This is a genomic window from Bacillus sp. THAF10, assembly GCF_009363695.1.
Taxonomy (GTDB): Bacteria; Bacillota; Bacilli; order Bacillales; family Bacillaceae_I; genus Sutcliffiella_A.
This window is the reverse complement of the sequence record NZ_CP045403.1, coordinates 2,624,399-2,739,741: the sequence shown is the minus strand read 5'-3', so window position 1 is coordinate 2,739,741 and position 115,343 is coordinate 2,624,399. Positions and strand designations below refer to the sequence as shown.

The window sequence follows — 115,343 nt, the reverse complement described above, 5'->3', positions numbered from 1 at the left end:
TCATAAACTATATGAACGAAAAAACAGTAATATGAATAGAAGGTGAGTAATATTGACGGAAATCTGGCTTCTTCATAAAAGTAAGATTATTGGAGTTATCATTGCATTAGGAGTAGCTGTATTTATCATCTGGTCACAAACAACCCCATCTAAGGAAGAGGAAGAAGTAGCACCTATGACATATTTGCTTGATGAGGCTCAACAAGAAGAGAAAGAAAGTGAAGAAAATTTAGATGAGACCAAACAGCCAACCACGGAAATTATGATTGATGTAAAAGGTGCCGTAAAAAACCCAGGTGTGTTTCAAATGAAACAAGGGGAACGGGTGGTGGATGCTGTTGAACGTGCAGGAGGTTTTCTCCTCGAGGCTGATACGGATCTCGTAAATTTAGCAGCAGTATTAACAGATGAAATGGTGTTGTATGTACCTAAGATTGGAGAAGAAAACCCCATTATCCATGAAAAGAAAAGTAGTGATACTAATAGTGGAAAAATAAACATTAATACCGCATCAGAAGGGGAACTGGTGACCTTAAGCGGGATTGGGCCAGCAAAAGCTAAAGCCATTATTGAATATCGGGAAAAGCATGGTTTCTTTAAAGATATTGAGGATCTTGTAAATGTAACAGGAATTGGTCAGAAATCCCTTGAAAGTATACAGGAAGAGATTACTGTTACGGATTGACCAATTACGAGTTTTGCCGCTACACTAGAATGGTGAAGAATGATTGGGGGAATAAGATTGAGCAGAATTTCTTGGGATCAATATTTCATGGCACAAAGTCATTTACTCGCACTAAGAAGTACGTGCACACGTCTAGCTGTTGGGGCAACCATTGTGAGGGACAAGCGTATCATTGCTGGCGGATATAACGGGTCCATTGCAGGTGGTGTGCATTGTATAGATGAAGGGTGTTATGTGATTGACAATCATTGTGTAAGAACCATACATGCAGAGATGAATGCGCTCTTGCAGTGCTCCAAATTCGGCGTTCCAACAGAGGGGTCGGAAATTTATGTCACTCATTTTCCTTGCTTGCATTGCTGTAAAGCCATCATTCAAGCTGGGATAAAGTCCGTTTATTATGCAGTAGACTATAAGAACCACCCTTATGCCATTGAAATGTTTGAAAAAGCAAATGTCCATGTGGAATCTGTTAAGCTAGACGAAGGAGTTATACAGGCAGCGCTTTTTAGTCATGAAGGAAGCAGAAGGTGAAAAAGCACAATGGTGTGTTTATCTATTTTGCCATAGCTGCCTGCTTAGGAATTGCAGTCTCCAGGTCAAATTTTCACTGGGGACTTTTGTCTATTTTAATTGTGTATGGTATATGGTTTTACCAGAAGAAACAAACTTATCGAAAGCTGTTTCCGTTTCTAATTCTTACTTGCGTTTTTTTTATAGGATATATGTTTATTCTAGACAAAAATAACGTAACAAAGCATTTAGAAGATGAGAACATGATTATGGGGAAGGTCATTTCCCCGTTACGGGTAGATGGTGATAAATGGTCTTTTCTCATGGAAAGCAGTCAAGAAGAAAAGCTTCAAGTAGAGTATTATCGACAAAATCCACAAGAATCATTTGCTGCTTTTGAAATTGGCTTAGAATGTCAATGGTTAGGCACCTTAAAAGAGCCATCTCCACCCACCAATCCTCATGCATTCCACTATCAAAATTACCTCTACGAACAAGGCATTCACTGGATTTTCACATTAAAAAACCAACCAGAATCCTGTAAAAGTCCACCAACGAAAAGTTTCCGTATGAAATTGCAAAGTATAAGGGAAAACGCCATCCAAACAATTTTAGCCAACGTAGAAAATCCTGTTGACGGTTTTCTTATTTCTTTGGTATTTGGGGAGCGATATTTTCTAGAAAAAGAAATATTAGACTCCTATCAGGACCTGGGTCTTGTTCACCTTCTTGCTATTTCAGGTCTGCATGTCGGTATCATCACTGTTGCTGCCTTTTACATTGGAGTAAGAGTAGGTTTTACTAGGCAGACTGTTCAAGTTTTTCTTCTTTTGCTACTTCCTGTCTACGTGTTGTTAACAGGTGCGGCTCCATCTGTCATGAGAGCGGCTACCATGACAGGTATTGTGCTATTACTTTTGTGTTTGAGGAAAAAAGTGTTGTCACTTGATACTATAGGAGTGACATGCATCGTTGTTTTAATCATAAGCCCCTATTACCTTTATCATGTCGGTTTTCAATTGTCATTTACAGTATGCTTAGCTTTATTGTTGTTCTCAAGAAAAATTGCCATCGTTCAAAACAGGGTAATACAACTTTTTTTGGTTAGCTTCGTTGCCCAAGTGGCATCTTTACCTCTCCTTCTTTTTCATTTTTACCAAATTTCGATCTGGAGTCCATTTTTAAACGTCCTATTTGTGCCTTTTTTTTCTGTTTTTGTCTTGCCTCTATCCTTCTTACTTTATATTGTGTTGCTAATTCAGCCAACACTCTTGCCATTCTTACTACCTTTACTTTCCTTTCCACTACAATTGATGAATCTTGTTGCCGCTTATTTTGATAATCTTGACTTTGGAACATTTGTATTTGGAAAGCCGCCTTTTTGGTTTTTATCCATTTATGTTGTTGCTATCCTCATGTTTTTTTATCAGTGGGAGGTGGGGAAAAAATACCTTGGGGCAATAGGGTTTGTTGTTGTCCTTTTGCTACACTTTCATATAGGGTTATTTCTACCAACAGGGAAAGTGATTGTGGTTGATATCGGACAAGGAGACGCCATTTACATTAGCCTCCCATATAATCAGGGGAAGTATTTAATTGATACTGGGGGAACGTTTCCTTTTCAGACGGAAGAGTGGAAGCAACGAAGAAAAGAATTTAACAGTGGCAGGGATGTGCTTCTTCCTTTTTTAAGGGCAGAAGGAGTGAGGAAGCTCGATAAGTTGATTTTGACTCACGGCGATTATGATCATATCGGAAACGTAGACAGTCTTTGGGGAGAAGTTGACATGGAGGCGTTGGTTGTTCCAAAAGGCTTTGGAGCAAGTGACTTGGAAGCGGAAATTCTTCAAGAGGCATCGAAAAGAAACGTTGCTATTCATGAAGCTATTCCTGATGAGGGATGGGAAAGAAAGGGTGGAAGTTTCCTTTTTTTACATCCTGAAAGGGAATACGAAAACAAAAATAATGCTTCCATTGTAATATTAGCTGAGCTTGGTGGGCTGACATGGTTGTTTACTGGAGATATCGAAGAAGAGGGAGAGACCGATTTATTACGTCATTACCCTTTGCTAAAAGCAGATGTTTTGAAAGCCGGTCATCATGGAAGCAAAACGTCTACCAATGAAAGCTTTGTAAATCACATTAAGCCCCAGGTGAACATCATCTCAGCTGGCAGAAACAATCGCTTTGGGCATCCTCATCAAGAAGTTCTTGAGCGATTACAACAAATAAATTCCAAGATATATCGAACAGATGTACACGGGGCGATTATCTTTGAATTTACCCAAGAGAATGGAACCTTTTCCACGGTGCGACCATAAGATACTGTATCAAAAGAGAAAAAGAGACTGCACAGATTGCCGCAGTCTCTTTTATAGCGAAGCTTTAGTTATCCTCATTCTTTTCACAACGCAGTGTTTGACGGTATGTATAGGTTATGCCGTCATTAAGATCCTATGAAATGAATAATTGTTGCCATTGCAAAGATGGTTGCGAAAAAACCGAAGGATACGATAAAACCGACACCAGAATCAACTGCATCGTTACGTTTACTTTGGACGCTTTTTTCAAATTCGTTCATAAGTATCCCTCCTATCAATCAATAGTATAAGCTATTCCAACAAAAAAATCCACCGCACATTTTTGCTTTTCCACCTTTGACAAGAGTTGTCACAAATAGTTCGTAAATATAAGGTAACCCTAATGGTACACCCAAAAGGGGGCAATCGTTAGCAGGTCAGTTACCTGGGGCTGACATTGTTAACGTTTATATAAAATGGAGGTTAGTTTTTTGTAGGTGAAAAACTAATCTCCTTTGATTTTACTTCTGAACTTGTCAAGCCGAGCCTCTCTCATGTACGATGAAGAGGACTAGATGTAGACAGGAGTTAAAAAATGGGATTTGAAGCGTTAAAAAAAATAAAAGCCAAACACTTTGCACCTATATATTTAGTATTGGGTAAAGAAACGTTTTTAATAAATGAAATAAAAGAAGCCATTATTGAAAATGCGCTTGAAGAAGCAGAATATGATTTTAATCTTTCCTTTTACGACATGGAAGAGCAGTCCGTTGATATAGCTATTGAGGATGCGGAAACACTGCCTTTTATGGGAGATCGTAGGGTGGTGGTGATCACCAATCCGTATTTTTTAACGGGAGAAAAAAACAAAGCGAAGGTAGAGCACAACTTAGATCGTTTCTTATCTTACATAAATGAAGCAGCCCCCTATACAATCCTTGTCATCCAAGCCCCTTATGAAAAGCTGGACGAACGAAAAAAAATAGTGAAGACCTTAAAGCAGCAGGCAGAGGTAATAGAAGCTCAACCATTAGGCGAACGTGAAATAAAGCAATGGATGAAAAATAAAGCAGAGCAACAAGGAGCCACTCTACATGAAGATGCCACGGAAGAACTTCTGAAAATTTCTGGTGTGAATCTTTCCGTACTATCCCAAGAGCTCTCCAAAATGGCGTTATATATCGGTCCTTCTGAACAGGAAATCACAAAGGAAATTGTACAAAAATTAGCGGCCAAGACAATGGAGCATTCTGTATTTGAAATGGTGGAAAAAATGGTGCATCGGAGAATAGATGAAGCACTAGAAATATTTTATGAACTCCTTAGGAATAATGAAGAGCCAATCAAGCTTCATGCCTTAATAGCTAATCAATTTAGGCTACTGTACCAAGTAAAGGATTTAAGTGAGCAAGGCTACTCGCAGCAAAAAATGGCTGGAATTCTCCGTGTTCATCCTTTTAGAGTGAAGCTTGCAGCTCAGCATGCTCGCTATTTTCAACGAGATGAATTGTTGAACATGATTAGGGAGTTAGCAGAAGCAGATTATTTGATGAAGAGCGGTCGAGTGGACAAACAGTTAGCTATGGAGATGGTTTTAATCAAGCTTGCACCTATGAAATAGAAAAAAGCCTTCCTAATTGCAGGAAGGCTTTTTTATAGGTTACACGTAGATGTAACGTCTAGCTCCATGCGCCTACTAGCAAAGCGGGCGAATGGAGCTTTTGAATTAAAAAAACGACCCAACAGGATCGTCCTTTTATTATGCAGTAGCAACGTTTACTTTTTTCGCTAGGCGAGACTTTTGACGGTTTGCTGCATTTTTGTGGATGATACCGTTTTGAGCAGCTTTGTCAAGACGTTTAGCAGCATCAGCGTAAGCAGTTTTTGCAGCTTCTACGTCGTTGTTAGCAACTAAAGCTTCTACTTTCTTCACAGCAGTACGCATAGAAGATTTGATTGTAGCGTTATGTGCACGACGCTTATCGTTAGTTTTTACACGTTTGATAGCAGATTTAATGTTTGGCATATCTTTCACCTCCATACAATTCGACGATCGAGAATATATAAACTCGACATTTGTTTAACTATGAGAACAAGAGATATTTTATCAAATACAAGTTCATTATGCAATAGGGAGTCAAGGTAATTTTCTTTAAACAGGCAAACGGATTTTTGAATGCATGAAAAATGGTTACTAGGTCAAAATAAAACTAAATTTTGGAAGTAATGGAGGAGTAACCATGAATCAAGCTCAACCCCTGGATTTAAGCAAATATCAAGTGAGAACGGACCTAGCAATTGAAGCTAATCAAATGGCCGTGGATAAACAAAATAAGGAGAACCCAAATACCGAACCAGTTTCAACAATTGAAGGTGTGGTAGTCAAAGAACGTGATGAAAACGGCTTGAAGGTTGTCACAGTAACGATTTCTGAAAAAGGAGCGGAAATGACCGGGAAAAAGCAAGGGAATTATTTAACGCTCGAAACAGTGGGAATTAGACAGAAGGATTCGGATTTACAAAAAAATGTGGAGGTAGTGTTTGCGAAGGAATTTAGCGCCTTTTTAAATTCCTTGAATATTTCTAAGGATGCATCATGTCTTGTTGTTGGATTAGGAAATTCCAATGTCACACCTGACGCACTTGGTCCATTGGTTTGTGAGAATCTGTTAATTACAAGTCATCTTTTTAAACTTCAACCAGAATCAGTTCAGGATGGCTTTCGACCAGTAAGTGCGATCATTCCGGGTGTGATGGGAATTACCGGAATAGAAACAAGTGACATTATCACAGGAGTGGTCGAGAAAACAAAGCCTGATTTTATCATTGCCATTGATTCGTTGGCAGCACGATCCATTGAGCGAGTGAATGCTACCATTCAAATCTCTGACACTGGCATTCATCCTGGCTCAGGTGTAGGTAACAAACGAAAAGAATTGAGCCTTGAAACAATTGGGATCCCTGTAATCGCAATTGGAATTCCGACCGTGGTAGATGCAGTGTCGATGGCAAGTGATACGATTGACTTTATTTTAAAGCATTTTGGCAAAGAGATGAGAGAAGGAGATAGCCCTTCAAGATCCCTTGCCCCGGCTGGAATGACCTTTGGAGAAAAAAGAACGCTAACTGAAGAAGACCTACCTGGGGAAGAACATCGTAAAAACTTCCTTGGTATTGTAGGAACGCTTGAAGAACAGGAGAAAAGGAAACTCATTCATGAAGTGCTCTCGCCACTTGGACATAATCTCATGGTTACGCCTAAAGAAGTGGACGATTTTATTGAGGACATGGCAAATGTTGTGGCAGAAGGCTTAAACTCGGCGCTGCATTATCATGTGCACCAAGGAAATGTAGACGCTTATACCCACTAAGCATCATAGTTCTATCTTTTTCCCCTTTCACATACATATAGTAGCAACAAGTATGTGAAAGGGTGAGAAAATGAAGGGCTACCGCTCCTCGCACGTCGTCGTAACAGTAAATGGGACAAGCATTAAAAAAGCAATCGTCGCAGCAATTATCGGATTTTTTCTCTTGTTCGCGGTATCCGGAGTCATGACCTCTCTAAAACCAGAGTACCGGGTCACATCAAGCTCCATCCATGAATTCTCCAAAAAAATAAAGGGTGACTCGTTGCTGTTTATTTTTGGCTATGCAAATGCATATTTCACGCAAGACTTTTCAGAGGAAGCAAAAACACCAGACTTTGCTACTGCTTTATTTGAACTAACTACTAGCTTAAATTTGGACGACCCTAGAAGCATGATTAGAAATGTTATTCCTGGCTTCTCACTCTTTGATGGAGAAATTTTAGTGGCAGGCTCAGGAGTTAACTATACCGACATCCCCATTGAATCCTCCCCGCCAATGGAAGTGTTGTTAGCGGAAAGAGAGGCTTCTGTTGTAGAAATTGAGGAAGAAGAGGATTCAAATACACCACCGCCTGCACAAACGACTGGTGACAAGCGGACAGTGTTCATTTATCATTCCCATTCGAGAGAATCGTTTCTTCCTTATTTGAAGGGAGTAACAAATCCGAACGCTGCTAGCCACAAGGAAGTCAATATAACACGGGTAGGAAAAAGGCTTCAAGAATCTCTAATTCAGCGGGGAATTGGAACGGATATCGACACAACTGATACCGCTCTTGAATTAAGTAACAAGGGCTGGGTGTATGGGCAATCCTATGATGTTACAAGACCAATTGTCAAAGAAGTTATGAATACTAATCAGGATCTTAACTACCTTATTGATGTGCACCGTGATTCTGCAAGAAGAGACCTTACAACTATAACGATAGATGGAAAATCCTATGCAAAGCTCTATTTTGTAATTGGCACAAAAAATCCTAACTTTGATAAAAATCAGAAATTGGCTAACGAAATTCATAAAAAATTGGAGGCAAAATATCCTGGGTTGAGTAAAGGGTTGATAGAACCTACCGGTGCTGGCAAAAACGGAAAATACAATCAGGATCTTTCTCCTAATGCATTGCTTATAGAAGTTGGCGGAGTGGACAATACTTTTGAAGAGATGTTCCGTACTATTGAAATTTTTGCCGATGTGTTTAGTGAAATTTACTGGCAGGCTGAAAAAGTGGATGGAGAACCTGAAGGTGAGGCGCAATAAAGAAAGGTGGGAAGTACGATGAAAAGATTTATGCTAAAGTGTCTGTTTATCTCGTTTGTGCTCTTTCTTGGAGTGCTTCTTGGGATGAAGCAAGCAAATGAAGGCATGCGCAAGATGAAGGGCTATGATGATCCTGCATTTAGTGGTGAGGTTTTTCATGTGGTGGAATCCTCTGAGAACATTTCCTTTTTAGGAACACAATCCAACAATCAGGACATGAAGGCGAAGCAGCAAAAGCTTGAAGATATTAAAGGTCATAATATCCTATCCTCCACTGGAAAAAAACTGGCCGATGGAATGACTGGAATGATGAATGGAATTTTTAACAAGGTGGAAGAGACGATGGAGGAAAAAATGAATGAATAAAGGAAAAGCTTCTACTTGCCCAACAATTGGCGAGTGGAAGCTTTTTTTATTTCATTGAATCTTGTCATTGGTATTGATATAATCAGAAATAGTGTACGTTTTCGAAAGTGTAGGAGTGAATATAGATAATGAACAGAGAAGAACGCTTAAAACGACAATCAAAAATTAGAAACTTTTCCATCATCGCTCATATTGATCATGGTAAATCAACCCTTGCAGACCGAATCCTTGAAAAAACGGCTGCTTTAACGCAAAGGGAAATGAAAAACCAACTATTGGATTCCATGGACCTAGAGCGCGAACGTGGAATTACGATTAAATTAAATGCTGTGCAATTACGCTATAAAGCAAACGATGGAGAAGAGTATATCTTCCATCTTATTGATACACCAGGTCATGTCGACTTTACATATGAGGTTTCAAGAAGCCTTGCAGCCTGTGAGGGGGCAGTCCTTGTAGTAGATGCGGCACAAGGAATTGAAGCACAAACCTTGGCAAATGTGTATTTGGCACTGGATAATGACCTTGAAATTATGCCAGTTATTAATAAAATTGATCTACCAAGTGCAGAACCAGAGCGCGTACGTCAGGAAATTGAAGATGTGATTGGCCTTGATGCATCGGACGCGGTCCTTGCAAGTGCAAAGGCAGGCATTGGTATCGGAGAAATCCTAGAGCAGGTAGTTCAAAAAATCCCTGCACCTCAAGGAGATCCTGATGCACCATTAAAAGCGCTGATTTTTGACAGTCTTTTTGACCCGTATCGCGGTGTTGTAGCTTACATCCGTGTGGTTGAAGGTACGGTTAAGGTTGGCGATAAAATCCGCATGATGGCTACTGGCAAAGAATTCGAAGTAAATGAAGTAGGGGTGTTCACTCCTAAAGCTGTCCAGCTGGACGAGCTAACGGTTGGGGATGTAGGATTTTTGACTGCTTCCATTAAGAATGTTGGAGATACACGTGTGGGTGATACGATTACCCATGCGAAAAATAGAGCAACGGAGCCGCTACCTGGGTATCGAAAATTAAACCCAATGGTATTCTGTGGACTGTATCCAATTGACTCTGCGAAATTTAACGATTTACGTGAAGCATTGGAGAAGCTAGAACTGAACGATTCTGCCCTTCAATATGAGCCAGAAACCTCTCAAGCCCTCGGGTTTGGTTTCCGTTGTGGATTCCTTGGACTTCTTCACATGGAAATTATCCAGGAGCGAATCGAGCGTGAATTTAATATTGATCTAATTACAACAGCACCTTCTGTTATCTATCATGTGCATTTAACAGACGGTGAGGAGCTGCGCGTGGACAACCCGTCTAACATGCCAGATCCACAAACGATAGATCGAGTAGAAGAGCCGTATGTAAAAGCCACGATCATGGTTCCAAACGATTACGTTGGAGCGGTGATGGAGCTTGCTCAGGAAAAACGCGGAAACTTTATCGACATGCAATACTTAGACGATATCCGTGTAAGTGTTATCTATGAAATTCCATTAGCAGAAATTGTGTATGATTTCTTTGATGCGCTAAAATCGAATACAAAAGGCTATGCTTCCTTTGATTATGAATTAATTGGCTATAAACCATCCAAGCTTGTGAAAATGGATATTCTATTAAACAGTGAGAAAGTGGATGCCTTATCCTTTATCGTACACAGAGATTCTGCGTATGATCGCGGGAAGATTATTGTGGAAAAGCTGAAAGAGCTTATTCCAAGACAACAATTCGAAGTGCCAATTCAAGCGACGATTGGTCAAAAAGTTGTGGCAAGATCCAACATTAAAGCGATGCGTAAAAACGTACTTGCAAAATGTTATGGTGGGGATATCTCCCGTAAACGTAAGCTTTTAGATAAGCAAAAAGAAGGGAAAAAGCGCATGAAGCAGGTAGGTTCTGTAGAAGTGCCACAAGAAGCATTCATGGCTGTCCTTAAGATGGATGACAATGGAAACAAAAAGTAAGGCTCTTTTCTATAAGATTGTTGCTATTAACTAGGAAAAAGTCGGCTCTAAGACTTTTTCCAGTCATGAAGTAAAGGGAAATTGCCACATAGTTAACTCTCCCTTCACGAAAAGAGCACGACAGTAACGGTGATGACGGGTGTCTTAACTATACGCAGTAGCAACAAAGTTTGCGAAAACAGCCAAAAGTAAAAAGGAGATACCGCAGGCAGACTGCGGTATTTTTCTATCTTAAATGAAAGAAAGTGTGATATACATGATCAAATCCGCATATTTCCATATCCCATTTTGCCACCATATTTGTCATTATTGTGATTTCAATAAAGTGTTTTTGAAAAATCAGCCTGTGGATGAATATTTGTCTTATATGGATATGGAAATGAAGCATACCGTTGCCAACCATTCACCTAAAGATCTAGAAACCATTTTTGTTGGGGGAGGAACACCAACGGCGCTAAATGAAAAGCAACTGGCTACGTTTCTGGAATCGATTCAGCGCTATTTTCCGGTTGCGCAACTATCTGAGTACACCTTCGAAGGTAATCCTGGAGAGCTGTCATTAGAGAAGCTCAAAATCTTAAAAGCTGGCGGCGTGAATCGGCTGAGCCTTGGGGTGCAGAGCTTTAATGATGATCTTTTAAAGAGAATCGGACGCTCGCATAGAAAAGAGGATGTTTTCACGTCCATCCATTCTGCGAGAAAAGCAGGGTTTGAAAATATCAGCATTGATTTAATCTACAGCCTTCCAGATCAAACTGTTTCTGATTTTAAAGATACATTAACGACCGCTCTTGCTTTAGAAATGGAGCACTATTCGGCCTATTCCTTAATCATTGAACCGAAAACCGTCTTCTACAATTTAATGAACAAAGGGAAACTCCCCCTTCCAACGCAGGAAGAAGAAGCGGAAATGTATGAGGTTTTGTTGGATGAAATGGCGGGTAACGGATATGAGCAATATGAAATCTCCAATTTTGCCAAAGTAGGACTGGAAAGTAAGCACAATATTACGTACTGGAATAATGAAGAGTACTTTGGCATTGGTGCGGGAGCACACGGATTCGTCGAAGGGCAGAGAATAGCCAATCATGGACCACTAAAAAAATACATGGATGCCATAGAGGATTCCGGATTTCCATATAAAGAAACCCATTCTGTGACAAAAGTAGAGAGTATGGAAGAAGAAATGTTCTTAGGACTAAGAAAAGTAAAAGGTGTCTCAGAGTCGCATTTTAAAGAAAAATTCCAAGAAAATGTAATGGATATCTTTAAGAATCCGATAGAGGACAACCTTAAAAAAGGCTTATTAGAACGAAAAGATGGCCATATCCGCCTAACTAGACAAGGGAAATTTTTAGGCAACGAAGTTTTTCAAGCGTTTCTTGATTGACATGTGAATAGGTATTTGGTAATTTATTTATAGAATTAGCACTCGTTTGATAGGAGTGCTAACAGAGGTGATGCTGAGTGCTTACAGAACGACAATTGTTAGTATTACAGGTTATCATTGACGACTTTATTCAATCTGCCCAGCCTGTTGGTTCTAGAACTCTCTCTAAAAAGGATGAGATTTCTTTTAGTTCAGCGACCATAAGAAATGAAATGGCAGATTTAGAAGAGCTAGGGTTTATTGAAAAAACCCATACTTCTTCAGGAAGGGTCCCGTCAGAAAAAGGTTATCGATATTATGTTGATCATATGTTGTCACCAGAAAGACTGACAAAACGAGATGTATTTGAAATCAAGTCTATTTTTAGAGAGCAGATTTATGAACTGGAGAAAACCGTTCAAAAGTCCGCCCAAATCCTATCTGACTTAACGAAGTATACATCCATTATTCTTGGTCCTGGTGCACGGGAACATCGCTTGAAAAACATTCAGATTGTTCCCATCAATACTGAACAGGCTGTGGCTATTATTGTTACAGACACTGGTCATGTGGAAAATCGTTTGTTTACCCTTCCTGCGAATATGGATTCCGCTGACATTCAAAAGATGGTCAACATACTGAATGAACGTTTAGTTGGAGTGCCGCTGTCAGAATTGATTAACCGCTTATATAAAGAAGTGGCAACTCTTTTACGATCTCATATAGGAAGCTATGAAAACATTTTAAAGTCCTTAAGCTCTACCCTTTACATGGAAGAGCAGGATAAGGTGTTTTTTGGTGGAAAAACCAATATGCTTTCACAGCCTGAATTTAATGATATTAATAAGATTCGTTCGCTTATGTTATTGATTGAGCAAGGCAAAGACCTTACGCAGCATATTAGAGCGAAAGAAGCTGGAATATCTGTGAAAATTGGCAGTGAAAACAATATTCCTGGGATGGAGGGCTGCAGTATTATCTCAGCTACCTATTCATTAGGTCCTGAACAGTTAGGAACCATTGCACTATTGGGACCTACTCGAATGGAATATTCTCGTGTTATTAGCTTGCTGCAATTAGTGAGCGCTGATCTTACACAAGCGGTCCATAAACTGTATCAAAAGGAATAACCATGGAGATATTGATTATTGTCAGATACACTTAGGACGGGGTGACCGCTCCGTCCTACGATAATGTCTAAACACCAAGAAAGAACACTTAAGGGAGGTGAAATCATTGGCAAACGACAAGAAAACAGCAACTGTAGAATCTGAAGAAGTAGTGAATGATCAAGAACAACCTGTGACTGAAACAGAAACAATGGAAGAAACAGAAACGGTAGAGGAAGTCGAGATTACTGCACAAGAACAGAAAATTGCAGAGCTTGAGGCAAAATTGGAAGATAAAGAAAACCGTCTTCTTCGCTTACAAGCAGACTTTGATAACTTCCGTCGTCGTGTGAAACTTGACCAAGAGGCTGCACAAAAATATCGTGCACAAAATCTTGTTACAGATATACTTCCTGCCCTTGATAACTTTGAGCGTGCGCTTAAAGTAAACTCTGAGGATGAAAAGATTTTATCCTTCCTTCAAGGAATGGAAATGGTACACCGTCAATTAGCAGAAGCGCTGAAAACGGAAGGCCTTGAAGCGATTGAGGCTGTTGGACAACAATTTGACCCACATCTTCACCAGGCAGTCATGCAGGTAGAAGAAGGGGAAGGGGAATCCAATACAGTTTTAGAAGAATTCCAAAAAGGCTACAAGCTGAAAGATCGCGTAATTAGACCATCTATGGTAAAAGTAAAGCAATAAAAAAATAGAGACTACATATTTTGCAATAGGAGGAAATCAAAATGAGTAAAATCATCGGTATTGACTTAGGTACTACAAACTCATGTGTGGCTGTCCTAGAAGGCGGCGAACCAAAAGTAATTCCAAATCCAGAAGGTAATAGAACAACTCCATCGGTTGTTGCTTTTAAAAACGGCGAGCGTCAAGTTGGAGAAGTAGCAAAACGCCAATCTATCACAAACCCTAACACGATTCAATCTGTAAAGCGTCACATGGGTACAGACTATAAAGTAGAAGTAGAAGGAAAAGAATATTCTCCACAAGAGGTTTCTGCTATCATCCTTCAACACTTAAAGAGCTATGCAGAAGAGTACCTTGGTGAAACTGTTTCGAAAGCAGTTATCACGGTTCCTGCATACTTCAACGATGCAGAGCGTCAAGCGACGAAAGATGCTGGTAAAATTGCAGGTCTTGAAGTAGAGCGTATCATCAACGAGCCAACAGCTGCTGCACTTGCATACGGCCTTGACAAAATGGATGAAGACCAAACGATCCTTGTATACGACCTTGGTGGCGGTACGTTTGACGTTTCCGTATTAGAGCTTGGAGACGGTGTGTTTGAAGTTCGTTCTACTGCTGGTGACAATCGCCTTGGTGGAGATGACTTTGACCAAGTAATCATCGACTACCTTGTAGCAGAATTCAAAAAAGAAAATGGCATCGACCTTTCAAAAGATAAAATGGCGTTACAACGCTTGAAAGATGCGGCTGAAAAAGCGAAAAAGGATCTTTCAGGTGTTACGAACACGCAAATTTCCTTACCTTTCATCACAGCAGGAGAAGCTGGACCACTTCACTTAGAAGTTAGTTTATCTCGTGCGAAATTTGATGACCTTACTTCTGGTCTAGTAGAACGTACAATGGGACCTGTTCGTCAAGCATTACAAGATGCAGGAATTTCTGCTTCAGAGCTTGATAAAGTTATCCTAGTTGGTGGATCAACTCGTATCCCAGCAGTACAGGATGCTATCAAGAAAGAAACTGGAAAAGATCCACACAAAGGGGTAAACCCTGATGAAGTTGTTGCCCTAGGTGCAGCAATTCAAGGTGGAGTATTAACTGGTGACGTGAAAGACGTTGTCCTACTTGATGTAACTCCACTATCGCTCGGAATTGAAACAATGGGTGGCGTATTTACAAAGCTTATTGAAAGAAACACGACAATTCCAACAAGTAAGTCCCAAGTGTTCTCTACAGCAGCAGACAACCAAACTGCAGTTGACATCCACGTACTACAAGGGGAGCGCCCAATGGCAAACGACAACAAAACACTAGGTCGTTTCCAATTAGCAGATATTCCTTCTGCACCACGTGGTGTACCACAGATTGAGGTATCTTTTGATATTGATAAAAATGGTATCGTAAACGTACGTGCGAAAGACCTTGGAACAAACAAAGAACAAACTATCACGATCAAATCTTCTTCAGGTCTTTCTGAGGACGAAATCAACCGCATGGTTCAAGAAGCAGAAGAAAATGCCGATGCAGATAAAAAGCGTAAGGAAGAAGTAGAGCTTCGCAATGAAGCAGATCAGCTAGTATTCACTACGGAAAAAACACTAAAAGACCTTGAAGGCAAAGTGGAAGAAGAAGAAGTGAAGAAAGCAGAAGCTGCAAAAGAAGAACTTAAAGCTGCGATTGAAAAAGGTGACCTAGAAGAAATCCGCACGAAAAAGGATGCGCTTCAAGAAATCGTTCAACAGCTTTCCATGAAGCTATATGAGCAAGCTGCACAAGCGCAACAAGCGGCTGAAGGTGCAGAAGGCGAATCTGCAAAAGACGACAACGTTGTAGATGCAGAGTACGAAGAAGTAAACGACGACAAGAAATAAAAAGAGTCCCCGGACTTTTGATAAGTGAACAAAAGAAAGTCAAAGCCGTGGCTTTGGCTTTCTTTTTATGTATGACCGTAAAGAAGAAAGTTGGGACATTAAGTTTTCAGCAGATGATTAGAGCAAAATGGCGAAGGCTCTTCTCGGGAAATAGCGTGTCTCGGGAGACCACGCAAGGCAAAAGCCTAAGGAGGCTCCCGGACGCGCAGCCATTTTGCGGAAATCATCGCACCGTTTAACAGATTGTTTAATGTAAGTTGCAAGTGAACTTTTATTGCTTTTTCTAGCTTTACAGTGATACAATAACCTTTATGTGAAATGAAACGGGAGTGGGTATTTATGAGTAAACGCGATTACTATGAAGTGCTTGGCGTCAGTAAAAGCGCGTCGAAAGAAGAAATAAAAAAAGCTTACCGCAAGCTATCCAAACAATACCATCCAGACATTAATAAAGAAGCGGATGCTGCTGACAAATTCAAAGAAATCAAAGAAGCGTATGAAGTCCTAAGTGACGAACGTAAAAAAGCACATTACGACCAATTCGGACACACAGATCCTAACCAAGGATTTGGTGGTGGTGCTGACTTTGGTGGTGGATTCGGCTTTGAGGATATTTTTGAAACATTTTTTGGTGGCCAAGGTGGCGGCAGAAGACGTCGTGACCCGAATGCACCTCGACAAGGTGCAGACCTTCAATACACTATGACACTTAGCTTTGAAGAAGCGGCTTTCGGTAAAGAAACAACGATTGAAATTCCAGTAGAAGAGTCCTGTGATACGTGTAACGGAAGTGGCGCGAAGCCTGGCACAAAGGTAGAAACGTGTTCAAATTGCCGCGGTACAGGACAGGAAAGTGTGGAGCAAAACACACCGTTTGGCCGTATCGTTAATAGAAGAACATGCTCCAAGTGTAATGGTACTGGAAAATCGATTCCAAATAAATGCGGAACTTGCCATGGTACTGGGCGGTTAAAGAAACGCAACAAAATCAAAGTAAATATCCCTGCTGGAGTAGATGAAGGACAACAGTTACGTGTTGCAGGTAAAGGGGAAGCGGGTGTGAACGGTGGACCTGCTGGAGACCTTTATGTGGTATTCCATGTTCGCAGGCATGAATTCTTTGAGCGTGATGGCGATGATGTTTATTGCGAAATGCCAGTCACATTTGCTCAAGCAGCACTTGGTGATGAAGTCGAGGTACCGACCCTTCATGGGAAAGTAAAATTAAAAGTACCTGCAGGAACCCAAACAGGAACAAATTTCCGTCTAAAAGGAAAAGGAATTGCCAACGTACGTGGCTATGGTCAAGGCGACCAACACATAAAAATTCGTGTGGTAACACCTGCAAAATTGACGGAGAAACAAAAACAGCTTATGCGTGAGTTTGCCGAAATTAGCGGTCAAACCCCTGACGAAAACGAAGACAGTTTCTTTGCAAAAGTTAAACGTGTTCTAAAAGGTGAATAATAGAAGCTACAATTATGGATTGGAGTTGGTATGAATGAAATGGTCAGAAATTAGTATCCATACAACAAATGAGGCAGTTGAACCTATTTCCAATATACTTCATGAAGCAGGTGCTTCTGGTGTTGTTATTGAAGATCCATTCGATCTCACTAAAGAAAGAGAAGATGTATTCGGTGAGATATACCAACTCAATCCAGATGATTATCCGGACGAAGGCGTCATTATGAAGGCGTATCTTCCCGTTAACAGCTTTTTAGGAGAAACGGTAGACGGTATTAAGGATGCCATCAACAACTTGCTGGTGTTTGACATCGATTTAGGACTAAATAAAATTTCCATCAGTGAAGTCAATGAGGAAGAATGGGCTACTGCATGGAAAAAATACTATAACCCAGTAAAAATCTCTGAAAAGTTTACCATCGTTCCAACCTGGGAAACATATGAACCTGTTAGTACGGATGAGAAAATTATCGAGCTCGATCCTGGTATGGCCTTTGGTACTGGAACACACCCGACAACGGTATTATGTATCCAGGCAATTGAACGAACGGTAAAATCACAGGATAAGGTTATTGACGTTGGGACTGGCTCTGGTGTACTTAGTATTGCAGCAGCCATGCTTGATGCAAAAGAGGTTTTAGCACTTGATTTAGATGAAGTTGCAGTTGAGTCTGCTAAGCTTAATATTAAGCTAAACAAAGTGCATCCGACTGTAACTGTAAAACAAAACAATCTATTGAAAAATGTCGATGGACCTGTAAATGTCGTTGTTGCCAATATCCTTGCAGAAGTGATAGTCAGGTTTACAGATGATGTGTATCGCGTCCTAGAAAATGGTGGAACGTTTATCTCATCAGGTATTATAAGTATGAAAAAGCAGGAAGTAAAAGATGCCCTTATTAAATCTGGCTTCAAAATTGAAGAAACCATGATGATGGAAGACTGGGTTGCCTTTATTGCAAAAAAAGAAGCGTAAGGAAGCGTGATTAATCTTGCAACGTTATTTTATCGATTCTAATCAAATAGAGGAAAGATCCATTACCATTACTGGGGAAGATGTGCATCATATTCTTCGGGTCATGCGGATGAACGTGGGTGATCAACTTCTTTGCAGCCTCTCAGAAACGAAACAAACAGCCCTTTGTAAAATTGCTGAAATTACCAATGATTTGGTAGTTGTCCATATTGTAGAATGGATAGAGGCTAACACGGAAATGCCAGTACGCATTACCATTGCGAACGGGCTGCCTAAAGGGGATAAATTCGAATTGGTTATCCAAAAGGGAACAGAACTCGGAGCAGAGTCGTTTATCCCTTTTAATGCTGCTCGTTCGATTGTAAAATTTGATGAGAAAAAAGGTAAAAAGAAAGTGGAACGCTGGAACAAAATCGCCAAAGAAGCAGCAGAGCAATCACACCGTTCCATGGTCCCAGCAGTAGAGGACCCAGCCACATTCAGCCAGCTTTTAGAGAAAAGCAACACATATACCCATAAAATTGTCGCCTATGAAGAAAGCGCAAAGCAGGGAGAGCGTTCGGCATTCGCCACCGCTCTCCAAAGCATGAAGCAGGGTGATTCCATTCTTATTGTGTTTGGTCCAGAAGGTGGCCTAACAGAAAAGGAAGTCACAACACTTGTAGATCATGGCTTTATTGCATGTGCTCTTGGGCCAAGAATTTTAAGAACGGAAACGGCTCCGCTTTATGCGTTAGCCGCCATTTCGTACCATTTTGAATTAATGTGAGGTGGAAAACATGCCAACAGTTGCCTTTCACACACTAGGATGTAAAGTTAACCATTATGAAACCGAAGCAATTTGGCAGCTTTTCAAAGAAAACAATTATGAGCGTACCGAATTTGAAGGCACCTCTGATGTGTATGTCATCAATACCTGTACGGTTACCAATACGGGAGATAAAAAAAGCAGGCAAGTAATCCGTCGTGCGATCCGTAAAAATCCCGATGCAGTTATCTGTGTGACAGGATGCTACGCCCAAACCTCTCCAGCGGAAATCATGGCTATTCCAGGGGTAGATATTGTCGTAGGTACACAAGATCGTGTGAAAATGCTTGAATATATTGAGCAGTACAAACAAGAACGCCAGCCAATTAATGGTGTTGGAAACATCATGAAAGCACGGGTTTACGAAGAGTTGGACGTACCTGCTTTTACAGACCGCACACGTGCATCGTTAAAAATACAAGAGGGCTGTAACAACTTCTGTACCTTCTGTATCATTCCTTGGGCACGCGGTCTTATGCGCTCTCGTGATCCAAAGGAAGTAATCACTCAAGCTCAACAGCTAGTCGATGCTGGCTACAAAGAGATTGTACTAACTGGTATCCATACAGGTGGTTACGGAGAAGACATGAAGGATTACAATTTCGCCATGCTTCTTCGAGAACTTGACGAAAAAGTTTCTGGTTTAAAGCGAATTCGTATTTCATCTATTGAAGCAAGTCAAATTACGGATGAAGTGATCGAAGTGCTAAACAACTCCGATAAAATTGTTCGTCATCTGCATATTCCAATTCAGTCCGCATCAAACACTGTTCTAAAAAGAATGCGTCGTAAGTATACGATGGAGTTTTTTGCAGAGCGCTTGGATCGTCTGAAAGAAGCACTACCGGGTCTTGCCATTACATCTGACGTTATCGTTGGCTTCCCTGGTGAAACACATGAAGAGTTTATGGAAACCTATAACTTCATTAAGGAGCATAAGTTTTCTGAACTCCACGTTTTCCCATACTCTAAACGTACGGGTACACCTGCTGCGAGAATGACAGATCAGGTAGATGAAGAAGTGAAAAACGAACGAGTACACCGTTTGATTGCCCTATCTGATCAGCTTGCAAAAGAGTATGCTTCCCTTTTTGAAAACGAAGTATTGGAAGTTATTCCTGAAGAAGTCTACAAAGAAGATCCTGAAGCAGGTCTTTATGTTGGATATACGGATAACTATTTGAAGGTAGTGTTCCCGGCGACAGAAGAAATGGTCGGCAAGCTAGTCAAAGTAAAAATCGTGGAAGCTGGATATCCTTATAACAAAGGAAAGTTTGTACGTGTATTAGAGGATGTGCCTCACTTTGATGAAGAAAAGGTTCGTTTGAGTTCTTAGGAAATTTGGTAAAGTGATTCCATTAATATGGAATCACTTTTTTGTCGTGTATAAATAATTTGACGGAAATACTAAGTTTGTACTCGCAAAATAAAAACAAACATGTTATGATGTTAGAGGTCAGACCTCTTAACTTGAAAGGAGTATTATTATGCACACAAACATTGGAGAAATGATTGATCATACATTATTAAAACAAGACGCTAAAAAAGAACAAATTGAAGTCCTTTGCCAAGAGGCTAGAGAATATAATTTCGCATCCGTATGCGTTAACCCAACTTGGGTGAAAAAATCAGCTGAGTTACTTGAAGGTAGCAACGTAAAAGTTTGTACAGTTATTGGTTTCCCTTTAGGAGCAAACACTCCAGAAGTAAAAGCATTTGAAACAACAAATGCAATTGATAACGGTGCAACAGAAGTAGATATGGTTATTAACATCAGCGCTTTAAAAGACGGAGATGACGAGCTTGTTGAGCGCGACATCCGTGCAGTAGTAGAAGCTGCAAAAGGCCGTGCTCTTACAAAAGTTATCATCGAAACTTGCTTGTTAACCAATGAAGAAAAAGAAAGAGCATGCCGTATTGCTGTAAAAGCGGGAGCGGACTATGTGAAAACTTCTACTGGTTTCTCTACAGGTGGAGCAACTGTTGCTGACATTGCCCTTATGAGAAAAACAGTAGGACCAGAAATTGGTGTGAAAGCATCTGGAGGCGTTCGTGACGCAAAAGGTGCAGAAGAAATGATCGAAGCTGGCGCAACACGTATCGGAGCAAGCTCTGGTATCGCAATCGTAAAAGGCTTAACTGCAGACAGCGACTATTAAGATGATGAAAAGCACTTTCCATGTTGGTGGAGAGTGCTTTTTTTGCATTAGTGGTGCTTAGGTGAAATATCAGCCGAAATGAAGATTTATCAGCCAAAATAGCTTGCTTATCAGACACTCGACAACTTTCAACGGAATTCTTTACGTTTCTTAGCGTATCTTACACTCATTTTTTTAGTAACGACAAGCCAGCACCTCAGTCGCTCACTCCAGAACTACCCATGCACCCGCTCCACAAACCGCGCAAACGGCCGTACAAACGGCAACGCGAGCAACGAACAAAGGATATTAAACAATAAACTTGAATGCGCTAACTGGACGTCCGCACTCGAAGATAAGAGTTCAACAAATCCACTCAAAAATGGAATGAACGGATAAAACAACGCGACCCCCAACACATTTAACCAAATGTGCGCATAAGCCGTTAATTTAGCCTCCCGAATAGAGCCAATGCTTGCTAAAAACGCTGTCACACATGTCCCGATATTTGCGCCAAGCATAATAGCAATGGCGGCGGGCAGTGTCAACAAATCATGATTTAGAAAGCTCATGCTTATGCCTGTAGTCGCAGAACTTGATTGGATAATGCCAGTCAGAACAGTTCCGATGCCTACGCCAAAAAGGTGATGAGAATTTGTTCGTGTCAGCCATTCCTGTACTTCAGGAAAAGCAGCAAGTGGCATCGCTAGGGATTCAAAGCCATCCATTGCAATAAATAAACAACCTAACCCAAACAAAGCTGAGCCAAAGCTAAAAGGAAGCTTCTTTTTAGAAAATAAAAAAAGAAAGCCGATAACAAGCATCGGAAGAATGAAATGAGAAATGTCTATAGTGATTAATTCTGTAATGAATGTAGAGCCAATGTTACTGCCAAGCATAATGCCAATGCTTTGATAAAAACTTAAGTAACCAGCTGCAACAAGCCCAACTGTAATGACCATTACTGCCGAACTGCTTTGCAATACTCCTGTAATCACGATACCAATCATTAAGCCCTTCCAGGGTGAATTCGTAAATTTGGTCAGTATTCCCTTTGTTCTGTCTTCCGATAACTGAAACAGACCAGATCTCATTACTGTCATTCCAATTAAAAATATCGCTAAATAAATGGCCATTAACGTTATAATAGAAAACAAGCCCCATCACCTCTATCCAAATATATGGCGTGAGGTGGACAAGAATGACTGAAAAAGGAGCAGTGTGATGAGAAAATGGACAGAAAAGACCGTTATGCACAGTTATCCTGGTATGGTAGCACTCGTAACGTCATACTGGAATGGCAAGCAAAATATTATGGCTGCTGGCTGGCACACATATATTTCCTACGATCCTCCAATCTATGGAGTGGCCATTGCAAAAGAACGTTATACCCATCACTTAGTGGAGAACTCCAAAGCGTTTGCCATTAACTTTGTTTCTGAGAGGTTTGCTCACTATATTCAACAGAGTGGCACATTGAGTGGTAAAAAAGACAACAAATTCGAAGAGTTAAATCTAGAGTATGAAAAGGGAAAGACAATAGAAGCACCGATTTTAAAGGAAGCTTACATAGCTTATGAGTGCAAGGTGGTTGATCAGCGGACCTATGGAGATCATGATTGGTTTGTTGGAGATATGACTGGTTTCTATAAAGATGTTAATTTATTTACTCCTGATGGCTTGCCGGATTGGGAAAAACTTTCGATTCCCTTGTACCTTGGGAGGTCTCAATACCTTATTGCAAGCAAAGCGGCTACCATCTTAAACTTATATCGAAATAACATATAATGCAGATTGTTTACGTGGTTTTCTTGATAATTGTTGACCGCAAATAGTGAATATATTATAATTGGTAAGTACATGTTCTATACATGCTTTTTTGCATTTATAGGTCATGTTTTCTGAAAATGTTAGTGGTTGTTCTGGAGGGAGGGAATTAGAATGTCAAAAACAGTTGTTCGTAAAAACGAATCGCTTGAAGATGCTCTTCGCCGTTTTAAACGTTCCGTTTCAAAGACTGGTACGTTGCAAGAAGCAAGAAAGCGTGAATTCTATGAAAAGCCAAGCGTAAGACGTAAGAAAAAGTCTGAAGCTGCTAGAAAGCGTAAATTTTAACAAAAACAAGAGGGTGTAAGAATGAGTCTTCTCGAGCGTTTAAATAACGATATTAAACAAGCCATGAAAGATAAAGACAAAGAGAAGCTTTCCGTACTCAGAATGGTGAAGTCTTCGATTCAAAACGAATCGATCAAACACGGCAGAGACTTAAACCCTGAGGAAGAACTTACCGTATTGTCTCGTGAATTAAAGCAACGTAAAGACTCCCTCCAAGAATTTGAAAAAGCCGGTCGTGAAGACTTGGTTCATAAATTACAGGGTGAAATCGCTATTGTTCAGCATTATATGCCAGAGCAGATGTCAGAAGAAGAACTCTCGGGCATTATCATTCAGACGATTGCCGATGTGAACGCTTCTTCTAAAGCTGATATGGGTAAAGTAATGGGAGCATTAATGCCTAAAGTAAAAGGCAAAGCGGACGGTAGCCTAGTTAATAAGCTTGTACAACAACATCTTTCATAAAATGAACATAGCACCTTACCCACGTAAGGTGCTATTTTTACACCTTTTGCACATTTCCTTTCAACTCACATGTTTCCTCATTTTTTTCTCAAAAAAAATTTAATACATATGAAACTTTAAGGTAATATAAGCGTATTACCTATTGCATACCGCGAAATGAAAGGAAAGTGTTTTCGGAGAGGAGGACATTATGAAAAGAGTTCTTCGTATTAGTTATGTTAGTGCGATATTACTTGCTTTAATTTTATCTGTACTACCGCTTTTTCCTACGTCTGCTAGTAGTTCTGATAAGCTGGTACATGTAATTCCCATTGAGGGAAATGTGGAAAAAGGCTTACTTGCGTTTATAAATAGGTCTATTTCCACTGCTGAGGAAGAAGGTGCAGACTTAATCGTGTTTGACATCCATACTCCGGGAGGAGCAGTGGATGCAGCTACAGAAATTGCCAATTCCTTTCAAGGAACAAAGGTCAGAACGGTAGCATTTGTTAATTCTCAAGCCTTGTCTGCTGGTGCCTACCTGGCATTGTATGCAGATGAAATTTACATGACGCCAAATGCTTCCATGGGAGCTGCTGCCGTTATTACGGGTGATGGCAACGCGGCAGATGACAAAGCGCAGTCATTTTGGCTAAGAGAAATGCGAAATGCTGCTGAATCAAATGATCGTGACCCCAAATATGCGCTAGGGATGGCGGATAAGGAATTAAATTTGCCAGAAGTGGATGCTCCCAAAGGCTCTTTGGTTACACTAGGAGCAGAAAGTGCCAAGGAAGTGGGATATTCAGAGGGCACCTTTTCAAGCCTGGACGAATTGCTTGCAAGTTTAGGGTTTGAAGATGCAAAAGTGGAAACTGCTGAGGTTAGCTTTGCAGAAAGTGTGGCAAGATTTATTACCAATCCCATCGTTGTGCCGATCCTTTTATCCATTGGATCATTAGGTCTTGTATTGGAATTGTACTCCCCAGGATTTGGTATTCCAGGAGCCATGGGTATTAGTGCACTTCTACTATTTTTCTACGGTCATTTAGTTGCTGGACTGGCTGGAATGGAAACGATTCTATTGTTTCTCGTAGGTGTTGTGTTGATTGTAATAGAAATATTCGTTCCAGGAGGAATACTAGGATTGCTTGGACTGGGAGCTATAATTACAAGTTTTTTCTTAGCAACTGATGATATCGCAGGAATGGGGATATCACTATTAATTGCGATGTTAGTTACGATTATTGCAATGGTACTCATGTTTACGATATTCAGGAAAAGAATTCGTTTTTTTGACCGAATAATACTGAGAGACTCTACCAATACAGAACAAGGATATGTTTCAAATGTATCCAGAATTGAGATGGTTGGGATGGAAGGGGTCACCCTAACTCCATTAAGACCAGCTGGTACGGCAGTTTTTAACGAAGAAAGATTTGATGTGGTAACAGAGGGCAGCTTTATAGGAGCGGAAAAGAAAATTAGAGTTGTAAAAGCAGAAGGATCACGAATTGTTGTGAGAGAAGTTCATTCTGTTGATTAAATTTTAGGAGGAATTTTTACATGGAACCAGGTACTTTAATTATTTTACTAGCAGTAGTTCTTGGTATTATCTTTTTATCTGTACTTCTTACATTTGTCCCAGTGATGCTGTGGATTTCCGCATTAGCGGCAGGGGTACGAGTAAGTATTTTCACACTTGTTGGGATGAGATTAAGACGTGTTATTCCTAGCCGTGTAATTAACCCATTGATTAAAGCACATAAAGCTGGTTTAAATGTTTCAACTAATCAGCTTGAGAGTCATTATCTTGCTGGTGGTAACGTAGACCGCGTGGTAAATGCGCTAATTGCTGCACAGCGTGCGAATATTGAACTTACGTTTGAGAGAGCGGCTGCAATTGATCTAGCTGGCCGTGATGTATTAGAAGCAGTACAAATGTCTGTAAATCCTAAGGTAATTGAAACACCATTTATCGCCGGTGTTGCGATGGACGGAATTGAAGTGAAAGCGAAAGCACGTATTACAGTACGTGCCAACATTGACCGCCTTGTCGGGGGTGCTGGTGAAGAAACAGTTATCGCGCGTGTTGGTGAAGGGATTGTAAGTACCATTGGTTCTGCTGATAACCACAAGAAAGTTTTAGAAAATCCAGATATGATTTCGCAAACCGTGTTGGCGAAAGGTCTAGATGCAGGTACTGCCTTTGAAATTCTCTCTATTGATATTGCTGATATTGATATCGGGAAAAACATTGGTGCTGAGCTACAAACAGACCAAGCGGAAGCAGATAAGAAAATTGCCCAAGCAAAAGCGGAAGAGCGCCGTGCAATGGCTGTTGCGCAGGAACAAGAAATGCGTGCTCGCGTAGAGGAAATGCGCGCGAAAGTGGTAGAAGCGGAGGCGGAAGTTCCTCTTGCGATGGCCGAAGCATTACGTTCTGGTAACATTGGTGTAATGGACTATATGAACATTAAAAACATTACAGCTGATACAGACATGAGAGACTCTATCGGAAAAATGACAGATCAGCCTGAAGAAGACGACAAAAAATAATAGGTCAATAAAGGAGGAGCAAGTATGCTTCCTCCACTCCTCTAGGAAGGGAGGATGAAGATTCTTTGGAAGTTATTTTCGATATACTATCACAATACCCATGGTTAATAATTATCCTTCTCGGTATTTTTTCTAGCGTTTTTAAGAAGGATCCCGAAGAACAAAAGCGAAAACAGCAAAAGCAACGGCAACAAGGACAAGAAAAGAAGCAGACTATGCAAAAAAGGCAGGAGGATTATGAGGACTATAGACGTCAAAGTTCCCCTGCGAATACACCGTATGAACAAGCTCCGCCTAAAAGAGAAGAAAAACCTAAGTTTGATTGGGATATAGACATCTTTGGGGAAAGTAAGCTAGAAGAGCTTGAAGAAAAACTTCGAGAAAAAGTCAATCCTTATCTAGAAAAACTAGAAAAGAAAAAAGAACCGGTGCAAACGGTAATAAAACCGGCTTTAAATGAAATAAAAGAGCTACCGATTAATGCTCAAGAAATTGCAAAGGATAGTCCCATACTCAACCAGGATTTGAAGCTTTCAGAGGGCAAGGTGGTAAACACAAGCCTGAAGCTGAACCAAAAACGTGTGGTTGAAGGTGTGATGTGGTCAGAAATTCTCGGTCAACCGCGAGCGAGAAATCCACATCGCCCAGTCTATACACAATTTTCACCAAAGAGAAGATAAGCTTAAAAACCCCTGCTAAATGTCAGGGGTTTTCTGTTGTTTACTCTAATATATCTGGATAAAAAAATTCTGTGTTAAACCCCCTTTTCCCTTCATACATATGAAAGGAAAGGGGGTTTTTCCATGCTGAAGAAGCTTCGTTCCCGTATGAACAATTGGATGACCAACACAATGGAATTACCCGCAGATGTGATGATGGATCTGCCGCGGATTACGATGATTGGCCAAATACATATTTATATAGAAAATCACCGAGGACTATTAACCTTCAGCGATACAGAGCTTCGTCTATTGCTGAAACAAGGACAGCTTCTAGTAAAAGGAGACTCCTTTGTTATAAAAACTATTCTCCCAGAAGAGATTTTGTTGGAAGGAAAAATAAATCAAGTGATGTACCTGGAAGAATAAATTAGGAGGATACACATGAAAAATCAGTGGATAAACTTTTTTTCTGGCAATGTAAAAATTATCATTCAAGGAAAAGGTGTAGAAAGATTTCTTAATGACTGCACGCGGAAGGGAATTCATGTGTGGAATGTGAAAAAAATGGGTGCAGAAGCCTACACCTGTTATGTAATGTTAAAAGATATCAAGCCTTTGCGGTCACTGATGAAACATCAAGACTGCAGGTTTCGTTTCTTAACAAGAAAAGGACTGCCGTTTCTCGCGATGTATTCAATAAAGAATAGTGGCATTGTCGTCGGTTTATTTTTAGCATTCCTTGCTGTTTTTCTTTTGTCGAATATGGTGTGGGATATAGAAGTGAAGGGTGCTGAGCCAGCAACGGAGCATAAGATTATGCAAGAATTAGACAAGCTTGGTGTGAAGAAAGGGAAATTTCAATTCTTTTTAAAAGATGTTGAAAGTATTCAAAGATATTTAACGGACACAATAAGTGAAATTACCTGGATTGGTGTTGTTTTAAATGGGACATCCTACCATTTTGAAGTGGTGGAAAAAAATGAGCCCGAAAAACCAGAGGCTTTATCGCCAAGAAGCTTGGTAGCAAGTAAAAAAGCCTTAATCTCAAAAATATACGTAGAAAAGGGACAACCTTTAGTGCAGGTAAACGACTATGTGAAAGAAGGGCAGGTTTTGGTCTCAGGCCTCATTGGGCGGGAGGATAACAAGAAGTCGATTGCAGCCGTTGGTGAGGTGTTAGGGGAAACCTGGTATTTGTCACAGGTGGATGTACCAATAAAGACGACCTTTACTGTTTTAACTGGAGAAGTATATCAAAAGCACTACTTGAAATTGGGGAGCTTTAAGCTTCCAATTTGGGGTTTCTTTGAACCAGAATATGCTGAAAAAGAAGAATTCGAAGCAGAACGACCTTTCTTCTTTTTGAAATGGAAGCTTCCTATTTCTTATGTGGGTAAAACTATTCATGAACAAGAGGTAACAGAACGTGTTTATGATGAAGAGGAAATTGTGGAAAAGGCCCTTGAAATTGGGAGACAAGATCTCTTCGCCAATAAGTTAGACGAAGATGCCATAATTAAAGGTGAAAAAGTTTTGCGCACAAATAAGGAGAATGGTAAAGTAAGGATAGATATACATTTTCAAGTTATTGAAAGTATCGTCAAAATCGAACCAATTATTCAAGGAGACTAATGAATGTCAGAAGAACTAGTGATGATGAATCAGCAACTGAATAATCCAAACGAAGCAATTGCTCTTTTTGGGAACCAGGATGTTCACTTGAAAAGAATGGAGCAAGAGCTAAATGTGTCCATTGTGACACGTGGTGAAACCGTGAATGTTTCAGGTGATGTAAAACAAGTGGAAATAGTGGATCTAGTTTTACAAAATCTGCTTGAAGTCATTCGTAAGGGTGTGAGCATAGGAGAGCGTGATGTTATCTATGCGATTAGCCTTGCAAAAGAAAATAAACTTGATTCCTTCCAAGAGTTATACGACGAAGAACTAACTAAAAATGTAAAAGGTAAATCAATTCGAGTAAAAACCTTAGGGCAACGACAATATGTAGCTGCTATCCGAAAAAATGACCTTGTGTTTGGAATTGGTCCAGCGGGAACAGGAAAAACATATCTAGCAGTGGTGATGGCGGTAACAGCTTTGAAAAATGGACAAGTAAAACGCATCATCCTCACAAGGCCAGCTGTCGAAGCGGGGGAAAGTCTTGGATTTTTACCAGGAGATTTAAAAGAAAAGGTGGATCCTTACTTACGTCCATTATACGATGCTTTACATGATGTTTTTGGTTCCGAGCATACACAACGATTAATAGAAAGAGGCACAATCGAGATTGCGCCTTTAGCATATATGAGAGGCAGAACATTGGATGATGCTTTCGTTATTTTGGATGAAGCCCAAAATACCACAGCTGCTCAAATGAAAATGTTCCTTACAAGGCTCGGTTTTGGGTCTAAAATGGTGATTACAGGCGATATTTCCCAGGTAGATCTACCAAAAGGAATGAAATCAGGTCTTGCTGTGGTAAGAAACATTTTAAATAACACATCTGGCATCCGCTTTATAGAACTTGAACAATCAGATGTTGTTCGTCACCCGTTAGTAGCGAAAATTATTTCAGCATACGAGAATTTAGACAAAAATTAAAGCCCCTTAATTGGGGCTCTTTCACTTGTATTGAGAAAGTTATTTGTGGAGGGGGAAGAGGAAACGTGAAAAAAAAGCCTAAGCTAAAGAGGTTTTCATTTGAAAATCTAAATAGCTTTAAATTTTATCATCTGATCATTTATTTTCTACTAGGGCTTATTATGTTTAGTCTAATATTTAGCAATGTGAAGCCAGAAGAAATAAATGTAGAGCTTTTTTCACAAGCAGAAAAAACCATTGTTGCCCCGCATAGCTTTGAGGATAAAGAGGCAACTGCCATTTTGAAACAAGAAGCAGAAGATCGAGTTCCTAATCAATTTGTTCGTGACAAAGATATAGCCAATCAACAAATCGCACAAATTGAAAATCTGTTTACCGTGTTTAGAGAAACTCAGGCAAAAGCACAAGAACTTGCTCAAAAAGCAGCAGAAAACGCTGCTCAAGAAGATAATGAAAGCTCTGAACCTGCTGCTGAACCAGTAAAAATATCAGACAAAGAACTACTCAAGTTGTTCAAAGATAACTTAGGTGATCAACTTCCTGTTAAATGGAAGGAAGCACTGACGGATGATAATATTTTATTTCTGCTAAACTTCAAGTCTGCAGAGCTTAGGCAGTTTGAAAATGCATCGATTACAGCAATTGCCAATGCCATGTCTAGAGATATTCAAATTGAAGAGCACCTTACAGAAGCCAGAAATAGCGTGAGAACGGAACTCTCTCAATCAGGTAACATACCTAGTGTTATTATCAATTTATCTAGTATTGCCGTAATCAATAATGTCATCTATGATCCAGCCTTGACTCAGGTGAAGAGACAGGAGGCAATGGATGCTGTTGAACCAGTGAGAATATCACAAGGAGATACAATCGTAAAAGCAGGGCAATACATTGACCGTGACACGATTAGATTATTAAATACAGCTGGTTTTGGAGATCAGTCTAGTGTTTCCCCATTTATAGGTCTAGGTATCATCATTTCTATAATGGTCGTTGCGATTGAATATCTCTTTAGAAAAGTAGATATCAGCATTCACAGTAAGAATACCTATCTGACGATGTACCTTCTAATTTTTAGCATTACCCTCATCCTCATGAAGGTATTCAGTCTTTTTCAATCATTAAATACAACAGAAATAGGCTATATTGCACCTGTTGCCATGGGAGCTATGCTTATTAAGATGCTGATTAATGATAGAATTGCGATTTTATCGAGCATTATATTCGGTATCTGTGGCAGCTTTATTTTTAACCTTGTACCTGGTGCGATGAATTATTCTGTTGGAACGTATTTAATTATCTCAGCAGTAGCATCTGTATTGTTTTTAAATCAACATAATCGCCGTTTGACGATTCTGCAAACAGGCTTATTCGTATCATTAATAAACGTAATAACAGTTGTTGCTATGGTTCTACTAACCAATAAAGACCTCTCAGGTATGACGGAACTTATGGAGCTTGGAGTCAATGGAACAATGGCTGTTGGTTCAGGGGTAGTTTCTGCCGTCCTTACCATAGGAATCCTGCCGTTTTTTGAAGTAGGGTTTGGCATGCTTTCAACGATGAAGCTTTTAGAGCTTTCTAACCCAAATCATCCGTTACTTAGAAAGATTTTGATGGAAACACCTGGTACATATCATCATAGTGTAATGGTTGCAAACCTATCAGAATCTGCTTGTGAAGCAGTAGGGGCAAATGGTCTACTAGCTCGTGTGGCTTCTTATTACCATGATATCGGGAAGACAAAGCGACCGAATTATTTTATTGAAAATCAAATGGGACAAGTAAACCCACATGATAAGCTCCCACCTCAAACAAGTAAAAATATTATCATTGCCCACGCAACAGATGGTGCGCAATTATTAAGAGATCACCATATGCCAAAGGAAATAGTCGATATTGCTGCACAACATCATGGAACGACTCTTTTGAAATACTTCTATCATAAGGCAAAGGAACAAAATGAGAATGTATCAGAAGAGGAATATCGCTATCCTGGACCAAAGGCATCATCAAAAGAGGCTGCCATTGTCGGTACAGCTGACAGCATTGAAGCAGCGGTAAGGTCATTAAATAACCCAACTCCCGATAAAATTGAAAGTATTGTAAAAGCTATTATTAAAGATCGTCTTCAGGATGGTCAATATAGTGATTGCTCTTTAACCTTCAAGGAATTAGAGGAAATTGGAAAGTCTTTCTGTGAAACTCTGCAAGGCATCTTCCACTCTAGAATAGAATACCCAAAAGGAGATGAAGAATGATGATCCAAATTGATATGCATGATGAAACGTCCACATTAGTTGAGGAACAAATGCAAGATGTGGAAAAGCTTCTCCTTTTTGCAGCGGAAAAAGAAGGAGTACAAAGTGGGGCAGAGGTTTCTGTTACCTTTGTGGACAATCATAGAATACAGGAAATAAATCGAGACTACAGAGATAAAGATAAACCAACAGATGTCATTTCCTTTGCGATGGAAGAATTAGGCGAAGGGGAGTTAGAGATCACTTATGAAAATGAGCAAGGTGCCCCGCGCATGCTAGGAGATATCATTATTTCTGTTCCAAAAGCAGAAGAGCAGGCATCGGAATATGGCCATTCTTTAAAAAGAGAATTAGGCTTCTTAGCCCTTCATGGACTCTTACATTTGTTAGGATATGACCATGAAAATGAAAGCGATGAAAAAGAAATGTTTGATAAACAAAAGGAAATTTTAAATGACTATGGACTCCAAAGATCCTAAACCGAAAAGTTTCCGTGGCTCTTTTGGTAAGAGTTTTCAATTTGCATTAGAAGGCCTTCAACATGTTATTAAAACGGAACGAAATATAAAAATTCATATATGCATTGCTTTTTTGGTTATCCTGTTATCTTTATTCTTTCAAATAACCACAACCGAATGGGCGATCGTTTTCCTCGTCATTGGAATGATGGTTGTCATAGAAATCTTTAATACTGCCATTGAAAATGTGGTGGATTTAGTAACAAAGGAATATCACCCGTTAGCAAAGATTGCCAAAGATGTAGCAGCATCAGCTGCCTTGGTTTTCGCTTGTATCTCTTTTATAATTGGTGTAATCTTATTTAGCCCGTACTTACTGAATATTTTTAAATAAATTGAAAATTTTAAATTTTTATTTAATTTTAACGTGATTTACTCTCGAAAATAAGGTAAAATATAAGTAACGCGCACCTGAAGCTTACAGAAGAAAGGAAGAAACAACATTGAACAACGAAGCTTTAATCAAAGAAGCCAAAACAGCAAGAGAACTAGCCTATGTACCCTACTCCAAATTCAAAGTAGGGGCAGCCTTACTCGGTAAAGACGGAAAGGTCTATCGCGGATGCAATATTGAAAACGCGGCATATAGTATGTGTAACTGTGCGGAAAGAACTGCATTATTTAAAGCGTATTCAGAGGGTATTACGGAATTTGATGCGATTGCAGTTGTAGCAGATACAAAACGACCTGTTCCACCTTGTGGGGCTTGCCGTCAAGTTATCTCAGAATTATGTGCACCTGAAATGAAAGTAATCCTGACAAATCTTCACGGGGATGTCCAGGAGCTAACCGTAGCTGAATTATTACCTGGAGCTTTTTCGCCGGAGGATTTAGATGCATAAACTAGACAACACAAATTTCAAATCTGGATTTGTCTCGATTATCGGCAGACCAAATGTTGGGAAATCTACATTTCTAAACAGAGTAATCGGTCAAAAGATTGCCATTATGAGTGACAAACCCCAAACAACACGTAATAAAATTCAAGGTGTATATACCGAAGATAACGCACAAATTGTATTTATTGACACACCAGGAATTCATAAACCTAAACACAAATTAGGCGATTTTATGATGAAGGTGGCGCAAAACACGTTAAAAGAGGTTGACCTTGTCCTATTTATGGTTAATGCAAAAGAAGGGTTAGGCAGGGGAGATGAGTTTATTATCGAGAAGTTAAAGGAGACATCTACTCCCGTTTACTTGGTGATAAACAAGATTGATGATATTCATCCAGATGAATTGCTGCCAATTATCGAAACGTATAAATCCTTGTTTCCTTTTAAGGAAATTGTTCCTATATCCGCTCTTCAAGGAAATAATGTTGAAACCCTTCTCGAGCAAATTAAAGGTTTTTTGCCTGTCGGGCCTCAGTACTACCCTGCCGATCAAGTGACAGACCATCCTGAGCGATTTATTGTAGCAGAACTAATTCGTGAAAAAGTACTTCACCTAACAAGAGAAGAGGTTCCGCATTCCATCGCTGTAGCTCTTGATTCCATGAAAAAACGCAATGATAAAGATATTGTCGATATCCAGGCGACCGTTGTTGTGGAAAGAGATTCTCAAAAAGGAATCGTCATTGGTAAGCAAGGCAAAGTATTAAAAGAAGTTGGACAAAAAGCGAGAGCGGATATCGAAGCCTTGCTGGGTTCGAAAGTATTTTTAGAGCTGTGGGTGAAAGTTCAAAAAGATTGGCGCAATAAACAATCACAACTCCGAGATTTCGGTTTTAATGAAGAGGAATATTAATACAAAAAAGACGAGCGTAAGCTAGCTGAGATGTAGTATAAATTTACAAAATTTATCTAACATGTTTTGGCCCATCAAAGGTCATCATAGTCATATAGGAATTGGAATAAGCATGCTGGTCTTTATAACAGAAAGGGTGGGATTTACAATGTTGGATTTTACCTGGAAAGTATTCAAAGAAACAGGTAATATTGATACCTATCTTCTTTTTAAAGAGCTTGAAAAGGATTTTGTGGAGTTACCCGAACAAACTGAAGAGCTAGCAACTCGTGACTTACCAATTTCATAATAAACGATGACTGATGGCTTCTAAGGCAATCTACGCAGACTGTAGATTGCCTTTTGATTTATATCACTTTAAAATAAATGGTATACCAACTTCTGCCCTTAGGAAGTTCGATTGATTGGAGTGGAAGAAAGTTGCTACACAAATGTGAAGGGATAGTCATTCGTACGAATGCATATGGAGAAAGTAATAAAATACTCACCATCTACTCAAAAGAACTCGGGAAGGTAGGAGTAATGGCTAGAGGTGCTACAAAACCGAGCAGTCGATTTACTGCGGTTTCACAGCTTTTTTCACATGCAACATTCGTTTTTCAAAAGGGTCGTGGGTTAGGAAGTCTTCAGCAAGGTGAAATTTTGGAATCGATGCGATCGATTCGAGAAGATATTTTTCTTACCGCTTATGCTTCTTATGTGGTGGAACTAATGGACAGAGTAACAGAGGAAGGCAATAAGAATAGCGCTTTGTATGAGCTTTTGTATCAAACCCTCCATTACATAGACGAAGGCTTTGATCCGGAAATTCTTTTGTTTATTTTTGAATTGAAGATGTGTGATCGACTTGGAATAACGCCTCAGCTTAATTGCTGTGCGTCCTGCGGGGCAACGGAGGGAAGCTTTGCATTTTCCATTAAAGAGGGTGGCTTCCTTTGCAATCAATGCTTTCATAAGGATCCACATCTTATAAAAATAAGTCCTGCAACGCTAAAGATCCTTCGAGCATTTTATTATTATGATTTAAGTCGTATCGGCAATATCTCTCTCAAAGAAGAAACAAGAAAAGAAATTCGTTTTGTTTTAGATGAATATTATGAGGCTTATTCAGGCATTATGTTAAAATCAAAACGTTTTCTAAATCAGATAGGAACCATGAAGGCAAATTTCGATAAAAAAAATTGACTTTGCTCAAAAAATCATATAATATCCAAATTACATTCATAAAGTTTGCGTTGAAGGAAAAGAGTACTTATCACAACCCGATTCAAGCGAACCTGGGATAGTGCGAGCCAGGAAATATGGGCGATAAGGAAGGCGTTCCTGAGCAAAACGGTCAAAGTGGTAGAAGTGGTTTCACTTCTACAAATAGGGTGGAACCGCGGGAGAATCTCTCGTCCCTATGCTAACAAAAAGAGTTGGCATAGAGACAAGGGATTCTTCTTTTTTGTTTCGGCCAACACAAAAATGAAAAGGAAGGTGTGCCAGAATGAATATTCAAAACATGATATTAACCCTACAACAACATTGGTCAGAGCAAGGCTGTATTCTCATGCAAGCCTATGATGTGGAAAAAGGTGCAGGGACCATGAGTCCTTACACATTTCTTAGAAGTATCGGTCCTGAGCCTTGGAATGTCGCATATGTAGAGCCATCCAGAAGACCAGTTGATGGTAGATATGGAGAGAATCCTAACAGACTTTTTCAGCACCATCAATTCCAAGTTATTATGAAACCTTCTCCTGATAATATCCAAGAGTTATACTTAGAATCTTTAGTGAAATTAGGAATTGACCCGTTAAAACATGATATTCGCTTTGTAGAAGACAACTGGGAAGCACCAACACTCGGGGCATCCGGCTTAGGATGGGAAGTGTGGCTTGATGGAATGGAAATCACTCAATTCACTTATTTCCAACAAGTGGGAGGACTGGAATGTAAACCGGTATCTGTTGAAATAACGTATGGAATGGAACGACTAGCTTCCTACATTCAAGACAAAGAAAATGTTTTTGACTTAGAGTGGACAGAGGGCTTCAAATACAGAGATATCTTCTATCAACCTGAAGTAGAGCATTCGAAATATACGTTTGAAACGTCCGATCCAGAAATGCTGTTTACCCTCTTTGATATCTATGAAAAAGAAGCACACCGTCAAATGGAACATGGACTTGTCCATCCTGCCTATGACTATGTATTAAAATGCTCACACACGTTCAACCAGCTAGACGCAAGAGGAGCAATATCTGTTACTGAAAGAACAGGCTATATTGGTCGTGTGCGTAATTTGGCGAGGAAGGTTGCAAGAACCTTCTATGAAGAAAGAGAAAAACTAGGATTCCCTATTTTGAAAAAGGAGGAGAATTCACATGAATAAGCGCGACTTTCTATTTGAAATAGGATTAGAAGAAATGCCAGCAAGATTTGTAACGAACTCCATGAATCAATTAAAAGAGAAGGTCAGTGCTTGGCTACAAGAAAATCAGCTGTCATATGACAATATCCACATGTACTCTACACCAAGAAGACTTGCCCTTTTAGTAGAAGGATTGGCAGAAAAACAAGAAGACGTGACCCTAGAAGCAAAAGGACCTGCAAAGAAAGTAGCAATCACAGAAGATGGATCATGGTCAAAGGCTGCTCAAGGATTTACAAGAGGCCAAGGGCTTACGGTAGAGGATGTTTATTTTAAAGAAATAAATGGTGTGGAGTATGCACATGTGAAAAAGCATGTAACAGGAAAAGAAACGAAAGAGCTACTAAGTGAAATCTCTACTGTCGCAACTAGCCTTCACTTTCCAAAAAATATGCGCTGGGCCGATGAAGAGTTAAAATATGTACGTCCTATTAAATGGCTTGTTGCTTTGTTTGGCGAAGAGATTATCTCAGTAGAAATCTCGAAAGTGAAAGCAGACCGTCTATCCATAGGTCATCGTTTCCTTGGTGGGAAAATAGAACTCGCGACAGCTACTGACTATGAGAAAGCTCTTCTTTCCGAATATGTTATCGTAAACCCAGTAGAACGAAAAGAGGCCATAGCTCAACAGCTTGCGAACTTGAGTGAGGAAAATGGTTGGCATATCCCCATTGACGAAGATCTCTTAGAGGAAGTTAACAACCTTGTGGAATATCCAACCGCATTGTTTGGAAAATATGAGGAAGAATTTTTATCCTTACCTGAAGAAGTGTTAATTACCTCTATGAAAGAACATCAACGATATTTTCCTGTGAAAGCAAAAGACGGAAAGCTTCTTCCTTACTTTGTCACTGTACGGAATGGTAATCACGAGAATTTAGATACAGTAGCAAAAGGAAACGAAAAAGTACTGCGAGCAAGACTATCAGATGCAGCGTTCTTCTCTAAAGAAGATGAGAAACTTGTTATTGATGAGGCAGTCAAGAAACTCGACAAAATTGTTTTCCATGAAGAGATTGGTACAACCGGTAATAAAGTAAAACGTGTTGGAGCTATCGCAGCTGACCTTGCTGAACAATTGCAATTAAATGAACAAAGTCGTGCGCATTTAGAGAGAGCTTCGGCTATTTATAAATTCGACCTTGTCTCTCACATGGTATACGAATTTCCAGAGCTTCAAGGGATAATGGGAGAAAAATATGCCCTTTCAAAAGGAGAAAAACCAGAAGTTGCAACAGCAATCAATGAGCATTATATGCCACGTTCTGCAGAGGATCAAACAGCATCAACAGACGTTGGAGCTGTCCTTAGTATCGCAGAAAAACTGGATACAATTGCAGGTTTCTTTGCGATAGGTGTAATACCTACAGGCTCACAAGATCCTTATGCATTAAGAAGACAGGCATCAGGAGTCATCCAAACCTTATTGAATAAAGGATGGACGATCTCAGTTGAGCAATGCTTAGAGCTAGTCGTGAATCGTTTTGTGGAAGAGGGTATCGCTAAAAAATCCACAGAAGAAATCCTTCAAGAATTACAGACATTCTTTAAGTTACGAGTAAAATATATCTTATCTGACAGACAGGTTAGATATGATATAATCGATGCAATCCTTGAGCTGCCAATAGACAACGTATGTGCAGCGGTCAAAAAAGCGGAAATGCTCCATGAGAAAAAGGATGAGCCTGGTTTCAAAGAGACCATCGAATCCTTTAGTAGGGTATGTAATATCGCGAAAAAAGCGGAGGATGCAATCGAGATAGACGAAGCGTTATTTCAACAAGAGGAAGAACGTGCATTGTTTAGTGGTTACCAAGCAAAGAAAGATTCGGTTAAGAATGCAGCTTCCTCAGGAGACTATCAAGAGGTTTATGAGCAGCTTGCGTCATTAAAGCCATCCATTGATGAATTTTTCGAGCATACAATGGTGATGGCGGAAGATGAGAAAATCAGAGCAAATCGCCTAGCGCTAATGCAAAAGCTATCCAACTTAATCCACATCTTTGGAAATGTAAATGGAATCCTAGTAAAATAACGCAAAGCCATTTGCGGACACCTTATAAATTTAAGTTCAACAGCAAGAGGCTGACTTGCGAAAGAAACAGGAGTCAGCCTCTTTTCAATTTTTCCGTTTAAAAGTATAATTAGTATATATTATTTATAAATAGTATGTCATAATTACAAACACAGACAGAAAAATGATCATACATACGTTGGACAATGGCATATCCGTTTAAGGTGGTGAACGACAATCGAACTGAATAACAGACAAGAAACAATCTTGCAAATTGTAAAAGAACAGGGACCGATTACCGGAGAATCCATAGCAGATCAACTAAATCTGACCCGAGCAACCCTACGACCAGATCTTGCTATTTTAACAATGGCTGGCTATTTAGATGCCAGACCACGTGTAGGCTATTTTTACACAGGAAAAACAGGGTCACAATTATTATCAGATAAAATTAATAAAATCCAGGTAAATGAGCACCAGTCTATTCCGGTCGTCGTACATGAAAGTGTATCCGTATATGATGCAATTTGCACCATGTTTTTAGAGGATGTCGGAACGCTTTTTGTAGTAGACAAATTTTCTATCATCGTTGGTGTGCTTTCCAGGAAGGATCTTTTGCGGGCTAGTATTGGAAAACAAGAATTGACTTCCATTCCCGTAAATATCATCATGACGAGAATGCCAAATGTCACGTATTGCTTCAAGGAAGATTTACTTATTGATGTGGCAAAGAAGTTAATTGAAAAACAAATAGATGCTCTTCCAGTCGTGAAAGAGACCGACAAAGGCTATGAAGTAATCGGTAGAATTACAAAAACCAACATTACTAAAGTGCTTGTCGCCTTAGCACATGATGAAATAATATAAAGATTGGAGGAGAACGATGGATAAAAGAACGGTATATATCGTATCAGATTCGGTAGGGGAAACTGCAGAATTAGCAGTGAAAGCTGCCATCAGCCAATTTAATGGCGCAAATATTCAGCTAAAAAGAATTCCTTATGTAGAGGATGTTGCTACTTTATCAGAGGTTGTCTCGATTGCGAAACTAAACCAAGCAATTATTGCTTTCACCTTAGTTGTTCCTGAAATGAGAAGCCACCTTAAGAAGGAAGCGAGTCGAGAAGGAGTTCCTGTTTATGATATCATTGGTCCTCTTGTCGATATGATGGAACAAGAGTACAAAGTGAAACCAAAATATCAACCAGGCCTTGTACGGAAGTTGGATGATGATTACTTCAAAAAAATAGAAGCAGTAGAATTTGCAGTGAAATATGATGATGGACGGGATCCAAGAGGAATTATTAAAGCAGATATTGTCCTTGTTGGTGTATCTAGAACATCGAAAACTCCTTTATCGCAATATCTTGCACACAAGCGCTTAAAGGTGGCAAATGTTCCAATTGTACCTGAGGTAGACCCACCTGAGGAACTATACAAGGTCAATCCAGAAAAGTGCTTTGGTTTAAAAATCAGTCCTGAGAAATTGAATGATATTCGAAAAGAACGATTAAAAGCACTTGGCTTGAATGACAAAGCATCCTATGCAAATCTAGAAAGAATTAAAGAAGAGTTGGACTTTTTTGAAACTGTTGTGAATAAAATAGGCTGTGAAGTCATCGATGTTACAAACAAAGCAGTAGAAGAAACGGCTAACTTGATTGCCAATATTTATAGTAACCGTTTAAAATAAGGGCGCTTTTAAAGTGCTCTTTTTATTGTCTGTAAATAAGCAAAAGGACGGGTTAAATTAGTAGTAAATTTATAAAGTTTATATTATAATAAAAAATTGTGAGAAAAAATTACTCTACAAGGTTTAGAGTAGTGTATTATCGAATAAACTAAAACTAGCAATAAGTCAAGGGCGTTCCTAATGTTTTTTTCGACAGTAGCAAAAAAGATAGCGAAAAAAGAAGGTTTTTGGGAAGGGATGTAGAAACCATTTAACATGCAAAATAATCGCAAGTCTATGGTTTGGGTAGATGCGGATGCTTGCCCAGTTAAAGAAGAAATTAAAGTAATCAGCCATACATATAATACCGGTGTATGCTATGTAGCTTCTTATTCTCATTACAAAAACGATATAACCGATGAAACGTGGGTATATGTAGACAATGCAAAAGAATCAGCAGATTTGTATATTTTAAATCACGCTGTGAAACATGATGTAGTGGTCACACAGGATATTGGTCTTGCCAGTATGCTCGTTTCCCGAAACGTTTACGTTCTTTCTCCTCGTGGAAAACAGTATGAAGAAAGGGACATGGAAAAAAGCCTCCATATGAGATATCTTTCCGCAAAAGAGCGGAGAAGAGGGAACTATTCCAAAGGCCCAAAGGCTTTCACCAATAACGACAGAGAAAAATTTATCACTGCTTTCGAAAAAACTTTGTCGAAACTTGCAGGGATTCTCGATTAGAGAGAGAAATAGTAGTCACGGAGTGTTGTTATGAGTCGAATTCCTGAGCAAACCATTAACCAAATTAGACAATCCAGTGACATAGTGGATGTAATAAGTGAGTATGTACAGCTAAAAAAACAAGGTCGTAACTATTTTGGTTTATGTCCCTTCCATGGCGAAAGCACTCCATCCTTTTCCGTTTCGCCAGACAAACAAATCTTTCACTGCTTTGGCTGCGGAGCTGGAGGAAATGCCTTTAACTTTATCATGGACATAGAGGGAATTAGCTTTGTTGAAGCGGCTCAAAAGTTGGCTAAGTCAGCAAATGTGGCTTTGGATATACCTGAGGAAACCAAATCAACTCATGACGGAAAACAAAGCGACATAAAATGGATGATGGATGCACATGCGCTATTGCATAAATTTTACCATCATTTGTTATTAAATACAAAAGAAGGCCAAGAAGCTTACGATTACGTAACAGGTAGAGGATTTACAGATGAGATTTTGAAAAGGTTTGGTGTAGGGTACGCCTTAAATAGCTGGGATTTTGCATTAAAGTTCCTTACAAAGCGGGGGTATAGCTCTCAACTAATGGAAAAAGCAGGGCTATTAATAGAAAAAGAGCATACAGCTGAATATTATGATCGATTTCGGAACAGAATTATGTTTCCCATTCATGATCATAAAGGAAATGTAATTGCCTTTTCCGGCCGGGTTTTGGGGGAAGGAGAACCAAAATACTTAAACTCTCCTGAAACTGCCCTTTTCAATAAAAGTCAAATTCTCTATAACTTTCATCAAGCAAGACCCCATATTAGAAAGCAGGAGCAAGTGCTTTTATTTGAAGGCTTTGCTGATGTCATTGCTGCAGACGGTGCAGGGTTCTCTAATTCTGTAGCAACGATGGGAACATCACTAACAGAAGAGCATGCTCGAATACTAAGAAGGCATGTAGAGAATGTTACGATTTGCTATGATGGCGATCAGGCAGGAATGGATGCGGCTTACAAGGCTGCTGCACTATTAATTCAGCAAGGCTGTTATGTCAGAATCGCCATGCTCCCCGATAAGATGGACCCTGATGACTATATCCGAAAAAAGGGTGCTGATGCATTTAAACAGGATATAATAGGGGCAAGTGTCACATTCATGTCGTATAAGCTGAAATATCTTCGAAAAGGCAGAAACATGAAAGATGAAGGAGAGCGGATGCGATACGTGGAAGATGTACTAAAAGAAATTAGTATGCTTTCCAAAGCAGTAGAACGAGACCATTATCTCAGGCAGCTTTCAGAGGAATTCTCCATTTCCTTAGACGCCTTGAAGGAGCAACAGTTTCAGGTATACAAATCTTTCAAGCAAAAAAAGGAATATGGCGAACAAAATCGAATTACTATACCTAGTAGGCCAAAAGTCTTTACGCAATCTCTCAAACCTGCATATTTAAATGCAGAACGCTATTTATTGGCACATATGCTTAAAAACCGAGATGTTTCGGAAAAAGTGCAGGCATCCATTGAAGGAGCCTTCATTGTGGAAGAGCATCGGGCAATTGCTGCATATTTATATGCTTTTTACGAGGAAGGATATGAGCCTGATATCAGCATGTTCATGGAGCGCATTCCTGAACAGAACTTGAAAAAAGTCATATCAGAGCTTGGAATGCTAATGCTTGAAGAAGAACTTAGCGAAGCTGTGCTACATGATTACATGAAACAGGTGTTTAATTATCCAAAATTGTTAACAATAAAAGAAAAAGAGCAAGAAAAGAAACAAGCAGAAGCACAAAGTGATTACTTGGGTGCTGCAAAAATCGCGATGGAAATTATCCAAATGAAAAAAGAGTTAAAACAATAAATATACCTCTTTATCGCGTTTAATGTTGGAAGGAGGGGACATTTGATGCCTGAAAAATCAGCGCAATCAAAAGAGATGGAAACAGAATTAACCATCGACCAAGTCAAAGAACAGTTAACAGAAGTAGGTAAAAAACGCGGTGTCCTTACCTATGAAGAAATAGCCGAAAAAATGGCTGGCTTTGAAATAGAGTCGGATCAAATGGATGAGTATTACGAGTACCTTGGAGAACAAGGCGTAGAAATCATCAGTGAAACAGAAACGGATGAAGATCCGAATACTCAGCAGCTTGAAAAGGAAGAAGAATTCGATTTGAACGACTTAACGGTACCACCTGGGGTGAAAATTAATGACCCAGTAAGAATGTACCTAAAAGAAATCGGAAGAGTAGACCTTCTTTCTGCAGAGGAAGAAATTAATCTTGCCAATCGTATTGAAGAAGGTGATGAAGAAGCAAAACGTCGTTTAGCAGAAGCAAACCTTCGACTGGTTGTCAGCATCGCGAAACGATACGTTGGTCGTGGGATGCTATTTCTTGACCTTATTCAAGAAGGGAATATGGGACTCATCAAAGCAGTAGAGAAGTTCGATTACCGTAAAGGCTTCAAATTCTCTACGTATGCTACTTGGTGGATTCGCCAGGCAATTACTCGTGCCATTGCAGACCAGGCTAGAACAATCCGTATCCCTGTTCATATGGTCGAAACAATCAACAAACTAATCCGCGTACAGCGCCAATTGCTGCAGGACTTAGGACGAGAGCCATCACCTGAAGAAATTGCAGAAGACATGGACCTTACACCTGACAAGGTTAGAGAAATCCTAAAAATAGCTCAGGAACCTGTTTCACTTGAAACTCCGATTGGTGAGGAGGATGATTCTCATTTAGGAGATTTCATTGAAGACCAAGATGCCACATCCCCTTCTGACCACGCTGCCTATGAGCTGTTAAAAGAGCAGTTAGAAGATGTTCTTGATACTCTAACAGATCGTGAAGAAAATGTTTTAAGACTTCGCTTTGGTTTAGACGATGGGCGTACTAGAACCTTAGAAGAGGTTGGAAAAGTATTTGGTGTAACAAGAGAGCGAATCCGTCAAATCGAAGCAAAAGCGCTACGCAAATTAAGACACCCAAGCCGTAGCAAGCGACTCAAGGATTTTCTCGAATAGAATTTCAAATAAGGAAATAGTTTGCTTTAAAAGTAGACTATTTCTCTTTTTTTGCCGTTTGTAGATTTTTTAATATTCAGTATTCTGTCCATACACGTACATTAGGAGTGTTTTTAAGTGAACAAACAAAGAAAAGAAATCATTATTCACGAAATAGATTACTGGAAGAAAAATCGTCTGCTTCCAGAACAATATTGTGAATATCTTTTAGCACTTTATACAGAAGGGGAAGGGATTAATAAACGAACAACGCGTAAAAAAAACATATTGTTAAATAGCTTTGCTCTCCTTATCACGATGCTGGTGCCAATAACATTTCTTGTCATTTATTTTACTGAAATGCCAATCTTTTTGCAAATGCTCCTCTTAACTTTTTTTCTTATTATTTCTAGCTTAGGCTACATTGTTTTTAGAAAAGAGCCTTATATCGTACATATACCTGTTATTGTTAGTGCATTGTTGCTGATGATATTTTCAATAATATTTTTAGAAAAAAATACATACAGTGTGGCGATTACCTTTGCTGTGATCACGTTGCAAGCTTTAGCATGGTTTGTAATTGGGTTTTGGAAAAAATGGTATTACTTAAATATTGCATCGATTATCGCCATTATTATTCTCATTATAAAAATTATTTTAAAGTAATTTACATATAATTTTGTTAGTTTAAAAAGTTGTGAAAATTCCCTTCTTTCTATTATAATACAAATGAAAGCGTATTCAAGTGTATTAAAGGAAAGAAAACTAGCTCTGGCTATTGTTTTCCTATAACAACAAGGGGGGAAAGATTTTGAACTTTGATTTAACGGCAGAACAAGCGATGATTAAGAAAACAATTCGAGAGTTTTCGGATGAGGTAGTAGCTCCAGGGGCACTGGATAGAGATCGAGATAAAAAATTCCCAGTAGAGATATTTAAGCAGTTATCTGATTTAGGAATGATGGGACTTCCTTTTCCTGAAGAGTATGAAGGTGCAGGAGCTGATACGGTAAGCTTTGCAATTGTGGTAGAAGAGCTGAGCAGGGCCTGTGGCTCCACAGGAATAACTTATTCAGCTCACGTGTCTTTAGGTGGAGCACCACTCAACCTTTTTGGAACAGAAGAGCAAAAGCAAAAGTACCTTGTTCCAATTTGTACCGGAGAATCCCTGGGAGCCTTTGGATTAACCGAGCCAAATGCGGGATCAGACGCTGGTGGAACGAAGACAACAGCGGTAGAGGATGGACAGGATTATATTATTAACGGTAATAAATGCTTTATCACGAATGCTTCTTACTCCAAGCATTTAGCATTAACAGCCATTACAGGGAAGAACGGAAATGAAAAAGAAATTTCCGCTATTATTGTTCCAACAGATGCAAAGGGCTTTCAGGTTATTGATAACTATGAAAAAATGGGCTTGAATGCATCCAACACAACGGAGCTCGTTTTGGAGGATGTCCGTGTACCGCAGGAAAATCTTTTAGGTAAACGTGGAGAAGGCTTTAGACAGTTTTTAATAACCCTTGATGGTGGAAGAATTGGAATAGGTGCGATGGCAGTTGGAATTGCTCAGGCAGCTTTTGAGCGAGCGCTCGCTTACTCTCAAGAAAGAAAACAATTTGGTCGTTCGCTTTCCAGCTTCCAGATTAACCAATTTAAACTTGCAGATATGGCCATGAAACTTGAGCTTGCAAGAACAATGGTTTATAAGGCTGCTTGGTTAAAGGATCAAGCTCGCCCATTTACAAAAGAAGCATCCATGGCTAAATTATATGCATCTGAAGTTTGTATGGAAATTGCCGATCAAGCGGTACAGCTTCACGGAGGCTATGGCTACATGAAGGAATACCATGTAGAACGTTTTATGCGTGATGGCAAACTATTAGAAATCGGCGAAGGGACCTCGGAAGTACAAAGAATGGTCATCGCCCGCTCACTAGGTATCTAATATCGTAAATTTTAGTGTTAGATAATGCATGATAGAATTTATTTACCAACCCAGCTGATGATTGGAGCAAATGGCGTAGACTCCAGCGGGAAAATAGCGGCAGGGTGGAGACCCCGCAGGCATGTAATGCCGAGGAGGCTCCACGCCGCCCCGCAGGACGCGGAGCCATTTTGCGGAAATTATTAGCGTCGTTTATAAGTGCTGAATTTTGCGGAAAACAACAGCGGCATTTTATTGTAAAAAAATATTTTACTATCAACACATCTTGTCCCATAACTTGAGGTACAATAACAAAAGGATACAACGAAGCCTTCATCAATCACGATGAAGGTTTTTGTCTAAACTGTGAATTTCAAAGAGAAGTTGCCATTTAAGTCTTTTCCTATAGTAAAATATAAAGTAAAATAGAGAGTGCTTGTATAGGAATAGACACATGTACATGTACATAAGGAGGTTTGAATAGCATGAATCGAAATCCACTTATTCCATTTGCATTTATTGCAGTATTAGGTCTTGGGCTTATGTTCTTATTATCTTTTGTAGGACTGGATCAAGCGGAAAAAATTGCATCTGGGGAAGATGAAGAGGTTGATATGTCAGCAGAAGAAATCTACTCTCAAGGATCTTGTATCGGCTGTCACGGGGCTGACCTTGAAGGAGCAGGTTCTGCACCAGCATTGAAAGATGTTGGAGAGCGCCTTTCTCAAGAAGAAATTAAAAACGTAATTGTCAATGGTCGAGGAACCATGCCAGCTAACCAAGCTACACCGAAAGAAGCAGAAGTCCTAGCTGAATGGCTAGCAGGTGGTGCCGAAAATGAAGAAGGCGGCGAAGGAAAAGAAGGCAAAGAAGACGGAGAAGACCATTAATAAATAATTTGTCTTTGTCTGGTGATTAGAGCAAAAAGTGATACCTTTTTAATCCAATCACCAGCGTCGTTTAAGAGAATCATGAAAAGATCCTTTGCATTTGTGAAGGGTTTTTTTTTATACTAGACTATGTAAAGATACATGTGGTTAACATGATTTTCTAGCAGTTGATTGAAGCAAATGGCGGAGACTCCAGCAAGATTGAAGCGATTGACGGGAGACCCAGCAGGGCATGCCCGAGGAGGCTTACAAATCGCCCCGTTGACGCGGAGCAAATTTGCGGAAATCAACTGAAAAAATTAACAAAGCCTTATACTAATACGAGAAGAATGAAAATACATAAGCAGTGAGGACCAAACAAATGAATGAACTTAAACTTTCAAAAAGACTTGAAGCCGTAGCATCGTATATACCTAAAGGAAGTATCCTAGCTGATATCGGCTCTGACCATGCCTATTTACCATGCTATGCTTATTTACAGGGTTATATCGAAAGAGGAGTTGCAGGAGAGGTAGTAGAAGGCCCATATCAATCTGCCGTTCAACAGGTGAAAAAAACAGAGTTAACACATGCCATTGAAGTCAGAAAAGGGGATGGACTAGATGTTATTTCACCTAATGAAGTTACTTGTGTCACCATAGCTGGTATGGGCGGAACATTAATAACATCCATTTTGGAAAAAGGAAAAGAAAAGCTCAAAGGTGTGAAAACCCTTGTGCTTCAGCCGAATATTGGAGCCATAAAAATTCGAGAGTGGTTGCTTCAAAATAGTTGGGAGCTTACAGCAGAACGTATACTTATCGAGGATAATAGGATTTATGAAATACTAGTTGCAGAGCGAGGAATAACACAGGAGCTTTATAAAGAAAATAAAGACGCATATTTACTGATGGGGCCGTTTTTAGCAAAAGAAAAAAATGAAGTTTTCATTCAAAAGTGGTCACATGAACATGCTCATTGGAAGAAGATTGTTTCTCAACTAGAAGCAGCAGCTCAAACGGAAGCAAATCTTACAAAAATGCAAGAATTAAAAAGCAAGATAAAATTGGTTGAGGAGGTCCTAGACCTTGAAAACAGTGAACGGTTTTGAAATTATTCAATGGTTTGAACAGTTCTCTCCAAAAAAATATGCCGTAGAGGGAGATAAAATTGGTTTGCAAATTGGTTCATTAAACAAACCAGTAAAAAAAGTGATGGTTACATTGGATGTGCTGGAAAATGTAGTTGATGAGGCAATGAACAATCAAGTGGATTTAATCATTGCCCATCATCCACCGATTTTTAGAGCATTGCCTCATATAACAGATCAAACTCCAGCTGGGAAAATTGTTACAAAGTGCATTAAACATGACATTGCTGTCTATGTTGCTCACACCAACTTGGATGTGGCTCCTGGTGGTGTCAATGATTTACTAGCAGATGCGTTAGGTCTTAAGGAAACAGAAGTACTAGTTCCCACACAAAAAGAGGAACTAAGAAAAATTAGCGTGTTTGTTCCTCTCACGCATGCAGATAATGTGCGAGATGCCCTCGGCAATGCCGGAGCGGGTCATATCGGCAATTACAGTCATTGTTCTTTTAATATTGAGGGAGAAGGCCGTTTCATGCCACTCCACGGGACAAATCCGTTTATCGGTGAAAAAGGACACTTGGAAAAAGTGCGGGAAGTTAAGGTGGAAACCATCTATCCTGTTTCCATGGAAAAGAAAGTTCTCTCTGCAATGATGAAATCCCACCCTTATGAAGAAGTAGCATACGATATTTATAAGCTTGAAAATGAAGGAGATTCCCTTGGACTTGGTCGAGTTGGTAGACTTGCAGAGCCAATGAGCTTAGCCGAATTTGCCCAGCATACAAAAAAAGCACTGGATGTGCAAAATGTCCGAGTTGTTGGTGATCAAAAAGCGTTAATCAAAAAAGTAGCGGTGCTAGGTGGGGACGGAAATAAGTACATTCATTCTGCGAAATTTGCTGGAGCTGATGTATATGTAACAGGGGATCTGTATTTTCATACCGCCCATGATGCTTTGGCGATCGGTTTGAACGTAATTGATCCTGGCCACTATGCCGAAAAAATTATGAAAAAGGGTGTTTCAGACGAGCTCCAACAAGCAGCATCCGAAAATAAATGGGAACTACAGGTATTGGTTTCTGAAAGTAACACCGACCCATTTACATTTATGTAACTTAAAAAGCAACATCCTACTTGTCACTTAGGATGTTGCTTTTTGTTATGACGTCTTCGTTTTCTTGACTTTTGGTAGAATCTTTTGCAACGGAACATTTTTTTCCGTTTTCCAAGTATCTTTGTTTAATGGATTAAACTGCTCAATAAACTGGATAACCTCTTTAGTAATAGGAGTTGGTGTCGAAGCACCAGCTGTCACAGCTACTGTTTTGGCATTCATTAACCATTGGATTTGTAGTTCACTTAAATCAGAGATTCGATAGGCAGGTGTCCCGGCAATCTCTTGGGATACTTGAGCAAGTCGATTAGAGTTATTACTTTTTGGATCACCGACAACAATGGTGACATCTGCTTGTCCTGCCTGCTCGGCAACTGCTTCTTGTCTAACTTGAGTAGCAAGGCAAATCTCTTTATGTTGCTCAACGTGTGGATATTTTTCTTGTACTTTCACCATAATATCAGCTACATCCCATTGACTCATGGTTGTTTGGTTCGTAACAATGATTTTTTCGCGGTTAATAGAAAGATTCGCTACATCCTCTTCACTTTCCACAAGATGAACGATATTAGGTGCTACACCAACCGCTCCTTCTGGTTCTGGATGTCCTTTTTTCCCAATATAGATGACCTCATAGCCTTCCGCTTCCTTCGCTCGAATTAGATCATGAGTTCGAGTAACATCAGGGCATGTTGCATCGATGGTAGTCAATCCTTTATCACGAGCCCGCTTTTTTACCTCAGGTGATACACCATGTGCTGTGAAAATCACGGTACCTTCATGAATTTGATCTAATATTTCAAGACGATTTGCGCCATCCAGAGTAATAATTCCTTCTTCTTCAAATGCATCCGTTACATGTTTATTATGAACAATCATACCTAAGATGTAGATTGGTCGGGGTAAGGTTGGATCTAATGCTGCATTTCTGGCAATGACCATTGCATCTACAACGCCATAGCAATAACCACGTGGGGCAATCTTAATAATTTCCATAAGGGCATACCCTCCTAACATCAATAAAGAGAGTGATGCATCACTCTCTCATTCCTGATTTCTATTATAGTATAAATTGGAGGGATAGTACAAAAGAAGATATTAGTAGCTCTTAAATATATAGTTTAGGGGCGGGAGTGGTGGATGTTTTTTGGCTAACTTCATCTTTGGTAGTTTTCTCCGTTTTCTCCGAATTCTCCATTTTCACTCGAACCTTTTTTTGTTTTCTTTTCTTTTTTCCTTCTTCGGTGGAAGAGGATTCGGTGTTTTCTGTTTTATCTGTTTTATCCGAGGTTGTGTTTTCTTCATCTTCCACCTCGATGTCATCTGCATTTTTTAATTCACTATAGAGTTTCAGCATAGCAGGAACATTGCGCACGAGAGGTCCATATTGCTGAACCATCGGCATAACCCCTTCGGCCATTTTAAGTGCTTTTTGAACGTTCCCTAACATTCCTGTTAAATTACTGGGGTTTAGGAATTGCCCAAGCCCACCAGCATTCGCTAACTGCCCGAGACCACCAGCATTCGCTAACTGACCAAGACCGCCTCTTGTTGCGAGTTGATTTAGACCACCCATATTTCCAAGTTGACCGACTCCGCCCATGTTTGCAGCATTTCCTGCGGCTGATCTACCGAAAAGTTTGGAAAGCAAACCACCGCCGCCACCACTTTGATTGAAGCCGCCACCGCCGCCACCACCAAGTCGACTAAAGAGACCGCCGCCACCGCGATTAAAACCTCTACCAGCTCCTCCCATAAATCCAGAAGGGTTTTGCCTCATCATTGGGTTTCGCATGGTAGACATCCCTGGCATAGGGGCATTTCTCATATTTTGGTTGGACATATTTAAACTATTAAAGAAATTATTATTAGGTGGTTGTTGCATCATTTGGGAGGGACCGATGCGGAAGAATGGTTGCTGGTTCATCTCTCGCATTGGTCGATTAGGTCCAAATAACATGGTAATCCTCCTTTCTTTCCTCACATCGTCTTTCTATTCTTCTTTAATTTATGCAGAAAGGGCTAGTCATGTTTATAGTCTTGAAAGAATGGGCACAACCGTAGTGTAGCCAAAAAGTAAAAACTCCTTTATAATAGGGGTTTGGAGTTGAAAAGTCGAACGGAACAGCTTTTCTTTTAAACATTTTTTATGGAAGCAACCTTGGAGGTACAAATATATGACAAAGCAATTTGAACGATTTAATTTAAAACCATTTATCCTGGAAGCTGTAAACGAGCTTCGTTTTCAAAAACCAACGGAAGTGCAAGAGAGAATGATTCCTGCATTACTTAACGGAGAAAGTGCCATTGGGCAATCTCAAACTGGAACAGGAAAAACACATGCTTTCTTATTGCCAATCCTTAGCAATATTGATGCTGCAAAACAGGAAGTTCAAGCAGTTATTACGGCACCAACAAGAGAACTGGCAAACCAAATTTATCAAGAGGTTCTAAAGATTACAAAGTTTTGTACTGGTGAAGACATGATTTCTGCCCGTTGCTATGTTGGCGGAACGGATAAACAAAGAACGATAGACCGCTTAAAAACACAGCCTCATATTGTGGTAGGTACCCCTGGTCGTATTAAGGACCTTATGGTAGAGAATGCGTTACTCGTCCATACTGCCAAAACAATTGTTGTCGATGAAGCAGACCTCATGCTTGACATGGGATTTATTGAAGACGTTGATAAAGTTGCAGCAGCGATGCCAGAAAATCTGCAAATACTAGTCTTCTCCGCAACCATACCAGAAAAGCTAAAGCCTTTCTTAAGAAAATACATGGAAAACCCTAAATATACGCATGTTGCGCCAAAGCAGGTTGCAGCTGAAAAAATAAAACATCTCTTAATGCCATTAAAATCAAAAACAAGAACGAGAACGGTACGTGACCTTTTAGTAAAATACAACCCGTACCTTGCCATCGTGTTCACTAACACGAAAAAGAAAGCAGATGAAGTGGCAGATGAATTGCTGCAAGAAGGCTTAAAGGTTGGGAGACTTCACGGCGATCTTAACCCGCGTGAACGCAAGAAAATGATGAAGTCAATTAACGACCTTGAATTTCAATATGTTGTTGCAACCGATCTCGCTGCAAGGGGTATCGATATTGAAGGAGTCAGTCATGTGATCAATTATGAGCTTCCAACTGATCTTGACTTCTATATTCACAGAGTTGGACGAACTGCCCGTGCGGATTATTCCGGTATTGCCGTAACAATCTATGAACCATCAGATGAGAATGCTATTAATCAAATTGAAAATCTTGGCATACAGTTCACACAGTTAGAAATTCGTGCTGGAGAGCTGGTTGAGGTTGGACCTCGTAATAAGAGAAAAGCTAGAAAAAAACAAATCAATGAAATTGATGTTGCTGCGAAAACAGCAGTCAAAAAATCAACCAAAGTAAAGCCTGGGTATAAAAAGAAACATAAATACGAAGTAGAGCAGTATAAAAAGAGACAAAGACGTCTCAAAAAACGCTGAAAATGAGCACTTTCATGACCTTTCCCAGCATCATTATGATAAAATAATAACTGATTTTAAATGAGGTGATGTTGTGGAAAACGTATTAATTGGCTCTCATGTTTCCATGAGTGGAAAAAAGATGTTACTTGCAGCTAGTGAAGAAGCAGCTTCTTATGGCTCAAATGTATTCATGATTTATACTGGTGCTCCTCAAAATACAAGAAGAAAAAAGATAGAAGATTTGAATATTGAGGCTGGCCGCATTCATATGAAGGAGCATGGAATACAAGAAATTATCGTCCATGCGCCCTATATTATTAATATTGGTAATTCCCAAAAACCAGAGACCTTTGAGCTTGGAGTTAGATTCCTTGCAGAAGAAGTAAAGAGAACAGAAGCTATCGGAGCAAAGCAGATTGTGCTTCACCCTGGTGCTCACGTAGGTGCCGGAACGGATGAGGGAATCACTCAAATTATCAAAGGATTGAATGAAGCCCTGACAAAGGAACAAAATGTCCAAATCGCTCTAGAAACAATGGCTGGAAAAGGCTCAGAATGCGGACGGACCTTTGAAGAACTAGCGAGGATTATTGATGGAGTGCATCTTAATGAAAAGCTATCCATATGCCTTGATACATGTCACGTTCATGATGCAGGATATGACATTGTCAATGACTTTGACGGTGTATTAAAGCAATTTGATGATATCATTGGTCTTGATCGGTTAAAAGTATTGCATATTAATGATAGTAAAAATAGTTGTGGAGCAGCTAAAGATCGTCATGAAAACATTGGCTTTGGACACATTGGCTTCGATGCCATCAACTATATAGTCCATCATGCCCAATTAACGCATATTCCGAAAATTTTAGAAACACCATATGTTGGAGAAGATAAAAAGGACAGAAAACCTCCATACAAGCATGAAATTGCCATGCTTAAAAGCAAAAGTTTTGAGGAAGAAATTTTATCAAAGATAATTAATGAACAATAAAAAAAGCTGTACGGACAAAATCCGTACAGCTTTTTTCATTTGATAAATTCCAAAAATAATTGATTTACTTTTTTCGCTGTTTCATGACCGGTTATTTTGGCAACTTCCTTCATCAACTGAATTCTCTCCGACGTATTAAACACATTTACCTTTTTCGAATTTAATAAAGCTGCTACTTTCTTTGCCTGATCACTTGTTAGGTTAATGTTATACTCATCACTATACTTCAACAATTCCTTTGGCGTGATGCCATGGAGTTTCTTGTTGACAATCTGCTGGTAAATATTCATTATCACATTCCCCTCCCAAACATAGCCTATGATAAAAAAACAAAAAGGCTACCTTTTAGAAATAATATGACAACTGTTGGGAAATTATTGTATAATTAAAATATTCCATTAACGAACGATATTTAAAGGGGAAACAAGGGGGAGTCACCTTGTCGTTTATAATAGATAAAAAAGAGCAGGATATATTTCAAAAATTAAATTCAGAAATTAGATTAATATTAAATACGAATGGTTTTATCGAGGAATGGAATACCCACGCTAATAAGTTTTTAGCTTATTTAGAGGAGGAGCGTTCTTTTTTCCTGAGCTTTCCTTCCACCTATCGCCATGAAGTGTATGCTTACTTAAAAGATATCATGGAAGCAGAAGGAAAGAGTGTAAAACGGTTTTTGTTTCATCGGGTAAATGGAAAGTTTCATGAGGTCTGTTATACAGGTGTGTTTTCTGGGGAGAGACTGTACCTTTCAGGCTATGTAATTGAAAATAAAGAAAGCTCCGTTGTCTTACCACTTCATTATGGAACGATAGAACAGTCACTTAAAGTGAATGAATTCATGACTAATTCCCTTGATATCGCTATTTTGGTGCTTTCTAAGGGAGGAAAGATTGAATACATTAATCATCGGTGTTTGACTCTTTTAGAGCTCGATGTAGATGAAGACTATGTAAACCTTGAATTTGAAGAACTGCTTACGCCAGTATTTTTGAAGGACAAACTATATGAAATTTATGAAGAAGTACTTGGGAATAAGAAATTTAAAGAAAGAATCTGTTACGATGATGAAGTTCTCTACCAGATTCAGGGTATTTTCTTCGAACGCTCGGATAAAGTATTTTTCATTATTCATGATAGATCGTATCAGCAAAAATTTGAAAACCTGCTAGTGTATAAACAGCAAATGGAATCTGTCTCGCAAATCTCAGCGGGAATGGCCCATGAGCTTAGAAATCCTCTCTCTGTAATTAAAGGTTTTATCCAGCTATCACAAATCACGAATAATTGGAGCAAGTACTACGATACAATCATGGCTGAAATTAACAGAATGAATTCCATCATTGAGGACTTTTTATCTGTTTCTAGGAAAAAAGTGAAGAAGCAAGTTATCCTTCCGCAACGTATTTTTCAGTCATTGGTCTATATTTTCCAATCAGAGTGCCTATTACATAATATTGATTTTGATTTTGATATCGATGAAGTCGATGAATATGTGTTAGTAAATGAAGCAATGATTAAACAGGTAATGCTTAATTTTCTACGCAACGCCATTGAGGCCTACCCAAAGGATCAAAAAAATAAGCTGTTTTTACTGCGTGCCAAAAAATTCGATACCTTTTATGAGATTAAGGTGATTGATAATGGAAAAGGCATGAATGAGGATGTGTTGGATCGAATAGGGAAGCCATTTTTTACCACAAAAGAAAAAGGCAATGGCTTAGGTATTCCTCTATGTAAAAAAATTATTGAAGATCATGAGGGAGAATTGTTTGTAAATAGTAAGATAGGAGAAGGCTCCACTTTTTGCTTTCGTCTGCCTCTTATTTCCGAAAAGCCTGTATAAGGCTTTTTTCTTTTTGAGAGGTTTTGTAAAAGGCAATGATAGATTTAAAGAAGTTTTTCGCTGTTGATTGCAGCAAAGGCGGTGACTCCAGCGGGAATAAAGCGATAGACTAGAGACCCCGCAGGCGAAGCCGAAGAGGCTCACAAATAGCACCGCAGGACGCGGAGCCATTTGCGGAAATCAATCGCGAAGTTTAACAGAGCTTTTTGAAAATATGCTTATATATTTACTTTTGCATCCACCTGCTGTATAATTGCCTATTGGTAAAAAACGTAATCATTCTTATTTTATTAAGGTGTGATAGATATGGAAAATGTATTGGATGTTAAAGGTGTTTCGTATAAATATGATAAGCAAAACGTGATAGAGGATATCAATTTGACCATTCCAAAAGGTGCATTTTTAGGTCTAGTTGGCCCAAACGGCTCGGGAAAATCAACGCTTTTGAAGTGTATTCTTGGTTTATTACGACCACAAAAAGGTACAATTGAATTGTTTGGGAAGGATTCTCGTAAATTTAAGGAATGGGACAAGATTGGTTTTGTTTCGCAAAAGGCCAATAGCTTTAATTCTGGTTTTCCTGCTACTGTATTTGAAGTGGTTTCTACAGGTTTAGTATCGAAGGTTGGTCTATTTAAATTTTTTAATAAAAATCATAAAAAACAAGTGATTGAAGCGATTCATTCAGTAGGTATGGAGGAGTTCACGTATAGAAATATTGGTGAGCTTTCTGGAGGGCAGCAGCAAAGAGTATTTATTGCTCGAGCACTTGTGAGTGAACCAGAATTGTTAATTCTAGATGAGCCTACTGTCGGAGTGGATATTAAAAATGTGCAAAACTTTTACTCTATGCTCGCTCATTTGAACAAGAAGTTAGGGATTACACTTATCCTGGTTACCCATGATGTAGGGACCATAACAGAAAAAGTGACGCATGTGGCTTGTTTAAATAAGCATTTGCACTTTCATGGTGTGACAGATGAATTTGAGGAGTTACAATCAACGGAACTATCGCAGTTTTATGGCCATGATGTTCATGTGTTAAGTCATGATCATCATCACCACCATGGAGGTTCTCGAACATGATTACAGCTTTAATGCAGTTTGAATTTTTAAGAAATGCTTTTTTTACAGGAATTTTAATTGGTTTCTTAGCACCACTATTAGGTGTGTTTGTGGTGGTGAGGCGCTTGTCTCTTATTGCAGATGCCTTAAGTCACGTCACCTTGGCCGGAATCGCTGCAAGCCTGTTAGTTGAAAAGAGATTTGGCATGATGACTGGTGTGAGCCCTATTTATTTTGGGATGGCATTTTCCGTTACAGGGGCTTTATTTATAGAAAAGCTACGAGAAGTGTATAAGCATTATCAAGAACTTGCTATTCCGATTATATTATCATCAGGAATAGGTCTGGGTGTTATTTTTATATCACTTGCTGATGGTTTTAATACTGATTTATTTAATTTTCTTTTTGGAAGTGTAAGTGCCGTTACAGCGGGAGATTTTTGGACGGTTTTTATTGTGACAATAGGAGTAACGATTACCGTTATCCTTTTCTATAAGGAATTATTTGTGCTTTCCTTTGATGAGGAGCATGCAAAGATATCAGGAGTCAATAGTAAGTTTTTTCATCTCTTATTTATAGTAATGGTTGCGCTTGTGATTGCTGCTTCCATGCGTATTGTAGGGATTCTGTTAGTATCTTCGTTAATGACATTGCCAGTGGCAGCGAGTATGCGGCTGAGCAGGGGTTTTAAGCAAACGATATTTCTTGCTATTTTATTTGGGGAGATAGCAGTGATTGGGGGGCTTATTTCCTCCTTCTATCTAGATTTGGCGCCAGGAGGAACCATTGTCATTATTTCTGTCCTTATTTTGATTGGAACAATTATTTTGAATAAGATAAGGGGGTCAAAAGGATGAATGTTTCACAGGCTTTGACTTTAATGAAAGATAAGGGCTTTAAATATACAGGGAAGCGCCAGGAAATGCTGGAATTGTTCGCAAATGAGGACAAGTATCTGACGGCAAAAGATGTTTTGGATTTTATGAAAGACGACTATCCTGGGCTAAGCTTTGATACAATTTATCGAAACCTTGCTCTTTTTGTTGAGTTAGGCATTCTTGAAACAACAGAGCTTTCAGGGGAAAAGCATTTTCGATTTACTTGTTCTACCAAGCACCATCATCATCATTTTATTTGTTTGGCTTGCGGAAAAACGAAGGAAATTGAAACATGCCCAATGCAGATGTTAGAAGAAAATTTAAAAGGCTATGATGTTACCGGCCATAAATTTGAAATTTACGGAAAATGCCCTGAATGCGTGTGAAGTCACATTTCTCCCTTATTTTCATATATAGTTAATACCTCCTATTTTTTAATTCGTGCCCTAAGAAATAAGAGGGATGAATCGAAAGATGTCCTAAATGATTATATAAGGGTGTTCTAGATGACAACAGGGAATGAAACATTTGCTTCTTTAAGAAAAGAAGAGCTGATGAATTTGATGCAAACCTTAAAAGAATTGGGTACAAACGGAGAAGATATGAATGCAGAAGACTTTGTGAAAGAGGTTGAGTCATATTTAATTCGTATGATGAAAAAATAGAAACTGCGGAAGCCTAAATTTGGGCTTCCGCAGTTTTTTAGTTTTTCAAAAGAATTGTTGCTAGTAGAACTTCTTATTTATAAGCGGGTATTTTAGTAAATAGGGTTTCCACTTTTTTATTTGCTTCTCTCCAACTCTTCACTCGATGAACATTTGAAGGAATAGGCTCGCGGTTATAGGGGGTATCAAATAGGATAACTGGTATTTTGCATTCCTCACTAATATCACAAGCATTATCATGTTTATCTTCAAAGAAGATGTCGATGTTATGATTTTTTACTGCGGCAATTTTATTATGTGTACCAATGAGCTCTAGGTGATCATAATCAATATCCTTTTTATTAAACCACTTGCATGTGACATCTAATAAGTGCTTTCTTCTTGCACTAATAAAATATAAGTCATGATGTTGTTTCCAGTTTTGAACAATCGCTTTAGCTCCTTTGGCAAGAGGGGCATCCTTATATATGAGTGGTTCCATCTCGTCCATCCATTTCCAAAACTGTTCTTCGGTTAACCCCATTAATGGAGTTAAGTCGTATTGAGTCATATCTTCAAAAGTAATGTTTTTATTTAACGTATTATTAATAAAAGGGATAAAGGTTGTAGGGCATGTTAGCGTCCCATCGATATCGATTCCAAATCTTTTTCTCATGTCTTCCTCCCAGCTTGATGTTAACTATAGTTTATCATATTTTGTCCCTTTAAACTTAACAAAGATTAACAACCATGTTTATGCATTCAATGGTTCATAATAAGTAATGCTCCTAACTTCTTAAGAAAGCGAGGGATACGAATGGCAAGTGAATTTGAGAAAAACGAAGAGAAACTTGACCGTTTTGATTCAGACGTGGCTTATGAAGAACCTCATGTTTCTAGAGCGAAGGGCCACCGGGAATTTTTAGAAGAGCACGCAGCGGAAGTTGCTCCAGCTCGCCCGATTGTCGAAGCGGACAGAAATAGGGAACGTGAGGCTATATTTGAAGAAGAACGCAGTGACGTAATGGGAATGAGCGGAAGAGGTCTAGGATTTTTAGGTTTAGCCTTATCCATTCTCTCCTTGTTCTTCCTCCCAATCATTATGGGAGCTGCTGGAATTATCGTCGGCTTTATTGCCCGTAAACGTGGGGCAGCAGGGTTAGGAGCATGGGCAATCGGAATAGGTATTGTTTCGATTGTCGTTGGGATCTTTGTTCTGCCTTTGTTTTAACCGTGAGAGAACGAAAAAAGCTTGGCACCTTAATGGTGTCAAGCTTTTGCTTTTTCTTCTTCCTGTTGAGCGAAATATTCTTCTGCAATTTTATCAATTTCTTTTTTCAACTCATCAACCATGGTGGCTTCAGGAACTTTCCGAACAATTTCTCCTTTGCGGAACAGCAAGCCTTCATTTCGCGCACCAGCAATACCAATATCGGCCTCGCGAGCTTCACCAGGTCCGTTCACTGCACAACCTAAAACAGCGACTTTAATTGGAGCTTTAATGGTAGAAATGTATTCTTCCACTTCATTCGCAATACTAATTAGGTCAATTTCAATTCTTCCGCAAGTAGGGCAGGATATCAAGGTAGCAGCATTGGATGATAATCCAAATGACTTCAATAATTCACGGGCAACCTTTACTTCCTCTACTGGATCTGCGCTTAAGGAAATACGTAATGTATTCCCGATGCCTTTGCTGAGAATTGCTCCTAATCCTGCAGCACTTTTAACGGTTCCAGCAAAAAGAGTACCTGACTCAGTAATTCCGAGGTGAAGCGGATAGTCAAATGCTTTCGCCGCTTTTTCATAAGCTTCAATTGCCAGGTTCACATCAGATGCTTTCATGGACACGATGATATCGTGAAAATCAAGGTCCTCTAAAATCTTGATATGATGAAGGGCACTTTCCACCATGCCGTCAGCTGTAGGGTAGCCATATTTCTCGATAATACGTTTTTCAAGTGAGCCTGCGTTTACACCAATGCGGATTGGAATGCCTTTTTCCTTACAGGCTTTCACAACTGCTTCTACCTTCTCACGACGGCCAATGTTCCCAGGGTTGATTCGAATCTTGTCTGCTCCGCCTTCGATTGCTTTTAAAGCAAGCTTGTAATCAAAATGAATGTCCACTACAAGGGGGATGTTAATTTGTTTTTTGATATCAGCAATGGCATTCGCTGCCCGCTCGTCTGGACAAGCAACACGAACAACCTGACAGCCTGCCTCCTCTAAGCGTTTAATCTCAGCAACCGTAGCTTCTACATCATGCGTTTTGGTTGTGGTCATACTTTGAATAAACAGTTCATTACTACCGCCGATTGTCAAATCTCCAACCTTGACAGGGCGGGTTTTCGTACGATGTATAATTTCATTCACGAGTGAATCGCTCCTTTAGAAAATGATCTTTGTGATCAAACATCTATAACCTCAGATTACCTTTTCATGATTAAAAAAGCTAGTAATATCCACTAACTCCCAACATATTTTAACAATCACCTTCTGTAATGACAAGTGAAAAAGTTTCCTGTCTTCTAATAGACAGGAAACTTGTATGTTTTTCCGATTTGAATTTTTTCTGGAGCGGTGCCATTGTTTAAAATTTGAAAATCTTCAATAAGCTGTTGGATGGACACGGGGATAGGTTTATTTGTCATTTTTTCAGCAACAGTCAGAACAGTGTCACCGGCCTTTATCTCCACTTCTATGTAGGGTTTAGAGGTTTCAGAGCTCTCTTCATTACCCGAGGTATCAGCTTGTAATGGTGAAACCGTTGTATTTGAGGATACCGTCTCAGGAATGGTTCCAGAGGATAGGTCATAATATATGCTGTATATTGTAATGAAAATAAGAGCGACAACGAAAAAACGAATCATGAAATTTTCTCCTCTCGGACTGTGTTTAGTTCACTATATGCTTGTCCGAGAAAAAAATGATAAAAAAACATCGACATACCGCCGATGTTTTTATTGAGGCTTTTTCACTTTAATTTCTTTAATAATGAAAAACAGTAGGAGAGTACATAACCCAAAGCTAATCAGAGGATTTAAGCTTTCAGAATAAGGGTACTCTATTTGAAATGCTTGTAGTAAAGAAAAAAGTAGGGTCGGAAGCGTCACAGCATAAGCGGATAATCTCCATGTGTGGCGATACTGTAAATTTGTCCGTTTTAGTCTGCTTTTTATGAGTAATCCAACCAATGCCAACATGCTAATTTGTACAAATTTTATTCCGCAAAAATACAAATATCCAAGGACAATAAAAACGATCATTAAATGTTCTAAATTCGTTTCAGAAAATTCCTCCGTATTAGCTGTTACGGTAAAAGCATTGGTTCCGAAACTGATGAAAAGGGGAATAGAAGTGACAAGAACAAGAAAAAATATGTAAAGAATAGTTTTGCCAATTCCTTGAAACCGAAAAGTTGCCATGGTTTTTGGAGAATAGAGACTTATAATAAATTGCGAAAATAGGTTCAATTTGCTCATCCTTTTATGTAAAATTACTTTTTTATCGTACCTTAATTGAAGAGAGAGAACAATTAATTATTTTGTCAACATGTACAATGTAAAATCTTCATTACGTTTTGTAAAGATAATGTAAATTTATGAAGTTGGTTATTTACAATACCATAATATTGGGTTAATAATAATAGGTGGTTTTCAATTTGTAGATTTTTGTCGAGCGAAATTAGTCTTTCGATTAAGGGGTTGAATGAATTGGACTTGGATGTTCAGAAGTTAATATTTGAATTTATTGGTGGTCTGGGTATTTTCCTTTTTGGGATTAAATACATGGGTGACGGACTACAAAAATCAGCAGGAGATAAGCTAAGAGATATCCTGGATCGTTTTACGACAAATCCGTTTATGGGTGTATTAGCGGGTATTATTGTAACGATTCTAATTCAATCTAGCTCAGGTACCACTGCCTTAACGGTTGGGTTAGTAAGTGCAGGGTTTATGTCCTTAAGGCAAGCCATTGGAGTTATTATGGGTGCCAATGTTGGTACCACAGTTACAGCTTTTATCATCGGAATCAAAATATCCGATTATGCGCTGCCTATTATTGCAGCCGGAGCAATTTTACTGTTTTTCTTTAAAAAGCAGAAAATACAGTACTTAGGTCAAGTAGTATTTGGATTTGGGGCATTATTCTTAGGTTTAGGTATTATGGGCGACGGCTTAAAGCCATTAAGAGAGTTACAAGCTTTTTATGATTTAACAGTAACCATGAGTGACAATCCTATTCTTGGTGTAGTAATTGGTACGGTATTTACTGTTATTGTACAAAGTTCTAGTGCGACTATAGGAATATTGCAGGAACTATTTGGACAGGGTGCTATTAGTTTGGACGCTGCATTACCAGTATTATTTGGTGATAATATCGGAACCACCATTACAGCAGTATTGGCGGCAATTGGTGCTTCTGTGGCAGCAAAACGTGCAGCATTGTCCCATGTAATGTTTAATCTTGTTGGAACAACGATTGTATTAATCCTATTAGTGCCGTTTGAGAAGTTTGTTTTGTACTTGCAAAATACATTAAATTTAAATCCTGAAATGACGATAGCATTTGCACACGGTTCTTTTAATATCGCCAATGTTATTATTCAGTTCCCATTCATTGGGCTACTTGCGTTAATCGTAACAAAGATTATTCCAGGTGATGATTCAGTGATTGAATATAAGGCAAAACATCTTGACCCTATTTTTATAGAGCAATCTCCTTCTCTTGCTTTAGGACAAGCAAAAGAGGAAGTGTTGAGAATGGGAGATTTTTCAGTAGTTGGTCTTGAATCTTCCTATGAATATTTAAAAACGGGTACAGCTAAATATTCTGAGCAAGCTTACTCTATTGAAGAAGCAATCAACAATTTAGACAGAAAAATTACGGATTACCTTGTGAAGCTATCTTCTAGCTCCTTGACAGATAATGAATCAGAAGAGCATTCCGTTTTAATGGATACCGTTCGTGATATAGAAAGAATTGGAGATCACTTTGAAAACATTGTAGAGCTTGTGGATTATAAATTGGCTAATAAAGTGGATCTTACAGAGCAAGCAGAAAAAGATCTTGAAGAAATGTTCACGTTGACGATCTCTACAGTAAAAGAAGCGATTGAATCACTAAAATTAAATAATAAAGAACTTGCAAATGATGTAAGAATGAAAGAAGACCAAATAGATAAAATGGAAAGATCCTTACGTAAAAAGCATATCCTTCGTTTAAATGAAGGATTATGCACAGGTCAAGCAGGTATCGTCTTTGTTGATATCATCAGTAACCTTGAGCGTATTGGTGACCACGCAGTTAATATTGCTGAAGCAGTATTAGGAGAAGACCACGGAACATTATAATGGTAAAATATAGCCAGACTCTACTTCGAGTCTGGCTTTTTATTATGGTTGGAGGGAAAAAATGGACATTCTGTATTGGGTTATCATTATCGCACTTTTTGTCATTTCCTTTATTGGACTAGTGTATCCGATTATCCCTAGTGTTTTGTTTCTTGTTGGTGGGTTTATTCTTTATGGTATCTTTTTTTCTTTTGAAGAATTAACCTGGCTGTTTTGGGTGATTACCGCACTATTTGTCATCCTTCTTTTTGTTGCTGATTATTTTTCCAATGTATTAGGAGTGAAAAAATTTGGAGGCAGTAAAGCTTCAATTTGGGGAAGTACCATTGGGCTTTTAATTGGTCCGTTTGTTATTCCGGTAGCAGGAATCATTCTTGGTCCTTTCATTGGAGCAGTGATAGGAGAGCTGTTGGTTCGAAAGAATAGTGTAAAACTGGCGTTAAAAGCAGGTGTTGGTTCTGTTGTAGGTTTGTTTAGCTCTGCGCTTGTAAAAGGAATTATCCAAGTCATCATGATTATTGTCTTTCTTTTCTTCATATAACTTTCATTACTTAGTTGTATAAATCCTTCATGGATTAATCCAATAAGGATATACTAGAATTGTTTAAAAGTAACAGGTTTGTGCAATAGCAAAGGTAGACAGGGAAAAAGGAGTGAAGGTTTTGAAGAAGATCGGAGTTTTAACAAGTGGCGGGGATTCACCTGGTATGAATGCTGCTGTAAGAGCAGTTGTTAGAAAAGCAATTTATCATAACCTACAAGTGTATGGAATTTATCAGGGCTATGCTGGGTTGATGGCTGGCAACATAAAAAAGCTTGAACTCGGTTCAGTGGGTGACATCATTCATCGAGGCGGAACCATGCTGTATACAGCTAGAAGTGAAGAATTTAAAACCCTAGAAGGACAACAAAAAGGGATCGAACAATTGAATAGGCATGGAATAGAAGGGCTTGTAGTAGTTGGAGGGGATGGATCTTACCGTGGGGCACAAAAGTTGACTCAACACGGCTTTCCTTGCATCGGTCTTCCTGGAACGATTGATAACGATATTCCAGGAACAGATTACACAATAGGGTTTAATACCGCACTGCACACGGTGATTGATGCTATTGATAAGATCAGAGATACCGCAACCTCACATGAAAGAACGTTTATCATTGAAGTGATGGGACGCCACGCTGGTGATATTGCACTTTGGGCAGGTCTAGCAGGAGGAGCAGAAACCATCATCATTCCTGAAATTGACTTTAAGCTAGAAGACGTAGTAGGAAGAATTAAAAGTGGGCAAAAACGTGGAAAGAAACATACCATTATTGTTCTTGCAGAGGGAGTAAGTAATGGAATGGATTTTGCCAAATTGATTGAAAAGGAAACAAATCTTGATACTCGTGTGTCTGTACTAGGCCATATTCAAAGAGGCGGAACACCAACTGCTTTTGACAGAGTACTTGCAAGCAGAATGGGTGGTCATGCCGTAGAGTTATTAATGAACGGAAAAGCAGGTCGAGCGGTGGGAATGGAAAAAAATCAACTTGTTGACTATTCCTTTGATGAAGTGTTTGCAATGCCCCACCATATCGATGAAAGCATGTATCGTTTATCTCAGGAATTATCAATATAAATCATTCATGCAGATTTATTGAAAGATTGTGCAAGTTTTGGTAATCTGAAAATACAGGTCATTAGAACGATGTTTCTTATGATTCTGAAACTTACATAACAAATTAGGAGGAGTTAATTATGGCATACGAATTACCACAATTACCTTATGCTTATGATGCATTAGAGCCTCACATTGACAAAGAAACAATGAACATTCATCACACTAAGCACCATAACACATATGTTACTGGAATCAACGCGGCGTTAGAAGGTCATACAGATCTTCAAGGCAAAAGTGTGGAAGAGTTAATCTCTAACATGGATGCAGTTCCTGAGAGCATCAAAACTCCAGTACGTAACCACGGTGGTGGCCATGCGAACCATAGCTTGTTCTGGAACATCCTAACTCCTGGTGGTGCATCTGCTCCAACTGGAGAACTAGCGGACGCTATTACAAGCAAATTTGGTAGCTATGACAACTTCAAAGAAGAGTTCTCTAAAGCAGCTGCTACTCGTTTTGGTTCTGGTTGGGCTTGGTTAGTGGTAAACAATGGTGAGCTTGAAATTATGAGCACTCCAAACCAAGACAATCCATTAATGGAAGGCAAAACGCCAGTTCTAGGTCTTGACGTTTGGGAGCATGCTTACTACCTAAATTATCAAAACCGCCGTCCTGATTACATCAACGCATTTTACAATGTTGTAAACTGGGATGTTGTTGGCAAGCTTTATAACGAAGCAAAATAATAATGGTAAAAAACTCTCGTCTTTAATGGCGAGGGTTTTTTCTTTTTTTACATAACTCTCGCTCCTAAAAGCCACAATAAACGTAGATAAAGGAGCGGGGTCATATGGCAGCACTTAAAAAACTTATTGGTGATGTGGAAGTAAATAAAGACCTGCTGTTACTCTTAATTATCGGTGGACTTTACTCCCTTAGCATCGCCTTATCCAATACCTTTGTAAATGTTTATTTATGGAAGCAATCAGGAGAATTTAGCGACTTGGGACTTTACAACCTAGCCATTGTTGTGTTCCAGCCGTTAACCTTCATCCTCGCAGGCAGATGGGCCAAAAAAATTGATCGAGTAATTGTGCTACGACTGGGAGTCATCTTCTTAGCACTTTTTTATTTGTTTGTTTTGTTTATAGGAGAGCAGGCTTCTACCTACTTATTGGTCCTTGGCGCCATACTTGGGATAGGGTATGGCTTTTATTGGCTAGCGTTTAATGTGTTAACATTTGAAATTACGGAGCCTGAAACAAGGGACTTCTTTAATGGATTTTTAGGGATTGTGACTTCTGTTGGAGGAATGATTGGCCCAATAGCAGCTGGCTATATTATTTCTACTTTAGAACAGTTCACAGGATATACCGTTATCTTTACGATTTCTCTTGGGCTGTTTTTTGCAGCTGTCGTCTTGAGTTTATTTTTGAAAAGACGTGGGGCTGAAGGTAATTATGAGTTAAAACGAATTTTTATGGAAAGAAAAAACAACCTTAACTGGCGTTACATCACCGATGCTCACTTTTTTCAAGGTTTAAGGGAAGGAACATTTCTTTTTGCTGTATCGGTGCTCGTGTTTATTACCACTAATAGTGAGCTTGCGCTTGGGACTTTTGGACTGTTGAATTCTGCAGTAGCCTTCGTTTGTTATTACCTGGCAACAAGGTTGATAAAAAAGCAATATCGAAAGAAAGCGATTTTGGCTGGAGGGTTAATTCTTTATGGTGCTATCTTCTTTTTGATTTTTGACTTAACCTATACAAAGCTACTTTTATACGCAGTAACGATTGCCATTGCTTACCCGCTGTTACTTGTTCCTTATATATCCTTGACTTATGACGTGATAGGAAGAGGTTGGAAGGCAGCGGAAATGAGAATAGAATATATTGTCGTCAGAGAGGTTTTCTTGAATTTCGGGAGAATATCTTCCATATGCCTTTTCTTAATCGCGGTTCTATTCTTCGATTCCGAAAAAAGTATTCCCATTCTCATGTGTATCATTGGAGCAGGGCATGCATTAATTTATCCGTTTGTGAGAAAAGTCGACTTAGATGCAACTCCAACTCCTTCTCCTTCTAGGGAGGAACCTCATCCAATTGTGACAACTTTTCGAGATGGAGAAGGGGAATCCAAACCTTAATCTATTTATCAATAGATATTTTTCGATTTTTCTTATACAATAAAGGAAGACACAGACACCTAACATATTCTACTTAGGTGTCTCTTCCTTTTTTGGAAATACATGATGAAAAGGTGTAGGGAATGACCAATCAGAAACAAAAAAAGAAGAAAAAGAATTATGTCCCGTCGCGATTGAACTTATTATTTTTTGCCGTCTTCCTTCTTTTCTCCGCATTAATTCTCCGTTTAGGATTTGTGCAAATTGTCTTTGGTGAGGATTACCGCAAAGAAGTGGACAGAACAGAAAATGTCACGGTAAACACGCTTGTGCCAAGAGGGAAGATTTTCGATCGAAATCACAATGTAGTAGTGGATAATACCCCTTTAAATGCAATTACATATACAAGAATGCAATCTACTTCTGCACAAGAACAGCTAGAAGTCGCTAAAAAGCTTTCTGAAGTAATTACAATGGACACAGAAAAGATTCAAGAACGTGATAAAAAAGATTATTGGATATTAACTAGAAAAGAAGAAGCAGCAGCTCTTATCACAAAGGAAGATCGTAAAAAAGTAGCCGATGGAGACATAGAAGAAAGTGAGCTTTATCAATTACAACTCGACAGAATTACGGAGAAACACTTAAATGAAATCACAAAAGAGGAATTAGAGGTACTGGCTATTTTCAGGGAATTTAATAAAGGCTATTCTCTTACTCCGCAAATTGTAAAGAATGAAAACGTAACAGCGAAGGAATTCGCCATGGTAAGTGAAATGCTATCAGAACTACCAGGTGTGGATATAACCACAGATTTTGTAAGGTCATATCAATTTGATAGTACCCTTGGTTCTGTGTTTGGAAAAGTTTCTACATCTGAAACTGGAATTCCAAGAGAACGTGAAGATGAATTTTTAGCAAGAGGATATAGTCGAAACGATCGTGTAGGAATTAGTCAGATTGAAGCACAGTACGAAAATGTGCTTCAAGGACAAAAGGCGAGAGTTCGCAATATCACAGATACAGCAGGTAACCTATTAAGGCAGGAAAAGGTCTTTGACGGTCAGCGAGGCAAGGATTTAGTATTATCAGTTGATATGGAATTTCAACAAAAAGTAGAAGAGATATTAATTGATGCTATTTACCAAACTAGAGCGGAGCAAGGTGCAAAGGCTAGATTTTTAACAAGAGCATTTGTAGTAGTGATGAATCCACAAACCGGCGAAGTTCTTTCCTTGGCGGGTAAGCAATTAGTAAAAGATGAAGAAGATGGCCAACTGAAAATGTATGACCATGCGTTAGGTGCTATTCAAGAAGCTTACGAACCAGGATCAACGGTGAAGGGTGCTACGGTATTGTCGGGTTATCAGCACGGAGTAATTTCACCGGGAAGTTATTTTTATGATACCCCTCTTTATTTAGGAAGAGGAGACGATGCTTTAAGGAAAGCATCCTATACAAATATGGGCAGTATTCCAGATCTAACGGCACTTGAAAGGTCCTCAAACGTGTATATGTTCCGAATTGCAATGGCAATTGCAGGTGCTAATTATCAACCAAGGCAACCGTTGTACATTCCACCTGATGCGTATGATACGTTCAGAGGTTACCTAGCACAATTTGGTCTTGGAGTGGAAACTGGAATTGATTTACCGAGAGAATCTTCTGGTGTTCAAGGTTCTGAAAAAAGCTTACCTGGTCTTTTTCTCGACTTATCCATTGGACAGTACGATACCTATACCACTTTACAACTTGCTCAATATGTTTCTACTATTGCAAATGGTGGCTACCGAATGAAACCGCAGCTTGTTAGAGAAATTAGAGAGCCAAGCAATGAAGAAGGGTTAGGAAAAATGGTGAAACCTTTTCAACCAGAAGTTCTTAACCGAATCGCAATGACAGATGCACAAATTAAACATGTTCAAGAAGGGTTCAAACGGGTATATCATGGTACGAGAGGTACGGCGAGTAGTTCAAAGGCAAAGGAATATAAGCCTGCTGGAAAATCCGGTACAGCAGAAGCCCGTATTTCTGGAGTGGATACACTTAACTTTAACCTAGTAGGCTATGCTCCATATGATAATCCTGAAATTGCTTATGCAATTATGGTTCCTAATGCTTCTACTGACTTTAGCGTTACAGGTGGGGTGAGTACACGAATAGGCGATGCCCTAATGGAAGCGTACTTTGAACTGAAGGATAAAAGAGACAAAGGTCAACCGAAACTAGAAGACCAGAATACAGAAGAAGAAACAGATGAAACTGACGAAGATACCGATTAACAGAACTTCTAACCGAAAGCCAGCAACTAATTGGCTTTCGGTTTTTTTGATTGATTAGGAAATTATAAATAATATGTCTGTGGATATCTGGAACAAAAGTAGCAACGTCCAGCTCCATGCGCCAGCGACTAGCAAACTTCCCTCGCCTCCTTACGATAAGGCAACATCGAATCGCTTCCGCTCTTCGTGTTTTCTTTATCTCATACGGCTCAGTCCAGTTTGTACGTCGCAAAACGGGCGCATTGCGCATTTGTTCTTTTATTCGACATTTACAAAACCTTTACAATTGATTCATACGGAATTAACACACAGGTTATATTCTATAATTCGTAGGGCAAGATAAACAGAAACATCAAAAACAAAATCCTTAGGGGGAATTATGAAATGAAAAGCTTTAAACGTTTTTTATTACTAGCTATCGTAGCATCTCTTGCGGTTTTCGCTGCAGCATGTGGAAATGCTAACAACGGTGGTAACGAAGGATCTACAGAAGGTACTGCTGCTGAAGAAGGCAAAGAACTTGAAGGTAGTGTCGTTATTGATGGATCTGGAACAGTATTTCCATTCATGTCTCTAATGGCAGAGAAATACATGACGGAAGCACAAGAAGGTGTATCCGTAGAAGTGAGCCGTGCAGGTACTTCTGCAGGATTTAAGAAATTCTTAACAGAAAACGGAACAGATTTTAACAACGCTTCTCGTACGATTAAAGACGAGGAAAAAGCACAAGCGGAAGAGCTTGGCTTGGATGTTCACGAAATGAAGGTTGCTCTTGATGGTTTAACCATCGTTATAAATAAAGAAAATGACTGGGCTCAAGAATTAACAGAACAAGAAATCATTGATATCTTCTTAGCTGAAGGAAACAAGAAAAAATGGTCTGATGTACGTCCTGAATTTCCAGATGAGCCAATTAAAACTTATGGTCCAAACGAAAACCACGGAACATACGAATTCTTCTGGGAAAAGATTTTAGAAGAGAAAGACTTAGCGGATGGTATTAACTTACAACAAGAATACTCCACACTAGTTGATCTTGTTTCTAAAGATAAAAATGCAATTGGATTCTTTGGTTATGGTTACTATGCAAGCAACACAGATAAATTAACTGCTGTAAAGGTTGATTTTGGAAACGGACCTGTTGAACCTTCTCTAGATACAATTGCTGAAGATGGCGATTATGCTAATTTCACTCGTCCAGTATACACATACTTGAATAAGGCTATGGCAAAAGAAAAACCACAAGTTTTAGACTATGCCATCTACACAATGAATAATGCACAACAAGTAGCAAGTGAAACTGGGTTTGCTCCTTTAACAGATGAAGAAATTAAATCTGCAGTAGAAGAGCTTGAAGGATTAAAGTAAGACATATTAGAGGATGAGGAGCTTCGGGCTGCTCATCTTCTCTCTGTTTATAGTTTGGGTGTAGGATGAAAGGGGTTTTCAACTTTGGCTAATCAAAAGGCTAGCACAAGTGTAAGAGAGATGATTAAAAAAAATAAATCGACTCTTAACTCAAATAGACTTATTGAAGCACTTGTACCAAAATTTCTTTTAGTAATTGCAACAATATCAATATTTACAACCATTGGTATTGTTTTCACTTTGTTATTTGAAACAGTGGAATTCTTTAAAAGAATACCATTCCTTGACTTTTTTACAGGAACTACCTTAAAACCATTGGGTGAAAATGCTCAATTTGGGGTATTACCTTTATTAACGGGTACATTAATCTCTTCTATAATAGCGATGCTGGTTGCTATTCCAATTGGTTTGATGTCTGCTATTTATTTAAGTGAATATGCCTCAGATAAGGTTCGACGAGTATTAAAGCCAGTTTTAGAAGTTTTAGCAGGAATTCCGACGATTGTATATGGATTCTTCGCCTTTACTTTTGTTACACCAGTTCTACAAAAGATAATTCCTACTTTGGAACCTACTAATATCCTCAGTCCGGGAATAGTGATGGGAATTATGATTATTCCGATGGTTGCTTCTTTATCTGAAGATGCAATGAGTTCTGTTCCGAATTCCATGAGAGAAGGAGCATTAGCTCTTGGATCTACTAGATTAGAAGTAGCGTGGAAAGTAATCGTTCCTGCAGCTATGTCTGGAATCGTCGCTTCATTCGTTCTTGCTATTTCCCGTGCAATCGGGGAAACGATGATTGTCACGATTGCAAGTGGAAGTACAAAGAACTTTACGTTTGACGTTACACAATCGATGCAAACAATGACTGCTTACATTGTGGAAGTAACCGGGGGAGATGCACCAGCTGGTTCAACTTTATATTACAGCTTGTATGCTGTTGCGATGACATTATTTGTATTTACCTTAATTATGAACTTAATCGCTCAGTATATCTCTCGCAAGTATAGGGAGGAATATTAAGATGAAGTATGTTGATGCAGCACAAGTACAGAAGAAAATGAATTCAAGATTATCCATCAATAATGCTGCCAAATTCTTGTTCACAGCAGCAATATTAATTGGACTTGTTGTTCTAGTTATCTTATTCTACCGTGTTATTTCACAAAGTATGGGTTGGATTGATCTTCAATTTATTACAGGTAAATTATCAACAATGGCTGATCGAGCAGGAATTATGGGTGCCATTATGGGGACACTCTGGCTGATGCTAGTTGTGGCACCAATCACGTTGTTTCTTGGCGTTGGAACGGCAATCTATTTAGAAGAATACGCGAAGAAAGGTCGTCTGCAACGTTTCCTTCAAATGAATATTTCTAACCTTGCAGGTGTTCCTTCCATTGTATTTGGTATTTTAGGATTGACTATTTTCGTCAGAGCAGCTGGCCTTGGAAACATCGTTCTTGCGGGTGGTCTTACAATGGCTTTACTTGTATTACCAATAGTGGTAGTGGCAAGTCAAGAAGCGATTCGTTCCGTACCTGGATATTTGCGTGAAGCATCCTATGGAATGGGTGCAACAAAATGGCAAACAATAAAAAATATTGTCTTACCAGCATCAATACCAGGAATTTTAACAGGTGTGATTCTCGCGTTGTCTCGTGCTATCGGTGAAACAGCTCCACTTGTTGTTCTCGGAATTCCAGCATTGTTAATTCCACTACCAGATGGAATTTTTGATAAATTTACGGTATTACCTATGCAAATTTATTATTGGACAATTGACGCTGCTTTAGTTTCAGAATATGCGAATTTAGCAGCTGCTACGATTGTAGTTCTTCTATTGATTTTACTGATCATGAACTCAATCGCAGTTATTATCCGAAATAAATTTCAAAGAAGATTTTAATTCAAGAGGAGGAGTCATTTATGCAACCTTTAACAATTGAACGTAATCAGAAGAGCGATGCTTCTTCAACTAACACAACTCCAACAGATAAAAAGATTGTTTACAATACAAAAGATTTGAATTTATGGTACGGAGAAAATCTTGCGTTAAAAAACATTAATCTCCCTATTTATGAAAATGAAGTAACAGCCATAATTGGGCCATCCGGTTGCGGTAAGTCCACTTATATTAAAACGTTAAATCGAATGGTTGAGCTTGTACCAATCGTGAGAATTTCTGGAGAAATTTTATATAGAGACAAGAACATTCTATCTAAATCGTATAAGGTGGAAGAATTGCGTACCAATGTGGGAATGGTCTTCCAAAAGCCAAACCCATTTCCTAAGTCCATCTATGATAATATTGCTTACGGACCACGAATTCATGGTATCCGCAATAAGAAAGTTCTAGATGAAATTGTTGAAAAGAGTTTGCGTGGAGCAGCTATTTGGGATGAAGTAAAGGACCGCTTAAAAGAAAATGCGTATGGGCTTTCCGGCGGGCAACAGCAACGTATTTGTATTGCACGTTGCTTAGCGATTGAACCAGATGTCATTTTAATGGATGAACCAACATCTGCTCTTGATCCAATCTCCACGTTAAAAGTAGAAGAGCTTGTTCAGGAATTGAAGAAAGATTATAGCATTGTCATTGTAACTCACAACATGCAACAAGCTGCCCGTATTTCCGATCGTACTGCCTTCTTCTTAAATGGTGAGGTAGTAGAATACACAGCAACAGATAAACTGTTTTCTAACCCATCTGATAAACGAACAGAAGATTATATCACTGGTCGTTTCGGATAATAACCAATAGAGAGGAAGAGTAGGGTGGTAGCACGTCAATTTCATGTAGACTTGGAAACATTAAGAGATAAATTACTTGAGCTTGGAAGCTTAGCTGAAGTTGCAATGGGAAAATCAATTAATGCATTAACAAATAAAAATGTCGATTTAGCATTACAAATCATTGAGGAAGATAACAAAGCAGATCGTTTAGATGAAGAAATAAATGATTTTGCAATTCTCCTCATTGCTAAGCAACAGCCAGTTGCCATCGACCTTCGCAGAATTTTTGTTGCGATAAAAATTTCTACAGATGTAGAGCGTATTGCTGATTTTGCTGTGAACATTGCAAAGTCAACCATTCGAATTGGAAAAAATGCACAACCTTTAAAATCCATTGAGAAAATCGAAAAAATGCATAGTATCGCCACGGAGATGCTTTCGCTAGCATTAAAAGCTTATTACGATGAAGATATCGTATTAGCAAAAAAAGTTGCCGATATGGACGATCAGGTGGATGAACTTTACGGGCAAAATATCCGTGAGCTTCTGCAACTAACAAAAGATCACCCTGATATGATTCCAGAGATTACGCAGCTGAGCTTTATTTGTCGATACATTGAACGTATGGCTGATCACACGACAAACATCTCAGAAAATATTTTCTACCTTGTAAAAGGCAGTCACTATGAATTAAATGACTGATATTAAAGATATCCGGCCTAATGACTAGGTCGGATTTTTTTGTTTAATATTTGAAGAAGGTGCGAAAAAAGGCGAAAAACAAAGAAAGAAGAAGATAGAGAGAGATAAATGGTTTTGTTTCCGTTTTCAGAAAGATTTTCAGCTTCCATAATATATGTTATGATTCATCCTGTTGCAAACGGACCCGACTTTCTTGAGAGTAGAAAGTCACAAAACTAAATAACAGAGAAAGAGGTGTGCTATGAACGTAGCAAACTTAAAACAAGAATGGTTTGGGAATGTACGTGGAGACGTACTTTCAGGAATGACCGTTGCATTGGCTCTTATCCCTGAAGCAATTGCCTTTTCTATCATTGCAGGAGTAGATCCGATGGTTGGACTATACGCATCCTTTTGTATTGCGGTGATCATCGCTTTTACCGGTGGTAGACCAGGAATGATTTCAGCAGCTACAGGTGCAATGGCACTATTGATGGTAACACTTGTGGCAGATCATGGGTTAGAGTATCTTTTTGCTGCAACGGTACTTACAGGTATTATTCAAATTCTAATGGGTATGTTTAAGCTTGGGAAATATTTATCCTTTCTACCTCAAGCTGTCATCATTGGCTTTGTTAATGCTTTAGCTATTTTAATATTTATGGCTCAGCTGGAACAATTCGTTGGAGCTACTTGGGTAATGTATGCTTTTGTAGCAGCAACGCTTGCCATTATCTATATTCTTCCTCGTTTTACAAAAGCAATTCCTTCTGCACTATTTGCCATAATCGTCATTACGGCCATCGTCATTTTCGGTGGAGGTTATGGGCTTAATACGGTAGGAGATATGGGGGAAATTAAAAGAGCATTACCTGTATTTCATCTCCCAATGGTGGAGCTTTCTTGGGAAACGTTCATGATTATTTTGCCATATGCTTTCACACTTGCTATTGTTGGTAATCTTGAGTCATTACTAACGGCAACGATTGTTGATGAAATGACAGACACAAAGAGTAATAAAAACCGCGAAATGAAGGGCCAAGGAATCGCAAACGTAGTAACTGGATTCTTCGGTGGGATGGCTGGTTGTGCGATGATAGGGCAATCAGTAATTAACGTAAAATCTGGTGGACGAGGAAGACTTTCTGCATTAGTCGCAGGAACATTCCTATTGTTTTTAATCATGGTTTTAGGAGATGTTGTCGTTCAAATTCCGATGGCAGCGCTTGTTGGAGTAATGATTATGGTGTCCATCGGTACTTTTGACTGGCAGTCCTTGCGTGAACTTCATAAAACACCACGTGCAGATGCAGTTGTCATGATCGTAACAGTTGCCATTGTCGTTTACACTCATGACCTTGCAAAAGGTGTGGCAGCTGGAGTTGTCCTCAGTGCGCTTATCTTTGGATGGAAAATGGCCAAAATAAAAGCAACGATGACGTTGATTGATGAAAAAATGCATTACAAAATTAATGGACAAATGTTTTTTGGCACGATGAGTCACTTTGTAGATTTATTTGACTATAACCATGATCCAAAAGAAATTGTCATTGATTTCAGTAACTCTCATGTGTGGGATCAATCTGCTGTTACGGCAATTGCAAAAACAGTACAGAAATACCAAAGACTAGGGAAGAATGTAACTATTGTAGGTTTGAATGATGATAGCCAAGCACTTGTTAAAAGAATAGGTCTTACTGTCACGTCAGGCCATTAATTTAGAAAGCTTTTTCCAATCATTATGTAAAGAAAAAATGCCACATGTTTAAACTACCTCCACGAAAAAGAGCACGACACAAACGTTGATAGAGGTGTTTTAACTGTACGCAATAGCAACAAAGTTTGCGAATATAACCATTAGAAAAACGGAACCGATTGTCGGTTCCGTTTTTTTAAAATTTAACGAGTACTATCATGGGGTGTGATGAAATATAGAAAAGAATGCCGCTATAGATGCCAGCATGGATTTGGATTTTTTCACTTTCTGTTTAAAATCTGTTACTGCTTCTTCTTTTTCCACATGCAGGTTCTGAAAAGCTCGTCGTCTGTACTGATAATCCATCATAACACAGCATCACCTTTCTCACTCATATGATTTTGGAAGCGTTTTCAATATAATTATATCAATTGACTGATAACTTCGCAAATTTCCTTTACGAAAAATTTACGAAAGAATGCTTGCAAGTAAACATATAAGTGTTTTATTATATAAGCATATTATTATATAAGTAGTTGTTTATATGATTATCTTTTCCAAAGGTAGGTGCTGGTATGCAACAAATATTGAAGATGGACGAAGCGGCATTGACATTAAAAATTTTGGGTGACAAAACTAGATTGTCTATGCTAACGCTGTTACAAGATCATGATTGCTGTGTATGTGAGTTTGTCGAGATTTTTCAAATGAGTCAGCCCTCCATCAGCCAACATGTTAAAAAGCTAAAAGAAGTAGGGCTTGTAAAAGAATCACGAAAAGGGCAGTGGATTATGTATTCCATCAATACAGAGCATCCACACTATGCATTAATTACGGCTATTTTAATGCATGTTCCTTCACTAGATGAGAAGGTAAAGGAGCTTGAGGAAAAAGGACTTAGAATTACTTGTTGTTAAGGGGGTATTTTCTTGCTGGATATAATTTTGGCATCTGTGATTTTTTTACTTACATTAATATTTGTTATCTGGCAGCCTAAAGGATTGTCAATTGGATGGTCAGCTTGTGGAGGAGCGCTGCTAGCCTTACTTTTTGGAGTGGTTACTTATACGGATGTTATTGATGTGACAAGCATTGTGTGGAATGCAACTTTAACGTTTGTGGCATTGATTATAATATCCCTCATTTTGGATGAGGTAGGATTCTTTGAATGGTCAGCGTTACACATGGCACGTTTTGCAAAGGGAAGCGGCGTAAGAATGTTTATTTATATTACGCTGCTAGGAGCAGTAGTTGCTGCTTTCTTTGCTAATGATGGAGCGGCACTTATCTTGACACCAATCGTACTTGCCATGGTGAGGAATTTACAGTTCAAAGAAAAAATGATTTTGCCATTCATCATGGCAAGTGGATTTATCGCTGACACCACGTCGTTACCATTAGTAGTAAGTAACTTGGTGAACATCGTTTCTGCAGACTTTTTTGACATCGGGTTTGTTGAATATGCATCAAGGATGATTATTCCGAACTTCTTTGCACTAGGTGCCAGTATTGTGGTGCTTTACTTGTTTTTCCGTAAGAGCATCCCGGAAAATTATGATTTGTCAGTATTAAAAAAACCTGGTGAAGCGATAAAAGATGGAAAGCTGTTCAAGCTATCATGGGTTGTACTTGCCGTTCTTCTTGTAGGATATTTTGCCAGTGAATTTGCGGGCATTCCTGTTTCGTTCATTGCGGCTTCTGTTGCTGTTATCTTTCTTTTAATAAGCAGAAAAAGCCCGGCTATTCATACGAAACAGATTCTAAAAGGGGCACCATGGGCAATCGTATTCTTCTCCATTGGAATGTACGTGGTAGTGTATGGCCTGCGAAATGTAGGTTTGACAAATCTATTAACAGATGTCATCCAAATGGCAGCAGATGAAGGACTCTTTGTGGCAACCATATCCATGGGATTCATAGCCGCAGTTCTGTCGTCCTTCATGAATAATATGCCAACAGTCATGATTGATGCACTGGCAATTAAAGATACTGCTACTTCCGGAACACTTCGCGAAGCTTTGATTTATGCAAATGTCATAGGTTCAGACCTTGGTCCAAAAATTACACCTATAGGATCTCTAGCTACACTACTATGGTTACATGTATTAAGTCTTAAAGGTGTAAAAATAAGTTGGGGATACTATTTTAAGGTTGGTATCATTCTTACTATTCCCACCCTATTCATTACGCTATTAGGCCTGTATTTCTGGCTTTTAATAATAGGTTAAACATTAAAATACTACATCATAAAGGAGTTTTTCAACATGGCTAAAAAAACAATTTATTTCTTATGCACGGGGAATTCCTGCCGTAGCCAAATGGCAGAAGGCTGGGGGAAAAAATATTTAAGTGACGAATGGGATGTGTATTCAGCAGGAATTGAAGCACACGGAGTAAACCCAAATGCAGTAAAAGCTATGAATGAAGTGGATGTAGACATCACGAACCAAACTTCTGACATGATTGATGCAGAAATTTTGAAAAAAGCGGATCTAGTCGTAACTCTTTGCGGTCATGCTGCAGATGTTTGTCCAGCTACTCCTCCAAATAAAGAGAGAGTACATTGGGGGTTTGATGATCCAGCAAAAGCAGAAGGAACAGAAGAAGAGAAATGGAAGTTCTTCCAACGCGTGCGTGATGAAATCGGCGACAGAATTAAGATGTTTGCAGAGACTGGAAAATAATAAAAATAGCCGAGTGCATCATAACTCGGCTTTTTCCTATATTCGAAAGGAGATAGAACAATGGCAAAAATTGAAATTTTTGATCCTGCAATGTGTTGTGCAACAGGTGTGTGTGGACCTAGCGTAGATCCGGAATTAACAAGAGTGGCAAGTGCTATCTTTACCATTCAACAAAAAGGCTTGGAGATTACACGCTATAATTTAGGAGCTGAACCAGAGCCGTTTGTCACTTACGAAAAGGTGAATAATCTCTTAATGGAAAAAGGGCCAGATTGTCTTCCAATCGTACTTTGTGATGGTGAGGTGAAAAAAATAGCAGAGTATCCCACAAATAATGAGTTTGCAGAATGGACCGGGTTAAAAGAAGAAGAGCTTACGCATGAAAAACCGAAGAAAAAGCTGAATATCACGTTAAACACAATAAACTAGGAGGTCGGGCTTTATGCTCCCAATATTCCAACCATTAAAACATATACAAACACCTTATCTCTTCTTTACAGGAAAAGGTGGAGTAGGAAAAACTTCCACTGCGTGTGCCACTTCTATTGTTCTTGCAAACGAAGGAAAAAGAGTACTTATAGTGAGCACAGACCCTGCTTCTAACCTGCAGGATGTGTTTGAAACGGAATTGACGAATGAAATCGCCGAGGTGCCAGGTGTAAAAGGACTATTTGCATGTAATCTTGATCCTGACGAGGCGGCAAGAGACTACAGGGAAAAAGTAATTGGTCCTTATAAGGGTAAACTTCCTGAATCGGTATTAGCGACTATGGAGGAACAGCTATCTGGTGCCTGTTCGGTCGAAATTGCTGCCTTTGACCAATTTTCAACGTTACTAACGGAAAAAGAAATAACAGAACAATTTGACGTGATTATATTTGATACGGCTCCAACTGGACATACACTTAGACTGCTTTCTTTACCGAGCGCATGGAATAATTTTTTGGAAGAAAGCACGCATGGCGCTTCTTGCTTAGGACCACTTTCAGGACTTGGAGCCAAGAAGGAATTGTACGAGCAAACAGTAAAGGCATTATCTAATCCATTACAAACTCAATTGTTCCTTGTCACACGTCCTGATGAATCGCCAATATTGGAAGCAGCACGTGCCTCAAAAGAATTGAAAGCAATAGGTCTTCAAAATCAACAGCTGATTGTTAATGGTATATTGAAAGAATCGGTCAAAGGTGATGAAGTATCCATGAGCTTTTATGAGAAACAGCAACAAGCATGGAGCATGGCACGAAAAACTTTTGAAGATTTTCCCATAACGTACCTGCCTTATATTTCGTATTCCTTAACTGGCACCACCTCGTTAAAGGCTTGGTTAAATGGAAAAACGATACAAGTGGACAATCCTAATCAGGAAATCTCGGGATTACTTACAGAACTTGCTGACTTTGATCAAGTGGTAGCGGATGTTATGGAGCAAAATCTACGTGTAGTATTCACGATGGGCAAGGGTGGCGTAGGAAAGACAACACTTGCAGCTAAGCTAGCAATGAAACTTGCGGAAAAAGATGTGAAAGTCCATCTTACGACAACGGATCCAGCTGCTCATTTGGAGCATGCATTAAAGAATAGAACCTTAAAGCATCAGTTAACGGTCAGTAAAGTGGATCCTAAGAAAGAAGTGGAAGCGTATAAAAAGCATGTCTTAGAACAAGCTGGAGACGGGTTAAAGGAGGAACAACTTGCATACCTTGAGGAAGATTTAAACTCTCCTTGTACAGAAGAAATAGCTGTGTTTCAGAAATTCGCAAACATAGTGGGACAAGCAGACGAAGAAGTGGTGATTATTGATACTGCGCCAACTGGTCATACCTTGCTGTTGCTTGACGCTGCCCAGTCCTATCAAAAGGAATTGTTACGTTCTACTGGGGAGATTTCAAAAGAAGTGCAAAATCTTCTTCCTCGTCTTCGTAATGCGAAAGAAACAGCGGTCTTAATTGTTACTTTACCTGAGGCAACACCAGTATTAGAAGCCGAAAGGTTACATGCTGATCTAGAGCGTGCAGGCATAACGCCCCGTTGGTGGATTATTAATCAGAGTTTTGCTGTGACAAAAACGCAAGACAAAGTATTATCCGGTAGAGGAAAGCAGGAGCTAACATGGATACAAAGAGTAAAGGGTACAAAAGATAAATGCGCAATTCTACCGTGGGAAAATGAGAACCTTCTTTAAGGAGTGAAAAGCATGACAATGGAAAAAAACTATCAATTATTAATGGACAATGTCTATATTGGCGGTGCGAATCAAGTACAAGAAGCACACACAATGGAAGGATTAGATGTTATCATTGATTTGCGTGCCGAAACGGATATGGTGAAAGATAATCTCCCTAGGATCCATATGCCAATAGTGGATAATGCGGAACAACAGGAAGAATCTGTGAAAGCAGCCATTGAATACGTGATGAGGGCGAAACAGGATGGAAAGAAAGTATATTTCCATTGTTCCGGTGGCCGAAACAGAACAGGAACGGTCGCAATGGGTATGCTACTTCACTCAGGGAAGGCTAGTACTGTGGAGGAGGCAGAACAGCTTGTAACTTCCATTCGTCCGGTCATTAACGTGAAGCCTGAATTAAAAAATGTGCTACAAAAAATGTACAAAAAACACTAACATGAACAAGGTAGGTGATTCGTTGTGAAGATATCAAACGAAGCAAGAGACGTTCTCCATAGTGTCCTGCGTGAAAACGGGGCAAGCAATATACGGGTTTATTTTGCAGGCTGGGGCTGAGGAAGCCCACAATTAGGATTGTCTCTGGATGAGGCAAAAGCAGATGATAAAATGGAAACCATAAATGAAATAAAAGTGGCAATTGATTCGAAAATTGAAAGCATGACCACAGACCTTGTACTAGATGTTCAGGAAACCTCACAAGGAAAAGGCCTTGTGTTACTGGGTATGAAGGATAATGATTGTTGTTAAGGAAAAAAAGAGCATCCTCCCGTTTAGTGGAGATGCTCTTTTTTTGTTCTATTTTATCAATACATCTACCGCTTCTTGATAACTCATTCCTTTTTTAAGCATAAATGTACCAGAACGGACTTTTGTTGCAATTCCGCGGTCTTCTAAAAACTTGTCGAACTCTTTGTCATCATTAATGATTCCTTTTTCAGCAAGTAAGGCCGTGATTTCGTAGGTAGCCATCCCATCTGGAATAACGACTTCAAATGGTTCGTTCGCTTCTTCCTCTTGTTTTTGCTCTTTTGAAGCTTCTTGTTTCTCTTTATCACTGTCTTTTGGTTCTTTAGTTTCAGTCTTTGTTTCTTTCTTAGGCTCAGCAGGTGGTAAAAGCTCGTTGTATTCTTCCCGTGTTAATACTGTAAGATTATTTTCCTCTGCATAGGCTTTCACGGATTCATCATTTAGTGTTCCCGTGTTTGCACTAACGATAGAGTAGGCAACTCCCATTACTCCTGTAGCAAAAAGTATTCCGATTGCAAATGCACGTAAATTAGTTCTCATTTGCAACATTCCTTTTTACATTAGCACCATTTAGAATTTGCTCAATTTTTTCGATAGAGGTAGAGGTAAATTGTGAAATCTGGGAAGGGGAATATCCCTTTTGATACAGGGAAATGGCAACGTCCTCATCACTTACTGAATTAAGAGAGGCTCCCTTTTTGTTTTTTTTCTTATGTATTGGGGAAGGCCCGCCTAGTAATTCCTCTTCTAGTACTTTCATTTTTCTTTCAAGCTTATACTTATCTTGAACAACATCGAATGAAAGCTGCTCCATTTCTTTTTCCAGCTCCGAAAACTTGTCCGTAACGAAAAAGGAAATGACAATTAAAGCTACAGCAATAACAATTAAACTTATACTTGCAATTAACATTTTGTCACCTCAATAAAAGTTTCTCTTCTATTTTATATCATAGGTGGAGACATGGAAAAATAGTCTTTCGACAAATTACATAGAAACCTTTGACTATTTTGTGAACATTTTATGACAACGGACATAAAGAATCATTGGTTTTTCTTGTGGAAACATTTTATAAGTTCTTATGAGCCTAATTACCCAATCTATAAAAATAGAACAAAAGACGACAAAAACCGGCTGTTGTGGAATATAGAATACGGATGTAAGATGAAAGAAAGGTGAAGAGCGGAGGCATATTTTTATGGAAGAAAAAAAGCAACAATCGGAATTTCTTCTAGTAAGAGAACTGGAGAAAGGTGATATTGAAATCACCTGGTCTATCTATGGTTGGAGATTTGATTGTTGTGCCTTCATTCATGGTGAATGTAAGACCTTAACAATTAGGTTAGTAGCTAAAATGAAAAAAGAGGAAGGTCTAGGATATTTTTTGGAAATTAAGGACAAGAACCACAGTGGTAATTTAAGATTTACAGAAACTATTCCAGGTTCTGTTCTTCTTGTTGAAATCGGTGTTGGGGAAGGGGAAGAGTTTATTCCACTTTTATACTCCGAAACTGAAATACGATTATCCGAACAGAAGGAAGGCTGGTCTACTTCATGGAGGGAAATCAGATTTGCTGACAGTGCTGACTTACACGATTATTTATCCGTGTATAGCTATTATATTGGTGAGGAATCACAACCCTCACAAATCTCTCCTCCTGTAGAAAGATTGCATGTAAAAGAAAAGCGTTCCATTCAACAGGTCGAAAATAGGTGTTTAAGTATCCTTATGCTTTCATGGGAGTATCCTCCATTCATACAAGGAGGGCTTGGAAGACATGTATTGGAGTTGTCCAAACAGCTTGCTGTAGCAGGTCACAAAGTAACAGTGGTAACTCATGGCGTATATGGTGCTCCAAGGCAGGAAGAGGTAGACGGTGTCACGGTTTACCGCACAGATGAATTTTCACCAATATATAAGGGATTTCACCTGTATAATTCTCAGATTAATATGAAATTAGTCGAGCTTGTCATGACTTTACTTCCTCAGCAGGAATTTAACTTGATTCACGCCCATGATTGGCAGGTGGGATCGGCAGCAAGGTATCTAAAGAAGATAGCAAATCTACCATTGATCACAACCATACATGCATTGGAAAATGGCAGAAGTAATCTGGAAAAAAAGATACAACAGCAAATCGATAAAAAAGAAAAGTTGTTAATAACGGAATCTGACGAGCTTATTGTTTGTAGTAGTTATATGGAGGGAGAGATTCTGGAGAAAGGAATTACTTCTCAGAATGTTTGTGTTATCCCAAATGGAGTGGAGCTTTCTTCTGTGGAAAGTGATAGTTTAAAGACATTTATTCAAAAATATCACGATTATAAGATAATTTTATTCCTTGGACGGCTTGTGCCTGAAAAAGGAGTAGATACTCTTATTAAAGCGGCCTCTTTTCTAAAAAAAAGTGGCCACAACATAAAGTATGTCATTGCAGGAAATGGTCCATTGCTTTCCTTCTACAGGATGTTAGTTAGGGAGCAAGATCTTGAAGAACACTTTTTGTTTGTAGGCTTTCTTCATGATCATGAAAAGACGACGATGCTAAAGCTTTGCGATATTCTCGTTATTCCAAGTCTCTATGAGCCATTTGGAATCGTTGCACTAGAGGGGATGGCTACAGGGAAACCGATTTTAGCGGCTAAAACAGGTGGTTTGGTTGAGATAATAGAAGAAGGTAAATCAGGATTATTTTTTTCACCAGGAGTGGAAAAAGAACTTGCAGATAGGTTGCTTTATTTATTGAATAACAAGGAACATTGTATCGCTTTAGGGAAATATGCTCGTCAAAGAGCCGAGCAATGTTATCGATGGGATGATGTGAGAAAACAGACGGAATCAGTTTATTGGTCATTTTGCAAAACGGCTTCTTCTATTAAATAGGAGGGATAAGGACATGAAAGCTGTTGTTTTAGCTGGAGGTAGGGGAACAAGGTTGAATCCCTTAACACTCAGGCTTCCAAAACCTCTCGTACCATTACTAAATAAGCCTGTCATGGAATATAGCCTTCAGCTTTTAAAAGCACAAGGAATCCAAGAGATCATCGTTACGCTTCAATATATGGGGGAAAGAATTAAGAATTATTTTGGAGATGGCTCAAAGTGGGGGGTTAATATAACTTACTTGGAAGAACAGACACCTCTCGGGACAGCAGGGGGTGTGAAAAATGCTGAACATCTTTTAAAAGATCCCTTTATCGTAATAAGTGGAGATGCACTAACTGACTTTGATTTAATGGCTGGAGTAGCGTTTCATCGAAAGAAACATTCGCTTTTTACAATCTTTATGAAGGAAGTAAGAAAGACAGAAAAGTTCGGAGTCATGAAAACAGATTATCATGGTCAAGTTACAAAGTTTATCGAAAAGCCTAAGCAGCATGCAAGCTTCAGCAAAAAAGTTAATACAGGTATCTATATTGTGGACCCTTCCATTTTTTGTTTAATGAAAAATGACATCGAATATGATTTCAGTAAAGACATTTTTCCTAAGCTAATTAAAAATGAAATGAGCTTGTTCGGTTATAAAGCTTCTGGATATTGGAAGGATATTGGCTGCCATGAGGATTATTGGCAAGCGCAGTATGACTTGCTAGCCAATAGGGTAAAGCTTCCTATGAGAGAAGATTATAAAACACATGAATCTGTCCGGTAATGGGCAAAAAAAATAAGCAGACAGGAAAATCCTGGCTGCTTATTTTGTTTCACGGTGTACAGTTACTTTTTTCAATCTTGGGCTGTATTTTTTAAGCTCAAGACGATCTGGGTTGTTACGTTTATTTTTAGTAGTAATATAGTTACGATCTCCAGTTTCAGTACAAGCTAAAGTTACGTTAACGCGCATCATTATCCCTCCAAACATAAAAACTTTCCATTCAGACCTTACTATAGTATCACTTATTTTTCATGAAATCCAGTTTTTTTTAAGAACAAGTCGACTTTTTATATCAACATAGTTTTTCGAGTGTGAATTTGGTATCTTTAAATCGGAAGAAACAACAGGGAGTGGTGTATTGATGAGCGTGAAAGAGCAAATGAGACAGCAAATGAAAGCTAGGCTAAGTACGATTAGTCAAAGGGAATATGAACTAAAATCAAAAATGATCCAGGAGAGATTTTTTACTTCAAAAGAGTGGAAGAATGCTGCTACCATAGGAGTTACAATATCTAGAATTCCTGAGGTCGATACGAAAAATATTATAGAAGCTGCTTGGGGAGAAGGTAAACGCGTCGCTGTGCCAAAATGTTATCCCAAAAATAAAGAGATGACATTCTTTTCCATTGAGGGGTTTCACCAATTGGAAACAGTCTATTTTGGCTTAAAAGAACCGATTGTGGAAGAGACAGCGCCGATGGGTAAAAATATGATGGACATGCTGCTGGTTCCTGGATTGATATTTGATACTGCCGGGTACCGTATTGGCTTTGGTGGAGGCTATTATGATCGTTTCTTGATAGACTTCACTGGACATAAATTTGCCTTGGCATTTCAGGAACAAATAGTGAACCAAGTTCCAAAAGAGAACTACGATATACCAGTACATAAAATAATGACGAACGAGGGCGAGTATGACACCATTATTAGAAAATAGTATTGTTCTATTCTTAGGAATTGTCTGTTTGGCAATCGGTGGTTTTTACTTAAAGGCACTTTCGTCATCAGGAGCATTTGGAACGATCATAATCGGCATTTTGATTGCCATTGGCTTCAATGGATATGGTCTTCTATTAATTGGTGTGTTTTTCGTTAGTTCTAGCTTTTGGAGTAAGTTTAAGAAACGAAAAAAAGCAACGATGGAAGAATTGCATGGTAAAGGTTCGAAACGGGATATCATTCAAGTGTTTGCCAATGGCATGGTTCCTGGATTATTTGGTGTGTTACATTATTTCTTTCCTTCAGAATATTGGGTGTTTGGCTTTGTTACTAGTATAGCGGTTGCGAATGCAGATACGTGGGCATCAGAAATTGGATCATTAAGCAAAAGGTTACCGGTCTCATTTTTTTCTTGGAGGAAAGTGGAAAGAGGGACTTCTGGAGCGGTCTCGGTGTTAGGGACCTTCGCAGCTATCGCAGGTTCAGCTCTTATTGCTGTATTCTCCTATGCGTTTTTTCAGTCTATAACTCTTTCTGATGTTCTTCTGATTGTGATTTCAGGGGTTGCAGGATGTTTTTTAGATACGATTCTAGGCGCTACATTACAAGCTCAGTACCGCTGTGAGGTTTGTGGAAAGGTCATAGAAAATAAATCGCATTGCAACGTACCATCAACAAGAACAAGAGGCTTATCCCTGATGACAAATGACGCTGTCAATGTATCCGCTATCGCTCTAACAAGTCTAGCAGCCTTGTTTTTTTCTATTTTAATTTAATGTTGATAAAAGCATGTCTTTCAAGCATGTTTTTTTCTTTTTTAAGCAGAATAATAACAGGAGGGATGATAATGGGATTTTTATTAAGGATATTTCTGATATCAGTAGGGTCATACGCCATATACAAAAGCCGCTACAAAATCCTAAATTATATTTTAGGTGTGAGCAGTATCAGACGATTTGTCGTTGCATTCGGCTTGGACATTCCATTTGTGAGAGACCGCTTTATGCACTCTGTTTTTAGAGGATAATCTATAATAATTCGGGCCGGAAGAAATTTTTTCGGCCCTTTTTCTATATTATCTACAAAAATTACATTAAATTTACAATACGTTAATATTTTTCCTGTAATATTCTTGTCGAAAGGTACATGAGACAGGGGGACACTTGCTTGAAAATTAATCTTCAAAAGCTTAGAAATAGGTATCATACACTCATAAAAAAAGTAAACTTAGGCTCACGATTGCTTTTACTTTTCTCTACAATCTTTCTTATTTCTATTCTCATCGTGGGGGCGAGTGCCTATTTTAAAGCAAAAGATATGACTACCGATAGTCTGGAAAAACGATTACTTAGAGAAACGGAACTAATGGATTACATTGCAGAATCATTGCAATTTATGTATGTAAGTGATACGGATTATTTTAAGCAGCAGTTAGAAGTAAATGTCCGAGTTCAAAAAGAAAAACTTGAAAGTGATGGCATTCTTTCACAATTTTTTCACCTCGAAAATGGGGTAGTCACTCCTTATCAAGTAAGTGAAAATCAATTGCCGCAAATACCAGACTCTATCGTCAATGACATGTTAGATAATGAACACGGTGTTCTGCAAACGAATATAGATGGAATTTCTTATACGATAAGCTATAAAAATATTTCAGAAATAAATGGTGTGTATGGATTAATTATTCCTACTAGGACTTATTTTGGTCCTGTTCATGAAATGGGCTACTTCACAATAGGTACCATCTTCATTAGTTTTTTACTCTTTGTAGCTTTGACGATGCTATTTGTCCGAACCATTACTAAGCCTTTGTCCATTTTACAAGAGACGATGAGAGCAGGAAGGAATGGAAATTTAAATACGATTAACGATATACACAGCACCATACCTGAATTAACTTCCTTACATAAAAGCTATAACACGATGATGGATCAAATGAAAGATATTATTGAAAGTTTGAAGGAAACTACCACTCAACTAAAAGAAACGGGAAGTGAATTAGGTACCTCCTCAGAAGAATCATTGGTGTCTACCCACCAACTCATATCCTCTGTTCAAATGGTGAAGGATGGTGCTGTCCAAACTGCTGCAAGCTCTGAGGAAAGTGTTAGTCATTTTAAAGAAATGAAAGAGCAAATTGTCCAGATGCAAACAAAAATGAAGGATTTATTTTTGAGCGCAAATAGCATGAAGGACTCAGGAGAAATTGGAAAACAAAATATAGATTCATTAATTGGAAATATCACAAGCTTTAAAGATGAATTTGATACATTTACAAAAACCATCAATAATGTAAAAGAGTATTCCAAAGCAATATCTAGTTTGGTTGGATTAATTAAAGGAATTTCCGAACAGACTAAATTGCTTGCGCTTAATGCAACAATTGAAGCTGCGCGGGCGGGTGAGGCTGGTAGAGGTTTTGCAGTTGTTGCTAAAGAAGTAAGAATACTTGCGGACCAAGCATCTTCTGCCACGGAAGAGATAACTAATTCTATTAGCAACATGGAGGGAGTTACTTTTTCTGCAGCTCAAGAATTTGAAGAGATGCACATGAAAATGAAAACGAACCTTGAAACAGCGAAAAATTCAAAATTGGTGTTTCATGAATTATTAAAAGAAATGGCTACGGTTCATCTGAAACTTACGAGTGTAGATAATGACCTAAAGCAATGGGAAGATATTTTACCAAATTTAGAAAATGCGGCAGATGGACTTTTGTCTGTATCTCAGGAAACATCCGCAAGCTCTGAGGAAATGTTACTTGCAGGAGAGAATCAGGTTTCTCAAATCGAATACATAAATAGCATCGGTCAAAAATTACGGGTTTTATCCTCTTCTTTATCTCAAATTACCACTAGATTTCATATTTAAAAATTTTAATCGGCCAGGAGAGAATCCTAGGCCGTTATTTTTTTACATTTTAGTTAATAACATTTAAAATAAAAAGACTTAGGAGGTGAGCCTTTGAATCAAGAAAGTATATTTTGGCAATTAGTTCAACAGCTAGTGATAGAAAAAGACTATCGAATTATACATATATCATCTGAACAAAAAGAAGTATGGTTAGAGGGACTTTCCAATAAAAAGGCACCTATCATACGGCTCTATCGATATGACCTTGATTGGAGTACCTGGTTACAACGAGACCTTGAATATGTATCGCAGCAAGTAGTGGAATTTAAGAAACAGCTCGGTAAAAGAAGCTTACAAGCTGTAAATATCTATGTAAGCACCTATCCCCCTGTAGATGACTGGGAATTTCGAGTAAAAGACCCTTATGAAAAGAACAAAGTTACCGTGTCATCTATCGTTCTTCATGAGGGCAATCGTGATCAGTCAGTTGCGCAAATTTCTTCCTTTATAGGTACAGAACTGAACGTGGATAATTATAAAGAAATGGATGAAATGGAAATTTTTCATTTAAAAGAAACCATTTTAACGACGTCTCAGCAAAAGGTCAATAAAGAAAAGCAGCTCTTTCAGCAAGGGAAACCGTTTTTCACCTATATTTTTATTCTTTTTCATCTCATCATGTTTTATATTTTGGAAACAAATGGAGGTAGCCAAAATCCTGAAACTTTAGTGAAATATGGGGCGAAGTTTAATCAGGCCATCTTAGAAGGCGAATGGTGGCGTTTTTTTACTCCCATCGTTCTTCATATTGGAATGATCCATTTGCTCCTAAATACGATGGCATTGTTCTATTTAGGAGTTGCCGTTGAGAGGATTTACGGTAACTTTCGTTTTCTCATTATCTATCTATTTGCAGGCTTTTCAGGCTCACTTGCAAGCTTTGTATTTTCTCCTTCGCTTTCAGCAGGAGCATCGGGAGCAATTTTTGGTTGCTTTGGAGCGTTGCTTTTTCTTGGTATCGTTCATCCGAAGATTTTCTTCCGTACGATGGGAGCGAATATTCTTGTTTTGATTGGGATAAATTTAGCGATTGGATTTACCATTCCTGGTATTGATAATGCAGGTCATATTGGCGGTCTTATTGGAGGATTTTTAGCATCAGCCACTGTACATTTGCCACAGCATAAAAAATATCTTCACAGGTTATTTGGGCTAGTAATTGCCGTTGGAGCCACCACCTTCATGTTAAATCAAGGATTTCATGCAGAAAATCCTGCAGCTTTGTTGAATCAAGCTGAAAAACAAATTCAAGAAGGTAATCTTCAAGAAGCTAGAAATACCCTTTCAGCTTTAGAGGGCAAGGAAGAAAATTTTCCTCAAATGCTGTTTTATTTATCGTATATTAATTTAGAAGAGGGAAAAGTTGAAGAAGCAATTCGTCAATTAGAAAAGTTAGTTTCACTAGAGCCAGACTTGCACGAAGCTCATTATAATCTATCTCTTGCTTTTGTGAAGCAAGAAGAGTGGGAAAAAGCACTAGATTCAATCAACAAAGCAATTGAGTTAGATTCATCTGGAGAAAATTATATAAATGTAAGAACGGAAGTAAGAAAACAATTAGATATGGATTAACGGAGACTGTCATAAAAGATTGGCAGTCTCTTTACTTTTGTGCATGATTTACGATCGAATGGTAAAAAATGAATAAATGAAATTCGTTTTTCTTGATAAGCCTGAATAAGGAGGTGCTTATGATGACCTGGCACAAACCAGAAAAGAAAATGTCCGGGGATTTCGACAAGGACGTTGGGTATTTAAAGGAAAGAATGGCCGTTGATAAAAGCTTTGACTTAATCTCTCTTGATCTCCATTATGCAGGAAGAAAAATTACCATGTTCCTGGTAGACGGGTTCGGCAAAGATGACATCATGCTCTTCCTTATGAAATTTCTTTCGGATTTGCTTCCTGAGGATTTAGAAGAACATCCCTTAGATAAATTGTTAAAAACATATATCCCATATGTAGAGATTGAAAAAACAGATGACCTTGAGCATGTCGTCGATATGGTACTATCCGGTCCGACTGTTCTCATAGTTGAGGGATTAGAGGAAGCCGTAGTGATTGATTCTAGGACCTATCCTGTTAGGGGTCCGGAAGAACCAGATATGGAAAGAGTGGTTCGTGGTTCACGGGATGGGTTTGTAGAAACCATGGTATTTAATTGTGCCTTAATAAGAAGACGTGTAAGAGATAGTTCGTTAAGAATGGAATACTTACAGGTAGGAAGAAGGTCAAAAACAGATATAAGCTTATGTTATCTTGATGAACTCGCTGACCCAAAGCTAGTGGAAGAAATAAAATCTTCATTAGAGAATATTGATACAGACGGCTTACCGATGGCGGAAAAAACCCTCGAAGAATTTGTTGGAGGAAGGCATTGGAATCCTTATCCGACAGTGAGATTTACAGAGCGACCTGATACAGCTGCTGCCCATCTTTATGAAGGACATGTACTTGTCATCGTTGATAATTCTCCAAGTGTTATTATTACACCTGCAACGTTTTGGCATCACCTCCAACATGCAGAGGAATACCGAAATAAACCTGTTGTAGGAGCATATTTGCGTTTAGTTCGATTTTTTGCAGTATGGGCATCCATATTTATTCTTCCATTATGGTTTCTTCTTGCAACCAATACGCAGCTTTTACCAGAGCAGCTATCCTATGTTGGTCCAAGTGAAACAGGAACGGTGCCTTTGATCGTGCAAATTCTCATTATTGAAGTTGGAATGGACATGCTAAGGATGGCCGCTATACATACCCCCACATCATTAGGGACGGCACTAGGTCTGGTTGCCGCCATATTAATTGGAGATGTTGCGGTGAAGGTAGGATTATTTGTCCCTGAAATTATCCTTTACCTAGCTATTGCAGCAATTGGGACTTTTGCGACACCGAGCTATGAATTAAGCTTGGCCAACAGACTGATAAGGTTTGTTATGCTGGGATTAACTTTCTTCTTCGGTGTGATTGGCTTTATGATAGGTTTACTGGGACTTGTGCTGTTCCTAATGTCGATGAAATCATACAAAGTACCATATCTCTGGCCGTTTATCCCGTTCAATTATCGAGGCTTTAGAGATGTCTTGATTCGATCGCCAATCCCACTAAAAAACCGCCGACCAGTCATCCTTCACTCGGAAGACCCGGATCGGTAATCCAAAACAGCCCATAATAGGGCTGTTTTTTGATTGGCCCCGCAGGACGCGGAGCCATTTCGCCAAAATCAACAGCGGTATTACACACAATCATCCTTGACGTTACTAATGAATCCGATATACTAAAAATGGAACAAACACCAAGGAAAAGGTGAAAGTATGAACACAATGTATGACGTGAGACAATTATTAAAAAACTTTGGTATCTTTGTCTATACAGGTGATAAGAAGGCAGACATTGAAATGATGGAAGAGGAAATAAGAGAACTCTATCTCTCCAACATGCTCGATGCAAAAAGCTTTCAATCTGCCATGATACTTATGAGGAAAGAATTATCTAAAATACAGTAAGAAAAGGTGAGAGTAGTGGATAATAAATGGTTGGTCGGTGTAGATTTAGGTGGAACGACAATAAAAATGGCATTTATCTCTCAATACGGGGAAATTGTACATAAATGGGAAATCGTCACAAACATCAGTGGAAAAGGAAAATACATAACAACGGATATCGCAAAGGCAATCGATAAAAAGTTGGAAGAATTAGGTGAATCAAAATCTAAATTAAAGGCTCTTGGAATGGGCGCACCAGGTCCTGTTAATATGGCAACAGGCTTGATTTATGAAGCGATTAACCTCGGGTGGGAAAACTATCCACTAAAAGACCTCCTAGAAGTGGAAACAGGACTTCCAGTTGTTGTGGACAATGATGCAAACCTAGCTGCGATCGGTGAGATGTGGAAGGGTGCTGGAGAGGGATCGAAAGATTTAATTTGTGTGACTCTTGGAACAGGAGTTGGCGGTGGTATTATAACAAATGGTGAAATCGTTCACGGAATTAATGGCGCTGGTGGAGAAATAGGGCATATTACAGTTGTACCAGAAGGTGGAGCACCATGTAATTGTGGCAAAACAGGATGTTTGGAAACGATGGCTTCCGCAACGGCAATTGTAAGAATTGCTAAAGAGTTAATCGAGAAAAATCCTGGAAGCAAATTAGAAGAACTAGCAGCCCTAGAGGGACTTTCAGCAAAGCTTGTTTTTGACCAAAGCGCAAAAGGAGAAGAAACCGCAATGAAAGTTGTCGAAGTCGTTTCTTCTTATCTTGGACTTGCTCTTGCGAATTTAGCAAATGCCATGAATCCAGAGAAGATCGTCATTGGTGGCGGCGTCTCAAAAGCTGGAGATAAGCTTTTAAACCCAGTTCGTGAACATTTTGTGAAACATCTTTTCCCACGAACTAAAGTAGGTGTGAAGGTTGCAGAGGCTACGTTAGGTAACGACGCGGGGGTTATTGGAGCAGCGTACCTTGCAAAAATGAAATTATAAAAGTGGTTTATGCTCTCTATCTTATGGGTAAAAAAGATAGAAGGAAGCGTGAATAATGCTAGTAAAGAGGCTTCTTCATGGAAGAAGCCTCTTTGTTTTGAATATTCTAAATTTAAAAACATTAATTTTAGTTGAAACTTTTTTGCTTGTACAACGTCTAAGTAATGTGACGCAAATACGATGCCTATACTAGCATTCTACTTTTTATTTATGAAGACAGTATTAATTATCCATTGATTTTTTGTTAAAAAAGTTTTAAGATATGCTTTAGTCAAAATAATGGCGAGTTAAAAAAGTTGTTTTTAATACATCTAATAAGATACTTATAAGAATAATAAAAGGAAGAGCTTCCGTGACTGTTGCTATAAGGAGGTAATGTAGATGAAGCAAGCCTTTAAATCAAAAGTTCCATTTATCTTAATAGCAGTTGTGCTGCTTTGGGTAAAAACCTATATCGTTTATAAAACAAGCTTTAATATTACAATTGAATCCCTAAAACAAGAATTTATTTTGTTTATTAATCCGTTAAGCTTTATCTTATTAATTGCAGGAATAGGTTTATTTTTTAAAGAAAAAGGCATGAAACGATATTTAATTATCACAAGTTTTATCGTTTCCTTTGTTCTTTATGCAAATGCGGTTTATTATCGTTTCTTTAACGATTTTATTACAATCCCTTTGCTATTCCAATCAGGAAACATGGCTGATCTTGGTGGAAGTATTACAGAGCTTATGAAGCCTATAGACCTGTTAATGTTTTTGGATGTCATTCTTTTAGTGGTCATTGCAAAATGGACACCTGCATTTGTCAATATGTCAACATGGAGACCAAAAGTACGTAAAATGTACTTTCTATCCATTGTGGGTATCTTTCTTTTTAACCTTGGTTTAGCTGAAACAGAAAGACCACAATTGCTTACACGTACATTTGACCGTGAAATCCTTGTGAAAAACCTAGGAACATACAATTATCACGTCTATGATGCCGTGCTACAAACGAAAACGCGAGCGCAGCGTGCAATGGCGGATGGCAGTGAACTTGCTGAAATTCAAAACTACATTAACGCTAACTACAAAGAACCAAACGAAGACTACGAAGGCATTGCTAAGGGTAAAAATGTCATTATTGTAAAGATGGAATCTATGCAAAGCTTTGTTATTGATAATGAGGTAAATGGTGAGCCAATTACCCCATTCTTAAATGAATTAAAAGATCAAAGTTATTATTTTAACAATTTCTATCACCAAACAGGGCAAGGGAAAACTTCTGACTCTGAATTCTTATTAGATAATTCCTTATATCCGGTTGGACGTGGGGCTGTATTCTTTACACATGGAACAAATGATTTCCATACAGCAACTCCAAACGAGATAAAAGAGGAAGGCTATACACCTGTTACATTCCATGCGAATAACAAAAGCTTTTGGAATCGTGATGTGATGTACAAATCTTTAGGCTATGATCAATTCTTTGATATAGAAAGCTATGATGTAAATGAAGAAAACTCTGTAGGCTGGGGCTTGAAGGATATTGAATTCTTCCAGCAATCCATTCCTCATATGAAGGAACTTGAACAACCATTCTATGCTAAGTTTATTACACTTACCAACCACTTCCCATTTGTATTGGATGAAGAGGATAAGTTTATCGATGAATTTGATTCAAATAGTAGAACATTAAATCGCTACTTCCCTACAGCAAGATATATGGATGAGTCGTTAAAAGTCTTCTTTGAAGAATTAAAAGCAGCCGGACTTTACGAAAATTCCATTATTATTATGTATGGCGACCATTATGGTATTTCTGAAAACCATAATGAAGCGATGGGTCAATATCTTGACAAAGAAATTCGCCCATTTGAAAGTGCCCAACTACAACGTGTACCAATGTTTGTTCATATTCCTGGCGTCACAGATAAAAACCCTAAGGAATTTGATACAATTGGTGGTCAAGTTGACTTAAAGCCTACCATCAAGCATTTGCTTGGAATGGAGACCAAAAACGATATCCAATTTGGAGAGGATTTGTTCTCTGAAGAAAGAAGCGACTTTGTGGTCTTCCGTGACGGTAGCTTTGTAACCGATGAATTAGTGTATTCAAAAAATGAATGCTATGATAAAGAAACAGAAGAGCCGATTGATCAATCTGCTTGTGAACCGTATGTAGAGAAAGCTAAAAAAGAGCTTCAATACTCTGATGAAATTGTCTATGGTGACCTGCTACGTTTCTATGATGGAACTTCCATTCAAATGGATGAATCCAAGCTTGATGAATAGGAATATCAAGAACGCTGAATGTACCTCGTAATGGTACATTCAGCGTTTTTTTTATGTTTTGCTTTGCCTTTTTTGCGTTCTAAACTATTTTTTTCATCCATAAGGTAGATTAGATACTCCAACGCAAGGAAGGTGATCGCTTTGTTGGTTGATGCACGAAGAGGGGACTCGCTTTGGTATATAAGCACGTTATTTAAGCTGCCACTTGAATTGATGATGGATTCCAATCCTCATGTGAAGAAAGAGGATAAGGAAGCATTAGGGCAAAAAATCGCCATTCCTGGATATACGTCAACCAAATATTTAGTCAAACAAGGGGATACAGTGCAATCCATAGCAAACGAGTTTGGATTGCCACTTGATACACTATATCTATTAAACCAAAATATGAGCTTAGCCCAGCTGAATATAGAAGATGAAATAAGAATGCCGATGAAAGTTAAAAAGGCATTTTTAACCACGAAAAAGCACTATGATTCCGCTGCCCTAGAACAAGATATCAAGGAATTAGTAAGAATATTTCCTTTTGTTAAATGTAATTCTATCGGACAATCTGTTTTGAATAATCCGATATATCAACTAAAAATAGGAATGGGTACAAAAAAAATTCATTGGAATGCAAGTTTTCATGCCAATGAATGGATTACCTCTGCTGTGACGATGAATCTTTTACAGGACTATCTTCTTGCACTAACAAAAGGAGAAACCATTAGAGGGGTATCAGCTATGAGTCTGTATCATCAGGCAACCATTTCCATTGTCCCAATGGTGAACCCCGATGGAGTGGACTTAGTATTAAATGGTCCACCTGTTCATTCTCCTTTTGAAAAATTAGTTACAGAAATAAATATAGACAAACCGGACTTTCTTAACTGGAAAGCAAATATTAGAGGAATAGATTTGAATAAACATTTTCCTGCAAATTGGGAAATTGAAAAAAATAGAAAAGAAGAAAAAACACCTTCTCCTCGAGATTTTCCTGGTTTCTCACCACTAACAGAACCGGAGGCAAAGGCAATGGAGGCATTAACAAGAGCAGAAGACTTCGATATGGTAATCGCCGTACACACGCAAGGTGAAGAATTTTATTGGGGCTATGAAGGATTCGAGCCTAAAGAGTCAGAAAAAATGGCAGAAGAGTTTGAGCGGGTAAGTACGTACAAAAGCGTTCGATATGTTGATAGTCATGCGGGCTTCAAGGATTGGTTTATTCAAGAATTTCGCAAGCCTGGTTTTACGTTAGAACTGGGAAGAGGAATTAATCCTTTGCCTCTTTCTCAATATGACACCATTTATAAAAAAACGTTAGGCATCTTCATTGCTGCCCTATATGTATAAATGACTATGAAAATATTACTATAGGAATATTGGCATTTTTTTTCTTGTCATGAAACCTTTCCTGCCTCATAATCGTAGTTAGATAGAAGAAGAGGAGGGATGCCATGAAAAAAGTAGTGTATGCTGTTTTAGTAATACTTTTGTTTTCGATTTTTTCAGGCTGTCAACCTTCTTCACACCCCGTGGATGTTACGAATGCACCATCACTTCCCGAACAAGAAAAAGAAAAACCTTTCACTTCTTCTTTCTTTCATGGCAATCAAATCAAAAAAATAATGGAAGATGCAGGTACTTTCAATACTGTTGCGGAATGGTTAGACAATGAGACCATTTTGTATATAAAACAACATGAACAAGGTTCAGTTGTAAATGCTTTTCATTTGTTTACAGGTGAGACCTATGCCTTTTTTCAAACAGAAGAGCAAGTTATTTCAGTTACCGCTAACAAAGATTTCAGCTTGTTTGCTGTACGGACCTCTCCTGGATTTGCAAAAGGGTCATTAACGGTTCTAAACAAAAAAGGCAAACAAGTGGCTAGCTGGGAATTTGATGGTTCAACCGATCTTGTGTTTTCATGGAACCCATTTACAGGGAATGAGATCATAGCGTCTTCTTTCCAAGAAGACTGGACTTATACTACTTCCCTGCTTGAAACAGAAACAGGAAATATGGTAGAAATGGAAGCAAATGATCCTTTTGTTCAATGGTTATCTGAAAAGGAAATAGGTTATTTAGGTTGGGATGAAAGGAATCCCAGCTTAACAGCTCCTTTGTATAAAAAGACGATCACTAAAAATGAAAAAGTTGTAATAGAAGATCAAATGGTAATGTTTCAAAGCTTTGAGAATATGCTTGTTACATTGGGACATGTAAATGAACAAGAGTCAATGGCAGCCTATACGTTTTATCGGCTTCCTGACATGGTGCAAATCTACACTACACATTTACCTATACTAACGATGTATTCCAATTACCACATTCCTTACAATGACTTTGCAAACGGATATTATTTTATGATTGTTCCATCTAGCGGTGGAAGCATGGATAGCTTTACTGGAGATTTCAAGCTCATGTCTTTTAATATGGAAGAAGGGTCTTCTCAAATAATAAAGAATAAGCTGGAAAATAAACCTATTCGTTTTTCTCCAAATGGACAATATTGTCTATATGGCTATCAATTGGAACGATTACTTCTTCTTTCAGAGGAAGAACAAGTAGAATTAGTAAAACTAACATAGAAAGAGGCGTCGTAATTGGCTATTGTAGATGTTACAGTAATACCAATTGGTACAAATGGACCAAGTGTAAGCGATTATGTTGCAGACATTCAAGAAATTTTAGAGGGTTTTAAAAACGAAGGGAAAATAAACTACAAGCTAACTCCCATGAGTACCATTATTGAAGGAGAACTTCCAACCCTATTGCATGTTGTGCAAGTTATTCATGAAGCTCCATTTCAAAAGGGGCTACACCGAGTTGCAACCAATATCCGGATTGATGACCGGCGCGATAAAAGTGTCCAAATGGAAGATAAGCTCAGAGCAGTAGAGACAAAACGGAATAGAACGTAATAAAAAATGCCGGACAGTCTATACTGTTCGGCATTTTTAAGATAACGGTAATCCTCGTGTCAGACGTCCTTGCCCATTGCATTTTCCACATTTCTTATAGAAAGGTAAGACACCAAGCTTCTTTTTTCCGATTCCATAACAGCTTCCGCAGACTAATTTAACAGCCATCTCCCATCCACCTCATTCCTAGCAAGCATTATCCACAAGTTTACCCATTATTCATTAGTATATTCTTTAGTGGGAAAAAGGTTTTTAAAAAAGGCTCTTTTCTAAAAGATTGTTGCTAAAAAGTAGGCTTTAAGATTTTTTCCAGTCATTATTCGAAGAAAAGTCGCCGCAATCATAAAAATTACTCTACGAAAAGAGCACGACAGCAATGTTGAATACGGGACACTCAACTATATGCAGTAGCAACAAAGTTTACGAAAACAGCCATAAAAAAAAGAGGCTGTTCAGGTGTCACGTACATGACTTTACTGAACAACCTCTTCTTTTTTTGTTTTTAGTGAGCTACTGGGTATCCGTGAGTGATAACGGTTGCTACTGTGAATGCGCCAAACACAACTACAGTACCTAGAGCAAATAGAATGGCAAGTAGGTTTTTCTCCTTTAAGGAACGGACAAGTCCAAATGCTGCTAACAATGTAACTAGTCCAAAAATAATTACTAATGGCAAGGTTAACGCCCCTTTCCGTGTTTATTCTATTGTTGTTAAAAAGATTTGAAAATAAAAAATATGTAATAGTACATTACACTCCATCTTCATTTTAAAGGTTTTCCTATTATTTGTCGAGGTCAAAAAATGACACTTCTATGTCATAAGCCTTGGACACTTTCATAATATATTCCTTGCTTTCTTTATCAACATAATATAATTTCTTATAATGTTCCTCAATTGCAATGAAACATTCCTCAAATTGGATAAGTGCCATTTCAATATCCTCTTTTTTCCCACTTTCAATTCGAAACGCAGCAATCATATCCTGATAAAGAAAAAAATGATTATTTTTCGTTTGGAAGCCATAATCTGTGAACAAAGCAGTTGTTAAGGGATTTTCAAGAAATGAAAGAAAATAGGTTTCTTCTAGAATACAACGGCCAGCGAGAAGGTTCTTTACTACTTTCGCTTCGATAGCAGAATCGGTTATCAAGAGATTTTCATCTTCATCAAAAATACTTGCTGTTTCCCTCATTTGCAGAAGGAGGTTTTGAAAATATTGGGGCTGATCTTCCCCACATTGTATTTCTAACCCATACATTGTTTTCATCAGCGGTTTCCTTTCGTTTCTCATGTTCTTTTACATAGTGTAAAATAAATGAATAGATACTTCAATACACTTGATGGAAAGGTGTGGAAAAAAATGAAATGGACGCAGTTACCACTGGGACCTCTACAAACAAATGCTTACATACTTATTAATGACCAGAAGGAATGTTTGGTGTTTGATCCAGGTAGTGAGGGAGAAGCATTAAATACGTACTTAGAGGAAAAATCATGGAAGCCACTAGCAATCCTCCTAACACATGCTCACTTCGATCATATCGGTGCGGTAGATGCAGTTAGAGATAGATGGGGTATTCCAGTGTATTTACATAAGAAAGAAAAAGAATGGCTAATGAACCCAAGCCTGAATGGATCCCAGTTTTTCCAACTAGGAGCGATTAAAGCAGGTCCAGCAGATATCTTAATTAAGGAAGAAGGGAAACTGAAGATATCGAATTTTGAATTGGACATTCTTTTCACCCCGGGTCATTCTCCTGGAAGCGTTAGTTATTATCACGCTAAAGAAAAGCTTGTTTTTGCTGGTGATGCCCTTTTTGCAGGCAGTATAGGCAGAACGGACTTGCCAGGAGGAAATCATGATCAGCTTATACGGAGCATTCATGATAAGCTCCTTTCTCTGCCAGAAGAAACAACGGTTCTTTCTGGTCACGGCATGACAACGACAATTGAAAAAGAAATGGATAGCAATCCGTTTCTTAATGGGTTTTAGGGAATGATTCCTCATTTTTTGCTTGAAAAAATTCATCATACTCCAACAAGAAAAATAGATTATGCAGAGTATATGATTACAGTGCTATATCACCCCATTGAAGGCTATTATATGAAGGAAAAAGAGAAGGTTGGGGGTAAAGGCGATTTCCTTACTACTAGCAATGTTCACACTATCTTTGGGAAAGTGTTTGCCAAGTTGTTTGTCCAATATATAGTGGATACTGGCTTAGACCCGTTTTTCATTGAAATAGGTGGTGGCAATGGTCGGTTTGCTAAACAGTTTCTAGAGGAAGTTGAAATACTTGATAAAGAGATATACAAACGTATGAGCTATGTGATGGTGGAAACAAGTCCATATCATATCCAGCTTCAGAGACATCATATCCCAAATTCAGCACCTATCATTTATACCTCTGGATTAGAGGATGTACCGAAGCATGCTAGAAAAGGAATCGTTTTTTCAAACGAGCTTTTTGATGCATTACCAGTTCATGTGATTGAATATACAGATGAAGGATTGAAGGAGGTTTTTGTTTCAGTAGATGAAAGCGGCAAATTGACTGAAATAAAAAGTCCACTTGAAAATGACGATATTTTAGCTTATTTGTCTGAATACAATGTAGAACTTACAGAAGGTCAGCGTATGGAGATACCTCTTGCAATGAAGATGTATGCTGAAATTCTTGGCCAATGGTTAGAAGCAGGCACCATCATAACCGTAGATTATGGGTACCGTTTTCAAGAGTTAACAAATCAAGAGCTAAAGAATGGAAGCCTTCGCGGGTACTATCATCACAGCATGATAGCAAACCCATTGAGATATCCCTCTGAGATGGATTTAACCTCTCACATACACTTAGATGCATTGGAGGAGTGTTTCATTAAGTCAAGCTTTAGTCATGTTTGTACCATGAGACAAGGAGAATTTCTAATCGCAGCAGGAATCCTTGACTACCTGCAGGAAAATCAAGACTCTAATCCATTTTCTGAAAAAAGCAAGCAGAATAGAGCGATTAGATCACTAATCATGGACAGTAGCTGGAGCAACTCTTTTTGTGTCATGCTTCATGAGAAAGGAACTGATGGGTGGAAGACAATAAAAAGCGATTGACATCAAAGTCAATCGCTTTTTATTGTGAAACTACGTATGTTTAATGTCCACCATTTCCACCTGGTACCATCATAAATGTTGTCCAATAAGAGAAGGCAACAAAGAAAATTGTCAAATACGCTCCGAAAATATAGATGTACATACGTTCAGATAGCTTAAGATAACTTAATAAAATGAAGAATACCGTTTGTCCGAAGAATAGTAAAGATGTTTGCGTCATGTGGCCAAGATAGAACATAACGGCAAAAATCCCCGTCCAGAAACCCATTACACGGTACATACGATCCATATGTATCCCCTCCTTACGCACTAATCCTTATGCTTGTCACTTTCCTATTATAATGTAACAGCGCTTTACTTGTAAATAAGCGTTTGTTTCGAGTTTGTGACGATTGCAAGATAAGTACATTTTTCTCCAGTTGTACAAAGTTTATGCAGTTTATGCATACAAGATATATTATAACAAAATACTGCGACTACAGGGCATAAATTCGTAGGTGAAAAAATGTTCAAAAAATATTATACAAAATACTGTACAAAAGTTATACAGATGATATACAATAAATTCAACGCAACATGTTTCGGATAAAAATAGGGGAGGTAAGTATGATGAATGAAATCATTTTTTACAGTTACCCAAGTTGTACATCCTGCAGAAAAACAAAAAAATGGTTAAAAGCAAATAATATCCAGTTTAAGGAAAAACACATTTTTAGAGAAACTCCTTCCAAGGAAGAAATGCTGAATATCCTTTCTTTAACAACAGAAGGGATGGATGAAATTTTGGCAACACGTAGCCAAACTTTTAAAGAACTTGGTTTAGATGTTAACGATCTATCTTTATCAGAGCTGATAAAAATCATGATTGATGAACCAAAGCTCTTAAGAAGGCCTATCATTACATCAGATAATAAACTAATTGTTGGTTACAATGAGTCTGCACTACAGAAGCTTTCATCTAATAGGAAAACAACTATTCGGCAGTCTGTATCTTAAACTACTACCTCTTTCCAGTCTTTCTGGATGGGGGTATTTTTTTTGCTACCTTTTTGTCCTTTTACTTTATATAGAAAGTGAAAGGGGGTGAGAGAATGGCAGAATTCGCTGTGGAAAATGTTCAGCTTCGGTTAATGTATGAGCTTGGCGAAGATGAAAAAGGGAAGCTAATGTATCGTACGAAGAATTACAACAACATTAGAGTACAAGCAGAGCCTGCATCCCTTTTGCAGGCAGCTGGAGCAATTTCAGGATTACAAACTTCTCCTGTGTACAGAGTCAAACGAAGTGAGCTACATTTCTTAGGGTAATCGTTTGATGAATTACCTGATTAAATTTTAAGAAAGGGGGAGAGCGATGTTTAGCCTAGAATTGACTTTTATTAATGAAGATGGTGAAAAGACAAAGCTAACGGTAGACGATCCTCGCGTTGATTTATCAACAGCAGAGATTGAGCAAGCAATGGACGATATCATTGCAGCAAATGCCTTTACATCAAAGGGTGGAAGTTATGTTAGTAAAGACAGTGCACGAATCATTGAACGAAATGTAACGGAAATTGAAATAGCATAACAGGAAAGGGTATTGGAGGGTCTACTTATGATAGTAGACCTTCTCACTTACTAGATTATTGAAAGGAGGAAGGGTATATGGAGCAGTGGTGGACATGGGTTAGTGAAGTAGGATTCCCAATTGTTGTAACCTTCTATTTGTTACACCGTATTGAGCAAAGGCTTGATAGCGTGTCAAAATCCTTGCAGAAGTTATCCCTACAATTAACGAATAGCAGTAAATAAGCAATGTGGCTAATTTGCCGAGAAGGCATGTTAGCCTTTTTTGTGCAAATAGTGGTCTTAGCTTCTTATCCTCGTTATAATGAGGGGATAGGATGAAAAGAAGGATGATGAAAAAATGACAAAGAAAAAAATAGTATTCACAGGTGGAGGCTCAGCTGGGCATGTCACCCCTAATATTGCGATTATGAATAAGCTAAAAGCTGCCGGCTGGGATATTACATATATCGGTTCTCGTAAAGGAATAGAAGAGGAGATTATTTCAAATGAAAATGTCCCTTTTTATGGAATATCCAGTGGGAAACTTAGAAGGTACTTCGATTGGAAAAATTTCACGGATCCACTTCGAATTTTAAAAGGCGCAATGGAAGCTCTTGTGATCTTGAAAAAAATCAAGCCGCGCGTTGTTTTTTCAAAGGGAGGATTCGTGACCGTTCCTGTAGTGATGGCAGCAAAGATGTTAAAAATACCGGTCATCATTCACGAATCAGATATCACGCCTGGTTTGGCAAATAAAATTGCGACAAAGTTTGCGACAAAGGTGTTTGTCACTTTCGATGAAACCTTAAAGCATTTTCCAAATGATAAAGTGTTGTTTACGGGTTCACCCATTCGTGAGGAATTGTTTAAAGGTAGGGCACAGGAAGGAAGAGCTTGGCTTGGGTTTCACGAGCAAAAGCCAATTCTCACAATAATGGGGGGAAGTCTTGGAGCAAAAAAAATAAATGAGACAGTCCGAAACATCCTTGGTACGCTTACAGAGGAATATCAAATTGTTCATATCTGTGGAAAAGGTAATGTGGATCCTTCACATGCACATACAAAAGGATACAAGCAATATGAGTATATTAACCAAGAACTTCCTGATGTCTTGGCTGCTTCCGATTATATTATATCCAGGGCTGGTGCAAACTCCATTTTTGAATTTCTAGCTTTGCGAAAACCAATGCTTTTAATCCCTCTTTCTAAACAAGCAAGCAGAGGGGATCAAATCTTAAATGCTCAATCCTTTGAAAAAAAAGGCTTTGCCAAGGTTTTGTTTGAAGAAGACATGACAACTGATACACTAGATACCCAATTAAAAACCTTAAAGCTGGAAAAAGATACGCTTCAAAAAAGAATGTCTGAAGATAGTGCGCCAAATACTTTAGAAATCATTCTTCAAGAAATAGTAAAGGAAGCAAAATAACTAGATTCTTGCAATCTGCTTTTATGGCAGGTTGCTTTTTTGTTAATACATAAGTAAATATTGCCAATGCGGGTACACTACGAGTATACACTTTATAAAAGGCAATTTTCGCAAACCTTGTTGCTACTCGAATAGTTATGATACACGTCATTATCGTTGCGGTCGTGCTCTTTTCATGGCAATTTTTCTTCGCTTAAAGATAGGAAAAAGTCTTAAAGCCGACTTTTTCCTAGTTGATAGCAACAAACTTTTGGAAAAGAGCCTAATAAAAAATCATTCATGAGGAAAGAGGGAGAATGAAATGAAAAAACAGACGTTAAAATTGTTTACTGTTGCATTAATTGCATTTGTCATCATAATTTCTGTCCTTCTATACTTCTTTTCTGAGCGTTTTACTCGATCGTGGATGCCAATTGATAATGGATTTGGAGAAACGGTTACTTTATCGCCAGATGATCAATCTATCGTCTTTCCATTTTATCAAAGTGGAGATGGCGCATTATACAAAGCGAATGTGGATGGAAGCAATGTAAATCAGTTAACTTATCCCCGACAAGCGGAAAGTCATATACACCCGAGATATTCAAAAAATGGGGAAAAAATCCTCTTTTTATCCCAAGAAAAAGAGGAGGACACAATGAAGCAGTCGCTGTATGTTATGGATGCAGAAGGAAGTAATTTACAAAGACTCTCTGAAAATGATGAGTTAGTTACAGATGCTATTTTCTCACCAGACAGTAATACCATTTTCTATTTAGTTGCGCAACAATATCAAGAAGGCAACGACTTCTTAAGTGGCCCATCAGATATGGATGTATTTTCTGTTTCCATATCAGGGGAAAATAAACGACAACTAACGACGGATAATAGTAAGCAGAAAAGAAGTCTTTCTATTACGGAAGATGGTAGCTTACTTGGGTATATTGATTTTCCTCAAGACACGGACAACCAAATAGCTTCTACTTATGTACTTTATAATATGGAAACAAAAGAACAAAAAGAGCTTATTCCCAGATTAGATTCCCCTTCTCCCATTTTTTACAGCGCGAAGCTATCACTTAATGGTAAACAAATTGTGTTTTCTGCTGGAAGTGAAAACCCTAGAGATGATTCGCAACTGATTTATGAAATGTATACGATGGACGATAATGGGAAAAATGTTCAAGCAATTACAAGTTTTCGAACATTAATTACCGAGCCGGTGTTTTTTCATAAGAAAGAAAGGGTGTTGTTTATCCAAGATCAAGGTTGGTTAAGAGGAAAGCCTAATTTCAAGCTTTGGGCAGTTGATACAAACGGAGAACGGATTGAATCCATTACCTTACAAATGCCCCAATTCTCAGGAACCATTCTTTAAAGGTGAGAACACTTGTCTATCCAATTTCTACTAATTCTTATATTCTTGCTGTTTGGAGCAAAGGCAGAGACGCCGCGCGGGAATGAAGACATCGACTGGAGACACAGCAGGACGCGGAGTCATTTGTGGAAAACTAACAGAGTAAACAATAAAAAAGCTTGTTCCATGGATTTTAGCATGGAACAAGCTTTTTTCGTCTAAGTTATTATTGAATCATAGGTAAAATATAACTAATAATAAACCAGATAATCCCAAAAAAGATGATTAAGTAAGCGGTATATTTGATAAATGTGGATGCAACCAATCCTCTGTCCTCTTTTGTTTCTCTTTTATCTACTCTGACATCTTTATCTTCCATGTCATCCGCCTCCTGAAATAGTTATAAAGTTAATATTCCCTGTATATGTTTTTTAAAACACATAAGCAGGAAGAACTAACCTTTAAAAATGGGTAGAATTATCAGTTTAGGAAAGTATATAATGAATAAACGGCATAATTCGACAAAAACCTATGTTACTTTCCCAAGTAGGACTTTATATCTATAAGTCGAAAATAACGATATAATGAAGAAACAAAGGGGCTTTGAAATTTTTTGCCTAGTAAAATGAAACAATTTATGAAGATATAAGAGGGTATAAAATGAAAATGAAATGGTTGATGTATATACCAATCGTGTACTTACTTTTTGGCATCATTTGGATTGGCCTTACAGACTATTGGATTTATTATTTAAAAGTCAAAAATTTTACGGAAATTGCGGAATACATTAGCTTAATAAAAGGTTGGTTATTTATCCTAATTACCACGTTGCTTTTGTATATGATGCTGAAAAAACATGTTGCATTAAAGGAGTTAGAACAGAAGGAAAACGAGCTTTCGAGCCTCATTAATAATATGCCTGATTTTGTCTGCTTTAAGGATGGACAAGGAAGATGGTTGCAAACAAATGAGTACGGACTTGCTCTGTATGATTTACAGCATGTTTCTTACAAAGGGAAAACCGATCTAGAGCTTGCAGAATATTCTCCTCACTTTAAAGAAGCCTTTGAGTATTGTACAGAGACGGACAGATTAACATGGGAGTCAGGAGAATCTTCCCGTGCAGAAGAGTCTTTCAGTTTAAAGGATGGAGAACAAAAAACATTTGATGTTATTAAGGTTCCTCTTTTTCATGAAGATGGCAGTAGAAAGGCACTTGTCACCATTGGGAGAGATATTAGCTCATTAAAGAAAACAGAACAACTTCTCGTAGTAAAAGAAAAGCTGTCCATGGTGGGGGAGCTTGCAGCTGGAATTGCACATGAAATAAAAAATCCACTAACCTCGATAAAAGGATTTATGCAATTAATCAATAAAAGTGGAAAAGCAAATCAACACCATGTTGATATGGTTCTTTCTGAAATAGATAGAATAAACGAGATTGTCTCAGAGTTACTTGTTCTTTCCAAGCCACAAAATAAAGCGCTACAATCTGTATCTTTGCTCGACATAATAAATTATGTTACTAAATTGGTCGAAAACGAGGCAGAAAAAAATAGTATTAACATAAGGGTAGAAAATGTTGATGATGGAATGACTGTTTTAGGAGATAAAAACAACCTTAAGCAAGTGCTCATCAATTTGATAAAAAATTCAATGGAAGCCATCGATCGAGATGGCAATATTCTCATCTCTGGTAAGCAAAAAGATAACAGTAAATTTATTCTTAAGGTGAAGGATGATGGTGTAGGGATTAGTGAAACCGAATTAGAGAAATTGGGAAATCCCTTCTATACATTAAAAGAAAAGGGTATAGGACTTGGGCTAACCATTACAAAGAAAATTATTCAAGAACATAAAGGAACCATTGAGATTGAAAGTGAGAAGGGGAAAGGCACAACGGTTACTCTTACTATTCCTACGCGATAAAATGTGCGTTTGATAGATGATAGATGACCAAGCAGTCTGCATCACCTTGCATAAACTATATTGTGTGCAGCTTCCTTCTCCTTTCGTACACGGGTTTTTAGGACAGATTCTTTCTGTCCTTTTTTTTATGTTTGGAAAAGGAAGAAAAAATAGGATAACAGGGTATAAATAAAACATCGCAAGAAAAAGTGGGTGAATAAGAATGGAGAATAACACAGTTTATGATTTCATTGGAATTGGAATTGGTCCATTTAATTTAGGATTAGCAGCACTTGTCGAGGACTTACCAGATATTTCTGCTGTTTTTTTTGATAAACAAGACTGTTTCAATTGGCATCCAGGCATGCTGATTGAACAATCTGATTTACAGGTCCCGTTTATCGCAGACCTTGTTACCTTTGCGGATCCAACAAGTAAATACAGTTTCTTAAATTATGTACATAAGCAAAACAGGTTGTACCAATTTTACTTTTTTCGCCGCTTTGATATTCCAAGACGTGAATACAATCTCTATGCCAAATGGGTTTCACAACAGCTCTCTCATTGCCATTTCCAATCAGAGGTGGTGCATGTAGAAGAGTTGAATGAGGGATATAAGGTACAGGTGAAAAACACGGCAACGAAAGAAATCAAAACCTATTATTCCAAGCATATTGTATTAGGAACAGGTAGTGTACCCTTCATTCCAGAGGATTTGGAAGAAAACGAGCATGCTGTGCATACAAGTAACTATTTGCAGGCAGCAAAAGAAATAAAAAATGCTGATTCTATTCTTGTAGTAGGTTCAGGACAAAGTGCCGCAGAAGTATTTTATGAGCTATTAGAGGATCAAAAGGAGCATCAGTACTCGCTAACATGGTTTACCAGATCACCATTAATCTCCCAGCTCGAAATGGCAAAGCTCGGTCAAGAGGTTTTCTCCCCGGATTATGTACAATATTTTCACAGCCTGCCTTATAAGAAAAGACAGGATGCCCTTGAAAGATTAGATACGGTACGAAACGGAGTAGACAAGGAAACATTAATTAACATATATGATTTATTGTACAACCGATCTGTTGAGGGAAAGGACAAGAAAATAAAAATCATGCCGTTAACAGAAGTAAATCAACTAAAAGAAAAATCAGGAAAACTAGAAGTGTTGTGCACCCAATGGGAAAGTGAGGAACCTTTCTCTTTGATGGTGGATAAGGCAGTCCTAGCAACTGGTTATAAACCACACATTCCACATTGGGTGTGGGACTGGAGCCAGAGATTAGTGTGGGAAAACGATAAACAGTATATGGTGGATGAAAAGTATCGACTTGTATGGCAAACGCAAAAAGAAAATCATGTTTATGTTTCAACAAATTTAGAACATTCCCATGGAACAGGAGCCACTAATTTAAGCTTAGCTGTCATGAGAAATCAAATCATTATAAATGATATCGCTAAAAGAGAGGTTTACACAGTTCCAAAACAATCTGTTTTTCAACAATTCATGCCAGAACAATAGGAACAACGTTTATTAATGAGGTAGTGGGGTAATACAAACATTGTACACATTTCACAAAGGAGTCGTTGTTGAATGAGTAAAAAAATTGCCGTACTTTTAACGAATGAATTCGAAGACTCAGAACACACAGAGCCTGTAAAAGCTTTTTTAGAGGCTGGACATGACATTACTGTAATTGAGAAAACCAAAGGTGAAACGGTAAGAGGAAAAACGGATCGAACAGAAGTAACAATAGATGCAGGAATCGATGATGTTAGTCCACAAGACTTCGATGCTTTATTCATACCAGGTGGCTTTTCCCCGGATATTTTACGAGCAGATGATCGTTTTGTATTTTTTGCTAAATCCTTTATGGATGATAAAAAACCAGTGTTTGCTATTTGCCACGGACCTCAGCTGTTAATTACAGCGGAAGCATTAATGGGAAGAGATATTACAGGCTACACTTCTATTAAAGTGGACTTAAAGAATGCGGGAGCGACCTATTATGATAAAGAAGTGGTGGTTTGCCATAATCAGTTAGTGTCTAGTAGATCCCCTGATGACATTCCAGCGTTTATAAGAGAATCATTAAAATTATTAACATGAAAATATTTATCTTCTAGCAGTATCACCTTCTCCGTGATACTGCTTTTTTTTTTGGATAAGGGAATGAAACTTTTTTCCAAATGATTTCCATAAAGTTTTATTAGAATATAATTTATGTAGGGTATAGAAATAATTATTATCCGTCCTTTTGAATATTCATTCTCGAAAAGGCGTCTAAATATCCATAAAATCTGATGTTTATATATAAATGTAATATTTTTCTGAATAATATGACCCATATTTTACTAGTTTTATTGAATCATAATAATAATACTGTTATAATTTTAAGAAAATTGTAATAAGAGAGGAGGGATTTGGTTGAATTTATATATTTCGGTAGATATGGAGGGCATCACTGGCCTTGTAGATCATACCCATTTGGATTCGAGATTACATAATTATGAACGTGGCAGAAAAATAATGACCCAAGAAGCAAATGCAGTTGTAAAGGCGGCATTTGAATCAGGATGTCAGGAAGTGGTCGTTAATGACAGCCATTCGAAAATGAATAATATCTTAATAGAGGAACTTCATCCTGATACAAAGCTAATTTCAGGAGATGTTAAGCCATTTTCTATGGTACAAGGATTAGATGACAGCTTTGATGCTGCTGTTTTCATCGGATATCATGCAAGAGCAAGCATGAAGGGTGTAATGAGTCACTCCATGATTTTTGGTGCCAGAAATATGTACATAAATGATGTTCAAATTGGAGAGTTAGGGTTCAATGCATTTGTTGCGGGTTATTATGGTGTTCCGGTTATTCTGGTCGCTGGTGATGATCAAACTGCTCTTGAAGCACAAGCTCTTATTCCTGGAGTGCATTGTGTAGTTGTAAAAGAAGCAGCCTCTAGGTCAGCAGCAAAATCACTAACACCTCAAAAAGCACAAAAACTCATTGATGAAAAAACGAGGATTGCATTAAGGGATATACATAACATTAAGCCACTAGTTCCGCCTGAGTATCCCATCCTGAGAATTGAATTTGCCAATTTTGGACAGGCAGAATGGGCAAGTCTGATGCCAGGTGCAGAAATAGAGCCAGGAACTACCACCGTATCATTTCAAGCTAAGAATATTCTAGAAGCTTATCAAGCAATGCTTGTGATGACAGAGCTCGCGACTAGGACAACATTCAACTAGCTTCAAAAAACACGGCAACAAGTGTCGGAATTTTCAAAATAACAACATGAAAATAGCCATTATGTCAGAAAGCGTGAGTGAAAAAAATGGGAACTTTTATCGCAAAAAGATTATTTGCAATGCTCATCACGTTATGGGTAATCATTACTTTAACGTTTTTTCTCATGCATGCCATTCCAGGGTCTCCTCTAAATGAAGAGCGCTCCACTAGTGATGTGGTACAGCGGAACCTAGAAGCGCATTATCATTTGGACAAACCGATTCCCGTTCAATATGTGATGTATTTGAAAACGTTAGTAACACTTGACTTCGGTCCATCTATTAAGCAGCCTTCCACCACTGTCAATGATATGTTAGGACGAGGGTTTCCTATCTCATTTGAGCTTGGTATGGTGACCTTACTATTAGCCATTGTTTCAGGAATTTCCCTGGGAGTCATTGCAGCATTAAAAAGGAATGGCATTATTGATTATCTTGCCATGACCTTTGCTGTATTTGGTATTTCGATCCCAAACTTTGTCTTAGCAACATTTTTAATACAGCAAATTGCGGTAGGGTTAGGGTGGCTGCCACCTGCTACCTGGTCAAGCTGGAAGCATATGATTTTACCAACATTAGCACTTGCAACAGGTCCTATGGCAATAATTGCAAGGCTAACAAGAGCAAGTATGGCAGAAGTATTAACACAAGACTATATCAGAACAGCAAAAGCAAAGGGTTTATCACCTGTGAAAATTGTATGTAAGCATGCTCTAAGAAATGCGTTGCTGCCGGTTGTTACAATCTTGGGTACCCTTGCAGCAGGTATTTTGACAGGTACGTTCGTTATCGAAAAGATTTTTGCCATACCTGGCATGGGGAAGTATTTTGTCGATAGTATCAATACCCGTGACTATCCGGTCATAATGGGAACAACTGTCTTTTATAGTGCCTTCTTAATCTTGATGCTTTTTATTGTCGATATCGCTTACGGGATATTGGATCCTCGAATTAAATTGCATAAGAAGGAGGGGACTTAATATGGCAGAACGAAAATTAAAGGAATCAACCTATCATAATGTTCCCGATGAATGGTTTACACCGCTAGATAAAAATGGTAGAGAAGCAGAGGCTGTTGTTAGACCTAGCCTTTCGTATTGGCAAGATGCATGGCGAAGACTTTTGAAAAATAAGCTCGCTATGACAGGCTTGATATTCTTACTATTTCTAGCGATTATGGCGATTTTTGGTCCGGTCTTTTCTCCACATAGCGTGACACAAACGGATTTACCAAACCAAAACCAGGCACCATCAGCCTCACATCTGTTTGGAACAGATGAACTGGGACGAGATGTATTCACAAGAACCTGGTATGGAGCAAGGATTTCCTTGTTTGTAGGGTTAATGGCCGCTTTAATCGATTTCATTATTGGGGTTATCTATGGTGGAATTGCTGGTTATAAAGGCGGAAGAACAGACAATGCAATGATGCGAGTGGTGGAGGTATTATATGGCCTACCTTATTTGTTAGTTGTCATTCTTCTGATGGTTGTAATGGGTCCAGGTTTATTAACCATCATTGTTGCCTTAACGGTGACAGGCTGGGTTGGAATGGCCAGGATTGTCAGGGGACAAGTCCTGCAAATAAAGAATTACGAGTACGTGCTTGCATCCAAAACCTTTGGAACAAAAACACCACGGATAATAAGAAAGAATCTCTTACCTAACACGATGGGTCCCATTATTGTCCAAATGACGTTGACCGTCCCAGCTGCAATATTTGCAGAAGCATTTTTAAGCTTTTTAGGACTAGGTGTTCAAGCTCCTTATGCAAGCTGGGGAGTGATGGCTAATGACGGATTATCTACCATCATCTCTGGGCATTGGTGGCGTTTATTCTTTCCTGCCTTTTTCATCTCCATGACCATGTTTGCATTTAATGTCCTTGGAGATGGATTACAAGATGCCTTGGATCCGAAGTTAAGGAGGTAGAAAACATCATGGAAAAAATACTACAAGTGAAAGACCTTCATGTTTCTTTTTCAACATATGGGGGAGAAGTAAAAGCAGTGCGTGGAGTTAGCTTTGACCTTCATAAAGGAGAAACCCTGGCAATAGTTGGGGAATCCGGGTGCGGAAAAAGTGTAACCTCACAAAGTATCATGAGGTTAATACCAGAACCTCCAGGTAGAATCACACAGGGCTCTGTTCTTTTTAAAGGAAAGGATTTAACTAAGATTTCAGAGCCAGAGATGCGGAAAATCAGAGGAGCAGACATTTCGATGATTTTTCAGGATCCCATGACAGCACTAAATCCAACTCTCACTATTGGTGAGCAAATTATGGAAGGCATTATTCAACACAAAAGGATTACAAAAGCAGAAGCGAAAAATCAAGCGCTCCAAATGCTTCAATTGGTTGGTATACCTAGCCCTACAGAACGTCTTAAACAATATCCGCATGAATTCAGTGGGGGAATGAGGCAACGAATTGTAATTGCCATGGCCCTTGTCTGTCAGCCCGAGGTTTTGATTGCAGATGAGCCGACAACGGCACTGGATGTAACCATTCAAGCGCAAATTTTAAATCTCTTTAAGGACATTCAAAAGAAAACAGGCGTTTCCATCATTATTATTACTCATGACTTAGGGGTAGTGGCGCAGGTTGCAGACCGAGTTGCCGTCATGTATGCAGGGAAAATTGTCGAAGCGGGCAATAGAAGAGAGATATTTTACAAAGGGGAGCATCCATATACGAAGGGGCTATTAAAGTCTGTTCCTCGGCTTGATTTAGAGGATGAGGATTTGATTCCTATTCATGGGTCGCCACCTGATCTTTTTTCACCACCTGTTGGGTGTGCCTTTGCAGCAAGGTGTGACTATGCAATGGAAGTATGTGAGCGCTTGTATCCGATGAAAACATCCTTATCAGCTGAACACGAGGTGGATTGCTGGCTACAAGATCCAAGAGCTCCAAAACCAATTAGAACAGTGATTTCAACTATAAGCTAGTCTTATAGTGAAATAGATTTGATGGCAAAACTATCATGATAACAAGGGGGAAATAGGATGAAAAAGCTATTATCACTAATGATGACCACGATGCTTGTATTTGTACTTGCAGCATGTACAGCAGGCGAAAATGCTGGCACAGACACAAACGATGAGAACAACAATGAAAATGCTTCAGGGGAAAAGGTTCTACGATTAAACAACGGATCCGAACCAACATCTTTGGACCCACCAATCGGATTTGATTCTTATTCTTGGAACGCATTGAACAACCTTATGGAAGGGTTAACTCGATTAAATGACGAACATCTTCCTAAAGAGGCGACTGCTGAAAAATGGGATGTTTCTGAAGACGGAAAAACCTATACCTTCTACATTCGTGAGTCTGCAAAATGGTCAAACGGAGATGATTTAACAGCAGGTGATTTCGAGTATGCTTGGAAGCGTTTGTTGAATCCTGATACAGCCTCACCTGCAGCATTCCTTGGCTATTTTATTGAAGGTGGAGAAGCGTATAACAATGGTGAAGGCTCTGCAGATGATGTGAAAGTAAATGCAGTGGATGAAAAAACCTTAGAAGTAACGCTTGTAGCACCTCAAACGTATTTCTTGAGTGTTATTACAAATCCTGCATTTTTCCCAATCAATGAAAAAGTAGCAACAGAAAATCCTGAATGGTTCACAGAAGCAGAAACGTTTGTTGGTAATGGACCATTTAACTTAGCTGAGTGGGAGCATGAAAGTCATTTTGTGATGGAAAAGAATGACCAATACTGGGATAAAGACACCGTGAAGCTTGATAAAGTTCACTGGGCAATGGTGAATGACTCTAACACAGAATATCAGATGTTTCAAACAGAAGATCTAGATACTTCAGGCGTTCCAGCTGATATGAGTGAAAAACTGTTTACTGATGGTAAAGTAAATGTTGGAGAGCAAGCAGGTACTTATTTCTTCCGCTTTGGTGTAGATAAAGAACCATTCCAAAATGCCAACATTCGTAAAGCATTTGCCATGGCAGTGAATCAAAAGGACATCGTGGATTATATTACAAAACGAGGCGAGGAGCCTGCCAAAGGTTTTGTATCCTCAGGTTTTACCGATCCATCTGGAAATGACTTCCGAGCGACTAATGGGGACCTAGTAGAATTTAATGCAGAAGAAGCGAAAGCTCTTTTAGAAAAGGGAATGAAAGAAGAAGGGTATGAAACGCTACCTGAAGTAACGTTAACGTATAACACAAGTGATGAGCACAAACGAATTGCAGAGACTGTTCAGCAAATGTTTAAAGACAATTTAGGAGTAGATATAAAGCTGGCAAATATGGAGTGGAACGTTTTCTTAGACGCACAGCGTAACTTAGAATTCCAATTCTCAAGAAGCTCCTTCCTTGCAGATTATGCAGACCCGATTAACTTTTTAGAGAATTTCCAGACTGGTCATGCGATGAACAGAACAGGCTGGACGAACGCGAAGTATGATGAGTTAATTAAAAATGCATTGAACGAAGCAGATGAAGCAAAGCGTTTTGAACTAATGTATGAAGCGGAAAAAGTATTATTTGAAGAAATGC

121 protein-coding genes (1 of these 121 cut by a window edge) are annotated in these 115,343 nt (G+C 38.7%); 102 read left to right on the top strand and 19 right to left on the bottom strand.

From position 1 onward, the window contains the following. Positions 1-52: 52 nt before the first annotated feature. Genes FIU87_RS14370 through FIU87_RS14360 form a run of 3 tightly spaced genes read left to right on the top strand, consistent with a single transcriptional unit; the run spans position 53 to position 3,519 of the window. Complete coding sequence (locus FIU87_RS14370; RefSeq protein ID WP_253905428.1) at positions 53-685, top strand: helix-hairpin-helix domain-containing protein; 633 nt, start codon at positions 53-55, stop codon at positions 683-685. Positions 686-742: 57 nt separating this feature from the next. Then, positions 743-1,219, top strand: a complete 477-nt coding sequence (locus FIU87_RS14365; protein WP_152445230.1) for a ComE operon protein 2 — start codon at positions 743-745, stop codon at positions 1,217-1,219. After that, complete coding sequence (locus FIU87_RS14360) at positions 1,216-3,519, top strand: DNA internalization-related competence protein ComEC/Rec2 (RefSeq protein ID WP_152445229.1); 2,304 nt, start codon at positions 1,216-1,218, stop codon at positions 3,517-3,519. Before FIU87_RS14365 ends, FIU87_RS14360 begins: the two co-directional genes overlap by 4 nt. Before the next feature lie 125 nt (positions 3,520-3,644). On the opposite strand, the gene FIU87_RS14355 is transcribed toward FIU87_RS14360, so the two are convergent. After that, entirely contained in the window at positions 3,645-3,779 is a 135-nt protein-coding gene (locus FIU87_RS14355) for a YqzM family protein (protein WP_152445228.1), read from the bottom strand. Positions 3,780-4,093: 314 nt separating this feature from the next. Between FIU87_RS14355 and holA the strand changes: the two genes are divergently transcribed. Beyond that, positions 4,094-5,119: a DNA polymerase III subunit delta gene (holA, locus tag FIU87_RS14350; protein ID WP_152445227.1), complete on the top strand. Its 1,026-nt coding sequence runs from the start codon at positions 4,094-4,096 to the stop codon at positions 5,117-5,119. A 138-nt stretch (positions 5,120-5,257) separates the two neighbouring features. Here the strand turns inward: holA and rpsT are convergent, their stop codons facing one another. Beyond that, entirely contained in the window at positions 5,258-5,524 is a 267-nt protein-coding gene (gene rpsT, locus FIU87_RS14345; RefSeq protein ID WP_152445226.1) for a 30S ribosomal protein S20, read from the bottom strand. Between the two features lie 214 nt (positions 5,525-5,738). Between rpsT and gpr the strand changes: the two genes are divergently transcribed. The 13 genes from gpr to deoC all read left to right on the top strand — a co-directional run bounded on the left by gpr (position 5,739) and on the right by deoC (position 20,922). Continuing rightward, positions 5,739-6,869, top strand: a complete 1,131-nt coding sequence (gpr, locus tag FIU87_RS14340) for a GPR endopeptidase (RefSeq protein ID WP_152445225.1) — start codon at positions 5,739-5,741, stop codon at positions 6,867-6,869. A 70-nt stretch (positions 6,870-6,939) separates the two neighbouring features. After that, on the top strand, positions 6,940-8,127 hold the full coding sequence (gene spoIIP, locus FIU87_RS14335) for a stage II sporulation protein P (RefSeq protein WP_152445224.1): 1,188 nt from the start codon (positions 6,940-6,942) through the stop codon (positions 8,125-8,127). An 18-nt stretch (positions 8,128-8,145) separates the two neighbouring features. Then, positions 8,146-8,493, top strand: a complete 348-nt coding sequence (locus tag FIU87_RS14330) for a DUF3679 domain-containing protein (protein WP_152445223.1) — start codon at positions 8,146-8,148, stop codon at positions 8,491-8,493. A 128-nt stretch (positions 8,494-8,621) separates the two neighbouring features. Next, on the top strand, positions 8,622-10,457 hold the full coding sequence (lepA, locus tag FIU87_RS14325; protein ID WP_152445222.1) for a translation elongation factor 4: 1,836 nt from the start codon (positions 8,622-8,624) through the stop codon (positions 10,455-10,457). A gap of 256 nt (positions 10,458-10,713) precedes the next feature. Continuing rightward, positions 10,714-11,847, top strand: a complete 1,134-nt coding sequence (gene hemW / locus FIU87_RS14320) for a radical SAM family heme chaperone HemW (RefSeq protein WP_152445221.1) — start codon at positions 10,714-10,716, stop codon at positions 11,845-11,847. A 77-nt stretch (positions 11,848-11,924) separates the two neighbouring features. Next, on the top strand, positions 11,925-12,956 hold the full coding sequence (gene hrcA, locus FIU87_RS14315; RefSeq protein WP_152445220.1) for a heat-inducible transcriptional repressor HrcA: 1,032 nt from the start codon (positions 11,925-11,927) through the stop codon (positions 12,954-12,956). Positions 12,957-13,062: 106 nt separating this feature from the next. After that, a complete protein-coding gene (gene grpE, locus FIU87_RS14310) occupies positions 13,063-13,641 on the top strand; it encodes a nucleotide exchange factor GrpE (RefSeq protein ID WP_152445219.1) in 579 nt (192 codons plus the stop codon). A 41-nt stretch (positions 13,642-13,682) separates the two neighbouring features. Then, positions 13,683-15,512, top strand: a complete 1,830-nt coding sequence (gene dnaK, locus FIU87_RS14305) for a molecular chaperone DnaK (RefSeq protein ID WP_152445218.1) — start codon at positions 13,683-13,685, stop codon at positions 15,510-15,512. A gap of 339 nt (positions 15,513-15,851) precedes the next feature. Continuing rightward, positions 15,852-16,979 carry a molecular chaperone DnaJ gene (dnaJ, locus tag FIU87_RS14300; protein ID WP_152445217.1) on the top strand — a complete coding sequence of 376 codons (1,128 nt, stop codon included), beginning with the start codon at positions 15,852-15,854 and terminating at the stop codon, positions 16,977-16,979. Between the two features lie 34 nt (positions 16,980-17,013). Further along, positions 17,014-17,955 (top strand): 50S ribosomal protein L11 methyltransferase, encoded by a 942-nt coding sequence (gene prmA, locus FIU87_RS14295; protein ID WP_152445216.1) that lies wholly within the window; start codon positions 17,014-17,016, stop codon positions 17,953-17,955. A gap of 16 nt (positions 17,956-17,971) precedes the next feature. Then, positions 17,972-18,724, top strand: a complete 753-nt coding sequence (locus FIU87_RS14290; RefSeq protein WP_152445215.1) for a 16S rRNA (uracil(1498)-N(3))-methyltransferase — start codon at positions 17,972-17,974, stop codon at positions 18,722-18,724. A 10-nt stretch (positions 18,725-18,734) separates the two neighbouring features. Continuing rightward, positions 18,735-20,099, top strand: coding sequence for a tRNA (N(6)-L-threonylcarbamoyladenosine(37)-C(2))-methylthiotransferase MtaB (gene mtaB, locus FIU87_RS14285; RefSeq protein ID WP_152445214.1), 1,365 nt, complete (start codon positions 18,735-18,737; stop codon positions 20,097-20,099). 151 nt (positions 20,100-20,250) lie between these two features. Continuing rightward, positions 20,251-20,922 carry a deoxyribose-phosphate aldolase gene (gene deoC, locus FIU87_RS14280; RefSeq protein WP_152445213.1) on the top strand — a complete coding sequence of 224 codons (672 nt, stop codon included), beginning with the start codon at positions 20,251-20,253 and terminating at the stop codon, positions 20,920-20,922. Between the two features lie 215 nt (positions 20,923-21,137). Here deoC and FIU87_RS14275 read toward each other — a convergent pair whose 3' ends face one another. Next, on the bottom strand, positions 21,138-22,058 hold the full coding sequence (locus tag FIU87_RS14275; protein WP_253905427.1) for a Na/Pi symporter: 921 nt from the start codon (positions 22,056-22,058) through the stop codon (positions 21,138-21,140). Positions 22,059-22,125: 67 nt separating this feature from the next. On the opposite strand from FIU87_RS14275, the gene FIU87_RS14270 reads away from it, so the two are divergent. From FIU87_RS14270 to FIU87_RS14135, 28 genes are all read left to right on the top strand, one after another. Then, positions 22,126-22,689 (top strand): flavin reductase family protein, encoded by a 564-nt coding sequence (locus tag FIU87_RS14270; RefSeq protein WP_152445212.1) that lies wholly within the window; start codon positions 22,126-22,128, stop codon positions 22,687-22,689. Positions 22,690-22,842: 153 nt separating this feature from the next. Further along, a complete protein-coding gene (gene rpsU / locus FIU87_RS14265; protein ID WP_010196218.1) occupies positions 22,843-23,016 on the top strand; it encodes a 30S ribosomal protein S21 in 174 nt (57 codons plus the stop codon). A gap of 21 nt (positions 23,017-23,037) precedes the next feature. Further along, positions 23,038-23,481 (top strand): GatB/YqeY domain-containing protein, encoded by a 444-nt coding sequence (locus FIU87_RS14260; protein WP_152445211.1) that lies wholly within the window; start codon positions 23,038-23,040, stop codon positions 23,479-23,481. A gap of 190 nt (positions 23,482-23,671) precedes the next feature. Beyond that, a complete protein-coding gene (locus FIU87_RS14255; protein ID WP_152445210.1) occupies positions 23,672-25,006 on the top strand; it encodes an NfeD family protein in 1,335 nt (444 codons plus the stop codon). 20 nt (positions 25,007-25,026) lie between these two features. Further along, positions 25,027-26,019 carry a flotillin-like protein FloA gene (gene floA / locus FIU87_RS14250; RefSeq protein ID WP_152445209.1) on the top strand — a complete coding sequence of 331 codons (993 nt, stop codon included), beginning with the start codon at positions 25,027-25,029 and terminating at the stop codon, positions 26,017-26,019. Positions 26,020-26,084: 65 nt separating this feature from the next. Beyond that, positions 26,085-26,699, top strand: a complete 615-nt coding sequence (locus tag FIU87_RS14245) for a hypothetical protein (protein WP_152445208.1) — start codon at positions 26,085-26,087, stop codon at positions 26,697-26,699. 123 nt (positions 26,700-26,822) lie between these two features. Next, on the top strand, positions 26,823-27,107 hold the full coding sequence (yqfC, locus tag FIU87_RS14240; protein ID WP_152445207.1) for a sporulation protein YqfC: 285 nt from the start codon (positions 26,823-26,825) through the stop codon (positions 27,105-27,107). Positions 27,108-27,122: 15 nt separating this feature from the next. Further along, on the top strand, positions 27,123-28,313 hold the full coding sequence (gene yqfD, locus FIU87_RS14235; protein WP_152445206.1) for a sporulation protein YqfD: 1,191 nt from the start codon (positions 27,123-27,125) through the stop codon (positions 28,311-28,313). A gap of 3 nt (positions 28,314-28,316) precedes the next feature. Further along, on the top strand, positions 28,317-29,282 hold the full coding sequence (locus FIU87_RS14230) for a PhoH family protein (RefSeq protein WP_152445205.1): 966 nt from the start codon (positions 28,317-28,319) through the stop codon (positions 29,280-29,282). 65 nt (positions 29,283-29,347) lie between these two features. Beyond that, positions 29,348-31,543, top strand: coding sequence for an HD family phosphohydrolase (locus FIU87_RS14225; protein WP_152445204.1), 2,196 nt, complete (start codon positions 29,348-29,350; stop codon positions 31,541-31,543). Then, complete coding sequence (gene ybeY, locus FIU87_RS14220) at positions 31,540-32,022, top strand: rRNA maturation RNase YbeY (RefSeq protein WP_152445203.1); 483 nt, start codon at positions 31,540-31,542, stop codon at positions 32,020-32,022. The genes FIU87_RS14225 and ybeY overlap by 4 nt, the downstream gene beginning before the upstream one ends. After that, positions 31,997-32,395 (top strand): diacylglycerol kinase family protein, encoded by a 399-nt coding sequence (locus tag FIU87_RS14215; RefSeq protein ID WP_152445202.1) that lies wholly within the window; start codon positions 31,997-31,999, stop codon positions 32,393-32,395. The genes ybeY and FIU87_RS14215 overlap by 26 nt, the downstream gene beginning before the upstream one ends. 109 nt (positions 32,396-32,504) lie before the next feature. Further along, positions 32,505-32,903 carry a cytidine deaminase gene (locus FIU87_RS14210; RefSeq protein ID WP_152445201.1) on the top strand — a complete coding sequence of 133 codons (399 nt, stop codon included), beginning with the start codon at positions 32,505-32,507 and terminating at the stop codon, positions 32,901-32,903. Continuing rightward, positions 32,896-33,813, top strand: coding sequence for a GTPase Era (gene era, locus FIU87_RS14205; protein ID WP_152445200.1), 918 nt, complete (start codon positions 32,896-32,898; stop codon positions 33,811-33,813). The genes FIU87_RS14210 and era overlap by 8 nt, the downstream gene beginning before the upstream one ends. A gap of 148 nt (positions 33,814-33,961) precedes the next feature. Further along, complete coding sequence (locus FIU87_RS14200; protein ID WP_152445199.1) at positions 33,962-34,102, top strand: YqzL family protein; 141 nt, start codon at positions 33,962-33,964, stop codon at positions 34,100-34,102. 131 nt (positions 34,103-34,233) lie between these two features. Next, complete coding sequence (gene recO / locus FIU87_RS14195; RefSeq protein WP_152446580.1) at positions 34,234-34,998, top strand: DNA repair protein RecO; 765 nt, start codon at positions 34,234-34,236, stop codon at positions 34,996-34,998. 304 nt (positions 34,999-35,302) lie between these two features. Continuing rightward, the gene (glyQ, locus tag FIU87_RS14190) at positions 35,303-36,190 is read left to right on the top strand and encodes a glycine--tRNA ligase subunit alpha (RefSeq protein WP_152445198.1); all 888 of its coding nucleotides are present in this window, start codon (positions 35,303-35,305) and stop codon (positions 36,188-36,190) included. Then, a complete protein-coding gene (gene glyS, locus FIU87_RS14185; RefSeq protein ID WP_152445197.1) occupies positions 36,183-38,264 on the top strand; it encodes a glycine--tRNA ligase subunit beta in 2,082 nt (693 codons plus the stop codon). Before glyQ ends, glyS begins: the two co-directional genes overlap by 8 nt. A gap of 216 nt (positions 38,265-38,480) precedes the next feature. After that, complete coding sequence (locus tag FIU87_RS14180; protein ID WP_152445196.1) at positions 38,481-39,110, top strand: transcriptional regulator CcpN; 630 nt, start codon at positions 38,481-38,483, stop codon at positions 39,108-39,110. A gap of 16 nt (positions 39,111-39,126) precedes the next feature. Continuing rightward, positions 39,127-39,936, top strand: a complete 810-nt coding sequence (locus tag FIU87_RS14175) for a pyruvate, water dikinase regulatory protein (RefSeq protein ID WP_152445195.1) — start codon at positions 39,127-39,129, stop codon at positions 39,934-39,936. A gap of 255 nt (positions 39,937-40,191) precedes the next feature. Beyond that, a complete protein-coding gene (locus FIU87_RS14170; RefSeq protein ID WP_152445194.1) occupies positions 40,192-40,662 on the top strand; it encodes a YaiI/YqxD family protein in 471 nt (156 codons plus the stop codon). A gap of 30 nt (positions 40,663-40,692) precedes the next feature. Continuing rightward, on the top strand, positions 40,693-42,504 hold the full coding sequence (dnaG, locus tag FIU87_RS14165) for a DNA primase (RefSeq protein WP_152445193.1): 1,812 nt from the start codon (positions 40,693-40,695) through the stop codon (positions 42,502-42,504). Positions 42,505-42,549: 45 nt separating this feature from the next. Further along, positions 42,550-43,674, top strand: coding sequence for an RNA polymerase sigma factor RpoD (rpoD, locus tag FIU87_RS14160; protein WP_152445192.1), 1,125 nt, complete (start codon positions 42,550-42,552; stop codon positions 43,672-43,674). Between the two features lie 117 nt (positions 43,675-43,791). After that, positions 43,792-44,319, top strand: a complete 528-nt coding sequence (locus FIU87_RS14155) for a hypothetical protein (RefSeq protein ID WP_152445191.1) — start codon at positions 43,792-43,794, stop codon at positions 44,317-44,319. 145 nt (positions 44,320-44,464) lie between these two features. Beyond that, positions 44,465-45,604 (top strand): acyl-CoA dehydrogenase family protein, encoded by a 1,140-nt coding sequence (locus FIU87_RS14150; protein WP_152445190.1) that lies wholly within the window; start codon positions 44,465-44,467, stop codon positions 45,602-45,604. A gap of 464 nt (positions 45,605-46,068) precedes the next feature. Next, entirely contained in the window at positions 46,069-46,473 is a 405-nt protein-coding gene (gene cccA / locus FIU87_RS14145; protein WP_152445189.1) for a cytochrome c550, read from the top strand. Between the two features lie 361 nt (positions 46,474-46,834). Further along, positions 46,835-47,563 carry a tRNA (adenine(22)-N(1))-methyltransferase gene (locus tag FIU87_RS14140; protein ID WP_152445188.1) on the top strand — a complete coding sequence of 243 codons (729 nt, stop codon included), beginning with the start codon at positions 46,835-46,837 and terminating at the stop codon, positions 47,561-47,563. Next, positions 47,541-48,659 (top strand): Nif3-like dinuclear metal center hexameric protein, encoded by a 1,119-nt coding sequence (locus FIU87_RS14135; protein WP_152445187.1) that lies wholly within the window; start codon positions 47,541-47,543, stop codon positions 48,657-48,659. The genes FIU87_RS14140 and FIU87_RS14135 overlap by 23 nt, the downstream gene beginning before the upstream one ends. Before the next feature lie 45 nt (positions 48,660-48,704). On the opposite strand, the gene FIU87_RS14130 is transcribed toward FIU87_RS14135, so the two are convergent. Together FIU87_RS14130 and FIU87_RS14125 are read right to left on the bottom strand one after the other, a co-directional pair. After that, entirely contained in the window at positions 48,705-49,655 is a 951-nt protein-coding gene (locus FIU87_RS14130) for a 4-hydroxy-3-methylbut-2-enyl diphosphate reductase (protein ID WP_152445186.1), read from the bottom strand. 112 nt (positions 49,656-49,767) lie between these two features. Then, positions 49,768-50,619 carry a YqfQ family protein gene (locus FIU87_RS14125; protein ID WP_253905426.1) on the bottom strand — a complete coding sequence of 284 codons (852 nt, stop codon included), beginning with the start codon at positions 50,617-50,619 and terminating at the stop codon, positions 49,768-49,770. Positions 50,620-50,836: 217 nt separating this feature from the next. Here FIU87_RS14125 and FIU87_RS14120 point away from each other — a divergent pair, with 217 nt between their 5' ends. Continuing rightward, on the top strand, positions 50,837-52,144 hold the full coding sequence (locus FIU87_RS14120) for a DEAD/DEAH box helicase (protein ID WP_152445185.1): 1,308 nt from the start codon (positions 50,837-50,839) through the stop codon (positions 52,142-52,144). Positions 52,145-52,232: 88 nt separating this feature from the next. Then, complete coding sequence (locus tag FIU87_RS14115) at positions 52,233-53,120, top strand: deoxyribonuclease IV (RefSeq protein ID WP_301538673.1); 888 nt, start codon at positions 52,233-52,235, stop codon at positions 53,118-53,120. Positions 53,121-53,155: 35 nt separating this feature from the next. On the opposite strand, the gene FIU87_RS14110 is transcribed toward FIU87_RS14115, so the two are convergent. Next, the gene (locus FIU87_RS14110; protein ID WP_152445183.1) at positions 53,156-53,410 is read right to left on the bottom strand and encodes a DUF2624 domain-containing protein; all 255 of its coding nucleotides are present in this window, start codon (positions 53,408-53,410) and stop codon (positions 53,156-53,158) included. Positions 53,411-53,559: 149 nt separating this feature from the next. Here FIU87_RS14110 and FIU87_RS14105 point away from each other — a divergent pair, with 149 nt between their 5' ends. From FIU87_RS14105 to FIU87_RS21080, 5 genes are all read left to right on the top strand, one after another. Continuing rightward, entirely contained in the window at positions 53,560-54,969 is a 1,410-nt protein-coding gene (locus FIU87_RS14105; protein ID WP_152445182.1) for a sensor histidine kinase, read from the top strand. 306 nt (positions 54,970-55,275) lie between these two features. Then, positions 55,276-56,055 (top strand): metal ABC transporter ATP-binding protein, encoded by a 780-nt coding sequence (locus FIU87_RS14100; protein WP_152445181.1) that lies wholly within the window; start codon positions 55,276-55,278, stop codon positions 56,053-56,055. Continuing rightward, a complete protein-coding gene (locus FIU87_RS14095; protein ID WP_152445180.1) occupies positions 56,052-56,891 on the top strand; it encodes a metal ABC transporter permease in 840 nt (279 codons plus the stop codon). Before FIU87_RS14100 ends, FIU87_RS14095 begins: the two co-directional genes overlap by 4 nt. Next, positions 56,888-57,298, top strand: coding sequence for a zinc uptake transcriptional repressor Zur (locus tag FIU87_RS14090; protein WP_152445179.1), 411 nt, complete (start codon positions 56,888-56,890; stop codon positions 57,296-57,298). The genes FIU87_RS14095 and FIU87_RS14090 overlap by 4 nt, the downstream gene beginning before the upstream one ends. 120 nt (positions 57,299-57,418) lie before the next feature. Continuing rightward, complete coding sequence (locus FIU87_RS21080; protein WP_172971066.1) at positions 57,419-57,577, top strand: hypothetical protein; 159 nt, start codon at positions 57,419-57,421, stop codon at positions 57,575-57,577. A 73-nt stretch (positions 57,578-57,650) separates the two neighbouring features. On the opposite strand, the gene FIU87_RS14085 is transcribed toward FIU87_RS21080, so the two are convergent. Continuing rightward, complete coding sequence (locus tag FIU87_RS14085; protein ID WP_152445178.1) at positions 57,651-58,232, bottom strand: hypothetical protein; 582 nt, start codon at positions 58,230-58,232, stop codon at positions 57,651-57,653. 141 nt (positions 58,233-58,373) lie between these two features. Between FIU87_RS14085 and FIU87_RS14080 the strand changes: the two genes are divergently transcribed. Beyond that, a complete protein-coding gene (locus FIU87_RS14080; protein WP_152445177.1) occupies positions 58,374-58,787 on the top strand; it encodes a DUF308 domain-containing protein in 414 nt (137 codons plus the stop codon). Between the two features lie 38 nt (positions 58,788-58,825). Here FIU87_RS14080 and ispG read toward each other — a convergent pair whose 3' ends face one another. The 3 genes from ispG to FIU87_RS14065 all read right to left on the bottom strand — a co-directional run bounded on the left by ispG (position 58,826) and on the right by FIU87_RS14065 (position 61,041). Beyond that, positions 58,826-59,932 carry a flavodoxin-dependent (E)-4-hydroxy-3-methylbut-2-enyl-diphosphate synthase gene (ispG, locus tag FIU87_RS14075; protein ID WP_152445176.1) on the bottom strand — a complete coding sequence of 369 codons (1,107 nt, stop codon included), beginning with the start codon at positions 59,930-59,932 and terminating at the stop codon, positions 58,826-58,828. Between the two features lie 155 nt (positions 59,933-60,087). Then, on the bottom strand, positions 60,088-60,429 hold the full coding sequence (locus tag FIU87_RS14070) for a hypothetical protein (protein ID WP_152445175.1): 342 nt from the start codon (positions 60,427-60,429) through the stop codon (positions 60,088-60,090). Between the two features lie 90 nt (positions 60,430-60,519). After that, a complete protein-coding gene (locus FIU87_RS14065; protein ID WP_152445174.1) occupies positions 60,520-61,041 on the bottom strand; it encodes a DUF1189 family protein in 522 nt (173 codons plus the stop codon). A 231-nt stretch (positions 61,042-61,272) separates the two neighbouring features. Between FIU87_RS14065 and FIU87_RS14060 the strand changes: the two genes are divergently transcribed. The 12 genes from FIU87_RS14060 (at position 61,273) to FIU87_RS14005 (ending at position 75,429) form a co-directional block, all read left to right on the top strand. Further along, positions 61,273-62,913 (top strand): Na/Pi cotransporter family protein, encoded by a 1,641-nt coding sequence (locus FIU87_RS14060; protein WP_152445173.1) that lies wholly within the window; start codon positions 61,273-61,275, stop codon positions 62,911-62,913. A gap of 61 nt (positions 62,914-62,974) precedes the next feature. After that, complete coding sequence (locus FIU87_RS14055; protein WP_152445172.1) at positions 62,975-63,454, top strand: DUF456 domain-containing protein; 480 nt, start codon at positions 62,975-62,977, stop codon at positions 63,452-63,454. 121 nt (positions 63,455-63,575) lie between these two features. Then, positions 63,576-64,535 carry a 6-phosphofructokinase gene (gene pfkA, locus FIU87_RS14050; RefSeq protein ID WP_152445171.1) on the top strand — a complete coding sequence of 320 codons (960 nt, stop codon included), beginning with the start codon at positions 63,576-63,578 and terminating at the stop codon, positions 64,533-64,535. Between the two features lie 119 nt (positions 64,536-64,654). Further along, the gene (locus FIU87_RS14045; RefSeq protein ID WP_152445170.1) at positions 64,655-65,263 is read left to right on the top strand and encodes a superoxide dismutase; all 609 of its coding nucleotides are present in this window, start codon (positions 64,655-64,657) and stop codon (positions 65,261-65,263) included. Positions 65,264-65,367: 104 nt separating this feature from the next. Then, a complete protein-coding gene (locus FIU87_RS14040) occupies positions 65,368-66,663 on the top strand; it encodes an MFS transporter (RefSeq protein ID WP_152445169.1) in 1,296 nt (431 codons plus the stop codon). A 122-nt stretch (positions 66,664-66,785) separates the two neighbouring features. Further along, positions 66,786-68,924 carry a peptidoglycan D,D-transpeptidase FtsI family protein gene (locus FIU87_RS14035; RefSeq protein WP_152445168.1) on the top strand — a complete coding sequence of 713 codons (2,139 nt, stop codon included), beginning with the start codon at positions 66,786-66,788 and terminating at the stop codon, positions 68,922-68,924. Positions 68,925-69,308: 384 nt separating this feature from the next. Further along, entirely contained in the window at positions 69,309-70,292 is a 984-nt protein-coding gene (locus FIU87_RS14030; RefSeq protein ID WP_152445167.1) for a PstS family phosphate ABC transporter substrate-binding protein, read from the top strand. 120 nt (positions 70,293-70,412) lie between these two features. Then, complete coding sequence (gene pstC / locus FIU87_RS14025; protein WP_152446578.1) at positions 70,413-71,318, top strand: phosphate ABC transporter permease subunit PstC; 906 nt, start codon at positions 70,413-70,415, stop codon at positions 71,316-71,318. Position 71,319: 1 nt separating this feature from the next. After that, positions 71,320-72,204: a phosphate ABC transporter permease PstA gene (gene pstA / locus FIU87_RS14020; RefSeq protein WP_152445166.1), complete on the top strand. Its 885-nt coding sequence runs from the start codon at positions 71,320-71,322 to the stop codon at positions 72,202-72,204. A gap of 20 nt (positions 72,205-72,224) precedes the next feature. After that, positions 72,225-73,049 (top strand): phosphate ABC transporter ATP-binding protein PstB, encoded by an 825-nt coding sequence (gene pstB / locus FIU87_RS14015; RefSeq protein WP_253905425.1) that lies wholly within the window; start codon positions 72,225-72,227, stop codon positions 73,047-73,049. Positions 73,050-73,073: 24 nt separating this feature from the next. Then, positions 73,074-73,733 (top strand): phosphate signaling complex protein PhoU, encoded by a 660-nt coding sequence (gene phoU / locus FIU87_RS14010; protein ID WP_152445165.1) that lies wholly within the window; start codon positions 73,074-73,076, stop codon positions 73,731-73,733. A gap of 241 nt (positions 73,734-73,974) precedes the next feature. Then, positions 73,975-75,429, top strand: coding sequence for a SulP family inorganic anion transporter (locus FIU87_RS14005; protein WP_152445164.1), 1,455 nt, complete (start codon positions 73,975-73,977; stop codon positions 75,427-75,429). Positions 75,430-75,624: 195 nt separating this feature from the next. Here FIU87_RS14005 and FIU87_RS21075 read toward each other — a convergent pair whose 3' ends face one another. Continuing rightward, positions 75,625-75,777, bottom strand: coding sequence for a hypothetical protein (locus tag FIU87_RS21075; protein WP_172971064.1), 153 nt, complete (start codon positions 75,775-75,777; stop codon positions 75,625-75,627). Between the two features lie 206 nt (positions 75,778-75,983). On the opposite strand from FIU87_RS21075, the gene FIU87_RS14000 reads away from it, so the two are divergent. From FIU87_RS14000 to FIU87_RS21430, 7 genes are all read left to right on the top strand, one after another. Then, entirely contained in the window at positions 75,984-76,325 is a 342-nt protein-coding gene (locus FIU87_RS14000) for an ArsR/SmtB family transcription factor (protein WP_152445163.1), read from the top strand. A 12-nt stretch (positions 76,326-76,337) separates the two neighbouring features. After that, positions 76,338-77,636, top strand: coding sequence for an arsenic transporter (locus FIU87_RS13995; protein ID WP_152445162.1), 1,299 nt, complete (start codon positions 76,338-76,340; stop codon positions 77,634-77,636). A gap of 36 nt (positions 77,637-77,672) precedes the next feature. Then, positions 77,673-78,092, top strand: a complete 420-nt coding sequence (arsC, locus tag FIU87_RS13990; RefSeq protein ID WP_152445161.1) for an arsenate reductase (thioredoxin) — start codon at positions 77,673-77,675, stop codon at positions 78,090-78,092. Between the two features lie 60 nt (positions 78,093-78,152). Further along, a complete protein-coding gene (arsD, locus tag FIU87_RS13985) occupies positions 78,153-78,521 on the top strand; it encodes an arsenite efflux transporter metallochaperone ArsD (protein WP_152445160.1) in 369 nt (122 codons plus the stop codon). Positions 78,522-78,534: 13 nt separating this feature from the next. Then, positions 78,535-80,277 (top strand): arsenical pump-driving ATPase, encoded by a 1,743-nt coding sequence (gene arsA, locus FIU87_RS13980; protein WP_152445159.1) that lies wholly within the window; start codon positions 78,535-78,537, stop codon positions 80,275-80,277. Between the two features lie 12 nt (positions 80,278-80,289). Beyond that, positions 80,290-80,718 (top strand): protein-tyrosine phosphatase family protein, encoded by a 429-nt coding sequence (locus FIU87_RS13975; RefSeq protein WP_152445158.1) that lies wholly within the window; start codon positions 80,290-80,292, stop codon positions 80,716-80,718. 138 nt (positions 80,719-80,856) lie between these two features. Beyond that, complete coding sequence (locus tag FIU87_RS21430) at positions 80,857-81,030, top strand: hypothetical protein (protein ID WP_253905424.1); 174 nt, start codon at positions 80,857-80,859, stop codon at positions 81,028-81,030. Positions 81,031-81,078: 48 nt separating this feature from the next. On the opposite strand, the gene FIU87_RS13965 is transcribed toward FIU87_RS21430, so the two are convergent. After that, positions 81,079-81,570, bottom strand: a complete 492-nt coding sequence (locus FIU87_RS13965; RefSeq protein WP_152445156.1) for an MltG/YceG/YrrL family protein — start codon at positions 81,568-81,570, stop codon at positions 81,079-81,081. Continuing rightward, positions 81,560-81,940: a hypothetical protein gene (locus tag FIU87_RS13960; RefSeq protein ID WP_152445155.1), complete on the bottom strand. Its 381-nt coding sequence runs from the start codon at positions 81,938-81,940 to the stop codon at positions 81,560-81,562. Before FIU87_RS13960 ends, FIU87_RS13965 begins: the two co-directional genes overlap by 11 nt. 286 nt (positions 81,941-82,226) lie before the next feature. On the opposite strand from FIU87_RS13960, the gene FIU87_RS13955 reads away from it, so the two are divergent. Next, on the top strand, positions 82,227-83,912 hold the full coding sequence (locus tag FIU87_RS13955) for a glycosyltransferase family 4 protein (RefSeq protein ID WP_152445154.1): 1,686 nt from the start codon (positions 82,227-82,229) through the stop codon (positions 83,910-83,912). Positions 83,913-83,925: 13 nt separating this feature from the next. Continuing rightward, positions 83,926-84,681 (top strand): nucleotidyltransferase family protein, encoded by a 756-nt coding sequence (locus FIU87_RS13950; protein ID WP_152445153.1) that lies wholly within the window; start codon positions 83,926-83,928, stop codon positions 84,679-84,681. Between the two features lie 39 nt (positions 84,682-84,720). Here the strand turns inward: FIU87_RS13950 and rpmG are convergent, their stop codons facing one another. After that, the gene (rpmG, locus tag FIU87_RS13945; protein WP_010194590.1) at positions 84,721-84,870 is read right to left on the bottom strand and encodes a 50S ribosomal protein L33; all 150 of its coding nucleotides are present in this window, start codon (positions 84,868-84,870) and stop codon (positions 84,721-84,723) included. Positions 84,871-85,042: 172 nt separating this feature from the next. On the opposite strand from rpmG, the gene FIU87_RS13940 reads away from it, so the two are divergent. The 12 genes from FIU87_RS13940 to FIU87_RS13885 all read left to right on the top strand — a co-directional run bounded on the left by FIU87_RS13940 (position 85,043) and on the right by FIU87_RS13885 (position 98,203). Further along, positions 85,043-85,618 carry a 5-formyltetrahydrofolate cyclo-ligase gene (locus FIU87_RS13940; RefSeq protein ID WP_253905423.1) on the top strand — a complete coding sequence of 192 codons (576 nt, stop codon included), beginning with the start codon at positions 85,043-85,045 and terminating at the stop codon, positions 85,616-85,618. After that, on the top strand, positions 85,596-86,396 hold the full coding sequence (locus FIU87_RS13935) for a DUF92 domain-containing protein (protein WP_152445152.1): 801 nt from the start codon (positions 85,596-85,598) through the stop codon (positions 86,394-86,396). Before FIU87_RS13940 ends, FIU87_RS13935 begins: the two co-directional genes overlap by 23 nt. 71 nt (positions 86,397-86,467) lie before the next feature. After that, positions 86,468-86,647 (top strand): hypothetical protein, encoded by a 180-nt coding sequence (locus FIU87_RS13930; protein WP_152445151.1) that lies wholly within the window; start codon positions 86,468-86,470, stop codon positions 86,645-86,647. Positions 86,648-86,787: 140 nt separating this feature from the next. After that, on the top strand, positions 86,788-88,491 hold the full coding sequence (locus tag FIU87_RS13925; RefSeq protein WP_253905422.1) for a methyl-accepting chemotaxis protein: 1,704 nt from the start codon (positions 86,788-86,790) through the stop codon (positions 88,489-88,491). Positions 88,492-88,584: 93 nt separating this feature from the next. After that, positions 88,585-90,105: a rhomboid family protein gene (locus FIU87_RS13920; protein WP_152445149.1), complete on the top strand. Its 1,521-nt coding sequence runs from the start codon at positions 88,585-88,587 to the stop codon at positions 90,103-90,105. Between the two features lie 122 nt (positions 90,106-90,227). Beyond that, positions 90,228-91,691 carry a spore germination protein gene (locus FIU87_RS13915; protein ID WP_152446575.1) on the top strand — a complete coding sequence of 488 codons (1,464 nt, stop codon included), beginning with the start codon at positions 90,228-90,230 and terminating at the stop codon, positions 91,689-91,691. Between the two features lie 159 nt (positions 91,692-91,850). Next, positions 91,851-92,042 (top strand): YqgQ family protein, encoded by a 192-nt coding sequence (locus tag FIU87_RS13910; protein ID WP_152445148.1) that lies wholly within the window; start codon positions 91,851-91,853, stop codon positions 92,040-92,042. Between the two features lie 15 nt (positions 92,043-92,057). Next, positions 92,058-93,017, top strand: a complete 960-nt coding sequence (locus FIU87_RS13905; RefSeq protein ID WP_152445147.1) for an ROK family glucokinase — start codon at positions 92,058-92,060, stop codon at positions 93,015-93,017. Positions 93,018-93,398: 381 nt separating this feature from the next. Continuing rightward, on the top strand, positions 93,399-95,294 hold the full coding sequence (locus FIU87_RS13900; RefSeq protein ID WP_152445146.1) for an LTA synthase family protein: 1,896 nt from the start codon (positions 93,399-93,401) through the stop codon (positions 95,292-95,294). A gap of 144 nt (positions 95,295-95,438) precedes the next feature. Beyond that, the gene (locus FIU87_RS13895) at positions 95,439-96,632 is read left to right on the top strand and encodes a M14 family metallopeptidase (protein WP_367643891.1); all 1,194 of its coding nucleotides are present in this window, start codon (positions 95,439-95,441) and stop codon (positions 96,630-96,632) included. Positions 96,633-96,736: 104 nt separating this feature from the next. Then, the gene (locus FIU87_RS13890) at positions 96,737-97,870 is read left to right on the top strand and encodes a YqgU-like beta propeller domain-containing protein (protein WP_152445144.1); all 1,134 of its coding nucleotides are present in this window, start codon (positions 96,737-96,739) and stop codon (positions 97,868-97,870) included. 15 nt (positions 97,871-97,885) lie between these two features. Next, on the top strand, positions 97,886-98,203 hold the full coding sequence (locus FIU87_RS13885; protein WP_152445143.1) for an MTH1187 family thiamine-binding protein: 318 nt from the start codon (positions 97,886-97,888) through the stop codon (positions 98,201-98,203). A 36-nt stretch (positions 98,204-98,239) separates the two neighbouring features. Here FIU87_RS13885 and FIU87_RS21575 read toward each other — a convergent pair whose 3' ends face one another. The 3 genes from FIU87_RS21575 to FIU87_RS13875 form a co-directional block, all read right to left on the bottom strand. After that, entirely contained in the window at positions 98,240-98,371 is a 132-nt protein-coding gene (locus FIU87_RS21575) for a hypothetical protein (protein WP_301538629.1), read from the bottom strand. A gap of 334 nt (positions 98,372-98,705) precedes the next feature. After that, positions 98,706-98,879 (bottom strand): DUF2759 domain-containing protein, encoded by a 174-nt coding sequence (locus tag FIU87_RS13880; protein ID WP_152445142.1) that lies wholly within the window; start codon positions 98,877-98,879, stop codon positions 98,706-98,708. A gap of 106 nt (positions 98,880-98,985) precedes the next feature. Continuing rightward, a complete protein-coding gene (locus FIU87_RS13875; RefSeq protein WP_216647477.1) occupies positions 98,986-99,495 on the bottom strand; it encodes a hypothetical protein in 510 nt (169 codons plus the stop codon). Between the two features lie 69 nt (positions 99,496-99,564). On the opposite strand from FIU87_RS13875, the gene FIU87_RS13870 reads away from it, so the two are divergent. Beyond that, positions 99,565-100,197: an MBL fold metallo-hydrolase gene (locus FIU87_RS13870; protein WP_152445140.1), complete on the top strand. Its 633-nt coding sequence runs from the start codon at positions 99,565-99,567 to the stop codon at positions 100,195-100,197. A gap of 18 nt (positions 100,198-100,215) precedes the next feature. Next, positions 100,216-101,310 carry a class I SAM-dependent methyltransferase gene (locus FIU87_RS13865; protein WP_216647476.1) on the top strand — a complete coding sequence of 365 codons (1,095 nt, stop codon included), beginning with the start codon at positions 100,216-100,218 and terminating at the stop codon, positions 101,308-101,310. Positions 101,311-101,350: 40 nt separating this feature from the next. On the opposite strand, the gene FIU87_RS13860 is transcribed toward FIU87_RS13865, so the two are convergent. Next, entirely contained in the window at positions 101,351-101,599 is a 249-nt protein-coding gene (locus tag FIU87_RS13860; RefSeq protein WP_152445138.1) for a DUF2626 domain-containing protein, read from the bottom strand. A 320-nt stretch (positions 101,600-101,919) separates the two neighbouring features. On the opposite strand from FIU87_RS13860, the gene FIU87_RS13855 reads away from it, so the two are divergent. The 6 genes from FIU87_RS13855 (at position 101,920) to FIU87_RS13830 (ending at position 105,646) form a co-directional block, all read left to right on the top strand. Further along, entirely contained in the window at positions 101,920-102,306 is a 387-nt protein-coding gene (locus FIU87_RS13855; RefSeq protein WP_152446574.1) for a Spx/MgsR family RNA polymerase-binding regulatory protein, read from the top strand. Positions 102,307-102,401: 95 nt separating this feature from the next. Continuing rightward, entirely contained in the window at positions 102,402-102,617 is a 216-nt protein-coding gene (locus FIU87_RS13850; protein WP_152445137.1) for a DUF1659 domain-containing protein, read from the top strand. A 46-nt stretch (positions 102,618-102,663) separates the two neighbouring features. Further along, on the top strand, positions 102,664-102,879 hold the full coding sequence (locus FIU87_RS13845; protein ID WP_152445136.1) for a DUF2922 domain-containing protein: 216 nt from the start codon (positions 102,664-102,666) through the stop codon (positions 102,877-102,879). A gap of 77 nt (positions 102,880-102,956) precedes the next feature. Beyond that, positions 102,957-103,103: a YvrJ family protein gene (locus FIU87_RS13840; RefSeq protein ID WP_152445135.1), complete on the top strand. Its 147-nt coding sequence runs from the start codon at positions 102,957-102,959 to the stop codon at positions 103,101-103,103. Between the two features lie 115 nt (positions 103,104-103,218). Then, on the top strand, positions 103,219-104,289 hold the full coding sequence (locus FIU87_RS13835; RefSeq protein ID WP_152445134.1) for an undecaprenyldiphospho-muramoylpentapeptide beta-N-acetylglucosaminyltransferase: 1,071 nt from the start codon (positions 103,219-103,221) through the stop codon (positions 104,287-104,289). A gap of 301 nt (positions 104,290-104,590) precedes the next feature. Further along, entirely contained in the window at positions 104,591-105,646 is a 1,056-nt protein-coding gene (locus FIU87_RS13830; protein ID WP_152445133.1) for a TolB family protein, read from the top strand. Between the two features lie 205 nt (positions 105,647-105,851). Here the strand turns inward: FIU87_RS13830 and FIU87_RS21070 are convergent, their stop codons facing one another. Continuing rightward, a complete protein-coding gene (locus FIU87_RS21070; protein ID WP_172971063.1) occupies positions 105,852-106,004 on the bottom strand; it encodes a hypothetical protein in 153 nt (50 codons plus the stop codon). Between the two features lie 281 nt (positions 106,005-106,285). On the opposite strand from FIU87_RS21070, the gene FIU87_RS13825 reads away from it, so the two are divergent. From FIU87_RS13825 to FIU87_RS13790, 8 genes are all read left to right on the top strand, one after another. Continuing rightward, positions 106,286-107,554, top strand: coding sequence for an ATP-binding protein (locus FIU87_RS13825; RefSeq protein ID WP_152445132.1), 1,269 nt, complete (start codon positions 106,286-106,288; stop codon positions 107,552-107,554). A 202-nt stretch (positions 107,555-107,756) separates the two neighbouring features. After that, a complete protein-coding gene (locus FIU87_RS13820; RefSeq protein WP_152445131.1) occupies positions 107,757-109,049 on the top strand; it encodes a lysine N(6)-hydroxylase/L-ornithine N(5)-oxygenase family protein in 1,293 nt (430 codons plus the stop codon). A gap of 72 nt (positions 109,050-109,121) precedes the next feature. Continuing rightward, positions 109,122-109,637, top strand: a complete 516-nt coding sequence (locus tag FIU87_RS13815; RefSeq protein ID WP_152445130.1) for a type 1 glutamine amidotransferase domain-containing protein — start codon at positions 109,122-109,124, stop codon at positions 109,635-109,637. A gap of 318 nt (positions 109,638-109,955) precedes the next feature. Continuing rightward, positions 109,956-110,780: a M55 family metallopeptidase gene (locus FIU87_RS13810; protein ID WP_152445129.1), complete on the top strand. Its 825-nt coding sequence runs from the start codon at positions 109,956-109,958 to the stop codon at positions 110,778-110,780. An 86-nt stretch (positions 110,781-110,866) separates the two neighbouring features. Next, entirely contained in the window at positions 110,867-111,799 is a 933-nt protein-coding gene (locus tag FIU87_RS13805; RefSeq protein WP_152445128.1) for an ABC transporter permease, read from the top strand. 1 nt (position 111,800) lies between these two features. Continuing rightward, positions 111,801-112,751 (top strand): ABC transporter permease, encoded by a 951-nt coding sequence (locus FIU87_RS13800; RefSeq protein WP_152445127.1) that lies wholly within the window; start codon positions 111,801-111,803, stop codon positions 112,749-112,751. Between the two features lie 8 nt (positions 112,752-112,759). Continuing rightward, positions 112,760-113,770, top strand: coding sequence for an ABC transporter ATP-binding protein (locus FIU87_RS13795; RefSeq protein WP_152445126.1), 1,011 nt, complete (start codon positions 112,760-112,762; stop codon positions 113,768-113,770). Between the two features lie 57 nt (positions 113,771-113,827). Further along, positions 113,828-115,343, top strand: the 5' portion of a protein-coding gene (locus FIU87_RS13790) for a peptide ABC transporter substrate-binding protein (protein ID WP_152445125.1). Its footprint extends 113 nt past the window's final position; the window shows 1,516 of its 1,629 coding nt (coding positions 1-1,516); it begins with the start codon at positions 113,828-113,830; its stop codon lies beyond the right edge, outside the window.

Coding starts and splice junctions, on each gene's coding strand:
- FIU87_RS13875 (WP_216647477.1), bottom strand. CDS start 99,495: ATGAGAAACGAAAGGAAACCGCTGATGAAAACAATGTATGGGTTAGAA.
- FIU87_RS21575 (WP_301538629.1), bottom strand. CDS start 98,371: ATGGCTGTTAAATTAGTCTGCGGAAGCTGTTATGGAATCGGAAAAAAG.
- arsA (WP_152445159.1), top strand. CDS start 78,535: ATGCTCCCAATATTCCAACCATTAAAACATATACAAACACCTTATCTC.
- FIU87_RS21080 (WP_172971066.1), top strand. CDS start 57,419: ATGACAACAGGGAATGAAACATTTGCTTCTTTAAGAAAAGAAGAGCTG.
- FIU87_RS14040 (WP_152445169.1), top strand. CDS start 65,368: ATGGCAGCACTTAAAAAACTTATTGGTGATGTGGAAGTAAATAAAGAC.
- pstC (WP_152446578.1), top strand. CDS start 70,413: ATGATTAAAAAAAATAAATCGACTCTTAACTCAAATAGACTTATTGAA.
- FIU87_RS13935 (WP_152445152.1), top strand. CDS start 85,596: ATGACACCATTATTAGAAAATAGTATTGTTCTATTCTTAGGAATTGTC.
- FIU87_RS13955 (WP_152445154.1), top strand. CDS start 82,227: ATGGAAGAAAAAAAGCAACAATCGGAATTTCTTCTAGTAAGAGAACTG.
- dnaG (WP_152445193.1), top strand. CDS start 40,693: ATGAGTCGAATTCCTGAGCAAACCATTAACCAAATTAGACAATCCAGT.
- FIU87_RS14070 (WP_152445175.1), bottom strand. CDS start 60,429: ATGATTCGTTTTTTCGTTGTCGCTCTTATTTTCATTACAATATACAGC.
- FIU87_RS13830 (WP_152445133.1), top strand. CDS start 104,591: ATGAAAAAACAGACGTTAAAATTGTTTACTGTTGCATTAATTGCATTT.
- FIU87_RS14260 (WP_152445211.1), top strand. CDS start 23,038: ATGAGTCTTCTCGAGCGTTTAAATAACGATATTAAACAAGCCATGAAA.
- gpr (WP_152445225.1), top strand. CDS start 5,739: ATGAATCAAGCTCAACCCCTGGATTTAAGCAAATATCAAGTGAGAACG.
- FIU87_RS21070 (WP_172971063.1), bottom strand. CDS start 106,004: ATGGAAGATAAAGATGTCAGAGTAGATAAAAGAGAAACAAAAGAGGAC.
- FIU87_RS13960 (WP_152445155.1), bottom strand. CDS start 81,940: ATGTTAATTGCAAGTATAAGTTTAATTGTTATTGCTGTAGCTTTAATT.
- rpsT (WP_152445226.1), bottom strand. CDS start 5,524: ATGCCAAACATTAAATCTGCTATCAAACGTGTAAAAACTAACGATAAG.
- glyS (WP_152445197.1), top strand. CDS start 36,183: ATGAATAAGCGCGACTTTCTATTTGAAATAGGATTAGAAGAAATGCCA.
- prmA (WP_152445216.1), top strand. CDS start 17,014: ATGAAATGGTCAGAAATTAGTATCCATACAACAAATGAGGCAGTTGAA.
- FIU87_RS14095 (WP_152445180.1), top strand. CDS start 56,052: ATGATTACAGCTTTAATGCAGTTTGAATTTTTAAGAAATGCTTTTTTT.
- FIU87_RS14175 (WP_152445195.1), top strand. CDS start 39,127: ATGGATAAAAGAACGGTATATATCGTATCAGATTCGGTAGGGGAAACT.
- rpmG (WP_010194590.1), bottom strand. CDS start 84,870: ATGCGCGTTAACGTAACTTTAGCTTGTACTGAAACTGGAGATCGTAAC.
- mtaB (WP_152445214.1), top strand. CDS start 18,735: ATGCCAACAGTTGCCTTTCACACACTAGGATGTAAAGTTAACCATTAT.
- pstB (WP_253905425.1), top strand. CDS start 72,225: ATGCAACCTTTAACAATTGAACGTAATCAGAAGAGCGATGCTTCTTCA.
- FIU87_RS14065 (WP_152445174.1), bottom strand. CDS start 61,041: ATGAGCAAATTGAACCTATTTTCGCAATTTATTATAAGTCTCTATTCT.
- FIU87_RS14005 (WP_152445164.1), top strand. CDS start 73,975: ATGAACGTAGCAAACTTAAAACAAGAATGGTTTGGGAATGTACGTGGA.
- holA (WP_152445227.1), top strand. CDS start 4,094: ATGGGATTTGAAGCGTTAAAAAAAATAAAAGCCAAACACTTTGCACCT.
- cccA (WP_152445189.1), top strand. CDS start 46,069: ATGAATCGAAATCCACTTATTCCATTTGCATTTATTGCAGTATTAGGT.
- floA (WP_152445209.1), top strand. CDS start 25,027: ATGGAACCAGGTACTTTAATTATTTTACTAGCAGTAGTTCTTGGTATT.
- FIU87_RS14080 (WP_152445177.1), top strand. CDS start 58,374: ATGGCAAGTGAATTTGAGAAAAACGAAGAGAAACTTGACCGTTTTGAT.
- FIU87_RS13930 (WP_152445151.1), top strand. CDS start 86,468: ATGGGATTTTTATTAAGGATATTTCTGATATCAGTAGGGTCATACGCC.
- ybeY (WP_152445203.1), top strand. CDS start 31,540: ATGATGATCCAAATTGATATGCATGATGAAACGTCCACATTAGTTGAG.
- FIU87_RS14355 (WP_152445228.1), bottom strand. CDS start 3,779: ATGAACGAATTTGAAAAAAGCGTCCAAAGTAAACGTAACGATGCAGTT.
- FIU87_RS14120 (WP_152445185.1), top strand. CDS start 50,837: ATGACAAAGCAATTTGAACGATTTAATTTAAAACCATTTATCCTGGAA.
- FIU87_RS14230 (WP_152445205.1), top strand. CDS start 28,317: ATGTCAGAAGAACTAGTGATGATGAATCAGCAACTGAATAATCCAAAC.
- FIU87_RS14035 (WP_152445168.1), top strand. CDS start 66,786: ATGACCAATCAGAAACAAAAAAAGAAGAAAAAGAATTATGTCCCGTCG.
- FIU87_RS14045 (WP_152445170.1), top strand. CDS start 64,655: ATGGCATACGAATTACCACAATTACCTTATGCTTATGATGCATTAGAG.
- FIU87_RS14000 (WP_152445163.1), top strand. CDS start 75,984: ATGCAACAAATATTGAAGATGGACGAAGCGGCATTGACATTAAAAATT.
- FIU87_RS14125 (WP_253905426.1), bottom strand. CDS start 50,619: ATGTTATTTGGACCTAATCGACCAATGCGAGAGATGAACCAGCAACCA.
- FIU87_RS14170 (WP_152445194.1), top strand. CDS start 40,192: ATGCAAAATAATCGCAAGTCTATGGTTTGGGTAGATGCGGATGCTTGC.
- dnaJ (WP_152445217.1), top strand. CDS start 15,852: ATGAGTAAACGCGATTACTATGAAGTGCTTGGCGTCAGTAAAAGCGCG.
- yqfD (WP_152445206.1), top strand. CDS start 27,123: ATGAAAAATCAGTGGATAAACTTTTTTTCTGGCAATGTAAAAATTATC.
- FIU87_RS13840 (WP_152445135.1), top strand. CDS start 102,957: ATGGAGCAGTGGTGGACATGGGTTAGTGAAGTAGGATTCCCAATTGTT.
- deoC (WP_152445213.1), top strand. CDS start 20,251: ATGCACACAAACATTGGAGAAATGATTGATCATACATTATTAAAACAA.
- FIU87_RS13950 (WP_152445153.1), top strand. CDS start 83,926: ATGAAAGCTGTTGTTTTAGCTGGAGGTAGGGGAACAAGGTTGAATCCC.
- FIU87_RS13975 (WP_152445158.1), top strand. CDS start 80,290: ATGACAATGGAAAAAAACTATCAATTATTAATGGACAATGTCTATATT.
- FIU87_RS14085 (WP_152445178.1), bottom strand. CDS start 58,232: ATGAGAAAAAGATTTGGAATCGATATCGATGGGACGCTAACATGCCCT.
- FIU87_RS13795 (WP_152445126.1), top strand. CDS start 112,760: ATGGAAAAAATACTACAAGTGAAAGACCTTCATGTTTCTTTTTCAACA.
- FIU87_RS13870 (WP_152445140.1), top strand. CDS start 99,565: ATGAAATGGACGCAGTTACCACTGGGACCTCTACAAACAAATGCTTAC.
- FIU87_RS13845 (WP_152445136.1), top strand. CDS start 102,664: ATGTTTAGCCTAGAATTGACTTTTATTAATGAAGATGGTGAAAAGACA.
- FIU87_RS13815 (WP_152445130.1), top strand. CDS start 109,122: ATGAGTAAAAAAATTGCCGTACTTTTAACGAATGAATTCGAAGACTCA.
- FIU87_RS14130 (WP_152445186.1), bottom strand. CDS start 49,655: ATGGAAATTATTAAGATTGCCCCACGTGGTTATTGCTATGGCGTTGTA.
- FIU87_RS13800 (WP_152445127.1), top strand. CDS start 111,801: ATGGCAGAACGAAAATTAAAGGAATCAACCTATCATAATGTTCCCGAT.
- FIU87_RS14100 (WP_152445181.1), top strand. CDS start 55,276: ATGGAAAATGTATTGGATGTTAAAGGTGTTTCGTATAAATATGATAAG.
- FIU87_RS13805 (WP_152445128.1), top strand. CDS start 110,867: ATGGGAACTTTTATCGCAAAAAGATTATTTGCAATGCTCATCACGTTA.
- FIU87_RS14200 (WP_152445199.1), top strand. CDS start 33,962: ATGTTGGATTTTACCTGGAAAGTATTCAAAGAAACAGGTAATATTGAT.
- hemW (WP_152445221.1), top strand. CDS start 10,714: ATGATCAAATCCGCATATTTCCATATCCCATTTTGCCACCATATTTGT.
- FIU87_RS13940 (WP_253905423.1), top strand. CDS start 85,043: ATGAGCGTGAAAGAGCAAATGAGACAGCAAATGAAAGCTAGGCTAAGT.
- FIU87_RS13850 (WP_152445137.1), top strand. CDS start 102,402: ATGGCAGAATTCGCTGTGGAAAATGTTCAGCTTCGGTTAATGTATGAG.
- FIU87_RS13910 (WP_152445148.1), top strand. CDS start 91,851: ATGAACACAATGTATGACGTGAGACAATTATTAAAAAACTTTGGTATC.
- FIU87_RS13835 (WP_152445134.1), top strand. CDS start 103,219: ATGACAAAGAAAAAAATAGTATTCACAGGTGGAGGCTCAGCTGGGCAT.
- spoIIP (WP_152445224.1), top strand. CDS start 6,940: ATGAAGGGCTACCGCTCCTCGCACGTCGTCGTAACAGTAAATGGGACA.
- FIU87_RS13860 (WP_152445138.1), bottom strand. CDS start 101,599: ATGGATCGTATGTACCGTGTAATGGGTTTCTGGACGGGGATTTTTGCC.
- FIU87_RS14270 (WP_152445212.1), top strand. CDS start 22,126: ATGAGAAAATGGACAGAAAAGACCGTTATGCACAGTTATCCTGGTATG.
- pstA (WP_152445166.1), top strand. CDS start 71,320: ATGAAGTATGTTGATGCAGCACAAGTACAGAAGAAAATGAATTCAAGA.
- FIU87_RS14030 (WP_152445167.1), top strand. CDS start 69,309: ATGAAAAGCTTTAAACGTTTTTTATTACTAGCTATCGTAGCATCTCTT.
- rpoD (WP_152445192.1), top strand. CDS start 42,550: ATGCCTGAAAAATCAGCGCAATCAAAAGAGATGGAAACAGAATTAACC.
- dnaK (WP_152445218.1), top strand. CDS start 13,683: ATGAGTAAAATCATCGGTATTGACTTAGGTACTACAAACTCATGTGTG.
- FIU87_RS13825 (WP_152445132.1), top strand. CDS start 106,286: ATGAAAATGAAATGGTTGATGTATATACCAATCGTGTACTTACTTTTT.
- FIU87_RS14255 (WP_152445210.1), top strand. CDS start 23,672: ATGAAAAGAGTTCTTCGTATTAGTTATGTTAGTGCGATATTACTTGCT.
- FIU87_RS14140 (WP_152445188.1), top strand. CDS start 46,835: ATGAATGAACTTAAACTTTCAAAAAGACTTGAAGCCGTAGCATCGTAT.
- FIU87_RS13855 (WP_152446574.1), top strand. CDS start 101,920: ATGAATGAAATCATTTTTTACAGTTACCCAAGTTGTACATCCTGCAGA.
- lepA (WP_152445222.1), top strand. CDS start 8,622: ATGAACAGAGAAGAACGCTTAAAACGACAATCAAAAATTAGAAACTTT.
- rpsU (WP_010196218.1), top strand. CDS start 22,843: ATGTCAAAAACAGTTGTTCGTAAAAACGAATCGCTTGAAGATGCTCTT.
- FIU87_RS14215 (WP_152445202.1), top strand. CDS start 31,997: ATGACTATGGACTCCAAAGATCCTAAACCGAAAAGTTTCCGTGGCTCT.
- era (WP_152445200.1), top strand. CDS start 32,896: ATGCATAAACTAGACAACACAAATTTCAAATCTGGATTTGTCTCGATT.
- arsC (WP_152445161.1), top strand. CDS start 77,673: ATGGCTAAAAAAACAATTTATTTCTTATGCACGGGGAATTCCTGCCGT.
- glyQ (WP_152445198.1), top strand. CDS start 35,303: ATGAATATTCAAAACATGATATTAACCCTACAACAACATTGGTCAGAG.
- FIU87_RS13900 (WP_152445146.1), top strand. CDS start 93,399: ATGAAGCAAGCCTTTAAATCAAAAGTTCCATTTATCTTAATAGCAGTT.
- yqfC (WP_152445207.1), top strand. CDS start 26,823: ATGCTGAAGAAGCTTCGTTCCCGTATGAACAATTGGATGACCAACACA.
- FIU87_RS13890 (WP_152445144.1), top strand. CDS start 96,737: ATGAAAAAAGTAGTGTATGCTGTTTTAGTAATACTTTTGTTTTCGATT.
- FIU87_RS14110 (WP_152445183.1), bottom strand. CDS start 53,410: ATGAATATTTACCAGCAGATTGTCAACAAGAAACTCCATGGCATCACG.
- FIU87_RS21075 (WP_172971064.1), bottom strand. CDS start 75,777: ATGATGGATTATCAGTACAGACGACGAGCTTTTCAGAACCTGCATGTG.
- FIU87_RS14330 (WP_152445223.1), top strand. CDS start 8,146: ATGAAAAGATTTATGCTAAAGTGTCTGTTTATCTCGTTTGTGCTCTTT.
- FIU87_RS13915 (WP_152446575.1), top strand. CDS start 90,228: ATGACCTGGCACAAACCAGAAAAGAAAATGTCCGGGGATTTCGACAAG.
- FIU87_RS14090 (WP_152445179.1), top strand. CDS start 56,888: ATGAATGTTTCACAGGCTTTGACTTTAATGAAAGATAAGGGCTTTAAA.
- FIU87_RS13965 (WP_152445156.1), bottom strand. CDS start 81,570: ATGAGAACTAATTTACGTGCATTTGCAATCGGAATACTTTTTGCTACA.
- FIU87_RS13820 (WP_152445131.1), top strand. CDS start 107,757: ATGGAGAATAACACAGTTTATGATTTCATTGGAATTGGAATTGGTCCA.
- FIU87_RS14055 (WP_152445172.1), top strand. CDS start 62,975: ATGGACATTCTGTATTGGGTTATCATTATCGCACTTTTTGTCATTTCC.
- arsD (WP_152445160.1), top strand. CDS start 78,153: ATGGCAAAAATTGAAATTTTTGATCCTGCAATGTGTTGTGCAACAGGT.